At 40.0% G+C, this 115343-nt stretch carries 110 protein-coding genes, 4 tRNA genes, 3 pseudogenes, 1 riboswitch and 1 other annotated feature (2 of these 119 only partly in view); of the genes and pseudogenes, 29 read left to right on the plus strand and 88 right to left on the minus strand.

Going from position 1 to position 115343, the window contains the following annotated elements; all coding sequences use genetic code 11:
- Together LCD32_RS18045 and LCD32_RS18050 are read right to left on the minus strand one after the other, a co-directional pair.
- Nucleotides 1-40, minus strand: partial view of a hypothetical protein gene (locus LCD32_RS18045; RefSeq protein ID WP_065461410.1) — the start only. The gene continues 914 nt to the left of window position 1, outside the view; only the first 40 of its 954 coding nucleotides appear in the window; the start codon lies at nt 38-40; its stop codon lies beyond the left edge, outside the window.
- Nucleotides 41-141: 101 nt separating this feature from the next.
- The gene (locus tag LCD32_RS18050) at nt 142-1035 is read right to left on the minus strand and encodes a hypothetical protein (protein ID WP_065461412.1); all 894 of its coding nucleotides are present in this window, start codon (nt 1033-1035) and stop codon (nt 142-144) included.
- A 182-nt stretch (nt 1036-1217) separates the two neighbouring features.
- On the opposite strand from LCD32_RS18050, the gene LCD32_RS18055 reads away from it, so the two are divergent.
- Complete coding sequence (locus LCD32_RS18055) at nt 1218-1769, plus strand: PadR family transcriptional regulator (RefSeq protein WP_065461415.1); 552 nt, start codon at nt 1218-1220, stop codon at nt 1767-1769.
- Nucleotides 1770-1773: 4 nt separating this feature from the next.
- Nucleotides 1774-2262 (plus strand): DUF4188 domain-containing protein, encoded by a 489-nt coding sequence (locus LCD32_RS18060; RefSeq protein WP_065461416.1) that lies wholly within the window; start codon nt 1774-1776, stop codon nt 2260-2262.
- 10 nt (nt 2263-2272) lie between these two features.
- On the opposite strand, the gene LCD32_RS18065 is transcribed toward LCD32_RS18060, so the two are convergent.
- Nucleotides 2273-2896: an NUDIX hydrolase gene (locus LCD32_RS18065; protein ID WP_035703939.1), complete on the minus strand. Its 624-nt coding sequence runs from the start codon at nt 2894-2896 to the stop codon at nt 2273-2275.
- A 170-nt stretch (nt 2897-3066) separates the two neighbouring features.
- Here LCD32_RS18065 and LCD32_RS18070 point away from each other — a divergent pair, with 170 nt between their 5' ends.
- Complete coding sequence (locus LCD32_RS18070; RefSeq protein ID WP_008347396.1) at nt 3067-3273, plus strand: helix-turn-helix transcriptional regulator; 207 nt, start codon at nt 3067-3069, stop codon at nt 3271-3273.
- Nucleotides 3270-3950 carry a DUF3169 family protein gene (locus LCD32_RS18075; protein WP_076821448.1) on the plus strand — a complete coding sequence of 227 codons (681 nt, stop codon included), beginning with the start codon at nt 3270-3272 and terminating at the stop codon, nt 3948-3950. The genes LCD32_RS18070 and LCD32_RS18075 overlap by 4 nt, the downstream gene beginning before the upstream one ends.
- A 47-nt stretch (nt 3951-3997) precedes the next feature.
- Here the strand turns inward: LCD32_RS18075 and LCD32_RS18080 are convergent, their stop codons facing one another.
- Nucleotides 3998-5344 carry an amino acid permease gene (locus tag LCD32_RS18080; protein ID WP_224564402.1) on the minus strand — a complete coding sequence of 449 codons (1347 nt, stop codon included), beginning with the start codon at nt 5342-5344 and terminating at the stop codon, nt 3998-4000.
- 162 nt (nt 5345-5506) lie between these two features.
- A riboswitch (glycine riboswitch) is annotated at nt 5507-5586 on the minus strand.
- A gap of 276 nt (nt 5587-5862) precedes the next feature.
- On the opposite strand from LCD32_RS18080, the gene LCD32_RS18085 reads away from it, so the two are divergent.
- The 3 genes from LCD32_RS18085 to LCD32_RS18095 all read left to right on the plus strand — a co-directional run bounded on the left by LCD32_RS18085 (nt 5863) and on the right by LCD32_RS18095 (nt 9631).
- The gene (locus LCD32_RS18085; RefSeq protein ID WP_007497313.1) at nt 5863-6879 is read left to right on the plus strand and encodes a LacI family DNA-binding transcriptional regulator; all 1017 of its coding nucleotides are present in this window, start codon (nt 5863-5865) and stop codon (nt 6877-6879) included.
- Between the two features lie 649 nt (nt 6880-7528).
- A complete protein-coding gene (locus tag LCD32_RS18090) occupies nt 7529-8710 on the plus strand; it encodes an MFS transporter (protein ID WP_007497314.1) in 1182 nt (393 codons plus the stop codon).
- Between the two features lie 18 nt (nt 8711-8728).
- Nucleotides 8729-9631 carry a quinate/shikimate dehydrogenase gene (locus LCD32_RS18095; protein WP_224564421.1) on the plus strand — a complete coding sequence of 301 codons (903 nt, stop codon included), beginning with the start codon at nt 8729-8731 and terminating at the stop codon, nt 9629-9631.
- A 46-nt stretch (nt 9632-9677) separates the two neighbouring features.
- Here the strand turns inward: LCD32_RS18095 and LCD32_RS18100 are convergent, their stop codons facing one another.
- The 5 genes and pseudogenes from LCD32_RS18100 to LCD32_RS18120 form a co-directional block, all read right to left on the minus strand.
- Nucleotides 9678-10871: an MFS transporter gene (locus LCD32_RS18100; RefSeq protein WP_017368408.1), complete on the minus strand. Its 1194-nt coding sequence runs from the start codon at nt 10869-10871 to the stop codon at nt 9678-9680.
- 308 nt (nt 10872-11179) lie between these two features.
- Complete coding sequence (locus LCD32_RS18105; protein ID WP_224564424.1) at nt 11180-11605, minus strand: hypothetical protein; 426 nt, start codon at nt 11603-11605, stop codon at nt 11180-11182.
- Nucleotides 11606-12467: 862 nt separating this feature from the next.
- Nucleotides 12468-12830 carry a hypothetical protein gene (locus LCD32_RS18110; RefSeq protein WP_224564426.1) on the minus strand — a complete coding sequence of 121 codons (363 nt, stop codon included), beginning with the start codon at nt 12828-12830 and terminating at the stop codon, nt 12468-12470.
- 30 nt (nt 12831-12860) lie between these two features.
- Nucleotides 12861-14236 (minus strand): annotated as a pseudogene (locus tag LCD32_RS18115) (pre-toxin TG domain-containing protein).
- A gap of 237 nt (nt 14237-14473) precedes the next feature.
- Complete coding sequence (locus LCD32_RS18120; protein ID WP_224564429.1) at nt 14474-15709, minus strand: TerD family protein; 1236 nt, start codon at nt 15707-15709, stop codon at nt 14474-14476.
- Between the two features lie 161 nt (nt 15710-15870).
- Here LCD32_RS18120 and LCD32_RS18125 point away from each other — a divergent pair, with 161 nt between their 5' ends.
- A complete protein-coding gene (locus LCD32_RS18125) occupies nt 15871-16032 on the plus strand; it encodes a hypothetical protein (RefSeq protein ID WP_100218327.1) in 162 nt (53 codons plus the stop codon).
- Between the two features lie 5 nt (nt 16033-16037).
- Here the strand turns inward: LCD32_RS18125 and LCD32_RS18130 are convergent, their stop codons facing one another.
- From LCD32_RS18130 to LCD32_RS18140, 3 genes are all read right to left on the minus strand, one after another.
- The gene (locus LCD32_RS18130) at nt 16038-17018 is read right to left on the minus strand and encodes a restriction endonuclease (RefSeq protein WP_224564431.1); all 981 of its coding nucleotides are present in this window, start codon (nt 17016-17018) and stop codon (nt 16038-16040) included.
- 174 nt (nt 17019-17192) lie between these two features.
- Complete coding sequence (gene bglA / locus LCD32_RS18135; RefSeq protein WP_224564674.1) at nt 17193-18632, minus strand: 6-phospho-beta-glucosidase BglA; 1440 nt, start codon at nt 18630-18632, stop codon at nt 17193-17195.
- Nucleotides 18633-18641: 9 nt separating this feature from the next.
- Nucleotides 18642-20540 carry a beta-glucoside-specific PTS transporter subunit IIABC gene (locus LCD32_RS18140; protein ID WP_039164856.1) on the minus strand — a complete coding sequence of 633 codons (1899 nt, stop codon included), beginning with the start codon at nt 20538-20540 and terminating at the stop codon, nt 18642-18644.
- Between the two features lie 155 nt (nt 20541-20695).
- On the opposite strand from LCD32_RS18140, the gene LCD32_RS18145 reads away from it, so the two are divergent.
- Nucleotides 20696-21406, plus strand: a complete 711-nt coding sequence (locus LCD32_RS18145; RefSeq protein ID WP_052321090.1) for a GntR family transcriptional regulator — start codon at nt 20696-20698, stop codon at nt 21404-21406.
- Between the two features lie 39 nt (nt 21407-21445).
- Here the strand turns inward: LCD32_RS18145 and LCD32_RS18150 are convergent, their stop codons facing one another.
- Complete coding sequence (locus LCD32_RS18150; protein WP_224564433.1) at nt 21446-22009, minus strand: Imm64 family immunity protein; 564 nt, start codon at nt 22007-22009, stop codon at nt 21446-21448.
- 325 nt (nt 22010-22334) lie between these two features.
- Between LCD32_RS18150 and LCD32_RS18155 the strand changes: the two genes are divergently transcribed.
- Nucleotides 22335-23231: a PhzF family phenazine biosynthesis protein gene (locus LCD32_RS18155; protein WP_224564435.1), complete on the plus strand. Its 897-nt coding sequence runs from the start codon at nt 22335-22337 to the stop codon at nt 23229-23231.
- 39 nt (nt 23232-23270) lie between these two features.
- Here LCD32_RS18155 and LCD32_RS18160 read toward each other — a convergent pair whose 3' ends face one another.
- The 15 genes and pseudogenes from LCD32_RS18160 to LCD32_RS18235 all read right to left on the minus strand — a co-directional run bounded on the left by LCD32_RS18160 (nt 23271) and on the right by LCD32_RS18235 (nt 42110).
- Entirely contained in the window at nt 23271-24131 is an 861-nt protein-coding gene (locus tag LCD32_RS18160) for a LysR family transcriptional regulator (protein WP_035390077.1), read from the minus strand.
- Nucleotides 24132-24144: 13 nt separating this feature from the next.
- Nucleotides 24145-24651, minus strand: a complete 507-nt coding sequence (locus tag LCD32_RS18165; RefSeq protein WP_224564437.1) for a hypothetical protein — start codon at nt 24649-24651, stop codon at nt 24145-24147.
- A gap of 15 nt (nt 24652-24666) precedes the next feature.
- Complete coding sequence (locus LCD32_RS18170) at nt 24667-25173, minus strand: LURP-one-related/scramblase family protein (RefSeq protein ID WP_224564439.1); 507 nt, start codon at nt 25171-25173, stop codon at nt 24667-24669.
- Nucleotides 25174-25278: 105 nt separating this feature from the next.
- Nucleotides 25279-25619 (minus strand): annotated as a pseudogene (locus LCD32_RS18175) (darcynin family protein).
- Nucleotides 25620-25690: 71 nt separating this feature from the next.
- Nucleotides 25691-26281, minus strand: a complete 591-nt coding sequence (locus LCD32_RS18180; protein WP_224564441.1) for a Crp/Fnr family transcriptional regulator — start codon at nt 26279-26281, stop codon at nt 25691-25693.
- Nucleotides 26282-26428: 147 nt separating this feature from the next.
- Nucleotides 26429-27277: an MBL fold metallo-hydrolase gene (locus tag LCD32_RS18185; RefSeq protein ID WP_224564443.1), complete on the minus strand. Its 849-nt coding sequence runs from the start codon at nt 27275-27277 to the stop codon at nt 26429-26431.
- 66 nt (nt 27278-27343) lie between these two features.
- Nucleotides 27344-28510, minus strand: a complete 1167-nt coding sequence (locus LCD32_RS18190) for an MFS transporter (protein WP_224564445.1) — start codon at nt 28508-28510, stop codon at nt 27344-27346.
- Between the two features lie 137 nt (nt 28511-28647).
- Nucleotides 28648-28950: an ArsR/SmtB family transcription factor gene (locus LCD32_RS18195; RefSeq protein WP_045034889.1), complete on the minus strand. Its 303-nt coding sequence runs from the start codon at nt 28948-28950 to the stop codon at nt 28648-28650.
- 218 nt (nt 28951-29168) lie between these two features.
- Entirely contained in the window at nt 29169-29675 is a 507-nt protein-coding gene (locus tag LCD32_RS18200; RefSeq protein WP_122632033.1) for a DNA polymerase III, read from the minus strand.
- Nucleotides 29676-29690: 15 nt separating this feature from the next.
- Nucleotides 29691-31244, minus strand: a complete 1554-nt coding sequence (locus LCD32_RS18205; RefSeq protein ID WP_411908500.1) for a ribonuclease YeeF family protein — start codon at nt 31242-31244, stop codon at nt 29691-29693.
- A gap of 497 nt (nt 31245-31741) precedes the next feature.
- Nucleotides 31742-32722 carry a restriction endonuclease gene (locus tag LCD32_RS18215; RefSeq protein WP_122632035.1) on the minus strand — a complete coding sequence of 327 codons (981 nt, stop codon included), beginning with the start codon at nt 32720-32722 and terminating at the stop codon, nt 31742-31744.
- A gap of 1101 nt (nt 32723-33823) precedes the next feature.
- On the minus strand, nt 33824-36553 hold the full coding sequence (locus LCD32_RS18220; RefSeq protein ID WP_224564453.1) for a DEAD/DEAH box helicase family protein: 2730 nt from the start codon (nt 36551-36553) through the stop codon (nt 33824-33826).
- A 2-nt stretch (nt 36554-36555) separates the two neighbouring features.
- Entirely contained in the window at nt 36556-38538 is a 1983-nt protein-coding gene (locus LCD32_RS18225; RefSeq protein WP_224564456.1) for a DNA methyltransferase, read from the minus strand.
- 18 nt (nt 38539-38556) lie between these two features.
- The gene (locus LCD32_RS18230; RefSeq protein ID WP_224564471.1) at nt 38557-41427 is read right to left on the minus strand and encodes an ATP-dependent helicase; all 2871 of its coding nucleotides are present in this window, start codon (nt 41425-41427) and stop codon (nt 38557-38559) included.
- A gap of 446 nt (nt 41428-41873) precedes the next feature.
- Nucleotides 41874-42110, minus strand: a complete 237-nt coding sequence (locus LCD32_RS18235) for a hypothetical protein (protein ID WP_224564473.1) — start codon at nt 42108-42110, stop codon at nt 41874-41876.
- Nucleotides 42111-42593: 483 nt separating this feature from the next.
- Between LCD32_RS18235 and LCD32_RS18240 the strand changes: the two genes are divergently transcribed.
- A complete protein-coding gene (locus tag LCD32_RS18240) occupies nt 42594-42941 on the plus strand; it encodes a hypothetical protein (RefSeq protein WP_224564475.1) in 348 nt (115 codons plus the stop codon).
- A 99-nt stretch (nt 42942-43040) separates the two neighbouring features.
- On the opposite strand, the gene LCD32_RS18245 is transcribed toward LCD32_RS18240, so the two are convergent.
- The 7 genes from LCD32_RS18245 to LCD32_RS18275 all read right to left on the minus strand — a co-directional run bounded on the left by LCD32_RS18245 (nt 43041) and on the right by LCD32_RS18275 (nt 47669).
- Nucleotides 43041-43253, minus strand: coding sequence for a hypothetical protein (locus tag LCD32_RS18245; RefSeq protein ID WP_224564477.1), 213 nt, complete (start codon nt 43251-43253; stop codon nt 43041-43043).
- A gap of 115 nt (nt 43254-43368) precedes the next feature.
- Nucleotides 43369-43677 carry a hypothetical protein gene (locus LCD32_RS18250; protein ID WP_224564479.1) on the minus strand — a complete coding sequence of 103 codons (309 nt, stop codon included), beginning with the start codon at nt 43675-43677 and terminating at the stop codon, nt 43369-43371.
- The gene (locus LCD32_RS18255) at nt 43677-44747 is read right to left on the minus strand and encodes a hypothetical protein (RefSeq protein WP_224564481.1); all 1071 of its coding nucleotides are present in this window, start codon (nt 44745-44747) and stop codon (nt 43677-43679) included. Before LCD32_RS18255 ends, LCD32_RS18250 begins: the two co-directional genes overlap by 1 nt.
- Before the next feature lie 178 nt (nt 44748-44925).
- Complete coding sequence (locus tag LCD32_RS18260; protein ID WP_172859132.1) at nt 44926-45276, minus strand: helix-turn-helix domain-containing protein; 351 nt, start codon at nt 45274-45276, stop codon at nt 44926-44928.
- A gap of 361 nt (nt 45277-45637) precedes the next feature.
- Nucleotides 45638-46009 (minus strand): helix-turn-helix domain-containing protein, encoded by a 372-nt coding sequence (locus LCD32_RS18265; protein WP_224564484.1) that lies wholly within the window; start codon nt 46007-46009, stop codon nt 45638-45640.
- 259 nt (nt 46010-46268) lie between these two features.
- Nucleotides 46269-47042 carry a DUF1385 domain-containing protein gene (locus tag LCD32_RS18270; RefSeq protein ID WP_224564489.1) on the minus strand — a complete coding sequence of 258 codons (774 nt, stop codon included), beginning with the start codon at nt 47040-47042 and terminating at the stop codon, nt 46269-46271.
- Between the two features lie 48 nt (nt 47043-47090).
- Entirely contained in the window at nt 47091-47669 is a 579-nt protein-coding gene (locus LCD32_RS18275) for a helix-turn-helix transcriptional regulator (RefSeq protein ID WP_172859135.1), read from the minus strand.
- A gap of 1056 nt (nt 47670-48725) precedes the next feature.
- Here LCD32_RS18275 and LCD32_RS18280 point away from each other — a divergent pair.
- A pseudogene (locus LCD32_RS18280) lies at nt 48726-49778 on the plus strand (recombinase family protein); the annotation flags it as partial.
- Between the two features lie 582 nt (nt 49779-50360).
- Here LCD32_RS18280 and rlmH read toward each other — a convergent pair.
- From rlmH to LCD32_RS18310, 6 genes are all read right to left on the minus strand, one after another.
- Entirely contained in the window at nt 50361-50840 is a 480-nt protein-coding gene (rlmH, locus tag LCD32_RS18285; protein WP_017359968.1) for a 23S rRNA (pseudouridine(1915)-N(3))-methyltransferase RlmH, read from the minus strand.
- 80 nt (nt 50841-50920) lie between these two features.
- Entirely contained in the window at nt 50921-51091 is a 171-nt protein-coding gene (locus LCD32_RS18290; RefSeq protein ID WP_008360116.1) for a CxxH/CxxC protein, read from the minus strand.
- A gap of 164 nt (nt 51092-51255) precedes the next feature.
- Nucleotides 51256-52083 (minus strand): energy-coupling factor transporter transmembrane component T family protein, encoded by an 828-nt coding sequence (locus LCD32_RS18295; RefSeq protein WP_224564492.1) that lies wholly within the window; start codon nt 52081-52083, stop codon nt 51256-51258.
- A complete protein-coding gene (locus tag LCD32_RS18300; protein ID WP_224564495.1) occupies nt 52074-53789 on the minus strand; it encodes an ABC transporter ATP-binding protein in 1716 nt (571 codons plus the stop codon). The genes LCD32_RS18295 and LCD32_RS18300 overlap by 10 nt, the downstream gene beginning before the upstream one ends.
- Nucleotides 53790-53808: 19 nt before the next feature.
- Entirely contained in the window at nt 53809-54366 is a 558-nt protein-coding gene (locus LCD32_RS18305; RefSeq protein ID WP_024718471.1) for an ECF-type riboflavin transporter substrate-binding protein, read from the minus strand.
- Between the two features lie 14 nt (nt 54367-54380).
- Nucleotides 54381-55241, minus strand: a complete 861-nt coding sequence (locus tag LCD32_RS18310; RefSeq protein ID WP_017368438.1) for an S-adenosyl-l-methionine hydroxide adenosyltransferase family protein — start codon at nt 55239-55241, stop codon at nt 54381-54383.
- A 111-nt stretch (nt 55242-55352) separates the two neighbouring features.
- Nucleotides 55353-55623: a binding site (T-box leader), on the minus strand.
- Between the two features lie 192 nt (nt 55624-55815).
- Here LCD32_RS18310 and LCD32_RS18315 point away from each other — a divergent pair.
- Complete coding sequence (locus tag LCD32_RS18315) at nt 55816-56505, plus strand: ABC transporter permease (RefSeq protein ID WP_008347476.1); 690 nt, start codon at nt 55816-55818, stop codon at nt 56503-56505.
- The gene (locus LCD32_RS18320; RefSeq protein ID WP_035390097.1) at nt 56506-57387 is read left to right on the plus strand and encodes an ABC transporter ATP-binding protein; all 882 of its coding nucleotides are present in this window, start codon (nt 56506-56508) and stop codon (nt 57385-57387) included.
- 39 nt (nt 57388-57426) lie between these two features.
- Here LCD32_RS18320 and LCD32_RS18325 read toward each other — a convergent pair whose 3' ends face one another.
- The 11 genes from LCD32_RS18325 to LCD32_RS18375 form a co-directional block, all read right to left on the minus strand.
- Entirely contained in the window at nt 57427-57891 is a 465-nt protein-coding gene (locus LCD32_RS18325; RefSeq protein ID WP_017359973.1) for a GNAT family N-acetyltransferase, read from the minus strand.
- Between the two features lie 68 nt (nt 57892-57959).
- Nucleotides 57960-59150, minus strand: a complete 1191-nt coding sequence (locus tag LCD32_RS18330) for a S1C family serine protease (protein WP_411801885.1) — start codon at nt 59148-59150, stop codon at nt 57960-57962.
- Between the two features lie 78 nt (nt 59151-59228).
- Complete coding sequence (locus LCD32_RS18335; protein ID WP_007497388.1) at nt 59229-60023, minus strand: MBL fold metallo-hydrolase; 795 nt, start codon at nt 60021-60023, stop codon at nt 59229-59231.
- Nucleotides 60024-60029: 6 nt separating this feature from the next.
- On the minus strand, nt 60030-60893 hold the full coding sequence (locus tag LCD32_RS18340; RefSeq protein ID WP_024718467.1) for a two-component system regulatory protein YycI: 864 nt from the start codon (nt 60891-60893) through the stop codon (nt 60030-60032).
- Complete coding sequence (yycH, locus tag LCD32_RS18345; protein ID WP_008347488.1) at nt 60880-62259, minus strand: two-component system activity regulator YycH; 1380 nt, start codon at nt 62257-62259, stop codon at nt 60880-60882. The genes LCD32_RS18340 and yycH overlap by 14 nt, the downstream gene beginning before the upstream one ends.
- On the minus strand, nt 62249-64087 hold the full coding sequence (gene walK, locus LCD32_RS18350; RefSeq protein WP_007497390.1) for a cell wall metabolism sensor histidine kinase WalK: 1839 nt from the start codon (nt 64085-64087) through the stop codon (nt 62249-62251). Before walK ends, yycH begins: the two co-directional genes overlap by 11 nt.
- 7 nt (nt 64088-64094) lie before the next feature.
- Nucleotides 64095-64802, minus strand: coding sequence for a response regulator YycF (yycF, locus tag LCD32_RS18355; RefSeq protein ID WP_017359978.1), 708 nt, complete (start codon nt 64800-64802; stop codon nt 64095-64097).
- Between the two features lie 348 nt (nt 64803-65150).
- Nucleotides 65151-65223 (minus strand) — tRNA-Phe (locus tag LCD32_RS18360).
- A gap of 26 nt (nt 65224-65249) precedes the next feature.
- Nucleotides 65250-65326: transfer RNA gene (locus LCD32_RS18365), tRNA-Asp, on the minus strand.
- A gap of 81 nt (nt 65327-65407) precedes the next feature.
- Nucleotides 65408-65479, minus strand: a tRNA-Glu gene (locus LCD32_RS18370).
- A 6-nt stretch (nt 65480-65485) separates the two neighbouring features.
- Nucleotides 65486-65561 (minus strand) — tRNA-Lys (locus LCD32_RS18375).
- A gap of 332 nt (nt 65562-65893) precedes the next feature.
- Here LCD32_RS18375 and LCD32_RS18380 point away from each other — a divergent pair.
- On the plus strand, nt 65894-66418 hold the full coding sequence (locus tag LCD32_RS18380) for a peroxiredoxin family protein (RefSeq protein ID WP_039170410.1): 525 nt from the start codon (nt 65894-65896) through the stop codon (nt 66416-66418).
- Between the two features lie 30 nt (nt 66419-66448).
- Here the strand turns inward: LCD32_RS18380 and LCD32_RS18385 are convergent, their stop codons facing one another.
- The 4 genes from LCD32_RS18385 to LCD32_RS18400 form a co-directional block, all read right to left on the minus strand.
- Entirely contained in the window at nt 66449-66658 is a 210-nt protein-coding gene (locus LCD32_RS18385; RefSeq protein ID WP_024718463.1) for a hypothetical protein, read from the minus strand.
- Nucleotides 66659-66673: 15 nt separating this feature from the next.
- On the minus strand, nt 66674-67807 hold the full coding sequence (locus LCD32_RS18390) for a DUF418 domain-containing protein (RefSeq protein WP_224564497.1): 1134 nt from the start codon (nt 67805-67807) through the stop codon (nt 66674-66676).
- Between the two features lie 132 nt (nt 67808-67939).
- Nucleotides 67940-69235, minus strand: coding sequence for an adenylosuccinate synthase (locus LCD32_RS18395; RefSeq protein ID WP_007497400.1), 1296 nt, complete (start codon nt 69233-69235; stop codon nt 67940-67942).
- Between the two features lie 216 nt (nt 69236-69451).
- Complete coding sequence (locus LCD32_RS18400; RefSeq protein WP_283775680.1) at nt 69452-70054, minus strand: TetR/AcrR family transcriptional regulator; 603 nt, start codon at nt 70052-70054, stop codon at nt 69452-69454.
- Nucleotides 70055-70170: 116 nt separating this feature from the next.
- On the opposite strand from LCD32_RS18400, the gene LCD32_RS18405 reads away from it, so the two are divergent.
- On the plus strand, nt 70171-71376 hold the full coding sequence (locus tag LCD32_RS18405; protein ID WP_113746778.1) for a cytochrome P450: 1206 nt from the start codon (nt 70171-70173) through the stop codon (nt 71374-71376).
- A gap of 232 nt (nt 71377-71608) precedes the next feature.
- Here LCD32_RS18405 and LCD32_RS18410 read toward each other — a convergent pair whose 3' ends face one another.
- The 4 genes from LCD32_RS18410 to LCD32_RS18425 form a co-directional block, all read right to left on the minus strand.
- The gene (locus LCD32_RS18410) at nt 71609-72022 is read right to left on the minus strand and encodes a VOC family protein (protein WP_224564500.1); all 414 of its coding nucleotides are present in this window, start codon (nt 72020-72022) and stop codon (nt 71609-71611) included.
- Between the two features lie 131 nt (nt 72023-72153).
- On the minus strand, nt 72154-73518 hold the full coding sequence (gene dnaB, locus LCD32_RS18415) for a replicative DNA helicase (RefSeq protein ID WP_003214779.1): 1365 nt from the start codon (nt 73516-73518) through the stop codon (nt 72154-72156).
- 282 nt (nt 73519-73800) lie between these two features.
- Complete coding sequence (locus LCD32_RS18420; RefSeq protein WP_076821490.1) at nt 73801-74757, minus strand: DUF4885 family protein; 957 nt, start codon at nt 74755-74757, stop codon at nt 73801-73803.
- Nucleotides 74754-75701, minus strand: coding sequence for a DUF4885 family protein (locus LCD32_RS18425; RefSeq protein WP_113746777.1), 948 nt, complete (start codon nt 75699-75701; stop codon nt 74754-74756). The genes LCD32_RS18420 and LCD32_RS18425 overlap by 4 nt, the downstream gene beginning before the upstream one ends.
- Before the next feature lie 109 nt (nt 75702-75810).
- On the opposite strand from LCD32_RS18425, the gene LCD32_RS18430 reads away from it, so the two are divergent.
- From LCD32_RS18430 to LCD32_RS18460, 7 genes are all read left to right on the plus strand, one after another.
- Entirely contained in the window at nt 75811-76668 is an 858-nt protein-coding gene (locus LCD32_RS18430) for a hypothetical protein (protein ID WP_008347513.1), read from the plus strand.
- A gap of 499 nt (nt 76669-77167) precedes the next feature.
- Nucleotides 77168-78049, plus strand: coding sequence for an alpha/beta hydrolase (locus LCD32_RS18435; protein ID WP_035390120.1), 882 nt, complete (start codon nt 77168-77170; stop codon nt 78047-78049).
- Between the two features lie 209 nt (nt 78050-78258).
- Complete coding sequence (locus LCD32_RS18440; protein WP_060781606.1) at nt 78259-79884, plus strand: AraC family transcriptional regulator; 1626 nt, start codon at nt 78259-78261, stop codon at nt 79882-79884.
- A 98-nt stretch (nt 79885-79982) separates the two neighbouring features.
- A complete protein-coding gene (locus LCD32_RS18445) occupies nt 79983-80948 on the plus strand; it encodes an iron-hydroxamate ABC transporter substrate-binding protein (protein ID WP_017359887.1) in 966 nt (321 codons plus the stop codon).
- An 89-nt stretch (nt 80949-81037) separates the two neighbouring features.
- Nucleotides 81038-81826 (plus strand): alpha/beta hydrolase, encoded by a 789-nt coding sequence (locus LCD32_RS18450; RefSeq protein ID WP_019743426.1) that lies wholly within the window; start codon nt 81038-81040, stop codon nt 81824-81826.
- Between the two features lie 18 nt (nt 81827-81844).
- Nucleotides 81845-81988, plus strand: a complete 144-nt coding sequence (locus LCD32_RS18455; RefSeq protein ID WP_008347524.1) for a YycC family protein — start codon at nt 81845-81847, stop codon at nt 81986-81988.
- A gap of 22 nt (nt 81989-82010) precedes the next feature.
- Complete coding sequence (locus LCD32_RS18460) at nt 82011-83225, plus strand: CynX/NimT family MFS transporter (protein WP_017368453.1); 1215 nt, start codon at nt 82011-82013, stop codon at nt 83223-83225.
- 40 nt (nt 83226-83265) lie between these two features.
- Here LCD32_RS18460 and rplI read toward each other — a convergent pair whose 3' ends face one another.
- Genes rplI through LCD32_RS18475 form a run of 3 tightly spaced genes read right to left on the minus strand, consistent with a single transcriptional unit; the run spans nt 83266 to nt 86659 of the window.
- Complete coding sequence (gene rplI, locus LCD32_RS18465) at nt 83266-83715, minus strand: 50S ribosomal protein L9 (protein ID WP_007497423.1); 450 nt, start codon at nt 83713-83715, stop codon at nt 83266-83268.
- Nucleotides 83712-85691, minus strand: coding sequence for a DHH family phosphoesterase (locus tag LCD32_RS18470; protein WP_017359884.1), 1980 nt, complete (start codon nt 85689-85691; stop codon nt 83712-83714). The genes rplI and LCD32_RS18470 overlap by 4 nt, the downstream gene beginning before the upstream one ends.
- A gap of 20 nt (nt 85692-85711) precedes the next feature.
- Entirely contained in the window at nt 85712-86659 is a 948-nt protein-coding gene (locus tag LCD32_RS18475; protein ID WP_035704094.1) for a YybS family protein, read from the minus strand.
- Nucleotides 86660-86962: 303 nt separating this feature from the next.
- Between LCD32_RS18475 and LCD32_RS18480 the strand changes: the two genes are divergently transcribed.
- Nucleotides 86963-87892, plus strand: a complete 930-nt coding sequence (locus LCD32_RS18480) for a manganese-dependent inorganic pyrophosphatase (protein ID WP_008347534.1) — start codon at nt 86963-86965, stop codon at nt 87890-87892.
- Between the two features lie 44 nt (nt 87893-87936).
- Here LCD32_RS18480 and LCD32_RS18485 read toward each other — a convergent pair whose 3' ends face one another.
- The 3 genes from LCD32_RS18485 to LCD32_RS18495 all read right to left on the minus strand — a co-directional run bounded on the left by LCD32_RS18485 (nt 87937) and on the right by LCD32_RS18495 (nt 90095).
- Nucleotides 87937-88794 (minus strand): DUF3298 and DUF4163 domain-containing protein, encoded by an 858-nt coding sequence (locus LCD32_RS18485; protein ID WP_017359882.1) that lies wholly within the window; start codon nt 88792-88794, stop codon nt 87937-87939.
- Nucleotides 88795-89289 (minus strand): RNA polymerase sigma factor, encoded by a 495-nt coding sequence (locus tag LCD32_RS18490; RefSeq protein WP_007497431.1) that lies wholly within the window; start codon nt 89287-89289, stop codon nt 88795-88797.
- 149 nt (nt 89290-89438) lie between these two features.
- Entirely contained in the window at nt 89439-90095 is a 657-nt protein-coding gene (locus tag LCD32_RS18495) for a hypothetical protein (protein ID WP_224564502.1), read from the minus strand.
- Between the two features lie 196 nt (nt 90096-90291).
- On the opposite strand from LCD32_RS18495, the gene katX reads away from it, so the two are divergent.
- Complete coding sequence (katX, locus tag LCD32_RS18500; protein ID WP_235629406.1) at nt 90292-91791, plus strand: catalase KatX; 1500 nt, start codon at nt 90292-90294, stop codon at nt 91789-91791.
- A 48-nt stretch (nt 91792-91839) separates the two neighbouring features.
- Here the strand turns inward: katX and wrbA are convergent, their stop codons facing one another.
- The 10 genes from wrbA to LCD32_RS18550 all read right to left on the minus strand — a co-directional run bounded on the left by wrbA (nt 91840) and on the right by LCD32_RS18550 (nt 99745).
- Nucleotides 91840-92454 (minus strand): NAD(P)H:quinone oxidoreductase, encoded by a 615-nt coding sequence (gene wrbA / locus LCD32_RS18505; RefSeq protein WP_205630560.1) that lies wholly within the window; start codon nt 92452-92454, stop codon nt 91840-91842.
- A 68-nt stretch (nt 92455-92522) separates the two neighbouring features.
- Nucleotides 92523-93134 carry an alpha/beta hydrolase gene (locus LCD32_RS18510; protein ID WP_058214363.1) on the minus strand — a complete coding sequence of 204 codons (612 nt, stop codon included), beginning with the start codon at nt 93132-93134 and terminating at the stop codon, nt 92523-92525.
- On the minus strand, nt 93131-94102 hold the full coding sequence (locus tag LCD32_RS18515; protein WP_007497450.1) for a ring-cleaving dioxygenase: 972 nt from the start codon (nt 94100-94102) through the stop codon (nt 93131-93133). Before LCD32_RS18515 ends, LCD32_RS18510 begins: the two co-directional genes overlap by 4 nt.
- 189 nt (nt 94103-94291) lie before the next feature.
- The gene (locus LCD32_RS18520; RefSeq protein WP_060781609.1) at nt 94292-95809 is read right to left on the minus strand and encodes an ABC transporter permease/substrate-binding protein; all 1518 of its coding nucleotides are present in this window, start codon (nt 95807-95809) and stop codon (nt 94292-94294) included.
- On the minus strand, nt 95802-96767 hold the full coding sequence (locus LCD32_RS18525) for an ABC transporter ATP-binding protein (RefSeq protein WP_060781610.1): 966 nt from the start codon (nt 96765-96767) through the stop codon (nt 95802-95804). The genes LCD32_RS18520 and LCD32_RS18525 overlap by 8 nt, the downstream gene beginning before the upstream one ends.
- Nucleotides 96768-96966: 199 nt before the next feature.
- Nucleotides 96967-97206: a 30S ribosomal protein S18 gene (gene rpsR / locus LCD32_RS18530; RefSeq protein ID WP_008347556.1), complete on the minus strand. Its 240-nt coding sequence runs from the start codon at nt 97204-97206 to the stop codon at nt 96967-96969.
- A 41-nt stretch (nt 97207-97247) separates the two neighbouring features.
- Nucleotides 97248-97790, minus strand: coding sequence for a single-stranded DNA-binding protein SsbA (gene ssbA, locus LCD32_RS18535; RefSeq protein WP_007497456.1), 543 nt, complete (start codon nt 97788-97790; stop codon nt 97248-97250).
- 36 nt (nt 97791-97826) lie between these two features.
- On the minus strand, nt 97827-98114 hold the full coding sequence (rpsF, locus tag LCD32_RS18540; RefSeq protein WP_008347557.1) for a 30S ribosomal protein S6: 288 nt from the start codon (nt 98112-98114) through the stop codon (nt 97827-97829).
- A gap of 108 nt (nt 98115-98222) precedes the next feature.
- On the minus strand, nt 98223-99323 hold the full coding sequence (gene ychF, locus LCD32_RS18545) for a redox-regulated ATPase YchF (RefSeq protein ID WP_007497458.1): 1101 nt from the start codon (nt 99321-99323) through the stop codon (nt 98223-98225).
- A gap of 215 nt (nt 99324-99538) precedes the next feature.
- Nucleotides 99539-99745 (minus strand): DUF951 domain-containing protein, encoded by a 207-nt coding sequence (locus LCD32_RS18550; RefSeq protein WP_008347561.1) that lies wholly within the window; start codon nt 99743-99745, stop codon nt 99539-99541.
- A gap of 294 nt (nt 99746-100039) precedes the next feature.
- Between LCD32_RS18550 and LCD32_RS18555 the strand changes: the two genes are divergently transcribed.
- Together LCD32_RS18555 and LCD32_RS18560 are read left to right on the plus strand one after the other, a co-directional pair.
- Nucleotides 100040-101359 carry a phage hydrolase gene (locus LCD32_RS18555; RefSeq protein WP_046526895.1) on the plus strand — a complete coding sequence of 440 codons (1320 nt, stop codon included), beginning with the start codon at nt 100040-100042 and terminating at the stop codon, nt 101357-101359.
- A gap of 15 nt (nt 101360-101374) precedes the next feature.
- Entirely contained in the window at nt 101375-101785 is a 411-nt protein-coding gene (locus LCD32_RS18560; protein WP_007497462.1) for a hypothetical protein, read from the plus strand.
- A gap of 25 nt (nt 101786-101810) precedes the next feature.
- On the opposite strand, the gene LCD32_RS18565 is transcribed toward LCD32_RS18560, so the two are convergent.
- Complete coding sequence (locus LCD32_RS18565; RefSeq protein ID WP_080589171.1) at nt 101811-102866, minus strand: hypothetical protein; 1056 nt, start codon at nt 102864-102866, stop codon at nt 101811-101813.
- 72 nt (nt 102867-102938) lie between these two features.
- Here LCD32_RS18565 and yyaC point away from each other — a divergent pair, with 72 nt between their 5' ends.
- On the plus strand, nt 102939-103565 hold the full coding sequence (gene yyaC / locus LCD32_RS18570; protein ID WP_025208343.1) for a spore protease YyaC: 627 nt from the start codon (nt 102939-102941) through the stop codon (nt 103563-103565).
- Between the two features lie 25 nt (nt 103566-103590).
- On the opposite strand, the gene LCD32_RS18575 is transcribed toward yyaC, so the two are convergent.
- The 11 genes from LCD32_RS18575 to rpmH all read right to left on the minus strand — a co-directional run bounded on the left by LCD32_RS18575 (nt 103591) and on the right by rpmH (nt 113931).
- Nucleotides 103591-104445 (minus strand): ParB/RepB/Spo0J family partition protein, encoded by an 855-nt coding sequence (locus LCD32_RS18575; RefSeq protein ID WP_035704116.1) that lies wholly within the window; start codon nt 104443-104445, stop codon nt 103591-103593.
- Nucleotides 104438-105199, minus strand: coding sequence for a sporulation initiation inhibitor protein Soj (soj, locus tag LCD32_RS18580; RefSeq protein WP_008360890.1), 762 nt, complete (start codon nt 105197-105199; stop codon nt 104438-104440). Before soj ends, LCD32_RS18575 begins: the two co-directional genes overlap by 8 nt.
- Nucleotides 105200-105435: 236 nt before the next feature.
- Nucleotides 105436-106269, minus strand: coding sequence for a YiiX/YebB-like N1pC/P60 family cysteine hydrolase (locus tag LCD32_RS18585; protein WP_041508097.1), 834 nt, complete (start codon nt 106267-106269; stop codon nt 105436-105438).
- 128 nt (nt 106270-106397) lie between these two features.
- Nucleotides 106398-107273 carry a nucleoid occlusion protein gene (noc, locus tag LCD32_RS18590; protein WP_024718432.1) on the minus strand — a complete coding sequence of 292 codons (876 nt, stop codon included), beginning with the start codon at nt 107271-107273 and terminating at the stop codon, nt 106398-106400.
- A 105-nt stretch (nt 107274-107378) separates the two neighbouring features.
- Nucleotides 107379-108098 carry a 16S rRNA (guanine(527)-N(7))-methyltransferase RsmG gene (gene rsmG / locus LCD32_RS18595; protein WP_007497477.1) on the minus strand — a complete coding sequence of 240 codons (720 nt, stop codon included), beginning with the start codon at nt 108096-108098 and terminating at the stop codon, nt 107379-107381.
- Nucleotides 108099-108111: 13 nt separating this feature from the next.
- Nucleotides 108112-109998, minus strand: coding sequence for a tRNA uridine-5-carboxymethylaminomethyl(34) synthesis enzyme MnmG (mnmG, locus tag LCD32_RS18600; RefSeq protein WP_039169033.1), 1887 nt, complete (start codon nt 109996-109998; stop codon nt 108112-108114).
- Nucleotides 109999-110015: 17 nt separating this feature from the next.
- A complete protein-coding gene (mnmE, locus tag LCD32_RS18605; RefSeq protein ID WP_224564504.1) occupies nt 110016-111395 on the minus strand; it encodes a tRNA uridine-5-carboxymethylaminomethyl(34) synthesis GTPase MnmE in 1380 nt (459 codons plus the stop codon).
- A 402-nt stretch (nt 111396-111797) separates the two neighbouring features.
- Entirely contained in the window at nt 111798-112421 is a 624-nt protein-coding gene (gene jag, locus LCD32_RS18610) for an RNA-binding cell elongation regulator Jag/EloR (RefSeq protein WP_039169037.1), read from the minus strand.
- Nucleotides 112418-113200 carry a YidC family membrane integrase SpoIIIJ gene (gene spoIIIJ / locus LCD32_RS18615; RefSeq protein WP_089374159.1) on the minus strand — a complete coding sequence of 261 codons (783 nt, stop codon included), beginning with the start codon at nt 113198-113200 and terminating at the stop codon, nt 112418-112420. Before spoIIIJ ends, jag begins: the two co-directional genes overlap by 4 nt.
- A 158-nt stretch (nt 113201-113358) precedes the next feature.
- On the minus strand, nt 113359-113718 hold the full coding sequence (gene rnpA / locus LCD32_RS18620; protein WP_008347592.1) for a ribonuclease P protein component: 360 nt from the start codon (nt 113716-113718) through the stop codon (nt 113359-113361).
- 78 nt (nt 113719-113796) lie between these two features.
- Nucleotides 113797-113931 (minus strand): 50S ribosomal protein L34, encoded by a 135-nt coding sequence (gene rpmH / locus LCD32_RS18625; protein WP_008360908.1) that lies wholly within the window; start codon nt 113929-113931, stop codon nt 113797-113799.
- Nucleotides 113932-114551: 620 nt separating this feature from the next.
- Here rpmH and dnaA point away from each other — a divergent pair.
- A protein-coding gene (gene dnaA, locus LCD32_RS18630) for a chromosomal replication initiator protein DnaA (RefSeq protein WP_041092146.1) crosses the window boundary here: on the plus strand, nt 114552-115343 show its 5' portion. Its footprint extends 549 nt past the window's final position; 792 of the gene's 1341 nt are visible here — the first part of the coding sequence; its start codon is at nt 114552-114554; its stop codon lies beyond the right edge, outside the window.

The following is a 115343-nucleotide window of genomic DNA, read 5'->3' on the forward strand; positions in this document are numbered from 1 at the left end:
CTGCCAGGATAGACACGACCCACATTTTCAGTTTACTCATACGTACCTCCACTCAAATATGTTTTGAAAAACCTTCATGATCCCTATTTATTCTGATCGCCCTGAAATCCCATTCACAACAATCATCTGTTCCAACACGATCTACTGTTGCCATTCTTTCGCCTTCTTTTTGAATGCTTCCGTTTGTTCTTGATATTCCTCTTTCGTGACCGCTTTAAATTCTATAATCCCGCCTGCCATTTTAAAAGGAAATTTAATGTATGTTGCGTCTCGGTCAGTTTCCCCTAAAATAAAACCCTTTTCAATTGCAGGATAAGTACTCAAATCAAACATTATCCCATCTGAAACTCCACCTGCTGTATGTTTCGTTTCTTTATAAGGTTCACCACCATCTCCTGGAACCTTTCTCATTAGAAAAGAACCTGCCCATTCAGACTGCATATACATTCGTTTTACTTTTAAAAATAGTTGGTATGAACCATCCTCTGCTGTATACAGATAACCATAAGCGCCTGTTACTTTCTTAATGAAGTTTCGTACATAATCATGAAATCTATTTTCCGTGTCATCCATCAGTTTCTCATATCGAGTATGAATGTCCTGTTGAACAGCACGTAGGTTTTTTTGATCAATTGCTTTGTATGTGATGCTGTGCTTTTCACCTTGTTTTTTCACAGAAAGATCTTTTTCGGCAAGGTGAACTTCATATGTGACCGTTTCTTTCCCTTGCTTCACATAAAATTCGTAACCGTTTTCAATTGATTTTCCGGTTAATTGATATTTGTTGATAAATAGATTGGGATCATAATGCCTTTGCGGATTTTCCTCTAAAATGGTTTCGTTCAGCTGGCCTGTTACTTTTCCGTTTCTCTCCGTTACCTTGAACCAGTTCACACGATCATGAGTCTTATATGCAAAGGCGTAGGGATGATTCAAACCACTCTTTTGTGCGATTGCTTGATAGGCTATCCAGCCGCCTCCACCAATCAGTAGTACCGCCAGAATAGTCATGATCCAGATTTTCGATTTACTCATATGTCCCCTCCAAACTATGATCGTTCACTCTATATGAAGGATTCATCTCATTGATTAACAAATCAGTGATCTCTTCACCTCCTTTCTAGCATTTATTTTTTTCTCATACCTCTTGTATCTGCAGTTATACATCGTTTATTATATATCTAAATGATATATCTTTTAGATAGGTGTGTTGATCAATGAAAAAATACAATGATACGACATATGCGATTTTGGGGATTTTAACGACAGATTGTAAGTCTGGGTATGAAGTGAAGCAATTAATTGATAGGAGCTTGCATCACTTTTGGAAAATTAGTTATGGACAAATTTATCCAGCTTTAAAGTTAATAGTCGAGGAAGGGCTTGCGAAGGTTTCACCCACTTCTACAACTGGCCGCTCAGACAAGCGGGAATATCATCTAACTGAAAAAGGGCTGGACACGTTGAGGCAATGGCTGGCGCAGCCGCTCGATCAAGTACCATCAGAACGAAATGAGGTGTTATTAAAGTTATTTTTTGGTCAATATCTTTCGTTTGAGAAAAAATTGGTGCTTTTACAGGATTATGAGAGGCAGCTCCGTATCCGTTATGAGACATATGTTGCGATTGAACAAAACATTCAAGAGCTGTATCCAGATGAAGCTGATGCGAAGTATTGGCTGTATACGTTAGATTACGGAAAGAAAGTGGCTCAGGCTGGAATTGATTGGTGCGTGGAGACCTGTGAATCAATGAAGGAAGAAGGGTGAACAAATGAAAAAAAATATACGTGCTGGCAGGTATACAACAGACAATTCTGAGCCGATTGTTGTGTTCATTATCGGAATGAGAATCAATAAACGCTGGGCTGTCCATCAATGGCTGCCAGTATTTAAGGCGATGCCGGGGATGATCAAAGAACTTTATACACATCAAGATGAACTTGGTTTTCTCGGGACAGAAAATTACTTCGGTTTACGCACTACCACCATGATCCAATATTGGAAATCAACAGAGGACCTCCTTGCCTATGCCAAGATGGAGAAGCATTTGACTGCTTGGAAAGAATTTAACCAAAGAGCACGACATAATGACGCGGTTGGAATTTATCATGAAACGTATCAAATTCAAGCCGGCTCATATGAATCTATCTACGTGAACATGCCTTCATATGGATTGAGCCAAGCTAAAGCGCCCATCCTAATTGGAAAAGGGAAAGGAAAAGAAACCGCAAAAGAACGCCTTTCTACAACAAATTCCTAGAGCTGATTCTCTAGGAATTTCTTTTTGCAACCATCACAAAATGTTTTAATATGCGGGCAGTTAATCCCCAAATGGTGTAACGATTGTAATCATAAAACCACTCTTCAATCGAACGACTCCCCCAGCTGTATTTTTCACCATTCATGATTTTTTCATAAGGAAAGTCCTCTCCTGGTGTTGGCTGCACCGATACATGGTGTAAGTACGGTTCGTATTGGCTGAGCCATGATAGAGGCACAGTAAAGGTCTCATCTACTTCTTCTTGATTAAAGGAATGTTTGACCTGCTGTTCATCAATGATTCCGACAAATGGATATACCACAAAGGATGGAGAGGCAATATAAGGGCTGAGTTGTCCTAAAACCTTGACGGATTCGGGCGGAATCCCTAGTTCTTCATATGTTTCCCGCAGTGCAGCTTCTTGTGCGGTTTCGCCGCCGTCGAGTTTGCCTCCTGGGAAGCTAATATCGCCAGGCTGTTTTCTCATCGTCAGTGATCGCACTTCAAATAAAACATGCCATTCCCCGTTTACTTGCACCAAAGGGACAAGGACTGCCGCTTTGAACGCTGTCTCTTCTCCGATAAATAGCGGCTGTGATTGATGTAAGTCACTTTTTAATTGATCAATGAACATGGGCATCACCTATTTTCTGTTTCTCTTTTCTTTAGCGTATCATTGATTCCCTTTTGAATAAAGGCGATCTTTCTGACAATTATTTTTATCATTTTGACAAATATACTTGTCAAAATGAATATAATACTTTACAATCAAGATAACATTTTGATCAGAGTTGAGGTGACAGAATGAAAAATCGGCTAAAAGAGCTGCGGGCGCGTGATGGTTTAAACCAGACGGAGCTTGCGAAACGGGCAAAGGTTTCCCGCCAGACGATCAGCTTAATGGAACGAGATGAATTAATGCCGTCTCTCTTACTTGCTATGAGGCTTTCACGTATTTTTCAAGAACCCATTGAACATATTTTTCTATTCGAGGAGGATGAACTCACATGAAAACTGTATACAAAATGCTCTTAGGTGCTCTCCTTGGTTTTCTCGGTGCTTACTGTTTGCTGGCAGCCGAATTTGAGCTGACACTTCTGCAAGCTGCATTTGAAGCGACTCTTGTCATCACTGGCCTGACAGTTCTATTCATCATTTATTGTTTTTCAGGCATTTCGCGCATGAAGAAAAGAGTCTCTCTTTCAGTATCTGGTGATGAGGAGGATGAACTCGAGGTAAAACAGTACCGAACCTTTACTGATGTAACGTTAGCTAATACGGTGAGTACCATTTTATCGATTATTGCAATTGGAATTTCCATCGTAACCGAGCAGCCACTCTGGCTGATTCTCGCAAATGCTGCCTTATTTTTGATCACCGTCATTCTTTCTTATGCATCGATCTCTGTCCTAAAGCTCGTCTATCCTAATCGTCACCTACCTAGTCCAACCGATAAAGATTATGGCAAAAAACTGCTCGCCATTTCTGATGAAGGCGAAAAGCATGTGATGCTCGATGGGCTTTTTCACACTTTCCAAATGATGAATATTTTATTGACCGGTGCCATGTTTATTTTGATTGTCTATTCTCTTGGCGCCAATCACTCTCAGCTCTTCTCCATCATCGTCGTTGGACTTGTTCTGATCATTCTTAATGCATACTATATGTTGAAGATTCGAAATCGTTAAATAAGCAAAAGCACAGCCATTTAAAAAGGCTGTGCTTTTTTCGTTCATTATGCTGAACGGCGTTTCTTTCGTGCATAAATCAAAAATAAGAACCCAAACCATACGGGTGTCAATAACAATGCTGGACGTGTTGCATCAGCGAAAAGCATGATAACAAGAATAGCAGCAAAGAGCACAAGAACCGCTATATTCACAAAAGGTGTAAATGGCGCTTTAAAGGTAGACGCCTTATGCAGTTCAGGACGTGTCTTCTTATATTTCAGATGGCATATTAAAATAATACTCCATACCCAAATGAAACAAATGGCACTGATCGTTGTCACAATACCAAAGGCTTGTTCAGGAATCAGCTTGCTTAAAAGAGCCCCTACTGACACCACAATCGTCGACACAAACAGGGCATTACTTGGAACAGCATGCTTATTTAGACGGCCAAAAGATGCCGGTCCTTGTTTTTGATGACTGAGATTATACAAAATTCGGCTCGTTGAGAACAAACCGCTATTACAAGCAGAAGCCGCAGATGTCAGGACGACAAAGTTGATGAGTCCCGCCGCTACTGGTATCCCAATGAGCCCAAAGGTTTTCACAAAAGGACTTTCTGATGCACTGAGTTCTGTCCATGGGTTGATGCATAGTAATACAAAAATCGCACCTACATAGAAAAATAGAATTCTTAATGGAATTTTATTAATCGCAGACGGGATATTTTTTTGCGGATTCGCTGTTTCTGCTGCTGACACACCGACAAGTTCCACGCCCACATACGCAAAAATCACCATCTGGAATGACAATAAGAAGCCTGTCACACCATTTGGAAATAATCCGCCGTGTGACCACAGATTCGTTACCGTCACGGGTCCTGCATCTGTTTGAAAACCAATGATTAACAGGACAATTCCAACGCCAATCAACAGTAATATCGTAATCACTTTAATAAGTGCAAACCAAAATTCCATTTCTCCAAAAAGCTTCACCGTTAATAAATTAAATCCTAGCAAAATCAATAAACAAATAATAGCAGGAATCCACTGCGGAATATCAAACCAGTACTGCACATACACCCCGACCGCAATAACATCCGCCATCGCTGTCATAATCCAGCAAAACCAATACGTCCATCCTGTCACAAAGGAAGCCCATGGTCCAAGATAATCCTCTGCTATATCCGTTAAAGACTGATAGCCCGTCTTAGATAAGAGCAATTCTCCAAGTGCCCTCATGACAAAAAAGATGGCCATTCCGACAATTAAGTACGCAAAAATGATCGATGGTCCTGCCAATTGAATAGCCTTTCCAGACCCTAAAAATAGCCCAGTTCCAATCGTTCCGCCAATGGCAATTAATTGAACATGACGGTTTGATAAATCTCGCTTTAACTCTTGTTGTGCCAATTTCAACACCCTCCTACGACACGATCCTATACTGAAATAATGAACACTCAAAAAGTCCATAAAAAAAGAGATTGGATGCGCTCCAATCTCACGGTCATAAAAGAATAGCAAAATAGAGAAAAGCAATACACAGTATGATCCATGCATCACAAATACAATATTTCGTACTCTTCTGTCCTTTTGCCTGAGATTGTGAACCCTTCGGCGCCGCACATACATGCGGTCTCTCCAGAAGCTGCTCCTGCCATAGTGTGACCCACAGCAATCATAGCCTTCGATATTTACTTTAAATGTTGCTATTTCTGAATAATTTTATATTTTACGCCTCTAAAAGAAAGCTGTCAATGGTAATCTTTTAAGATGTTGTTTCCTCCTTATCTGAAGCCGATATGACATCACTTCATCAACACCCCTTGATTAAGGTATAATGAAACAAAGAATGTTCGGCTCGTTTGGTGGAGACATCCATCTTGATGATGAACCATAGTTAGGCAATCCAATGAAGTTGGTGAAGACAAATGAAAAAAATGAACAAACAGCGTGTGACATTACAAGAAGTCGCTCGGCATGCCGGTGTATCGACTTCAACGGCCTCACTCGTTGTTCGCAACAACCCTAGGATCTCTGAAGCCACCCGGAAAAAAGTGCTGCAATCCATGGAGGATTTGGGATACGTGTACGATCGCGTCGCTGCCAACATGCGGTCGAAAAGTTCAAATATTGTGGGTGTGATCGTCACGGATATTTCAAACACCTTTATTTCTGAATTTTTAATTGGTGTGCAAACCACACTTGAATCACTTGGCTATACCGTTTTACTTGGGACAACCTTTGATAGTGTAGATAAGCAGGAGCGTCTCATCTCCACAATGGTAGAGCACCGAGTGGGTGGAATCATCTTAAATCCAGCATCGAAGAGCTCGACACGAACGGTGAAACAATTAAACAACATTCGCACACCAAAAGTATTGGCAAATCGTGAATTAGCAGATGTCCATTGTGATTATGTCGGCGTTGATTATGAACAAGGTACTTGGATGGCGGTGCGTCATCTTCTTCAAAAAGGGCATCGCCGCATCGCTTTCTTAGGCGGAGTCAAATCCTCCTCGACTTGGATTGAACGGATGAAAGGGTTCAAAAGAGCCCATGATGATGAAGACCTGACGATGGATGAATCTCTTATTATCGATATGGTACCTACCCGTGAAGGCGGGAAAGAAGCCCTTGCCCAAGTGATTGACCTTCCCGAACCACCTACTGCTATTTTTTGCTTCAGTGATTTAGTGGCGTTTGGGGTGATTCAAGAATTGGCAGCGCGTGACATCAAGCCTGGTGAAGACATTGATGTAGTTGGATTCGATAACATCCCTGAAGCGGAGATGTATCACCCGCCGCTCACCACAGTCTCATCATTTCCACGATCCATTGGAGTCAAAGCAGCCAACCTTTTGTATCATAAAATGAACGAGCAGGATGAAGAACTGCAGCGATTGATATTAAAGCCTCAACTTCATATTCGAGAAACCTCGACATGATCATGAAAAGGAGAATTGCAAAGCGATTCTCCCTTTCAGATTGTTGACAAAGGGCTAAAATGAACTTGATTTTAGCCCTTTGTCTTCTTTTCAGCGTGATAGAAAACCTTTGCAGTCTAGGAAGGACGAGCACCGGAGCAGAGCGAATTTGACATTCGTGAGCACCGGAGCGCAGGACTGACAAAGAATGCGAGGGTTTGTCTACACGCTGAAAGGAGAATTGCAAAGCGATTCTCCTTTTTTTTTTGAGCAAGTCAACTATTTCTTTATTACATTTTTCTTTTTTTAAATCGCAAAGTCATAAACTTGACACATTTTAAACGCAGGAGTATATTTATCTCGTTGCTTCTTTTAGTATATCGTTATACCTTTTGTGAACATATCGTTATTTATGATATCAACTACAGTTAAAGATGGATCTTTTGATTCTGATCAAATCGAGGAAGTCCATCAACTTATGATAACTGTTATTATTTTTAATTATTTAGTAGAACGATGTACTTATTTGAAGAACAGATGAATATTCATTATTTTTTCATCAATCACACAAGGGGTGTTGTGATGGACTTAATATTATTTACGTTTAAGGAAATAACAAAGGGTAACAAGAATTTGGCCCGAACAGGGTTTCAAATATAGGAGTGGGAACATGAAAAATCCATACATTAAATCATCACTTGGCATGTACTTAAACTATTTCATGCTAGGCATGATCAATATTATTGTGGCATCAAACATGGAAAGCTTATCTGAACGCTACCATGTAGATATTCCAAAAATCAGCTTGCTTGTATCAGCAATCGGTATCGGTAAATTAATTGCTCTCTTTTTCTCTGGTAGGCTGGCAGACAGCTGGGGGCGAAAACCTGTCATTATTACAGGTAACTTTCTTTACTTATTATTCTTAATTGGGATTCCAACGACGACCAATTATACATTGGCTTTCATTTTTGCCATTTCCGCAGGGATTGCAAACTCATTGCTTGATTCAGGGACATATCCTGCTTTGACAGAGTCATTTCCTAAAAAAGCAAGTTCAGCTTCTGTATTAGTGAAGGCGTCTGTATCAATTGGTGCGACTGTTCTTCCATTTATCTTGGCATTCCTTATTGCACATGACATCTTCTGGGGCTGGGCATTCTTTGGTCTAGGACTTCTTTATTTACTTGTAGGCATTTACTTGATCTTTATGCCGTTCCCAAATCATAAGCAAACGGCTTCTCAAAACGATCTTCCCGTTCAAGAGCAAATGAAGGAAGAACCGAAAATGTTTGGTGAAGGTTTAGCTGTTGTACTTATGGGATTCACGTCTACTGCATTATTTGTCGTATGGCAAACTTGGCTTCCACAGCTCGGGTTGAAATTGATTGGGCTTGGCTCAGGACAAGCGACGCAGCTTCTTTCTTATTTTAGTATTGGTGCACTCGTATCTGTTCTATTGCTTTCAATCGTATTAGATAAATTCATTTCACCGATTATGGTCGCTATTATTTACCCAATCGGGGCATTCCTTGCCATGCTTTCACTATTTCAAATCGAAACATACGGCATTGTCATTGTTAGTACCTTTTTCTTAGGATTATTTACAGCCGGCATTTTCCAGTTGGCGATGAGTATTATGATGAAATTATTCCCTACAAACAAAGCAACGGCTTCATCATATGTCAACATTGCGGCAAGCTCAGCGTTTATCCTTGTTCCGCTGATTACAAGCGGACTCGTTAGCACGTACGATATTAAAATGACTTTATTCTTCGATATGATCATTGCGGTCATCAGCGTATTGTTAGCAGTCTTTGTTTTACGACGCATGAAAAAATTGTTTAGATAATTAAAGGAGATGTCAATCATGACAAACATACATGAACGTAATATTGATGGAAAAACAAAATTAGTCGGTCTTCTTGCAACACCAATCGGGCACAGCCTGTCACCACGGATGCACAACCTTGGCTATACACTAACAGGAATCAACTATGCTTACCTTGCTTTTGAGGTAGGAAATGATGAACTAGAAGCAGCAGTAAACGGGATGAAAGCGATGGGTGCAGCTGGATTTAACGTATCCATGCCGAACAAAATGAAAGTGCTCGATTACTTAGATGAACTAGATGATTCTGCAAAATATACTCGTGCAAGCAACACAGTTGTGAACAAAGATGGCAAGCTGGTTGGCTACAACACAGATGGTCTTGGTTACGTAAGAAACTTAATTGAACATGGCGTTGAATTAGCTGGACAAAAGGTCACACTCGTTGGATCTGGCGGCGCTGCAACTCCGATTGCCATTCAGCTTGCACAATCAGGTATTCGTGAAATTAGTATTTTTGCTCGTAATGACCAATACTTTGTTCAAGCAGAAGAAAATGTAAATTACATCAACAACGAAATGAAATCATTCGGTGTCAAAGCAAACATTTTCCCACTTGAAGACAAAGACGTTTTCCGTCGTGAAGTAGCTGAAAGTGCGATCTTAGCAAACGGAACAAGCCTTGGCATGAAACCATTAGATGAGCTCAGCATTATTGACGATACCCTTGATGTATTACGCAAAGACTTAATCGTGACAGATGTCGTCTACAACCCGCAAAAAACAAAACTTCTTGCTCAAGCACAAGAAGCTGGTGCCAAAACGATTAACGGTCTTGGCATGATGCTATGGCAAGGTGCCCTTGCGTACAAACTCTTTACTGGCGAGGATATGCCAGTTGAACAAGTGAAACAAATTCTATTTGAAAATGACCGTTTCTAAACGAAACACATAAAAAAGACGACCTCCGCTTTGGAAGTCGTCTTTTTTATTCGTGTATCATCACACGGCGATATCGATAAAGGATATACATCGCGCCGATGATCGCAACAACAGCGACACCCGCATCAAATATAAAGATTTGCAAAATCGTCGAGTGGGTTTCGATCAAACCAGTGACGACCGGAATCACAATGGCGGACACTCCGCCTGCTGTTGAGATAATTCCTGTCATCGTCCCTTTGTTTTTCCAGAAGAACTCAGCCATTACGGTTAACGTCAGCTGAAAGACACCCGCTGTTGAAAAGCCCAATACAAATGCATTGACGGTCCCAATGACTGGAGACTTCACGACCAATAGCACACAGATAGAGGCTAATGTAATAATCGGATAGAGTAGCAGCACGGTGACCGGACGAACAATACGGCGCAAAAGAAATGCGAGCAATAAGACAGACAGCAAACCGCCCATGCTATAGTAACTAAGCAGCTTCACAGCACTGCCAGAAGCCATTCCCAATATTTCCTCACCGTACGTAGGCAGCCAAATTTGCGGCAAGGCGTACAGACCATTTGATGTAAAACTGATCACAATCAGTGCGACCCCTTCTCTCCAAAACGTAGGCTCTGATGAGAAGCGCGGAAGTCCATCATGCTCCGTCACCTGAACTTGCTCCACCTTGCGATGATTCGGAAATGGCAATGTCCACAACATCATCACATTCACTAAATAGATAAAAGCAGGTACAAAAAACGCAAATCCATAAAACAGATCATGCTCTGCTAAAAAGAAAATAGCGAGCGGCAGAATGGTCGCCCCAATCGAAATAAACGCCTTCACCATCACATTTGCAGATCCCGAGTTTTGAGGAAAAGCTTCCATTAAAGCCGGATACGTCCCTGCATCCATCGCCGAATTCGCCACCCCTGCCAAAATCGCAAACGCAAACGCGATTTGATAATTCGGAGACAATGGGATTCCAATGAGGAACACTGCCATCAGCACCCCCGAAACCAAAATGACCGGCTTTCGTCCAAAACGATCTGACAGTACACCCGATAGACCATACGTGAGCACCCTGCCAATACCGAGTGCAGATATCATATAACTAATCCCCGCACTATTTGTATCTAATTGTTTGATCAAAAATGGCATATTAGAAGCCAAAATAATATTGACCATACCTAATAAAAAATAATTGATATAAAGACTAGAAGCCGTTCTCAAATACGGATTCCTCATGCTGACACACCCCTCAACACATTGCAATGAAGTGACAAATAATGGTTACGCTTACAAGATTCATGCGTGAGGAGAAACAGCTTTGCAACCTTCACGTACTTGAAACAACTCATCATTTCATACAGCTTACATGCCCTTCATTTATCAAGCATCTCTTCAAATTTTCACTAGCTCTTATTTTATATGAATGTGAAAGGTAATGATAGTGAATTGCTTAAATTTGAGGGAATTGGTGATAGAAAAAAATCCCTCTAAACTCACATTCCCCAAAGACTAAACTCATAAAAATATTCTTTACGCTCTATGCATCATCCAAAATGAAAATCCTCTGCTATTAAAATGAAATCACCGTATCCACTTAAAAATTTGGTTTGCTCAAGAAGTTGATTTAAATGATGAAACACTTCATCCACATTCACTAAAAGCGCTTCAATTTCATGATCTCGGAAAAAAAGCAATCTCCCTTGTTTAGGAGTCTCTTTTATCCTCCCGACCATTTCATTTAACATTTGTGTAGACTTTTCAATATGCTCTAGATAGTTGTCTCCATGTATTTGACTTTTATGTTCCCTTGATTGCAGGAAAGTAAATACCTTCTGACAAAAAAATTGATTCTCTTCGACCTCCAAAAAAGGGGGTTCTGGAAGTGTCATATAGCTTAATTCGTTTATTAAGTGCTTTCTTCTGCTTTTTCTTTTTAAGGTTTCGATTTTTGTTTTTCCTTTATTATTCATAGGAGCACCTCCACAAGGCGTATAAACATTGGTCTCTAGACATCTCCCCCTTGAAAATTCCACCAGGCTACACGGTGGAATGAACTGATTTCTAGATAACTATGCTTTTTTTCAAAATTTCCGGATATAAATCTAGGAAATCAATATAAATGGGGACTTTGTATAATTACATGTACGTAATAATGAATCTTATGTTGTTTAAAATCCCGAATAAATACATTCCTACTTACTCTTTTTACAATGTGACATTTTTCATCAGTGTAAATTAAATAATCTTGATCAGTATAAAACCAATCAAGATCTTATTTCATCATTAAATTTCAGCAATAACGGACTAATTTGAATGTATTTTTGAAATGAAGTCTTGAAGAACTGTCTTTGCTGGTAGGTTCGCAGTAGTAGTCAACATTTGATTTATACGTTCTGTAATCTGAGAATGTTTCAGTACTATTTTTGTACCCTCTTCAATAGGATAACTTCTTAATGTATCAATACAAATCTCAAATAATTCAACATCATTAGAATTCAGCAAATCCAATAAAATATGAAACTCATATTCATTGCACTCATTATCGAGACAGTACGCAATTTTTCGCTGCCACTCTATCGGTTTATTGAGTACCTGTTTTGATAGTTCTCCCCAATCGTTTAGGCTAAAATACAAGAGTATCTCACTTACTAGTATTTATCAGCGGATAAAAGTTTATCCAGTTTTATATACATTTTTAATGCTCCAATGATGGTTCCACATATTTTGCTTTTTAAGCATTGTTTGGTTTTTATTCATTATAAGACCACCACCATAAAAACGGCAAAACAGAGAAGCAATAGCCTTATTAACCTCGTAGAAATACATACAGTTTTATTTCCACCAGTTATATGTAATTTCTTTTAAATGAAATTCTATAAAATCTATCACTTTGCTATAGTCATCAGAGCTAAACTCCTGAATAGGATTGTCCCAATCTGTATTTTTGACTATTAGAACAAGATAGTTGCCATCTGAAGATAAATCGGGATACCAACCTACGTCCAATGTTATTGATGATTTCTCATGATAAAGCTGTAACAAACTTTCAGTGAACATAAACCATCTTTCATCTTCTGTTTCTAACTTTCTAGGGTCAATTTCCCAAAAATGATTATAACGGACATTCCAACCTTCAGTTATCCTCAAGGGATGAATGTTTACTTCCGGAATATCAAGTTTCACATGCTTTCTCATCTTTATCCGACCTCTTTGTTAATTTTATAGTTATTTTATTCCTAATTTATTTAAATACTTATTTAATCTATCACCAGCTATTGGATGACCGTGATACACATTACCACTCGTTAGTTCTCCTCTAATCCAACTAGTAGATTTTCCATTATCATAACCAACAACTTTACCAGTATCATAAATGAAGTAAAAATTATTATTGCCATTATCAATAATATGCCCTCTTTGAAGAGCTTCTTTTTCTATCACTTTATTATTTATTTCAGGTAGGTATTGAGCATTTCGTCTTCCGGTTTCACTAAAACGTTTCGCTTCTTCGGCAGTTCTAGCCTTTAAATGCTTATTATCATGATGAGAATATACTGCACTATTTATCTTTATTCTAAAATCTTTTCTACCATAATAACTTTTATGAGCAATTTCATCATGCCTTTTTGAAATATTAGGTATACCTGAACTCTTTACACCCATCTTCCCATGAAACCCTTTTGCCCCAAACGGCAAAAGCATCCCCAGCGCCGCATTCATACTGGCTTCCTGCTGTTCTTTCGAGATCTTATTTCCAAACATATCTCGACCCGTAATCGCTTCGCTGAAGCCGTTTGTTGCGGTGAGTCCATATAAGCCTTTTTGAGATGTTTTTAGGGCGTCAAAAGACTTCTGTGATGTCTTGTAAATGTCGACGGCTTTGACTGCGGCTGAGGTGGCTTGAGTCGTTTTATAAACGGCTTTACCGCCTTTGAAAATGCGTCCTGCCCAACCGACGATCGGGATGTATCCTGCTGCTGCCATGCCACCTGCGGCGACTCGCTGGCCTGCGGTGAGTTCTTCACCTGTGATCGGATCAACGCCCGTTGCGGCACGTTTTGCATCGTTCACGCCTGTCAGTTCATTGACGATATTTCCTCCGTAATCAAGAGCTTTTTCATACCACGGACGGTTGGCGAGCGCTTCTTGTTCCTTTGCGATCTTGCGGGCTTCTTCTTGATCTTTTTTGATTTTTAGATATTCAGAAGTTTGCTTCTCAATATCGCTTTTTGCCTTGTAGATTTCGCTATTTTGATACGCTTTCTTGTCAAAATTCATAGGCGAAATGGATTTTCCGTCATTTGTCGCATTCATCATTTCTGCGTACAATGCCATTGTAGCCTGCTGCTCCGTCTCTGACAAAGCATATTCATCTTTTAGATTTTGATCAAGTTCTATTAAATCTTTAACCGTTTTCTTGCGTTCATCTTCCGCATCTGCAATCTTTTCGTCCTTCCGGCGAGTTCTTTGTAGAAGCTTTTAATGTTATCGGCACCTTTTCCGGTAAAATCATCACCGAGATTCGCCACACCCTGTAGCGCTTTTTTTAAATCAACCATTTCTTCACGGAGTGCCTGATAGTGTTTTGCTCTTGTATCCATGGCACTGGTTAGTGCTTTTGCATCAAGTAGCTTGCCCAGAAGAAACCACTCCCTCCATTATTGATCATAAAGTCTATTTTACCGTGGCCTTCAAAACGGAAAAATAGGCTAAATGACATAAAAAATGGAATGAACTCTCTATCCAATTTACCCACTAATTTGGATAAACGAGTTTATTAATTGTAGGATATAGAAAAAGCCAGACAGTTCATTATACTCTGTCTAGCCATGTTCACGTTACTTATAATCATTGATTGGTCCTTTATCCATCAAAACATCGATCTCATTTGAATATTTCATTTTTAACTTCGGTCTACGCTCAGAGTTTGGTTTACTGTAAAGCTCTAGTGGACGGATGATCACGCCATCATTTGTGTTTTGAAGTATCCCTGGAACACAAGAATAAATTCGATCATTGTCATTTGCATGTTTCGCGTGAATCGTGACAGACGTTCCTTGATGATTATCGATACTCATAGACACTCTATATCTATAGAAAGAACCTGTTCCATTTGATTGAGCAGAGTAAACAACGGGTACCACCGCAAGGATATCATCATTTAACCTTAGTTTAATGACTTCCGTTTTCATTGATTCACGATCTCTACCGACATCTCCCATATGCTCAACAGCCCCGTTACCGTAACTTTTGAGAGCGGGAACACCTTTTGCGCCAAACATGGCCACATCTATTTGTTTTCCTGACTTCGTATAGACCAATGCGTAGATATCATAATCGGTTCCAGACTCCCAAGATACTGTAGCCGTAATCTCTGGTGTTTTTTCAATGATGATCGGTTTATGACCTTTGTCTAGACTAATTTTACCTTGAACCTTCTCTAAGCTAATAGGTGCAGAGACTTTCTCTTTAGCGGCTGTGTTCATTGGAGCAGGCTCATTAATTTGTTTTTCAGAAACCATTGGAGGAGGTGTAGAAACATCCTGTTCATCAGGTTCAACCTCCACCCCATAAAGCTTGCATAGCCCTTCCAATCCAGAATCGAAGCCACGCCAGATGGATCGTGCTTTCGTTTCACTATTTCTTATGTATAGCTCTACTACGACAATACCCTTTTCATTTGTAAAGCTTACTGGTGTTAAGTATAGCACCTCATCACCTGTTCGAATTTCTGCTTGCAGATTCTTCACATGAGAAAAGCAGATTCCTCGATCCTCTGTTAGTGTAATAGCCATCTTTGTGATTCCAACGGGCACTTTGCTCATATCAAAATTCAATTGATGCCTTTTCAACTGACCTGATATCTCTGCTGGTAAAAGTGTCGCGACACCCGTTGCACTCTCCGGCTGATTGTAAAAAATAATGCCATTATCTCCTTGAACTAGATCTGAATCTGTTAAGAGAAACGCTGTTAAAGAAATATCAATTGCAGATGATACTTCATAACTGATGGATACTTGTCCCTTTGGAGAGTTTAGTACGGTATTGGCACCCATTTGCAGAGTTTGATTCATTTCAACAACTCCTATTCTTTATCTACCATTTATCGTTTTTATAGACCAATTATACCGAATTATGTGATAGAACCTATTAAAACCTTTACCTCTTTTCAACCTCTACAATGATATGAGACAATGCCAACTAAAACCGCACTACTTTAGAAGGGAGAACCATTGTGTATAAATTAATTATTCCTGCTGTTATGGTGGTATTCAGTCTGTGGATTCTTCTTCAATTATCAATGAACATCAATATCTTTCAGAATCCAATGAACTATTTTACCGTCATTACCCTCTTTTTTCTTTGTATTCAGGAGTTATTGAAACATAGACAATAAAAAGATCACTCAGGTACATACACTTTTTTCAGAGGTAATAAGGATCTTGTCTCAGCTGGCATATGTTCATACCAATGTACAATAAGATTTACGAGTTCTTCTAAGTCCACTAGATGAACCTCATTATGCTTCGCAACAGCTTTTGCATGAGAAGTAAACCCACCAGTAGAAACAAATAAACTGTTAGCATTCATTGGATTAGCACCTAATAATTGCTGCACCTCTGGCGAACTGGCTGAATTTTTCCGATGCTTTACTTGTACTTTAATAATAGGCTTTTCAAATCCAAATGCATCTTTATAAGCTAATACATCCACACCGCCATCTGGCCCTTTTGGACTCACGCGAACATTGTATGACATTGCTTGCAGTAAGCCTCCGACTAAGTCTTGCATTTGCCACGGGTCCAATTTATCTACTTTATCTTCAATCATGACAGTAGCTTTGCTGACTAAATCTTCGATAATTTCATCTTCTTCGGTTTCATCTTCAGGTGCTGATATAGATGTAGGGTTTTTGAGTAAATGTTCAATCTCTTTCCCCCAATCATCTACACGAAAAACAGTTGATATAGAACCGAGGCTGTTCTTAGCTGATTGACTGAGAGAATCTCGTTTAACTGCTATTGGTTCCCAATTTACCTGAATATGATTTGGATACATTTTATCTCCAACTGCTTCATCAAAAAAATGCGGAGCAATCACCGTACCTACTCGATATTCACGGCTTTCTTTTATGTACGTAATGATTCGATCTCCCTTTTTGATTTCTCTACTAAACCTCCATACCTGACTGACCCAGCTTCTTCTCGTAAAAGGTTTGTTCTCAGCGAATATGACATCAGCTCGAGCATTCATCTCTTGCTTTGTTTGATATTGTTTTGGATTACCTAATTTAGGCCACCCTATCGATGCAATGCCTTTCTCTTCCCAAATTGTAATTAATTCGTTTTGGTCACCCGCACGAACCATCCACCATTTCTTCATTTACTACCTCTCCCATTCCATCTATCTTCTCTTATTTTCATCATCAAATATTCTATCTAAATTATAAGACTTATTTCTTATTAACAAAAGGATATGCGCACCATTTTTGTCGAAAGAAACACAAAAACCCGAACAAGCGTATACCACACTCATCCGGGTCTGCATTTTCCTTTGTTACACTTCTTCGCCATTCGTTGCAATGACGTTTTGATACCAAGTAAACGAATCTTTTTTGAGTCTCTTCATTGAACCATTACCTTCGTTATCGCGGTCAACATAGATCATGCCGTAGCGTTTTTTCATTTCACCGGTTGTGAATGACACGATATCAATGATGCCCCAAGGTGTGTAGCCGATGAGGTCCACACCGTCATATTCAACCGCTTTTTTCAGTGCTTGAATATGAGAAGCGAGATATTGAATTCGCTCTGGGTCATGAATAGAATCGTCTTCTTCCACTTGATCAATGGCACCAAAGCCATTTTCCACAATGAATAGCGGGATTTGATAGCGATCGTAAAAACGATTCAATGTATACCTTAAACCTGTCGGATCAATGGACCAGCCCCAGTCACTTGATTTGATATACGGATTTTCTACACCATGTGGCAGTGCTCCATTGACAATGTCTCCTTTGTGATCAGATACTGCATCGCTTTTGACCGTTGTTGACATATAATAGCTAAAGCCAAGGTAATCTACTTTTCCTTTTCTTAAACTTTCTTCATCGCCTTCTTCAAATGGAATATGATAGCCTTCGCGCTCAAATTCTTTTAACGCGTAGCTTGGATAGTAGCCACGCACTTGGACATCTGGGAAGAAATAGCGCTGTCTCATATATTCTTCTGCCAGCATGACATCTTCTGGGTTTGAGGAATATGGATAAATTGGCACGTGGGACACCATCGCTCCAATTTGAAAGGACGGATTGATCTCTTTTCCTTTTGCCACTGCCCATGCACTTGCAAGCAATTCATGATGGCCCGCTTGATACATGACTTCTTTGGCATTTTCGCCTTCTTTGACAGATACCCCTGAATTTGTCCAAAGGAACAACGGGTTGTTGACGTCCATTTTGTTATTGATTTCATTAAATGTCATCCAGTACGTGACCTTGTCCTTGTAACGATTGAAGCAAACTTCCGCGAATTTCGCGAAATATTCAGCGACTTTTCTGCTTCGGAATCCGCCGTATTCTCTTGCCAAATGGAGGGGCATTTCAAAGTGAGACAGTGTAATGACAGGCTCGATGCCATGTTTAATCAGTTCATCAAACACATCATCATAAAACTGTAAGCCTGCTTCATTCGGCTCTTCTTCATCCCCTTTAGGGAAAATTCGGCTCCAGCCGATCGATGTTCGCAAGCATTTTAATCCCATTTCAGCAAACATGGCGATATCTTCTTTGTAACGATGGTAAAAATCAATGGCTTCATGGTTTGGATAAAAAGTTCCTTCTTCTATCGTTTCCGTGATCTGTCTTGGTACACCATGAGCACCTGCTGTCATCACATCTACAACACTCGGCCCTTTGCCAGCTGCATTCCATCCACCTTCGAATTGATGAGCGGCTAATGCCCCGCCCCATAAGAAATCTTTTGGTAAAGTCATTATCTATTCCTCCTATTTCACAATTGTCATCATCACGTCAGTTGGCTGACATGTCGAACGTTTCTCTACAATCACATCTTCGTATGCTTGGGTATTGGTAATGATAACAGGTGTGATTGTTTGTAATCCTTTGCTTTCAATTGCTTCCTGATCAAATGTCATCAACAAGTCACCCTTTTTCACCTTGTCGCCTTCTTTGATATTGAGTGTAAATGCCGATCCATCTAGAGAGACCGTATCAATTCCTACATGAACAAGTAACTCTACACCAAATTCAGAACGCAGACCAATCGCATGTTTTGTTGGTGCAAGCATGACGACACTGCCGTCAAACGGTGCAAACAGTTTGTTATCGGTCGGATGAATGGCAAAGCCTTTCCCCATCGCCCCAGAGCTAAATACGGCATCTGGCACTTCAGATAACGGAAGCACTTTTCCTGTAAGTGGAGCCGTGATCATTTCTTCATTGTTCATAGAAGTATTTGGCGTTTCTCCGTCTTGATCTTTAACAGGTGTTTCACTAGCTGACTGTTCTACTGTATCTTCTCCATATCCGAACATTTGAATGAGCACAACTGGTAAAATGAGCGCAATGGCCACACCAATCAAAATACCAATGATAGACGTTGGATATTCTGCACTGATTCCGTTCACAATGGTCAGCGGGCCAGGCAGCCCTGCATATGCAAAGTAATAAGGCGTAAAGAAGCTGGCTACAACGGCACCGACCGCTCCAGAAATACACCCGAAAATAAACGGCTTTTTAAAACGTAAGGTGACACCGTAAATCGCAGGCTCCGTAATACCGAAGAGTCCTGTGATTCCAGCTGAAACCCCAACTTTCCGTGTTTCCCGATTTCTTGCTTTTAAAATAACTCCCAGCACCGCACCGACTTGAGCGATAACAGCGATGGTTTGATATGCCTGAAAGGAGTCACGTCCATATTGTTCAAAGTTCGCAAGTACCATTGGCGTGATGCCCCAGTGAACACCGAAAATCACGAGTACTTGCCAGAAACCGCCGATAATGGCCCCTGCCAGAGCTGGTACATTTTCAGCTAAGACATTGTATCCGTTTGCAATCCCATTTGCACCTGCTGTCGAAAGAGGACCGATTAATAGAATGGTTAACGGAACCATGACGACCATACATAGAAATGGGACAAATAGCGGTTTGACAACCTCATGAATTCGTTTGTTTAAGAATTTTTCTACATAAGAAAGAATCCATACTAAGAAAAGCGGTGGCAAGACGGATGATGTATAAACCGTTTCAGATAACGCAATCCCTAAAAAGGTCACACCTTCCCCTGATGCTACACGTCCGGCAATCTCTGTCCAAGAAGGACTGACAAGCGCTGCTGTACAAGCAACCGCAATATACATATTCGTTTTGAAATGCTTGGCTGCAGTTATCGCAATAAAAATGGGCAAGAACGTAAACGGTGCCCAAGAAATAAAGCTAAACACTTCATAAGTGCCTGTTTTCGAGAAGCTTGGAAATATCAAATTTATTAAGATAAGTGCACCTTGCAAAATACCAGCTGCGGCTAAAATATACACAAATGGCGCAAACACAGCGGACATGGTCGCAATGACCCGATTCAGTATCGTTCCTTTGTTTTCATTCGGCTGGTCATCATCCGACGTTTGGAGCTGAACAAGGTTGGAAAAATGCTCATATACCTCACCTACATGCTGACCGATCACAACCTGAAACTGACCACCGTTTTCCACCACTGTAATGACGCCAGGCATGGCGTTGACTGCTTCTTTTGCCTTTGGATTAGAACGCTTCAGCACCAAACGCAGCCTCGTGGCGCATCTTGCGGCACTCACCACATTTTCTTCTCCGCCAACTGCTTCTAAGATGTCTTCTGCAAGCTTTTGATAATCCCTCACTTTTGACATATAACCCCCCCCTTTATCACTACTAGTATATGTACATTATAATTATACCGGTACAATTTATCAATACATATATAATTTGAGTTTGCATATCAAAGAGAAATCGGGATGTGCTATAATACAAAGACAATAAATCGTGAAAACAAAGAGGAATGGCTATGTTAAAATATCAACAAATTGCGAGCGATATTGAAAAATATATTGTCACACATGAGCTGCAGCAAGGAGACAAACTCCCTGTGCTTGAGACGCTCATGAATCAATTTGCTGTGAGCAAAAGTACAATTATCAAATCATTAGATTTACTCGAAAGAAAAGGGATTGTCTATCAGGTGAGGGGCAGCGGCATCTTTGTGAGAAGGCATAGGCGCAAAGGCTATATTAGCCTATTATCCAACCAAGGGTTTAAAAAAGATTTAGAGGAATTTCAACTGACATCAGAAGTTCTCACGTTAGATACAGTCAAACCGCCAGAAGAAGCTGCGCTGAATTTAAACATTGAACTAGATGAGGATGTTTTCTACCTTAAACGCATTCGTTACATCAATGGACAAACTTTATGTTTAGAAGAGTCCTATTACCGGAAAACCATTATTCCTTACCTCAACACAGAAATTGCAGCCGATTCTGTATTTAAATTCATTAGTGAAGGCCTTGGTCTTAAAGTGGGCTTTTCTGACATGTACCTGCAAGTTGGCAAACTAAACGAAACTGAAGCGAAGCACCTCGGACTTAAACAAGACGATCCTGCTCTTCGTGTCGAAACCGTCTTTCATCTCACTAACGGCCAGCCCTTCGACTTCTCGAAAATCACATATAACTACATGCAATCCCAATTTTTTATTCAGGCGAATAATTATTATGGGTGATGGATGGAAAAAGCCTCCTGAGACATTCAGGAGGCTTTTCTACTGTTCTCTTTTAACCTTTAAATATTTCTTCCCTCTCTCTTGAGTAGTTAGCCCGTCAATGGCAGTATCACCATAAAAAATGACTAAATAATCCTCTTTACCTTTAAGAACAACCGGAAAAGCATCATGTTCTTGCAGATTCTTTTCAACATCATCTGGATGAATCTCGACTTCCATTTCATGTCCAATAAATGCATACTCGAACGTAAGAGTATGATAAAGTTCTACAAGACACTGTACGATCTCCTGTTGAATACGAACTACATCATGTGAAACAACCTCTGTCCAGTTTAAACACAGAACGAATCCAACAAAACCAGCTTCTTTTTGTATGTTCATGGTCGTATGTTTTAGACATGTTCCCGCCAATTCAAATTCTGTATAAAAACCTTCTAAGTAATTGTTTTTGATTTTATTTTCTTTTACATCATGTTCGATCCATACTTCGCCATTAGCGTCCTGACTAAACTTTACTTTTGTCATTGAAATGCCTTTCTTTGTTAAATAGTCAGTCAGTTGGTGAAAAGTGGTTGTTAAATGAATGTCATCATAGAATACCAATCCGATATTGATATATCCTCCTAAAGCTATGTTGAACCCCTCGCTTTCTTTATGTTTTGTTCAAGCATACTACAAAAAAGTAGATTCTTTTGAACCTGCCTTTTGATCCGGTATTATTTTCTTTCAGCCTTAAACGTCTTTACTGTCTTACTACTCTCTGACATTCCTTTTCCTGTAACGGTAACGTAGACCTTTCCACCCTTAGCGCCTAGTTGTTTGATGTTACATGAACAATTCCAATTCATCACATCAAAAATATTCATTTTACGAATGCATCATACACACTTATGATAAACATAACAACATGTTTAGGAGGATTCGTCAGATGAAAGATATTAGGGTGTATCATGTCGATGCGTTTACAACTGAGAAGTTTGGAGGTAATGCCGCTGGGGTGGTGTTGGATGGGGAATGGTTAACGGAGGATGAGATGCAGAATATCGCCAAGGAGTTGAACTTACCCGAGTCCGTTTTCTTGCTGCCGGCACATGATGAGAAAGCCGATTATCGAGTGAAATATTTCACTCCAACGGAAGAGGTCAATTTCTGCGGGCATGCGACGGTTGGGTTGACTTGGCTTTTAGCGACGGAGCTAGATATGGCTAAAGAAAAATCAGGGGTGGTGTTAGAAACAAAGATCGGCCATGTTCCCGTTGTATGGCACGAAGAGAATGGCAAAGTTGTGGATGTGGAGATGACACAGGTCACGCCAAAGACGCGAGATTTTATCATCGATGTAGAAGAGCTTAGTGACATGCTCGGTATAAGCAGTGACAGGATTGATCCATCCTATCCTATAAAATTAGCAAACACCGGAAACTGGCATCTTCTGGTTCCGCTGAAACACCAGCATGACATTGATCAAGCAGCACCAAACTTAACAACTTTAGGAAAAATGAATAAAGAGCAGGATATCACAACGACTCACCTTTATACGTTTCAATCCACAAAGGACTGTGATCTTTATACAAGGGATTTTGCACCTGGCATTGGTATACCCGAAGATCCTGTAACGGGAGCAGCAAACGGGGCATTGGCCGGATATCTTTATTTGGAAGGGATCATTTCTCAGCAAGAAACCACTCATCTACACATTGCCCAAGGTGATGCAATCGGCAGACCAGGATTGCTTCGTATCACGGTCATTCCGAATGAAGCAAAGCCGGTCATTAAAGTAGCAGGTGCAGCGGTTATTACCATTCGCGGGGTGGTCACGCTATAAATTGATCAGCTTGAATAGAGACTCTCGTTCAAGCTGAATCTATTTAAAATGATCTTTGACTGCTTCAATCCATCTTTTAGTAGAAGGAGAGGCTGCGTTAAAAGATTTAAACGCCATATTGATTTCGCGATAAACACGGGTCTCAAGTGGAATTACGTTCGCATGAGGCACCTGAGACGGCAACATCAACTTCGGAATGATCGTGAGCCCAAGGCCTTCCTGAACCATAGAGATGAGCGTATTGTTGTCCCCAATCTCAAATAAAACATGGGGTTTTACGCCTCTTTCTTTTAATATTTTCTTAATGAGTTGATCACAGCCCGCTTTTGGCATAATAAATGGTTCATCTTGGAACAAAGCCACTTCCATCACCTTCTTTGTATGGAAACGATGACTCTCTTGCATGAGCACCACCAATTCATCTTGAAACAGTGGAACAGTTTCCAAATCTCTAGATGGCTGTGTTAAAAATCCAAGATCAACTGTGCCAGATGCGATCCACTCTTCAATCTCTTCATAGCCGCCTTCGTATAACTCCAATTGGATATTGGGATAACTTTTCGTAAAACGATGAATGAGCTGCGGAAGCATTTTTGAAGAAAAACTAGAAAACGTGCCGATCTTGATACTCCCCACTTCCATCCCTTGAATCAACGCCGCCTCCTGCTCAAGCAATGACGCATGATGAATGATTTGGCGAATATGGGGCATCACTCGCTCACCTGCATCTGTCAGCGACAGCCCGTTTCGATTCCGATGAAGCAGCACAATCCCAAGCTCTGACTCAAGCTTCGCCATATTATGACTCACCCCAGACTGCGTTAGCCCAAGCTTCTCACCAGCTTTTGTAAAACTGCCGCATTCGACGACTGTTTGAAATACTTTGTATGGGAATGTCATTCGTTTGCTCACCTCACTTTAGTTCTTGGCAAAACCTACTGTTAGACATGTCTGTGATTTTTAGATTTAATTGTTGTTCGACCAATTGAAAACATGCCTGCTGAATCCATAAACGTTTAAATGTATAGAGTTGTTCTTTTTCATCGCCATGCATCTCTTCATCTTTTTCTAACTGAAAATCTGTTAATTCGATTTTGTCATGCACATGCATATGAATAAAAACATGCGCATTGTGAAAATCATGCATATGCTCTACTAAAGCTGAGATATTGGTGATAAAGTCATCAAATATATCTTCTTCTAGCGTTTTCTTGAGATCTAGATGGCTGTGCACATCCATTGATATGTAATTATCTCTTTCATCCAGTTCTTCTTGAGTAGCCAGAGGGTTATCATGAATCGTTGCTTTTCTATTTAAATCTATAATCGAGAAATAGACGATGATGTCTTTATTATCGAGAAATTCATACTCCCATATCTCTGCATCTCTTAATCTTAAAATGCGGGTGAGGTTGTCCAACTTTAAACCCTCCAATTAATTATTCATTGTCGTCGACGAAGACCTAGACGCTGCTTCATCCGCTTTCACACAATCAATCGCAACAACCAATGCAATCATCACAGGCTCCATCTCTTCTTTCAAAATATCCACCTTGTAGCTATCCCCCCAAGTAAACCATTCCTTCTTTACCTGACCAATCACTTCGCCGCTTTGCAGCACTTGGAAATTCATATCCCACCAGTTCCCTTGTACTTCGATACCACCAGCATCAATTGAATATTTTGCTTTGAAGAATGTAAACTCTTTTTTGATCGTCAATATCTCTTGTCCACCGACTTCTACTAAAAACTTCGGTAAAAAGCTAAACATTTTCTTCGTAATTACAGCGATGACGTCTCGTTCTGTATTCAAAATGGTGAACGTCTTTGGCACCTTCATAAAGCTGCCTTCGACCACATATACATCGTTCTCCTGTTGGTCCTTTACCGTAAACCTGCCGCTCAGACTAAATACCTTTTGCTTCATATACAGCTGCTTCATAAGTACCTCCGATTCAGTTCAAAAATTTATCCGTTCTTACCTTACCCCTGATTATACCAAAAAATAGAATGTGCAAAAAACCACCTGATAGCAGGTGGTTTTCGATTACTGATCCATTTTCAGAGATTCTTTTTCATATGTTTGAAAAGCATCTTCCATTCCCATGATGACCTCTTTAATTTTGACATAACCACTTGTGTAAGGAATAGAATCTCTAATCTCTTCCCACATAAAATGATAGAACTTCAGGTCATCCGTTTCACACATCACAAATCTGTGTAATCCTTACCTGGAAGAGCTTCAGCATCAAAAAAGCGCACCGTCACATGTTCCTCATATTTCTGCATCAACTCTTGCAGCGAAGCCGCATGGGTTCTGCGCTCCTCTCGTGGTAAAGCAAGCCAAGATGGATAGAACTCTAATAAAACAACCATCATATATTTCATCATCATGCCCCTCGTTTCTTCTATGATGTGATGATTGTACGCCAGATCTAGAGAATGCGCATTAACATAGGTTAATGTTCAGCAGGATGCAGCAGCCTGCTCAGCGAAACCGGAGAAATACCGATATATGAGGCAATATGATATTGAGCGATACGCTGATGTAACCCGGGATATTTCAATAAAAACGCCTGATATCGCTCAATGGCTGGCAAATATAGCAGTTCCCTCTCACGCTCTTCCTTTCTCGTATACAGCCTTTCTACACTCACCCGAACAAACCGCTCCCACATATGACTGCTGTCCATCAACAATTGAAGCAGATCATACGGAATTTCAATCACGATAGAATCCTCCATCGCTTCAATCGAATAAGGAGAAGGCTGCCCGTTGATCATACTTGCATAAGACGTAGCAAAATCATCTTCCAACGTAAAAGCCACGTTGTACTCCCTTCCATCCGGTAACAAATAGAAGAGACGGAAGAGACCTATTATGCAGAAATAGGCATGCTTCACTGGATCGCCAGCCTTGATTATGCATGTACCCGCTTTTAATTGTTTAATCGTTGTTCCTTCTTTGAAGGCTTGCCAATGATTTTGTTCGATTGGATACTTGGATATTTTGGTTTTGAAAGTATCGTATGGGTCAGTTATTTTGTCCACCTGTTTTTTTCCTCCTAATAAGGAACACTCAAGCCTACTTGGGATTTTTTTATTATTCATGCTAAAAATAAGTCTGTCACAATACGTGATGCAAAAAAAGTCTCGTTTGAGGGAAATCACTCAAATGAGACTTTTTTTAGTGGTTATTTAATACCCATTTACAAAGTAAGCAATGGTTTCTAATTCATCTTCTTTCAGTTCTCTGTTCACATATGCTTGATATTCACTCATGATTCTCTGGTGATCCCCACCACATTGAACAGTGAATTTCGCCATCACCCGAAGCTTATCTGTTTCCTGACGAAACTCCTTTTTTGTCCACGGTCTTTGGTGCGATGGAATATACGTCTCCGCATCAAAAGCATCTAACTCATCTAAAAGACGCAAAATTTCTTTTACCGTCAAATGTACTTTTTCTGCATACATTTTCGGATAAATACAATCACCAAGAAACAGAATTTTCTCTTCTTTCACATACACGATCACTGAATCAGCAGCATGATCGCCTCCAACATGCTGCACGACACAAGTAACCCCGCCAAGATCAATTTCCATCCGACGGTCAAACGTCACATCCGGTAAAACCACCTGAATATCTCGATGATCCTGATATTCTTCTTTTATCGCCTTCGCGCAAAACTCAATCTCCGTTCCTTCCCTCACCCGCTCATCAATCGCCTCATCAGACCAAGAAAACGGAACAAGCTCCTCCATTTCTTTTCTGGTTTTTGCAGAAGCAATCGAAACCGAATCAGGCAGCGCTGGCAGACCAAAAATATGATCCCAATGCCAATGCGTGAGGACAACGAGATCGGGCTTGGCGTTCTCGTGTTTTAAGGTTTCTTTGATAAAGTATTTGGCATGATCTTCCGAGTTACCAGCATCGATCATTAAGGTTTTGTTAGTGCCTGCGACCATACCTAGGATAGGGCGGTCGGTTAGTGATACTGGTGTGATGTACCAAAAACTCCGACCTATTTTTTTAATTGAGTGCAAAGGTGCTTCCTACTTTCTGTCATTATTTTATAAATTGAATCACGTTTTTTCCCATCGTTCTACTGTTTAAGTATATCGAATTTCATTACTCGAAGTAGCACGCGAAGCCAATATTGTTACAATGATCGCGATTGCAACGCCTAAAGCACCTGCCCAAGTAACGGAAGAAAGAGAAACCCTCTCTACAAAGATACCTCCAATAGCTGCACCTGCAGCCATCGCCAATTGCATCATTGACTGATTGAGACCTAATAGTATACCTGATGACTCTGGCTCCATTGTAGCTAGGTGATATTGTTGAGTCGGGCCAGAAGACCATGCAGCAAATGACCATAATATTAAAATGAGCAATACTCCAACATAAGAATGCGTAACTAGTGAGAGCAATATGAGCATGATGACATGTAATGTCATTCCACTAATCAGAGTAAAATTCACACCCCATCGATCGGTACTAAACCCACCAAACTTTGACCCAACTAGACTAGCAATCCCGAATACGAGGAGAACTCCACTCAGCAATTTGCTGCTTACACCTGATATATTTAAAAGGTAAGGGGATAGATAGGTATAGGCAATTGAATAACCACCAAGCCAGAAAAAGGTGATGGCTAATCCCAACACTACTTTTGGTTTTTTTAAAAGAGCGAGTTGTTGAATTAAAGGTACAGGTTTATCCCCTTGGATTTTTGGAATCGTAAGAGAAATTATAGCCATAGCTAATAATCCGAGTAAGGCTATTCCTCCAAATACAGCTTTCCAACCAAAGAAATCACTAGTCATCCTGCCTAGTGGGACTCCAATAATCAATGATGCTGTAAATCCCATTACTACTGTAGCAATAGCTGTACCTTGCTTACCTTTTGGTGCGATTTTTTCAGCAATTGTTAATGCAGTAACTACGACCATCCCCGCTCCAAGAGCCATAATAATTCTTGACACAATAAATAATTGATACCCAGGGAGGACGAATGCAAGAATATTACCTAAAATAAAAACGCTAAGTGAAAATAACATTAACTTGCGTTTATTCATTCCCGATGTTAAAGCCATTAATAATGGGGTGAAGATGGCATACACAAGAGAAAAAATCGTAATTAACTGGCCGGCTGCAGCTATCGTAATCCCTAATGATTCAGAAATATTATCCAAAATACCAGAGATAATATACTCTGATGTACCAACTAAAAAACTGACAATAGCTAAAATGTAAATCTTTACAGTGTTTGACAATGTAGATCACTCCTTATATATAATACATTTACATATCTAGAATTGTTAATATGTATGGACAAAAAAACATATTACGATAAGTCGATTTGTATTTAATAAATGAAACTGAATTCTGATGTATGAATTCAGTTCATTTATTAAATATTTTTTTCTAGAATCTTAGCAATTTTTTTTATGGCATTTTCATCTCTTTTATAATACGTGTATTTACCTATACGCTCTGTCGTAATTAATCCAGCTCGTAGTAAAATTGAAAGGTATTGAGATGCTGTTGATTGCGTCATTTTCAATTTATCTGTTATTTGACTAACACATACCCCTGTAGTATTCATATCAATCCCTTCATGAGGTGTAAAATGACGATCAGGTTCCTTTAGCCATTGTAAAATTTGCAATCTGGATTCATTGGATAAGGCTTTGAAAACTTCTATTGGCTCCATACAAAACATTATATCGATAAATAACGATATGTCAACATGTGTTGTTTGAGATTCCTTAAAAGTTTCTGTTTTCCTTCTTCCTCTGGTATGGTTCACCGTGATGCCTTTAAATGAAGTTATTAAAAAACCTTGGTGGAAACCAACCTCTACCAAGGTTCTTAAAATATTATTTTATGTTGGAAGATCTCTAGAACTACATTTAAATTAGAAATTGCTTATCACTCTTCACAAAAACTAATGATTTCCTTCGGTACAGGTTCAAATATTAATACCTCTGGCTTTGGATAAGGCCTTTCCCTCAAATAATCTTTGAGTGGGATCATACTTTTCCAGTACTGCTCAATCCAATATTCAATCGCTTCTCCAGTGTCAAAATTTAAAGCTTCCTCATCAAACTCTTTCATATCTTCATAGAATGCTTGATCATAAATAGAAAGCGAAATTTCACTATCAAATACAAATATCTTGTCCGTAAATATAGGAAAACAAAAAGACTCGGAAAAACGATTGATTATATCAGCGCCTATTGCTTCTTTGAAATTAATCCATTTAGGAATATTAGAAGGTCTTAAGTTTTCTGTTATCTCTAATTTCACTCTTCCACCATTACTATATCTATGATTTGACTTCGTAGAATATTTAATGCCACTGTTCATGACTTCCTGCTGTGAAACATGAAACTCATGACTCTCGGGAAAATATGCATGGTATAGTAAGTCACTCATGTAATCACCTTCTCTCTATTTATTTCTTGGAACGTAAGGGAAGTGTGAACTTCTTGTTGGATCATCTAAGTTTTCAAATACCCTGTGACTCCCAGTTGGTGTATCAGGTGTGCTGATATTCCCATCAAATTCTTTATAATACTTGGTTATTTTATTTGGGTTCGGATTATTAGGATTTGGCCAGTTTGAATAAGCCTTATCAGGATTAGTCATTGTTTCTTCCCTTAACTTAGAAACATCTACATCTTTACCATATTGAGACCTATTAGGAGTTGACGGTCTACTTGAGTCATACATATGTTTTTCAGAATGTGGACTAACAAAATCTTTGGGGTTAGTACCACCATTTGGCTTTGTAGGTACTGGAGCACTCCCCTTAATCCCCATTTTCCCCTGAAACCCTTTCACCCCAAACGGCAAAATCCTTGCAAGTGCTGCATTCATACTCGCTTCCTGCTGTTCTTTTGAAACCTTGTTTCCAAACATGTCTCGGCCTGTGATCGCTTCGCTGAAACCGTTTGTGGCGGTGAGGCCATATAAGCCTTTTTGTGATGTTTTTAACGCATCGAAAGACTTCTGTGATGTCTTGTAAATGTCGACTGCTCTGACTGCGGCAGACGAGGCTTGAGTCGTTTTATAGACAGCCTTTCCTCCTTTGAAAATGCGGCCTGCCCAGCCGACGATTGGGATGTAGCCTGCTGCTGCTATGCCTCCTGCCGCGACTCGCTGGCCTGCGGTGAGTTCCTCGCCTGTGATTGGATCAACGCCTGTTGCGGCACGTTTTGCATCGTTCACGCCAGTCAGTTCATTCACGATGTTTCCACCATAATCGAGCGCTTTTTCATACCAAGGACGGTTGGCGAGGGCTTCTTGTTCCTTTGCGATCTTGCGGGCTTCTTCTTGTTCTTTTTTGATTTTCAGATATTCAGAAGTTTGTTTTTCAATATCACCTTTTGCCTTGTAGATGTCACTATTTTGATACGCTTTCTTATCAAAATTCATAGGTGAAATCGCTTTTCCGTCATTTGTCGCATTGATCATTTCAGCGTACAATGCCATTGTAGCTTGCTGCTCCGTCTCTGACAAAGCATATTCATCTTTTAAATTTTGATCAAGCTCTCTTAGTTCTTTGACCATCTTTTTTCGTTCATCTTCCGCATCTTCTATTTTTTCATCAAAGGTTTGGCTATCAAATACCTCTAGGGAAATAAGGTCATCAATGTCTTGAAAAATGGTTTTGAGTGCCTTTTTTTGATCCTTTACAATGCTTTTGGCGTTTTTGATGCCCATATGTACTGCGTTGTCTAAAAAGTGTTCTTCTACAAAGGTATCGCCGCCAAAGTTTGTATCATCCAGTGTCCCAGAAACACCTTCATGAAAGGCTTTTTGTTTATCAATGAAGCTAATAAACATGTCCACATTTCCTGCGAGTTCTTTGTAGAAGCTTTTAATGTTATCGGCACCTTTTCCAGTGAAGGCGTCACCGAGATTGGCAACACCTTGAAGTGCCTTTTTTAAATCTATCATTTGTTCGCGGAGTTCCTGATAGTGTTTTGCCCTTGTATCCATGGCACTGGTTAGTGCTTTTGCATCAAGTATCTTGCCCAGATTAAGCCACTCCCTCCATTATTGATCATAAAGTCTATTTTACCGTGACCTCCAAAACGGAAAAATAGACTAAATGACACAAAAATTGGAATAGACTCTCTATCTCGACAAAAGCAGGAAATAGAAATAGGATAGACAATACATTTTGCTCTGTCTAACCTTACCTTCTTCCTATTTATAATCATTGATTGGTCCTTTATCCAAACTCTGTGATAGAACCTATTAAAACATTAATCCCTGTTCAAACTCTTCAGTGATATGAGATAATGCCAACTAAATCGAAAGGAGAATCAATGTGTATAAAGGAATCATTTCTGAAATTATGGTGCTTTTCGGCTTTTGGATTTTTCTACAATTATCCTTGAACATCAATATCTTTCAAAACTCAATGAACTATTTTATTGTTATTACCCTCTTTTTCCTTTTTATTCAGGCATTAAAGCGTAGGCAATAAAAAATCACTCAGGTACATACACTTTTTTCAAAGGTAATAAAGATCTTGTCTCAGCTGGCATATGCTCATACCAATGTACAATAAGGTCTACGAGTTCTTCTAAATCCACTAGGTGAACTTCATTATGCTTCGCAACAGCTTTGGCATTTGAAGTGAATCCACCAGTAGAAACGAATAAACTGTTTGCATTCATGGGATTAGCCCCTAATAATTGTTGTACTTCTGGGGAACTGGCTGAGGTTTGCCGATGCTTAACTTGTACTTTAATAATAGGTTTTTCAAATCCAAATGCATCTTTATAAGCTAATACATCAACACCGCCATCAGGCCCTTTTGGGCTTACGCGAACATTGTATGACATGGCTTGCAGTAAGCCCCCGACTAGATCTTGCATCTGCCACGGATCCAGTTTATCTACCTTATCAGCAATCATAACAGTTGCTTTGCTGACTAAATCTTCAATAATTTCATCTTCTTCTGTTTCATCTTCGTATGCTGCAATAGAAGTAGGGTTCTTGAGTAAATGTTCAATCTCTTGCCCCCAATCATCTACACGAAAAACAGTTGATATAGAACCGAGGCTGTTCTTAGCTGGTTGACTGAGGGAATCTCGTTTAACGGCGATTGGCTCCCAAATCACCTTAATGTGATTTGGATACATTTTATCTCCAGCTGCTTCATCAAAAAAATGCGGAGCAGTCACAGTACCTACTCGATATTCACGACTCTCTTTTAAATATGTAATGATTCGATCTCCCTTTTTAATTTCTCTACTGAACCTCCATATCTGACTAACCCAGCTTCTCCTTGTAAAAGGTTTGTTCTCGGCGAATATGACATCAGCTCGATCATTCATCTCTTGCTTTGTTTGATATTGTTTTGGATTACCTAATTTCGGCCACCCAATCGATGCAATACCTTCCTTTTCCCAAATTGAAATTAAATCATTTTGGTCACCTGCACGAACCATCCACCATTTCGTCATTAACGATTCTCTCCTATTCCATCCCATAAATATTCTTACTAAATTATAAGACTTATTTCTTGTAAACAAAAGGATATACTCACCATTTTTGTCGAAAGAAACAGAAAAACCCGGACAAGCATATACCACGGTTGTCGACATGTAATAGCTAAAGCTTAGATAATTCACTTTCCCTTTTCTTAAGCTTTCTTCATCGCCTTTATATCTACGTAAGCATTTAGCTAATTAAGTACAAGGACTTTTAGATAAATTCTCTAGAGATAATGTATCAAACTAATATTAAGGAAAGAATAGTCTGCCTCCCCTGCCATTTTCAATAATATGACACGCTACTTGAAACAACCTTTCAAACTAATTGTTTTAATATTAAGGCAGTTAGATACTTTTAAAATATAAAAATGCCTCCCCAGATAAAGAAGAGGCATTTTATAAAAAAACTCATCTACTTATGAAACGGTTCACCGTAACAATTTAAAGGTAGCAAAAAGCACGACTTAAAAGGTTAAGTATAAAATTTTATGGTGCTTAATAATAAACCTCATGTGGGTTAAATCCACTTGTGGTGAATTGACAGTGAATACAAAAGGATAAAATCAAGAGTAGCACTTGCCATTATTTTTATTAAACAAAAGAAATAAACCACCCAAATTAGCTTATGCTTAAAGGTGGCTTATTTCTTTTGTGATCATGATCGTGGATAAAAAAGTAATCACCCTTAGCTGTGACCTGAGAATTAGGTGATTACTCACTCTCATCCATAATATTCTGTTGGCCGCTCTTAATCGGCAATTTATTTCTTGGCTATAGATATTACCAGTACCTATACCCTTATCATTATTATATATTAAGCAGATTTATTTATGAAGTCACTCAATCTTAATATTTAAATTCTAGCAAAGCTCCAGGTCCATCCTTCACATCTGTGAGGCGCTTGATTGCGATATCACCGACAGCATGGAAATTGGTCAGAGAATAGAAAAATCCCTGCTACTCGGTTGGAGCGGCAGGGATCTTGATTTGTCAGTAGCACCTTACTTAAGGTCAACGAAATTCTATTAATTATTTTTGTTCCGGATCATCTTCGGCAACCAGCGTAAGATACTAGTGGTCATCAAAGAGGCTATCTTGAACAGAATGACTAGCTTTAATTTTTACTTCGTCCGAGATATTAAGTGACGTCCTTAATTCATCAAGAAAAGCTTCTTTTGTGCGCTCATGATTGTAAAATGGAAGGCCAACGATACGATAATGATCATCATCAACTAAAAGGCCATCTTCATCTTTTTCCTTGATTTGCTTCAGAAAAGCTTGTTTCCAACCCTCTTTACCATCGTCGAATTGACCATTTGAATCTAGAAATTGACTTCCTTTCGGCTCAATAAAGAATTGCCAAGAAACATTACCAGTTTCCGCATCATTTGCAAACATGACAAAGTCTGGCTCGAAAGCAGTACCTTTATCAAAACTATAAATTCTTACTGCTTTCTCATTACGAAGCAAATAGATATCAGTTAGTTTTGTTTCAAGCTCAGCCATGTGTTGTTTGATGGTTCTAACTACTAATTTTTCCTCGCTTGTACCAAAGTTATCTGTATAAGCATACCAGTCAAGTTTATCGATATCCTCGAAGATTCTGGTTTCAGTTAAGTCTTTTTGAGAAATACCATTCTCCTTGTTGCTATTCGAATCAATAACATACTTGCGTTGAATTCTCTTCTCGAAAACATCTTTAATCTTGACTGCTTCGAATTCCAACGATCCTTCGTACTGTTTCTCAACATTAATGTAATCATCTGCAATAGCCTGCAGAATTGCATTTGAAATAAACAGCTTGTGATCTTGAGAAAGAGTTTTTACATCCTCTTCATCACCAAAAACAATAACAGACACTTTGTTTTGAATTTCTTTCAAGAAGCCTTCCAAAGTTGGTAGTCCGACATAAGATTTATGCAGTTTCTCAAAATTAAAATCTTTATTTTTTAGGTTTACTGCTGCTCTCAAAACATTGAGGGTGATTTCTTTTCCAACTTTAAACTTTCGATTATCTTGTTTTTTCTTAACTTGAAAAACCTCTCTGTCATCTCCTTCAAAGGCTGCAAAGTCGCCCATACCAGAAGCTGGAAGATGAACTTCCAGTTCCTCTGGAAGAATGATTTCCCAATCATCCCCAAATAAGGACCCTTGCACTGATGTAACGGATGGCTTCTCAACTCGACTGTTGACCCATACGACACCGTTCTTATAAGTGCCTGTTTTCCGAAAGGATCGTTTCAATTTGATTTGCCTTTCAACCATAGATTGGTCATCATAGATTCCGGATTCACGAAGAACTTGCTTCAGCTCAGAAATATACCTCGGGTTGTCTTTCGAATGGTAGTGAAGTTGTTCAATAACGCGTAGTTCGGCCGCTTCATTATGGTCAAATTTCCTCTTGTATTTCATAGCTAAATCATTATTGATGACAAATGGATAGTAACGAGCTCCACGACCAATAAGTTGCTTCTCTGCATTAGTTGTCGCCCCGGGCTTAAATCCAGCTTTCGTCGTCTTCCCATCACGAGTATCGTAGAGGCGAACGATATCAAATAGATTTAGTACATCCCATCCTTCGTTCAGCATATCAACAGCAAAGATAGCCCGAATCTCATTTTTGGGATCTTCCAGAGTATTTAATTCAACCAACTTATCACTCGTCTTATTATCACTATCGATAAGCATTAATCGTTCTTCGCGGAAGTCTTCTTTTAATTCGGCAATTAGATTCTCATGAGTAATGCCATTTTCATCAAAAAAGTCAAACGCCTGTGTCAAAATACCATCAAGGCCAGTTGAAGATTGTTTTTGTTGTTCAATTTGATAAGCCGTTAGACCATCCAAAATTTCAAGAAAATCAGATAGATTCCCTGCACTCTCTGTCTTCTTTTGTGACTTAAATAGAATTAGTGGCTTTAAGTTAATCCCATTTTTTAATGCGACTTTCTTTCTGAATTGACTGATGATTATTGCTTGAAGCATACGCACATCAACTTCATTATTTACCAGGTGGAACAAAACATCTTTACTATAACCATCCAATCGAAAATCTTTAAGATCATATTTATACAGTAAGTGTTTTCTGTACTTCGCTGCAATGTCAGCATCTGACAAATCTATCGTTGCAGTGAACTCGAAAAGAGAAGATTTTTTTGCATTTCTTTGAATATTATCAACTGTCGCAGTCCAACTGGCATTATCCTTTTTCTCATCCGCATTGAGTCCGGCATTCAAGTGATGTGCTTCGTCGGCGAGCATTACAACGGAAATGTCCTCGAATTGTTCATAAGAGAGTCGATTTTCACGAGGAGTATTCAAGTCGATATGCAGTTGCTGGATAGTTGTAAATAAGAGGTTAATTGCATCCTCGTTCGAATCTGAAAAATCTGTAACTTCCCGGATTTCTACCAACTCATCAGCAATCATTATGGAATCAGCAAACAAATATTTTCCTGAAGTTGAATCGAGAAAGTTAGCCCGCGTTTTTTCAATAATGTTAGAGTTATTTACAAAGAACAGAAAGTTCCTTTCACCCTGCTTGTACTTCTCCAAAATAATTGCAGCCATCATCATCGTTTTACCTGATCCAGTTGCCATATTAAAGAGCAATTGTTCGGGATAGGTTCGATTTTGTTCATCCCTATGCGCATAGTTCAGATAGCGACCAATACCTTCTAATTGATACTCGCGCAACTCATGCCGGAGATTTTCAGTGATATAGTTAGGAACTTGAGCCTTAAAGTAATTAGCAAAAATTCCTAGTCCCCCATCATATTTTTCGTATAAGAATTGTGCCATATCTACTCACCCTCCCCATAGAATTGACGGTTTAACACTTTGTCTTCAGCACTAATCCCGTACGACTGATCCTCAATATCAGAATAATTCACATACAAGTTGTTATTATCAATGATTTCGCGCAGTAATTGCTTTTGTTCTGCAAATGAAAGTTTTTCAAATTCTGAAGACTTCATTTTCTTAGGATCAACTCGATATGAAATAAAGGATGATTTCTTCGCTAATTCGAATAGCTCAAGTAGCTCTCCATCATCACTTGCTTCCTCAATTCTATTCACAAATTCTTTTGCATCATTCTTAATTTCACAGTACACAAATGAACCACCTCCAGTCCATCCTTGTATTTTAGAAATTCCACTTTGGTCTCCGTTTATAACTGATTCCAGTCGAGGGATGGCAAGTTCATCAATATAGTCTAATTGCTCAATACCAATGTATCTTCGACCAAGTTTATGGGCAACCGCACACGTTGTACCACTTCCTAAAAAGAAATCCATGACTATATCGTTCTCAGAGTCAGTACCCATCTCAATAATCCGCTTGAGAAGTTTCTCAGGTTTTTTTCCACCTTTTAGAACTACTCCTCCTTCAGATGCAATCCCTTCATATGGTGTGTCAGTCCACATGTTTGTTGCTTGGACACTAGGTACCATTTCACCATTTATATTTCTAATTTTTTTCTGATAAAACGCCATTTCTTGGCCTTTATTTACATACACATCATATTGGCCTTCTCTTCTCACTAAAAAGATTTCATGGGGGCTTAATTTAGATTCATCTCTTACTTTTTTGATTTGTGCTCCTGCTTTATTACTAATTGCGACTGGTCGAAATACTTTATCTGGATTCTTTAGAGCATATTCCGCCATCAACCCCAAAATTAACTTGCCATCGTATTTTTTCTTGAAATCTTCTAACGTCAAACCTAAGTCATTAGCTATTACTTCTTTAATATCAACGATGTTCCAATTCTTAAAATCCTCGTCAATATTCGTTACAACCCATTTGTAGTTTGCATCGTAGTCGGCTTCAACATATTGGCGATTATACGTCCACTTGGATTTATTTTTTGCAAAGCCAATAATATATTCTGCAGTTTCAAAAACTCCAGGATTCACACTCTGAAAACCTGAAGGTGATTTTGTTTTTACTGTAATCTTATTAATAAAGTTGTTAGTTGTTGGAGTGTTAAAAATCTCCTTCATCAACAAGTGTAGTTCGGCAACACCATCATCACTGATTTGAGCAAAAATTGCACCATCCTCTGCTAATAACTCTTTTGCGAGTTCTAAACGATTTTTCATAAAAACCAGCCAAGTTGATAATTTGAAATTTGAATTGTATCGAAAAGTATCCTCAGACTTATTGGCGTTGAAATAATACGGTGGATCGATATAAATCAATTTAATTTTTCCCGCGAATTTTTCTTTTAGACTGGACAGAGCTAAAAGGTTGTTGCCTTTTATTATTAGGTTTTCATCACCTGAAATGTTTTCTAACTTTGAAACACCTGTCGAATCATGAAGAACAAAATTTGAAAAAGCTTTTGGTTCCATCAACCTTGTCACCTCTGTTGGTGACAAAACTTCATTGAAAAATAATTCATCTCGCTTCGCATCTTCCTTGTGTTGCCCACCTTCAAGTATACAATCCTTGTATGGCCAGTTAAGGACGATTTCTTTATTTTGTGAAAGTAAATCTACCTCCCCCTTATTTGCTAGTCCAATTTTTTGTTTATAAATTGTATAACTATCAGGCAAAAATGCCTTGTTATTCAAGAACTGAAGAAAAACGTCAAGCTTAAAAATAAGTCCCCCATCAGTTGAAGAGAAAAAGTGAGCTTTAATCTTTTCGTTTGATTGAAGGATATTCAAAAGCCCAGCATCGTAATTTCGTGCAAGCTGACCCACCAAGTTTTTGTTAAGTGTTCCCTCTACTACGTATTCTTCTTTTGAAAGCAGTAATTCTTGTAATTCTTTATTCACGCGCTAATTCCCCCTAGATTATTTTGGTTTGATTCTGTTGCAATAAAATCGCATATCACACTCGCGACAAACAGAGTAATTTGTGGTTCGTTGATTAAATTCTTTCTTTTCAATCTTATGAACTACATCCGTGAATTCTTCAATTATCCTATCAATTTGTTGGCTGTCTTTTTCAAATTCAATAATCGGATTTTCTTGGTCACTTGGATAGTAGAGCTTTAATTTTGAAACAGTGACATTTTCCTTATCCTCAACTAGTCTTGCATAAACCTGAAGTTGTTTCTCATAATTAATGAGCGATTCATCACCAGGTTTCGGCTTATCCCCTGTTTTAAAGTCCACAATTTCTACAGTATCGCCTTTTCCTTTAATCATATCAACTTGACCATTCAAGATAAAGTCTTCCATAGGATAGCTAAGCTGAACTTCAGCTTTCCTGATGTTTTTCCAAAGGTCCTCAGAATTCTCAAAGTAGTTTTTGACATGCTTAAGTGCGACATTTCTTGATTTTGGTGCCAGATAACTATGTTCGCTGAGAACAAGCCCCTGGTAATTGTTATCAAACCACGTTTCAATATTATCTGGAATAGATGATACTTCATCTCGAAGAATTGCATCATGAATATCTTCAATTGTTTGATGAACTAGGGAGCCAAAAAGTGTAGAACCAACACGGATTTCAGAGAAGCCTAGCTCACGGAACATCTTATACTCAACTGAGCATCTTTCATACTTAGAAATATCAGATGTGAAAGCATATGATTGCTTCAAATCTGATGCCTTAACTGGTTTAAAATCAAACTCTTCAAATGAATAGTGATGGTCATAATAGTCTTCTAGGTCATTGAAAGCTTCCTTAAACATTTTCCCCGGCATAGGCCAAGCACCACGTGTGCGAATTGGTGTAGTGAGAATAAGTAATTCCTCAGCCCGTGAGTACGCAACATAATAACGCCTCCAGAAGTCAAAAAACTTAATCCTATCAGTTGGTTCAAATGGTTCCCGGTGCGAATAAGCATCATATACCTGTTCAAGTACTCCTTGATTATTATCAGCGGGCCTGTCGTATAAGGAATCAGTAATAACGATTGGGAACTCCATGCCCTTCGATTGATGAACCGTCATAAATGAAACGCAACCACTCGGAGCATATTCGGATTCGTCTTGATATTCTTCGATGCCACCACCGCCATGATTGCTTCCAAAGAGGAATCTAAAATACGTTTCAAATAGCTTAGAAACAACTTGATCCTTCTTAACATCAGAGATGACGTCAACATTTTCATTTGCTTCATACTTGGCAAGTACTTTTGTTAAAATAGCGAGATTTCGGATTGCCCTTTGGTCAGCAACTCCGGATGATAAATCAGTATCGATAATCTTTCGGAAGTAGTCGAAGCTAAACATTTGATACAACAATTGTGTGAATGCGTAATCCGTATTTCCAACAAGGTTGTCCAGCTCATCTTCTCGATAGCTAACCCAATCTTCTAAATCTTCATCGTCATCCATTAGTTGCTCCGCAATATCCAAGCAGCGGTCATAATAATCAGTTAGCTTTTCAAGGTATTCCTCAGGTCTATCAACTAGCTCATCCGAATAGTCACCGAAAATTGCAAGTAATACACCAATAGCTGCCATTATCTCTTCACGTTCGAAGAACATTTTTGACCTTGGAGAATAAACTGGAATTCCTTTGCTTTCAAGGTAATTCGCTAGTTCCTGAGTTTCTTTCTTCGCCACAGAACGGAATAAGAAGGCAATCTGGTTGTAATTACTTATGTATCCGTCATCTGACAGCATCTTGATGAATCTAAAAATTCTTTCATGCCATTGTTCAGTCGACTCTCCGGCTATTTTCATTACCGGAGGTGTCAACTCTTTATGACTTTTCTCAGGACTAGGTAAGATTGTTTTATCAATTCGAAACTGATTCCACTGAAAGTGAGTTTCTGAGTACTCTTTCATCCACCTATTGTAGAACTCAATTATCTCAGGAGCCGAGCGGTAGTTAGTGGAAAGGTGGATAACGCTGCACTCACCTCTCTTAAATTTACTTTCAAACTCCAGTATATTTCGAATCGTAGCACCGCGGAATCGATACATTGACTGGTCATCGTCACCAACCACACATATATTATTAGTTTTCGATAGTAAGAAGATCACTTGTTCCTGAATCGAATTGGTATCTTGATACTCATCAATCATCATATACTGAAATAGTTCTTGATATTTTTCCAGAATTTCCGGATTTTCAATGAGTAGCTGATAGGCGGTCAACTGAATCGTCGCAAAATCCAGTCTATTTTTTGCTTGCAATAGTTCATCGTATTTTTGTTTGATTTCACCCAAGGCAACTATTTGTGGATTCGGATCCGTAAGTAATCGCTCCGCATTTATTTTTTCTTCCGTTAGCCCATTAACTAGATCTGCTATTTTACTGACATTTCTCCATACACCTGAGGTTTCACTAATCAAATCATTAAAGTGTGGCAAAGGTCTAAAATCATAATAATACCGCTGGTAGATGAAGTACTTCTGGTCAAAATCATCCATCAAAGTGAAGTTTTTCTTCAAAGTCGGGATAAATGCTAAGTTATCTTTTACAATTCTTAGACAGATTGAATGGAAGGTTCCAATATAAACGTCATTCAAATCAAAATCTGGAATTATAGAAGAAATACGCGTGATGATTTCCTTTGCTGCTTTTTCCGTAAAAGTCGCCATCAGGATATTCTCAGGTTTGATGCGATGATTATTCACCATATTTACATATCGATTAACTAGCGTGGCCGTCTTCCCTGTGCCGGGTCCAGCCGAAATTAATACTGGTCCATCTATCGTATCGATTGCCTTTTGTTGGTCCTTATTAGGAGTTACTTTTGCCATAACAACATCTCCCCCCATTTTTTCGATGACGTTGCTACTTACTTTCGCAGCGTCTTTTAGTTCAGTATTACTCATCTTTTATCGATAAACAGAGTCCATTGACCCACTTAATTTATCTGCCATTTTCTAAAGTTTCTCTTCAAAATCTAAGTTTGCTGTTACCATGTTGTTTCCTCCTGTATGCTATATCTTATATGTGTTTATTATATCAGTTAATTTGAACTAGGAATCCTCTAATTACAAATTACACCATTTTTAACAGCTACATTCATATCATTTTATTAATCAATAACTTCGCTCGATGTTTATATCCTTTTTTACTATGCTATGTTTTTTAGATAATCAGATTTCTTCGTTCCATATTTCATTTGGCTTTTTATCAATCTTTGTTATAAAGGTTCAATCATTTCATCATATAATGGCCCAAGGTCTTTCACCATTTGTTTTTACTCTTCGTTGATGTCTCCACCTGTTAAATCTGGCGGAATGAATCTACTCTCGTAGTAATATGGTAATACAGCTTTATCTTCACTAGCTTGAGCCAAATCGTATCTATGGATAATTTGTCCAAAGATTTCTTGTGTAATGGTACTTAATATTTGAACTGTTTGAACTGGCGTACCTGAAAAACCAATAAATAATACATTTGGTAGGACATGCGGCATTTGAACAGTAAATCCCACATCAAATCCACTTTGTATTCAGTGGGCTTCATCGGAGACTAGCTCCGAATTTTTCCCCATCCAACTAAAGTTAAAATTTCCTTTTTGTATTTTTAAAAATATAAAATTTTTCTCGACCTACCTAGTATTAATTATATTCATATCCAAGGTAATTTGAGCCCCGGGTATGTCAATCCAAAAGTAAAGATATTAGATGAAAGTCTACTATGTAGAACAAAGCCCTTCGGGTAAAGGAAAGCCTTCCTTCTGACACAAATACCCGCACTACCCCGCTCTATTTGATTTGAAATTGCTTTTTAAAACCTCAAAACCTTTCCCCTCATACTTTCTATTGTTATTGTGATGATCATAAATCACTTATTACATCTTCTTATCTTTGTTCTACATCATTTCGGAAGGAGGCTTACAGCAAATTTTTAATCATGTCATATACCTAGAACACATCATTATAACAATCAAAACAATTGGAAGGATGAATGATTCATGTATACTTGTCATTTCTGTCACACTAGCATTTCTAAAGCTTTTGTAGGTTCAAAAAATGAAGGAAAGGTCTACTCTTGTATTAAATGTTTCATACAATCACTAAAGCCGTTTAGGTTTGATGGAGAGCTTGTTTTCTATCCGATGTTTGGTATACGTAAAATTCAACCCGAGGATTCCATTGCCTTTTATGACAAAGGAGGAAACGAATTTGGTAGAGTCAATTTAAAATCCTATGATGAAGGGTTTTTAAGCTACTTGAAAGAGGAACTAGCTCAAGATACAGAGGTAACAACCGAAGATATTACATTAGTCATTGAACCTTATGATATTCGATTAAGAGAATAAAGACAAAACGGGCAATAAATGCCCGTTTTAAGTCTTCATATTTACTGGTACAATCTTTTATACGATTAAGGGAACATTATTCCCCAATTTGGCTTCTATTCAATGTGACTTCAATAATCCCTGAAGCTCTTCTTGATCATAAGTTTGTTTTTCCAATAAATAAGGGATCAAAATAGCAGCTTGGTATTTATTGATTTCCTCTATATTAATTCGTAGTACTTGCTTTTTCTTTTTCAACTTATTCTCAATTAGCTGTATCTGCTTCACAGATGGTTTCTCACTAATCCATTTTGTTTTATGGTTAAGTACCATGCTCTTTTGAGCCTCTTGTATTAATGATGTAGCTTTACGATTATTCGATTTAAAGTGAAATGGTATCTCTTCAAGTAATTGCTTATCAATTTGATAATCAAGTGTTCCAAATTGTTTATTGTTTATGACTGTATATAAAAGGCGTACGAAGATCGATATACATGGCGATATCTTTAACCAGTTTCTTCTTATCAACTTGTAAAAGAGAATCGTTCAGTTGTTTCGTAAGTACCAAATACTCGTAACAACTCTCGGCCGCTTTCTTGCGATCAAACCCTTTTAAATATGCTTCTGGTGGTATGCGTTGCATTAGAGTTGGTTCTATTATGTATGCCTTCAACCAACGGCTCACAATCCTTTTTGCATTCGCCTGATGCTTCTCAATTAAATATTCAAACATTGTATTAATCTTTTTTTCGCTCATTATTTGATTTCAGTCCTTCCACTAGTATCTAATGAATTTATTGGATTCGGGATATAGTCAATTCCCCAGTCCTTTGGAATCGTTACAGGATTGATTCCTATTTTTTTGCAAGCATTTTCATAGTTTCTAAAGGTATTTTGGTTACCTTTTATAGCTATCTTTGCATGGCCGAGTGTTGTCCCAGCAATGAACTGTTCCCTCGCTTTAGACACACCCTTAGCTTGAGCTACTAGCCGTAACCACTTTTTGATATTCTCTTTTTTTCTAGCGCTCATTTCACTCATCTCCACAATTTTTAATGCTTCATAAAGAGAATAATAGTCAGCACTTCCAATTACTTTTTCATAGTAGTAGAAGATCACCCCTTCTGCTACATCTTTACGTAAGTAGTTATATAGATTGCTTTTATGAGGTAACTCGAACTTCTTTCGTAGATGCTTCAACTTGTTGAAATTCAAACACTGTACTTCGATACGAAAAGTGTTATGCGCTTCTTCAATAAGATGTGCATCAAAGGATTTAGGATCTACCTTTTTTGAAATATGATCCAACTTGTCATAAAAGTTTAATATGACGCTCTTAGAAGCCCTGTAAGAGCTGCCAGGCTTGTTGATGGTATCATTATAGCGATATGGATCTTTTCCCTTCTTAGCTAAAGCAACACACTCTTGTACGTAATCAGTAGTTAGGTTTTTAGTAAAGTCTATACGCGAGACAAACCATCTGTCCGATTGAGGAAGTGTACTAGTTAAACTTTCAATCGCTTTATCTAGAACTGTTCTAAGCCTTTCTACCGATCCAAATGAACAGTCAAACACATCAATGGTTCTTCTGCCTATTATAAGACTTTGGGGCTCAACTCTAATGTAGATTCTGTAATACTTTTCACCAACAAAAGTAATGGAGGCTAAGATTATCCCAGGTATGCTTAACGGAAGTTTTATTGCAATCTTTTCCCTTTTTAACTCGTTTAGCAATTTTTGTGTCTCATTCGATTCATAGTGCTCTGTAAGAAGCTTAATTGCCTTCTTCTCACTTATTTTGCAGTTCAATTCAAATGTATGGATCACGTCGTATCACTCCTATTCATATAAAACCGGAAAAGGATATTATCGCTGTAATCCTTGATACAACAGCAATAATACCCTTTGTAATTGTTGTTAATTTGTGCATCATGCTGTGATTCTTTTTTTCTTTACCTTGCTTACTTTGCTTTATTCAGTGCTTTTTAAAAAATTTTTTCATTAGTTAAAAATTTATTGAATGTAACTCTTGTTCCAACTTCAATACGTTTTGTTCCCAGTCCTTTACGATCCCTGGATGTGCTTTAAGGAAATCGTAAATAAGCTGCAGTTTATCAGGTATGCATTCAACCTCTACTTTAATAAAACGAATAGGATTGTTGGAATCAAAAAAATAAGCATATGGTCGATCAAAGATCTCCATGAACATGACTAATTGCTCTGCTTTCACCTTGGTTTTTCCTGTTTCTAACCGCCAGTATGCTGAGAGATCCATGTGCATAGATTTAGCCATATCTTCAAGCGTTAGTTTCTTTTGTCCTCTTGCTTCTCTTAGCTTGTTGTGATTAAATTTCATAGCTTCAAATCCTTTCATTAGCTTCTAATAGTTTCATTACTCGAATTTTGAGCTATATAATACGATTTGTCGAAAAATGCTAGTTGAATCGTAAACAAATAGAATTACCCTTGTATAATGCTTATCTCAACATCCTTAGCAAAATCATATCCTAATATTTTTACTAGATATTGATATATCAACAGATTCAAATCCCTTTATTGCCAAGACTTTATCGTTTTAATTTCTCATCCTTTAAAAACGTTGATTTTATCATGTTCTCTTCGTTTTTATAAAATGATACAAATTCCTTCGGTTACACCTAGTTAGAATGTGAGTAGATCCAATATCTGTTTCAGTTTGTGAAAGACCTAATCTTTACTCACTTTAAATGATTAGTACCCTCATGAAGCTTAGAGAATCGGAGAGGATTAACAGCTTTACTTTTTTTCTTTGATTCAATGCTTTCTATAATTCTTTCGAACTCTCTTCGTATTTCTACTTTTTCTAATGTCATTTTATAAACATGACCTATTAACTTCGCTTCTTTAACCGGTTCCCCTTGCTCAAATCTAGTTATTCTTCCGTAGTTCACGCCTGTTGCTCGAGCAATAAATGATCTTGATAATCCTAACTTTTCTCGCCACTTCAAAAGCTGATCACCCTCATCGATCCACTTTTGTCTCGTTTTTTGAACCTGCTCCATTCTTTCTTTCAATTCCGTTTCAGCAAATTCTAGAGAAATATTCTTCATTTACTAAGTCTCCCTTCAGATTTTTACGAACAAAAAACGCCCAGTACGTCAAAATATATCGATAGCACAACAAAACAGTTGAACTACTTATAATTGACGCCTGAGCGTTTTATCTAAAGTGTTTTATAATATTTATTTTTCTATTCGTGTAAATTTATCCTACAAAAATTATCAAAAAAGGTCAATATTTTTTTATCATCACTAGCAGATAACATCAACTCATATTCTATGATAACCTTCATTTTAGTTTTTCTGAAAGCTAACCTTTTTTATAATCTCTTTCTGCTCTTATCACCGCTTCATATGATGCTATAGCAACCTCTAAATGTTCTGTTGACGGCTTAGAAGTAAACAAAAAATACTGAAAAAATCCCCCAACCCAATAAAAAAGTGCCATAATTCTTGATTGAATATGAAATACTTCATATCCTAAACAAATACTAAGTACAATTAATACAACAAAATGTGAAAAGAAAAAAGAGAATATGAAATAAGTTACAAATAAAAATACCACAAAGTTTGTTCCACAATAGTTATGAATTCTTGATTGTTTAACTACATCTGAAATAGCAAGGCTAGACAATGAATTAAACGATGCATCCGTCATATGCTCAGCTCCATGATACTTGCCAAGGTTACTGAGCTTGATAATAATTGCAAAAATAGCCAATATGGCAGCTATGAGCAACCAAAAGTGATTAATTATTAAATTAGCCATAATTAATAAAGTCGATAACATTGAACTATCTGAGGCACTTTCTGAAGCTTCCCCACTCGATAGTAGTAAAAATAAGAGTAGGAGATAAACTATTAAATAAAACTTCCACATAACAATAACAGGCTTTACAAAGAGGAATACTCCGCGAATTAATGGTATTCGCAAAATCAATTTTTCGAAATTAGGAGTGATTTTTCGCTTAGACAGTTCTATGTTAATTTTCCCATCTTTTTTTCTTATCGCTTTCGATTTAAAATTCTCAGAATAAAGAACAACACTATTAAACCCTGCTGCACCACCTTTAATAATTGACATGTAAGCCTCCAATACTAAATATTAACCGAACTATGTAAATCTGAGAGATTAGACGACTATAGGTTCTATCATTTCTGGAAAGTATTCAGTACATAAACACGCTTTAATAACTGCATGTCCACGTTTCTGTTGAAAAACCAGCATATCCTCAGTATTGTTAATCATCATAGGAGAGGTGTACCTTTCAGTACATATATTATAAACTTTATAAGCATCAACGCTAACGGGACCTCGCAATTCCTTTGGTGGAGTTTCATTAGTAAAACCCAACCATTGACTCTGGTACCTTAAGATAGCGCTGCCATCCTCTTGCTCCACGTAATAGATCCAATAATATTCTGCATCTCCTTCAACTTTTTCGTAAAACATATCCCTATTCTCCTCATCTGTATATGCAACATTATTTACTTCTACAGGAATATGCTCTTCTAAACCCAAAATATAATCAGTTGTTACATTAAAATATCTTGCTAGTTCAATTAGGTAATCCGTACTGGGTAACTGCTGATCTTTTTCATAACGTCGAAGAGTCTTGGTATGGAATCTTATATCACCAGCCACTTCACTTTGTGTTTTTCCAACTGATACTCTCAATTCTTTTAATCTTCTTCCTATAGTCACAACCATTGGGTTTCCTCCTAATTAGTTTATTTCAGCATATTATTCTAAGGCATAATTTTAAAGGGACAAATTTGTGCTTTTTTAGATACTTAAATACCATACACATAATATTCATATGAGAAAAATAGGCAGCTGTATAGCATACTCGTCGCATTGAAGTATATTTAAAAGTTTCCATTTAATATTATTTTCCTATATAAGCGTTCCATTAGTTTCTCTAATACTTTCGTTTCGTCACTCATTTAATACATTGATCAGATTGTTAATTCATCCTTTTTAAAATGAAAACACCTGGCTATCAAAAAATAGAAATACGTATATATTGTTCTATCCATCATGACACCTAGCCGCAAATTCCGTATCCCTTCTCTTCATAACCTAATTTAATGTGTCCTCTTAAAGTCCACTTAGCATCGTTCATCGAACTACGAGCAAAACATATTGACAATATACTTCTACATTTTGTAAACTAATGGTGATTTAATGTAAGTCGAGGTGTAAATCACTCTTTCTCCAATCTAGGCATGTAATCCTTAAAGGTCCTACTCCCTAGTTTTTGAAAGAACTAAAATATCCTCACCACTTTATAGATAAATTGCTTTTGCATTAATCCACAGATTTGTATAGGATCTAGTTTTTTAACACTTTGCAATGTTTGGATATCGTTAAACACCGACACTGTGTATTTAACGCCCATTGGCATTATGTAAAGTAAGAATGTACTGTATCTTCAATAAAATACACTTACCTGATAAAACGTAATCATACGTAAAAGACACTTTAGACAAAACTGTCATTTTATACGTGGAGACGTTTTATTTTTTTTCAAAGAGTATAGCACTCCAATTTGGTCCGGCTCCCTCTCTATAAATAAAATGTGTCCTCCGACAGAAAGGAATCTATCAAAAATTCTTTTCGGAGGTAATTAAATATGCGTGAGAATACTGAACACATTTCTACTGAAACTGATAACACAGAAAGCATTGAAATCATTTCCACAATAATTTACAAAGCAATTTTCAACAAAATAACTTCAGACCATCATGAGGAGAGTGTATAAAGATGATAAAAGAGATAAAAACAGTGGGCTTGTACATCAGGGTATCAACAAGCAAACAAGCAGAGCTAGGTTTTTCCTTGGAAGGCCAAAAGGAGGAAGGTATTCAAGCCGCCCACAGACTCTATGGAGACGATACCACTGTAAGGTTTTATGTAGATGAAGGGATAAGTGCAAAATCAACAAACAGTAGACATGAATTAAATCGTATGATGCAAGATGTCAAAAAGGGGTACTTGGATGCTATCATAACCTATAAAGTATCCCGATTGAGTAGAAACCTTTCTGATTCCCTATCACTTGTCGAAGAGATACACAATTCAGGTGTCAAATTTATATCCATAAAAGAAGGGCAATATGGTACGCCTCATGGCAATTTACAGTTCAATATTTTATCATCTGTTGCTCAATATCAGCGAGAGGAACTTGCTGAAAACGTTAAGATGGGAATGACCCAGAGGGCTAAAGAAGGAAAATTTAACGGTGGAAGAGTTCTTGGGTATCGTAGTAAAAATAAAGAGCTAATAATCATTCCTGAAGAAGCAGAGATTATAAAAATGATCTATAGCAAATATGTTAATGAAAACTGGGGCACGAAGAAAATTGCCAATCATCTCAATAAAATTGGTAAACGATCAAAAAACAACAAAGAATTTGCTCAATCAACCGTGAATTTAATACTGAAAAATCCTGTATACAAGGGATATATTCGTTTTAATCAAGTAGTAGATTGGGAGAAAAAGAGAAGAAAAGGTACAAACCCAGATCACATTATCGTCAAAGGGATTCACAAACCAATTATTGATGAAGAGACTTGGGATAAGGCTAACGCCATGATAAAGAAACGGTCAACAGGTACACCAAGACAGTACACTGGAAAATTCCCCTTAACCTCTATCGCAAAGTGTCCAGAATGTGGTGCTTATATGACAAGTATGTACGGTTCGAAGCGTAAAGATGGTACAAAAAGACGCTACTATGTTTGTGGTCGATATCATAACGGTGGAAAAGCTGTCTGTAATCCAAACACTGTAAATGCTGACAAACTAGAACAATCCGTTTATGGCAGGCTTACCAAAGCACTACAAACTGATTCGATAATCAGTGCAATAACACAAAACATAAATGAAAAAATTGCTAGAGATTTCACCAACAACGATAGTAGTAATGAAACAAAAATTATCGAAAAGCGTATATCAGAACTTGAGGCTCAAAAGAAAATGATCCAGGACGATGCAATGACTGGTTCTGGATTCTACACACACCAAGAAGCTAAAGAAAGAATTGCTGAAATCCGTGTAGAGATTAATGACTTAAAAGATTCCTTTGCTAAGCTACAAAGTAATAATGAAGTTAAGGATAATATGGTAAAAGAGGTAAGCAAAGATTTTATACGTACTCAACTCCAAGAATTCTTAGAACTAAAAGAGCGATTAGATATATTGGAATTCAGGCAGTTACTTGTAGCATCTATCAAAAAAATTGATGTAAGCAATAAAAAATTAAAAGATATTCAATTTTCTTTTATTGCTCATATACCTGAAAGTAGTAGGAGTCCAGATGACTCCTCACTACATAATATGGTTACGAAAAGCTCTCCCCTCATACTTAGGGGATTATATTTTAAAGAAAACCGCTACCTATTTGTGGTAAGGCTCCCCCCGCACAATCCGAAACGCCCGATAAATCTGCTCCACCAACACCAGCCTCATCAACTGATGCGGAAACGTCATCCTCGAAAACGACAGTTTCTCATTCGCGCGCTGCATGACGGCGTCGCTTAAGCCAAGGGATCCACCTATGACGAAACATACTTTGCTTTTTCCGTATGTTGCCAGCTTATCTATTGTATCGGCTAATTCTTCGGAAGTTTTCATTTTTCCTTCGATGGCGAGGGCGATGACGTGGGCGTCTGGGTTGATTTTGCTTAGGATGCGTTCGCCTTCTTTGTCTTTGATGATTTTCATGTCTTGCTCGCTGAGATTCTCGGGTGCTTTTTCGTCTGCGAGCTCAATGATCTCGATTTTTGCGTATGCTTGTAATCGTTTTGTGTATTCGGCTATGCCTTGCTTTAAATATTTCTCTTTTAATTTTCCTACTGTGATAATTGATATATTCACAGGTCATCCCCACCTTAAGAACAAGTTATTCATATAAGTTATCAACAATTGTGGATAAAATTTGTGTATTTTGTGTCCGATCATTCGTTCCCCACTATATATATTGCAGGTTCATCGCACAATTCACAGGTTGTGGATAAGCTGTGTGTATGTTCGATTTTTCTGAATTCTGGCGGTGTTTCGTGATCATCTATGTACATGTCTAGTACGGTTTCTATATGTTCTGCACAAGCATAAAGTGATTTGTTCATAAGTTTCTAATTCCTCCAATATGTTGTTTGGTTATTCACAAGTGTTTCGCTCATTGTTCAATATAACCGATTTATTCACATGTTAATAGTCTTTTACCATTTTCCACACCTTTTATCCACAAACCAAATAAAAAAGCCTCCACTCCTGTGAAGGCTTCCTTCTATCAAAACGGATTGTAAAATCTCGTTCCTCTAACAAATGTAATCACTAGCGACACAATCAGTACCACTCCAACAAAGATTAACGCCGCATAATCTGCTTTTTGAAAGTCTTTCGCCGTAAACCATGTGCGCTTTTTATGCTTTCCAAACCCGCGCAATTCCATCGCATTGCTGATCGTTTCAATCCGCTCTAGGCTGGAGAAAATCAGCGGCATCACAATCGAAAGCGCATTTTTAATCCGTTTTCCCAGTTTTTCATTCTTCGATAAATCAATGCCTCTTGCTTGCTGAGAAATGGCAATCGTTCGAAAATCACGCTGAATATCTGGGATGTAACGCAGAGCAATCGCTACCGCATACGATATCCGGTAGCTGACCCCAATTCGGCTGAGCGATGAGGCAAATTCACTTGGATTTGTTGTGACAATAAACAATAGCGCCGCTGGCATCACAGTCACGTATTTCAGTGTAATGTTCAATTGATAGAAAAGCTGTTCAAGTGTGACGTTGTACCAGCCTGCAATATGAAATAGCTCGTGCTTTGCTCCGTAGATGGCGACACCTTGCTGGGGAGCAAAGATGTAAATGGCGATGTTGTTGATCACAAGAAAAATCGCCAAGACAATCACTACGAAAGAGATATCACGAAATCGCACATTCGACAGTTGAAAGAACACGATACTGGCTACCAACATAAACACTAAAACGCCTGTATCATACGTGAGCATCGCTGCGGATGACCAGAGGATAAAGCAAATGAGTTTGGTGGCGCCTGTCAGCCGGTGAATTGGCGACGGGCGATCGATATAAGACAGCATGTCTACAGCCATGTCATTCGTTCCTTTCTGTCAACCTCAATGAAGCGATCCACGAGTTCATTTGGATGTGGCCAGTCTGCTTTTAGCGCCAGTTCATACAGCGACGTTTCCTTTAAGCTCGCCTTTTGGACTAGCAACTGATCTGTCAGTACTTTAGCTGGTGTATCGTCTGCGATTTTTTCTCCATCTGAAATGACAATGGTTCTTGTTGTGTATTCGAGCATGAGATGCATATCATGGGTGATCATCAAAATCGTGACGCCCTGCTGATTTAATTGCTCTAAAAATGTCATCATCTCTGTGTAATGTCTAAAATCCTGTCCGGCGGTTGGCTCGTCTAGGATGATGATTTCTGGCTCTAACACAAGAATGGATGCGATGGTGACGCGTTTTTTCTGTCCAAAACTGAGTGCTGAGATCGGCCAATTTCGAAATGGATACAGCCCGCATACTTTTAAAACCCGCTCTACACGATCCTTGATGTCGTCTTCCTTTACGCCTCTTAAAACGAGACCGAGGGCGACTTCATCAAAAATCATTTGTTTCGAAATCATTTGATTTGGGTTTTGCATGACGACGCCGATTCGTTCGGAGCGCTGCTTGATGGTGTCTCCTGTGATGTCATCGCCATTTAAAAGGATTGTCCCTTTTGTTGGCTTTTCAAATGCGCAGAGCACCTTGGATAGTGTCGTCTTGCCTGCGCCATTGGCACCGGCGATGCTGATCATTTCTCCTTTTTTGACGGTAAAAGAGATATTGTTCAGTGTGTTAGGTCTTGTCGGATAATCAAAGCTCAGCTCACGCACTTCTAGTAAATCCGGCGCTTCATTCTGCTCGACTGATGGCTCAGATGCTTCCATCCATTGTTCGATTTTCTCTTTTGCCTCGTCATTTAAGGTGAGATGCTGTAAATTAGCGATCTGATCTCCTGCTTCAACCGGAATACCTGCATATTTCATCGCTCTCACATATAAAGGCTCACGTAAATACGCCGCTTCTAATACATTTGAGGCGAGCAATTCATCTGGTGTCATATCCGCTGCAATCGTGCCGTCATTAACAACGATGATGCGGTCGACATGGCGGAAGAGGACGTCTTCCAATCGATGTTCCACCATCACGACCGTTTTTTTCGTTTCTTTTTGCAGACGGTCAATAAGGTCGATCACTTCTTTGCCTGTTGCGGGATCAAGGCTTGCCAGTGGCTCATCAAACAGCAAAATGTCGACATCGTTGACAAGTACGCCTGCGATGGCGACACGTTGTTTTTGACCGCCTGACAGCTCATGCACGGATGATGCCAGTTTGCCGTCTACCTCTGTTAATTTTGCCGCTTTCTCGACACGTGTTTTCATTTCTTCGCGTGTGACTTGATCATTTTCTAGTGTGAACGCGATATCTTCTCCTACGGTCAGCCCGATAAATTGTCCATCAGGATCTTGCAGCACCGTTCCGACGAGCTGTGAAAGAGAGAAAATGTTCTCTTTCTCTGCATTTTTCCCGCCGATGTGAAGACTTCCTTCCATAGAACCTTTATAAGACGCAGGAACTAGCCCATTGATACAATGGGCTAGTGTGCTTTTTCCCGATCCAGACGGGCCTGCGATGAGGACTTTTTCTCCTTCATAGATGGTCAGGTTGATATCTTTCAATGTTGGTTCTGCCTGACTGCGATACTTGAATCCGAAATGTTCGAATTGAATCATCGGTTTCTTCATTTATGTGTTCCACCTTGCTTCATGATGTTTCTTTCGATAGACTGCCGCTTTTGCTTCTTGTTTTCGCATAAGCCGCAATGATGATGGTGCCTAGTACACCGACTGTGATGATGTTTGAGATTCCTGCTACGATGCCTTGAACAAACACTTTATTTGCAGGTTCTGCATAGATCACAATGTCGAGTACCGGCGCAATGACAAACCAGCCTAATGCTTGTGCGCCGGCTTGGACGGCGTTGAAGAGCGTGATTTTTTTCCAGCCAAAGTCGCCCTCTTCTACTTTTAAACGGTTCGAAATGAGGCCGATCAATAAACCAACAACACCCGAAACGATAATCCAGCTCCACCAAGGTCCAAATGTGGTGGCATCTTTAATGAGATGACCAATAAATCCAATCAATGCGCCTGCAATAGGACCAAATAGCACGGCCATTAATGCAAGGAACGCGTACGATGTTTCAATTTGTGTATTCGGAATCCCAGTTGGAATGGAGACGAAGCGTCCTAAAATGACAAAGACGGCTGCGCCAATCCCGATGGCAACGACAGTTTTCGTTGAAAGTTGTTTACCTGCCATGATGTTTCCTCCTCTTATTCGTATATAATGCGCGGAGCTTTGCGAATCGAAAGGCGCCAGCCTGTGCCTGTACCGATGTTATAAGCCTTTGCAAATGACCCTTGATTGATCGCCACGCCTAAATGATCGAGTGAATTGACATATACGAGTGGTTCGCCTACCTTTAAATCGGCAAAAGATCGTCCATAGGTCATGATATTTTTATACACATTTTTTGGCCCGTTGGCAATGGTAACTTCTATTGCATCCCCATAATTGATTGAAAGCTGTTCAAATAACGTATGATGAATGTTTGTCCATAGGTTTCCGAACCGCACATCTAAAATATCAATCGTCCCTGTGATCACTTCTTCTTCCGCATAAGCTTGTACGACTGGAAGATGAATAATGTCCTCTATATTCGCCTTTGGCCCGACCTCTTCAAAAGAAATCACACCTGAAGCAATTCTCGCGCCTGTATAGGCGTAAATGTCTCTACCATGGAATGTATGTGATTTTCCTGACTTCGGCAGACGGTTGATGGTTTCATCTAAATACCTAGCCTCCACGATGCCAATATCCTGTGCGACATGCGTAAGTGTCCCATTATCAGGTGTGATGATGTAGTGTGAGCTTGTTGTTTTGACGACAAGGCTCTTTCGCTCTGATCCAACGCCTGGATCAACAACGGAGACAAACACCGTTTCTTCCGGCCAATATGTGACCGTCTGAAGCAAGCGATACGACGCTTCCCAAATGTCATATTGGGGAATGTTGTGAGTTAAATCAAAAATGCGGATGCCGCTTCTCACTGTATTGGCTACGCCGTACATTGCGCTGACCGCTCCATCATCAATACCGAAATCTGATTGTAAAACCAATGCATGTTCACTCATGTTAATCTCCCTTTCATTTGAAAAAATGGTAGTGGTGTTTCACGTGGAACATTTGAACATTTGTATGAAAAAAAGTGGACAATAAAAAATACCCCATCCTTATCTATGAATCATAAGGACGAGGTATTTGTCTCGTGGTACCACCTTTATTTACTGTTTGCTCGCGCTAAACAGCCTCTACAAGTACAAAGCTCCAATTTGGCTCATATACTGTGGTTTTGATAACGAGTACCAACTCTCGTCGTCACCTACTAATATCATGGATATGTTCAGCACGAGGCTCAGAGACCATTTTTCGAATCATTATTTTTGCTTCTTTTCAGCTGCCGAAGCTCTCTGTGGAAAAATTGATGATTGTACTTTCTCTCGTCATTGCCTGTTTAACTATCTTGAATTAAAGCTATCATACATGATGTTTTTTGATAAATCAAGATATTTTTCTGAACATTTTTAAAAATGAGTTAACTGTTCTGGAAGAGTCTTCTTTTTTATAAAATTTAAGCAAATGTTAAAGAGCGAGATATGGTGTCTTTCTTTTCTAGCGGTATAATAAAGATGAAGGGAGGTACAGTGTGTGTGGACCATCTGTATGAATGAATTTAAGCAGCTCTTCAAAAGCACAAAATCCATCTTAACTATTGTTATTATTTTCATTTTATCTACTTTTGTATCAAGTCTTCCATTTATAGCTGCTTATCAAGGGAAGTGGGAACAAGCAAAGGACCCTTATTCCATTGGGAATGAACTAGTGATTTCGTTATTTGGTTTCTTCCTTATTTTTTTATTATCTCATGATATTTTGAGCCGCGAAATTCATTTGAAAACCATTCGTTTTCTCGTCAGCAAAACGACCCGTTTAAACATTGTCATCGGGAAATATCTTGGGCTGATGCTGTTTTGGCTCAGTTGCATTATGACCACATATATATTAAATATGGTGATTTCACATCGTTTTCTGTTCTCTGATGCCTTAAAAATATTAACGTTTATCAGTGTCGGCATCTCCTGTGCTTTGTTTTTGTCCATGCTCTTTCCAACACCACAGAAATCGATGTTTGTTGGCATGTTGTTTTCCTTTCTATTTCCAATCATGAGCATGATGTCTGTTCTTTCTTCAGAACGGTTGATTCACTGGTTCCAATACGTGACGCCTTATTATTATGCGCGCTGGAGTGAACCGCTGACCTATGTGCTGATGAATGCCGCATTGACTGTTGTCTTACTCGTTGGAACGGCACTACTGTTTCAGAGGAGGGATGTCTAAGTGCTTCACACAAAAGGGCTGACAAAAAAATATCGGACAAAAGTCGCAATAAATCATATTGATCTTGATATCCATCAAGGGGATATCTTCGGCCTCATTGGACCGAAGGGTGCTGGTAAGACAACCTTTTTTAATATCATTACAGGGATCTCCCGCCCCACCTCTGGCACGTTTATCATGATGAACATGACGTCGTTAAAAAAAGTACGTCATCATATCGGTGTTCTGCCTGAATATACAGATTTATATGAAGGGCTGACTGCTATTGAGCATATTGCCTATTTATCGAAAATTACGGGTACTCGCCAAAAAACGAGCTATTATGAAGAATTACTCGAATTTGTTGGCTTACATCGTTATCATCAAGAGAAAGTCGGTGCCTTTACACCTGGGATGAAGAAGCGGCTCGGAATGGCTCAGGCCATCGCTCATCAGCCTGACTTTATTTTACTTGATGAGCCTTTTGCGGATATTGATGCAGATTCTATCTTACATATCCAGCGGGTGATTGAATCGTTAAAATTTGAAGGAAAAACTGTCTTTTTAACAGCAGACGAGCCAAGGTTCACCCAGCCTATTTGTACCAAAACAGCTTTCATATCTGAAGGAAAAATCGTGTCCTCAAGTACTCATCCTCAAGAGAAAACCATCACGTCCTCAACCATTCGTGCCACCTTCAAGCATGCATGGATTGATGATGAGGTGAAGCCTGTTCTCACGCAGTACTTACAAAGTGTGGGAACAGACCTTGTGATCAGAGATGACGAGACCTCATTGTTGATTCGTTCAGAAGCTCAAGTCCCAGCCATCATCCGTGCGTTTGTGAAATGCAAAGTCGACCTATACCGAGTCACGGCGCAAGATGCCATGATGTCCACATAAAAAAGTACCGTACGCTCGCCGCACGGTACTTCTCTTTTTTTATAAAGGCTTGCTCATGTAAATCCCAGTCTCAGCGAATCCCGTTTTCTCATAAAGTGAGCGGGCGATTTGATTATGGGCAAAGACATGCAGCGATAGTTTCTTCACACCTAATGACTTTGCCTGCTCTTCTAATGCCGCCATGGCCTGTTTTGCCAACCCTTTTCCTCGATACGCTTCAAACAAAATAAAATTATAAATAAATCCTTCATGCTGGGGATGATCTGGATCATAGCAAAGCCATACCCACCCAATGGATTCGTCTCCATGCATGAATGTCCACAGCTCATGATCCTCTGTCTGAAGACCTTCAGGTAGCAGCCGCTCAAATTGTTCCTCTGCGTTCTTTTGCGCTTCTTCCTGACCCCACGTCCCTGCGAGTATCTTTTCTTCTGCGTACCTCTTAATGGATGCCTCTATCAAGACGTCATAATCCGTTTGTGACATCGGCTGTAATGTGACCAAACGTATCTCCCCCTTTCCTTTATCATATGCCGAGCATGTAAAAAAAGCCAGTCCCCTATAGGAACTGGCTAGCCTCCGAACCGATCGGTTTGGGAGAGTTTGATCTCAACTGATTTTTTCTTTCCGCTTCGGTAAAATTGCACCTTTACCTTGTCGCCGACTTTCTTTTGATAAAGATATTTACGCAGATCAACGATATTTTGTACTTCCTTGCCGTCAAACGACGTCACGACATCCAGCTCTTTTAACCCTGCTTTTCCTGCTGGAGATAAAGGCTCGACACTCATCACGACGACTCCGGTTGTGACCTTTGATGGTAGTTTTAACGTTTCCTGCCAATGATAGCTCGCAATATCTGCTAGTGATTTCATCCCAACACCAAGGTACGGACGCTTCACCTCTCCATAGCGCTCTAAATCCTCTATGACAGGGATCACCAGATTCGCAGGAATAGACAGCCCAATCCCTTCCACCTCTGACTCAGCAATCTTCATTGAATTGATGCCGATCACTTTGCCGTCCATATTAATCAAGGCTCCGCCGCTGTTCCCAGGATTAATGGCGGCATCCGTTTGCAAAACTTCCGCATTCCAATCCGTCTGTCCATCACCATTAGAATCAACAGGGATCGCACGCTCTGTTCCAGAAATCACACCTTGTGTGACGGAGCCAGCAAATTCAAGGCCTAATGGATTTCCGATGGCGATGACCGGCTCACCTGGTTTGACATGGTCTGAATTGCCGAAGGCGGCGGTTTTCTTGATCTTATCACTTTTGACCGTGAGTACCGCTAAATCCATCAGCTGATCACTGCCGACAAGATTTGCCCCGATCCTTGTCCCGTCCTGAAGGCTCACTTCAAGCTGGTTTGCGCCTTTGATGACATGATGGTTGGTCACGATATAAAAGGTGTCTCCCTTTTTTTTATAAATCACACCTGACCCGCTGCCTGCTTCACCGCCTTCTTCCCAAAAGCTCGACTTTTGAATGTTAATGACGCCGACAACTGTATCCGACATACTCGATACCACTTTTGTGACCGCATCATTCACGTTCACATTGACGGTCTTTAAAGGGCCCTCTGATGCCTGCTGATCTCCAGCTGACTGCCATCCAAAGGGGCTGCCGCTCTGTCCAGACACATAGGGGAAAAAGAATCCCATTAAAAAAGCTCCTACCAATACACCGATCAGACCAGATAGGAAATATCCTTTTCTGCTTCGTCTCGGCTTCCACTCTACATCGCGATAATCCACTATGTTTCCTTCCTTTCAGTGAATAGATGATGTATATAGTGTTGGTAAGAAGCTCTTATCTTAATCATACGATTGTAAAAATCATACGGCGCAAAGTGGGGTTGCTTTTTTCGGGTCCGTATCATATAAATCAAAGCCATCCCCTACAACAAAGCCCTTCATTTCAAGCGTCTGCTGGACCGCCATACGGGCTAAGTCCTTCATGTTGTTGTCTTGACTCAAGTGGGCCAAATAAATGCGTGAGGTGGCGTCTCCAATCACGTCTGTCATAGCAAGAGCTGCATCTTCATTGGATACGTGTCCGACATCGCTCAAAATTCTGCGTTTAATGCTCCATGGGTAGCGCCCCATTTGCAGCATGCCGACATCATGGTTGCTCTCAAATACGAACGTATTGGCTGATTTAATAATTCCTTTCATTCGATCACTCACATAGCCTGTATCCGTCATGAGGGCAAGTTTACGCCCGCCATAATGGAATACATAAAACATGGGCTCTGCCGCATCATGTGATACGCCAAATGATTCAACATCGAGACCGCCGAATGATTGAACCGTCTCCATATCAAAGTGGAATTTCTGCTCCGTATCCACTTTCCCAATATGTGACTCCATCGCCTTCCATGTTTTCGCATTTGCATAAACAGGAAGCTTGTACTTTCTTGCCATCACACCAAGTCCTTTAATATGATCTGAGTGCTCGTGTGTGACAAAAATTCCGTCCAAGTCTTCTGGCTTTCGGTCGATTTGACCAAGCAGCTCTACCATCTGTTTGCCGCTTAAGCCCGCATCTACTAAAAAAGCATGCTCGTCTGTTTCTAAATAAAAAGCGTTCCCCGTACTTCCGCTCGCTAGTACACTGAACTGCAAGCTCATGTTCTCTCACTCCAATGAAGATTTGTCTTCTTTCTCTATATGATCAAGTGTTGAGCCATCAATGGCATTGATCAAATATTCTTCTTCTGTCTTTTTCTTTGAACCAGTTGCCACGCCTTCAATCTCTACTCGCCATACAGGAACCATGACTTGAGTGCTTGCACCTGGGTATTGCGTGTAGTAGCCAAGCTCTACTTTTTTCACTGTCGTGTTTTGGCTCAGCATATTTTGTGTATATAAGTCCTTCACCGTTTCAAGCGCTGGGACAAGGGTTTCTTTTCTCACTTCATTAATCGATGTCACCATCGACTGCCGATACGAGACGACCTCGTTTTGATCGTTCACATCCAATGTGATCTTCCCAATAGTTTCGGTGTCATCAAGACCTTCTTGGAAGATGTATTTTCCTTTATACGTTTGGAAAAAGACGATTTCACCTGTTTCTTCATCGATGCTCCAGAGCTTATAATTCTTACCATCCAGTAAACGCTGGCTCACAAGATTGGTCGCTGCTGTTTTCATATCTTTTTTCGGCAATGCAACTGGTTTATTGAAGGTCATTTCAAGCAAGGTGACAGGATCATCTTTCTCGGTTTTCGGGAATGTGCTTTTCGTCTTTTGATCAGCTAATCCGTCGACATCCTTTTTCGTATATTGCTTTTTCTCAGCTGTAATGCGGTATCCAATCTTCGCTTCATCTGATAGATTGCCATATTTGATTCCGTCTGCCTTCATTTCTTCCAGCGTATCTGTTTTTTCGATAATCGCAAAATGATCGGTCGATCGCTTTTCAAAGTATTGAAAACCTAGAAAGATATCGAGAACGAGAAAGGCTAGGATAAAGATCGTTTTGGTCTTATTCCACTCCATGATTCTCGCTCCCCTCTGTCAGCAAATCATTCGTTAAAATGACGGTTTTTCCGTTATATTTCATACACCATACCGGCTCTAGCCAGACAAACATCGCTTGATCCTGATCTGATGCCGTGGATGTCGCTTGATAGGCAGGGAAAATCTGTTCAATTTTCTCTAAATCATCATACTTCGTCTGCTTGATGATCAAGTTTTTCAGCTCTGTCCCATTCATCAGTTTGACCTGTTCACTCTGACTCGCTTTGTTGCCGAGAATGTAGTTTGGACGCTTATAACTCAAGATGTCATCATTCGCCCATTGTACTTCAAGTGATGTCATACCAAATGGATGTTTTGTGCTGTTGACGATCGGCAGTCCATCCATAAACATATTAAAGGACAGCTGCTGGTTGCTGTTAATGCCGAAGTATTGATAATTATCGGTAAAACTTCCGGTATCATTGAAATATTTCACGCTTCGCTTGATCAAATCTCCCGTTTGGAATACGGTACTAGAATTGATATTACGATGCTGATATTGGATGCGGTGGTCTTTTTGATTTGCTTCAAGACGACTCGTTCCATCCGTATACACCGTCCGGTTTAAATTAGATTCCTCCCCAACTAGACTTGGGTCTGTAAACAAAGCGTCCTTGAATTTGCTTGTCTTAATCGTTTCGATAAAGAACATTTTCGCTTCAAGCTGCTTTTGCTTCTGCGGCAGAAGGAAATCTCGTTTTGAATTTGTAGAGAAAGTATATAGGTCATAGCGCGGCATCTCGTTTTGAGCGGCTGCAATACTATCCATCAGATTACGATAGTTGGCAGATTCAATCGTCAGCTCAAGCACCGATTCCTTGCTGTATGAAACCAAATAGACTTTCTTATTGGCCTTATCCGGCTGAGCGAACGGCACAATCATCCGGTCAAATGAGTTGTATTCAATGGATTTATTCGGCCATTTAAACAGCGCTTGGAAAATATCAATCGGAATCGGATCATTGAACACAAGATCCAATGTTTTGCCTTGCCCCTCGCGTCCATAGAAGAAATTCTTAAATTTCTGCTCGGAATATTGGTCCGACACATCGGCAATCTCTTTGACATCCCACAGGCTCACATCATTCCAAAAGTTTTGGAAGAGTTCCTTTTGATCCACTTTGAAATGCTCTCCATTGGAATGGATGAACATCTCACGCGGTTTCACGACATCAATGAGACTCCGAGGCTCGTCGCTTGAAATCTTCTTCGTTTCCACGACCTGTGTGCCGGCATCCGCCTGATCCTGCATGACGGGCTGGAACATCCAAATATTCCACGTAAACACAAGACTGATCGCAATTAGGATTGTCAATATAATGGTTTTAAAGGTCTCACGCTTCATCCCAATCATCCTCTTGTTCTTCATTGTACGGAAGGGTAAAGGTTACCGTTGTTCCTTTTCCTTCAATGCTGTCAGCCCAAATATCTCCGCCATGAGCCTGAACCATTTCTTTTGCAATCGCAAGACCTAGGCCGGTTCCGCCAAGCTTTCTTGTTCTTGCCTTATCCACTCGATAAAAACGTTCAAAGATTTTATCCATATCCTTCTTCGGAATACCAATTCCTTCATCTTTGACACTGAATAACACAAGACCTTGCTCCTCATCCAAATCGACAGTGAAAGTAATATGTCCACCCTCTGGCGAGTATTTCATAGCATTGGAAATGATATTATCGAGCACCTGAGTGATTTTATCTTGATCAATTTCCACATATATTTCACGCTGCGGCAGGTTCCGGATGAAATCGACATGCTGCTCCTTCGTCATTTCAAAACGATCAATGACGAGCGAGATAAACCTGATAAAATTCGTCCACTCACGATTGAATTGATAATCCTTGCTGTCGAACTTAGACAGCTGGAGCAGGTCATTCACAAGTCTAATCATGCGCTCTGTTTCATTTTGCGTGACACTCAGGAACCTTGGCGCAAGCTCTTTATCACCAATCGCACCTTCAGCGAGTGCCTCAAGATAGCTTCGCATCGTCGTAAGCGGTGTGCGCAGCTCATGCGATACGTTCGCCACGAATTCACGTCGTTCCGCATCAATTTTTTCCTGCTCGGTTACGTCATAAATGACCGCAATCAAGCCATCAATCTTCCCATGCTCTTTCTGAATCACTGAGAAATTGACACGCAAAACAGACAGTTGATCTTCACGTTCAATTTCTAGCAGCATGGAGTCTTGATTTTCGACTAAATCTTCAAATGTATGAGTTTCTTCTAAGCCAAGCAAGGATGTAATCGGCATCTCTAGAGCTGTTTCACGTGAAACATTCAACAGCTCTAGTGCCGGGCTGTTTAATAGAATAATGGCCCCGTTTTGATTCGTGGCAATGACGCCATCGGTCATATAGGCGATAACAGAAGAAAGCTTTTTCCTCTCACCCTCTGTCATCAGCTGCGCTTCCTCCAGCTCTCTCGTCAGATGGTTAAATGTCGTTGCTAGCTGACCAATCTCATCATGTCCATACTTTCGGACCTTTCTGGAAAAGTTCCCTTTGGCGAGCTCGATCGCTTGCTTTCTCATATCCGAAATTGGGTGTGTAATGGTTCTAAATATGAATATACCAAGTAGAGCGGTCGTCCCAAGTGCGATGAGTGTACCCGTCGCCAAAATGGTGTTAATCGTTCGCATTTGGTTAAAAACACTTTCCATGGATGAGACCACATAAATGACACCAACAGTTTCTTGGTTCTCATTTTTCACGGCTGTCGCTGATATGCGGACTCGTTTATTCGATTCTGGGTCATAGAATTTTTTTTCGTAGTCTTTGCCAACCGCGAAAATACGGCTAATGATTTGATCTGTGATTTTCTTCCCGGCAATCTCTTGACTGCCGTTATTCACAGAGGCAATGACCTCTCTGCTTTCGTCAATATAGCTGACTTCAGAAATTTCATTAGACTCATCTTTGTTGTTAAAATCGTTTAATATCTTTTGAGCATCCTCTTTTAATTCTGCCTTGCTTTTCGATGAATCTTGTTCTAGGTAATACGATAACGAGTAGATTCGCTGATTCAAGGAATTATCATATGAATTAATTAAGGACTGCTCTAGCTGCTTCACAAAGTACACGCCAATGATCTGCATGGCGACAATGATCAGCAGCACATAAATCAAGGTCAATTTAAAGTGAATCGAGCGAAAAAAACCTACTTTACTCATAAGAATCTTAGTCCTGCTCTGGGTTTCTTAAATAGTAGCCGACGCCTCGTCTTGTCACGATCCAGCTCGGGTGGCTAGGGTTGTCTTCAATTTTTTCACGAAGACGGCGGACTGTCACGTCTACTGTACGGACATCTCCAAAGTAATCGTAGCCCCAAACCGTTTGCAGTAAGTGCTCACGTGTCATGACTTGTCCAATATGTTTCGCTAAGTAATGAAGCAATTCGAACTCACGATGCGTTAATTCAATCGTTTCGTCACGCTTAGACACGACATACGCATCTGGGTAGATCACAAGTGAACCAATCTCGATATCATTTGATTCAGATTCTTCCTCTGATTGCGGAGCAGCCGTCTGTCTTCTTAAATTTGCTTTTACACGTGCAAGCAGCTCGCGTGTACTGAATGGCTTTGTGACATAATCGTCCGCGCCAAGCTCAAGACCAATGACTTTATCGATTTCAGAGTCTTTTGCTGTCAGCATGATAATCGGCATATCATATTTCTTTCTCACTTCACGGCATACTTCAACGCCATCTTTGTTCGGCAGCATAATGTCGAGCAAAATGATGTCTGGCTTAATTTCTTCTACCATTTCAAGGGCTTCATTTCCGTCATACGCACAATGAACCTCGTAGCCCTCTTTTCTTAAGTTAAATTCCAATATATCCGCAATCGGCTTTTCATCATCTACGACAAGAATCTTTTTTTCCATTGTGATTTCCTCCTGCATTTTTAGCATCTATGTCATTCCATTTTGCATGTCTCATTACGCCTTCTTCATTTACGAAAAAAAAGGCTCACTGTCTATTATAACGTTTTACGAGGCAAAGATAAAAATAATAACGGCTTTCTTTGCTAGTAAACGTTGGATAGAAGAACTTCACCCAAAAGATTTGATGACTTTTTCCTTTTTTATTGAAACTTTTCCAGTCACCAAACGTCTATATACATGTAACGTCTTCTTCTTATGGAGCCGGGCCCTACCTAGGTCCGGCTTCTCCCTTTTTATGCCTTCTTTTCATAATAAAAACGCACCTGCGATTGCAGATGCGTTTGGAAGTGGCTCGGGACGGAATCGAACCGCCGACACACGGATTTTCAGTCCGTTGCTCTACCAACTGAGCTACCGAGCCATCATCAAAAGATGAATATGTATAAATGGCGGTCCGGACGGGACTCGAACCCGCGACCTCCTGCGTGACAGGCAGGCATTCTAACCAACTGAACTACCGGACCTCAGTAACTTGCCCGAAAAAGCAATCGTGGTGCTCCTTCAAGCAAGTGAGGAAAAATTAGCTTAACGCTAAAGTAAATCAATGACCCGTACGGGATTCGAACCCGTGTTACCGCCGTGAAAGGGCGGTGTCTTAACCGCTTGACCAACGGGCCAAAACATGGTGAGCCATGAAGGACTCGAACCTTCGACCCTCTGATTAAAAGTCAGATGCTCTACCAACTGAGCTAATGGCTCTCGGTTTGTGAAAAGTAATTCTGAAGAAGTTGTACTGCGTCAAACCAATCGCTTTAAAAGCTGGAAAATCGCATCTTAACAAGTTTCAGAGACCTTTGCAACAACGAGATTTATAATATCATAGAGTAATTACATATGGCAATACGTTTTTCGACATTTTTTTAAAAAAAGTGTCGGATTTGATATCTTCTGTTAAACCGCCTAATCCTGCAAACGCCTTCATTCAATCATTGGCTACTGCCCAATCCAGCACACAGAAACGTTTGATTCCGATCAATATTGGTTATACAAGAAACAAACAGCATGGTGATTGAAAAAGGAGGAAGCATAGGATGAGTTCATTTAAATTAGGAGATAAAATGCCCGATTTTTCACTGCCAACAGTGCAGGGCGATCACATTGAGTTTTACAAACATTTAGAGGAGCATCAAAGCTGGCACCTCATCGTTTTCTTTAGAGGATCATGGTGCCCAGTATGTGTCGAGGAATTAAAAGAGCTGGAAAAACAGCAATCCTATTTTCAAGAAAAGGATATTCACTTAATGACGATCTCAACAGATAACCCTGAAGACTTGAAAGAATTTGCAGACAAAGAGGGACTTTCTTTCCCCATCATGTCTGACCAAGACCTCACATCATTGAAAGCCTATGAAGTCTTCTATCACGGGGAAGATGCCCCATATGAAGATCACGGGGTGCACGGAGAACCCGCCTACTTCTTATTAAATGAAAAAGGCCAAGTCCTCTATCAACAAAGACAAACAAGTCCATTTGGCAGACCGCACGCCAACGAACTGCGCAAAATCATTCAATACATTCGTAAAAATTTAAAAGGCCAATATAAAAGCCTAAAATAAAAAAGAAGCTCTCATCAGAGGGCTTCTTTTTTATGAATGTTTTTTGTTGTATAGCCAATCTGCGGTGAAAAACACAAGAAGACCTGTCATTAAAATCACAAAAGTCACAGGTGTACTCTCACCTTGAAAAAAAGCGTAAGACGCATGTCCTCCTAATGCTAGAAGATAAAAAACAAACGCCGATCCTGCTGCTTTTTGTGCATTGGCTTGTTCTCTTTTCGTCGTTTTTTTGAAAAACATTGTATCTATTCCCCTTTAAGATGCTTTCTTCATTGTCACACGGCGAAGTGCCCGTGATCTGATATACTCCATTGGCCCAATACGCCAGACGTGTAAGCAAAGGGCTGAAATGGCGATTTGCAGCAGAGAGATCAACAACCATGACAAGACGATAAGGGGGGCGTTGATTTGACCGCCAAGACCCAATCCCCAGCTGTAAAAAAGGATTGAGCAGATGACATTTTGCAGGATATAGCAACTAAGCGCCATTTTCCCTACATATTCAAACCAAGTCCACATGAACCATGACTCCGTGCGTGCTAGAAGCTTCGCCACGACAGCAATATAGAAAATAGAGAGGAATGGCGAAAACACATAGCGCACCACGAATTCCACTATGTCATTTGGTACAAAGACGAGCGCATTCAGCGGCAGTCCAATCCACAAACCCATTCGGAACAATGTTTTCCGCAGAGTTTGCCCACGCTCATTTGCATAAAATACACCGGCTCTCATCATCCGCACACCTAATAAAAACAAAAAGGTATTCATTGGGATAATAAAGATTGCTTCTTCTCGGTACATCAAAAAGTGCTGTAATCGGTCTTGAACTTGAGATATCCATGTCTCCGGCAGTTGTTCTTCGTACGCTGGTTCACTGCTCTCGTCATAGGATTCATTTTCCAATTCAGAGAAAGAAAATACAACGAGAAAAGCCGTCACCAACAAATGAATGACACCCGAGACAATCATGCCTTTTTTGATGCGCCGACTTCCTCCACGGACAATAAACGCCACAAGCAAACCCGTGATGGCGTAACTCATGAGCACATCATATTCCATCACTAGCGCAAAATGGACAAAGCCTTCAATCAATAAAAATAAAAGAATCCATAAATATGTACCCGGCCAAGTCGTATTTTTTCTTTTCGCCTGCTGGTATTTCAGCTCTAGCCCTACGCCAAACATGATTGTGAGCAGCGATAGCATTTTGCCATAAACGAACATAGAGACAAGACTTTCAAGAAAACTGCCATTTTCATATTCATCCGCAATCTGATCTGTCGCAAAGGTATCCCCTGCGTATGCAAAAAACCAGACGTTTGTACCCAATGTACCTAATATCGCAAAACCTCGTAAAATATCTAATAATCGTATTCTTTCTTTCACTAGAACGCTCCTTCCCTTTTATACAGTTATCATATTTTGGTAATATCGGGAAGTCAGTTCCGTAGAAATTAAGGAATATTTAAACAAAAAAAACACCAGTAAAATGTGTAATTTTACTGGTGTCTGATCAGTCTATAATGATGGACGGTACACGCTGCGGACAACGTTCGTTTGGGAACGGTCTGGTCCGACTGAGAAAATAGAAAGTGGAATACCTGTTAATTGTGAAATGCGCTCTAAGTAATGACGGGCATTTGCAGGCAGTTCACTTAAATTCTTCACGCCTGTAATATCCTCTGTCCAACCTGGCATTTCTTCGTAGACAGGTTCACATTTCGCTAATTCATTTAGACTTGCTGGGAATTCTTCAGTGATTTCTCCGTTCAATTTATAAGCAACACAGATTTTCAATTTCTCAATCCCTGTCAGTACATCAATGGAGTTAAGAGATAAATCTGTAATTCCGCTCACACGGCGCGCATGACGGACAACAACACTGTCAAACCAACCAACACGGCGCGGGCGGCCAGTTGTCGTACCGTATTCACGGCCAACTTCACGGATTTGATCGCCAATTTCATCATGGAGTTCTGTCGGGAATGGGCCATCACCTACACGAGTTGTGTAAGCTTTTGATACGCCGACCACATGTTGAATTTTCGTAGGACCTACACCAGAACCAATCGTCACGCCTCCAGCCACTGGGTTAGATGACGTCACGAACGGATATGTCCCTTGATCGATATCAAGCATAACGCCTTGTGCCCCTTCAAAAAGAACACGGCGGCCTTCATCTAGAGCATCGTTCAATACAACAGATGTGTCCACGACATATTTTTTCACTTGCTGACCATATTCATAATACTCATCTAAAATATCTTCAATTTTGAAGCCTTCTGTGTCGTACATTTTCTCTAAAAGACGATTTTTCTCTTCTAGATTACGGGCAAGCTTCTCTTCAAATACTTCACGATCTAATAAATCTGCGATACGGATTCCGACGCGGGCAGCTTTGTCCATATAAGCTGGTCCGATTCCTTTTTTCGTCGTACCGATCTTGTTAGCCCCTTTCCGCTCTTCTTCTACCTCGTCCAATTTTAAGTGATAAGGCAGAATGACATGGGCTCTATTGCTGATTCTGAGGTTATCTGTACTCACATTCCGTTCGTGAAGATACGCAAGCTCAGTGACCAACGCTTTAGGATCAACCACCATTCCATTACCGATGACACAAGTTTTCTCTTTGTAAAAAATACCGGACGGAATGAGGTGTAGCTTGTAAGTCACTCCATCAAATTTGATTGTGTGACCTGCATTGTTTCCCCCTTGATAACGGGCAATCACCTCTGCATTTTCTGAAAGGAAATCGGTAATTTTCCCTTTCCCTTCGTCACCCCACTGCGTACCTACTACGACTACTGAAGACATATCGTGCACCTCCGTTAACCTTTCAAAACGTTATCTCTTTCAAACACATTTATTTTATCAATGCACACTGAAAAAGTCAACGTGAAATCCGAACATTAATATCTCGAAATCAAATTTTGTTCGTTTTACATGTGAGGAAAAGCGCTTTAATTACTCATTCTACGCTTAAACAAGAAGATTTCGATCAAAATTACTGTTTTTCTCATTTCCGTTTGTTCAGTGATTTTCAATCAATTGAATCATCGAACTTGCCATAAAGTCGGGTGAATATGGTCTGCCTTTTCTCAGCCACCACTCAGCTGTTCCAACATAAGCAGAAATGACAAATTGCTTCTGCATCTCGAGAGGAACGTGTTGTGGATCAGGTGGTGAACCTGTGACTTCTTCTAGCCCCAAAGTAAAGCTTTCTTCAAAAAAAGCACTGGCCGTCTGATGAATATTAAGCTCTCTTCCCCTTTTCAAGAGAATCTGATACTCCTCTTCATGTTCCTGCAAATGCTGATAAAAGCGGTAAATATACACATATGCTGCATGATCGCTCTTCCACTCACTTTCATGTACAGGAGCAAAAATAGCGGTTTTCATGACATCAAACATCTCATCCATGACCTGCTGAGCTAAGTCAAACTTATCCTCATAATGCTGATAGAAGGTGGTGCGATGGATTCCTGCCTTGTTCGTCAAATCTTGTACAGAAATCTTCCCCCATTCCTTCTCCTTTAATAACTGAAATAACGCTTTTCTTAATTGTTGCTTTGATTCAGTTGCGCGCTTATCCCCTCTGTAGCAGTCCGCCACAAGCCGCTCTCCCCTTCCCATTTTCTTCAACAGATTTCGCCTTTCTGTTGGTTGAATCCTTTCTACTGATGAATTACCTTTAAATCTAACACAGTGAAAAAAAGGAATCATCTGACAACCCATAAGGAGTGATGATCATGGAAACAACAACACCTAGTGCCGTTCAAAAAGCGTTATTAAGAGGGAAAAATAAGCAGGACCCGTATCACCCATTTGATTGGTACGCCAAAATGCGTCAAGAATCCCCTGTTCATTTTGATGAACACAGCCAAACATGGAGTGTCTTCACCTATGAAGAAGCAAAGCGCGTCACCATCGATAAAGATACCTTTTCTAGTCAACCTCCTCAAGACCACCGGAAACATTCACTGATGAAAACAATGGTCATGATGGACCCGCCAAAACATACACGAATCCGTTCCATTGTGAGCAAAGCCTTTACACCCCGGGTGATGAAATTGTGGGAACCACGCATTCAAGAGTTAATGGATGATCTCATTGGACAAATAGAAGGTAAGGAAGAGATTGATCTTGTTCAAGACATCTCCTATCCGCTTCCTGTGATAGTCATTGCAGAGCTTTTAGGTGTGCCAACAGAACATAAACAATCCTTTAAAGAATGGTCCGATATTCTCGTCAGCATGCCTAAAAGTGAACATGAAAAAGATGTCGTTGAATGGCAAAAAACACGGGATCAAAGCGAAGCGGACATGATGGCGTTTTTTGCTGACATCATTGAAGAGAAGCGGCAGAACCTTAGTGAGGATTTGATTTCGCTTTTAATCCAAGCGGAGGAAGATGGAGATAAGCTGTCCGCAGACGAATTAATTCCTTTCTGCAATCTTCTCCTGTTAGCAGGCAACGAAACGACCACCAACCTGATCTCCAATATGATCTTTAGTTTGTTAGAAAATCCGGGGTCGTATGAAGCGCTCGCTCAATCACCTGACCTCATTCCTCGAGCTGTGGAGGAGGCTGTCCGTTTTCGTGCCCCTGCGCCTACCATCGTCCGGTATGTCACAGAAGACACCGAACTTGGAGGAAAAGTCTTGAAAAAGGGAGACAGTGTGATTGTCTTTCTTGCTTCTGCGAACCGGGATGAGCGTCAATTTCCAAACGCACATGAGTACGATATACACAGGCACCCTAATCCCCATATTGGCTTTGGCCATGGCATTCATTTCTGCCTAGGCGCACCTCTTGCTCGCCTGGAAGCATACACTGCCATCAAAGCCATACAGTCACGATATGAATCACTAGAGCTTCTCTCTTACGTCCCAATGACAAGCAGCGGTATGTATGGACTAAAAGAACTGAAGCTCCGTGTCACGCCTCGTTCCTAACAATCTGAGACTCTCACAAGATGGGAGTCTCAGGTTGTTGACAAAGGGCTAAAATGGTGTTGATTTTAGCCCTTTGTCTTCTTTTCAGCGTGATAGAAAACCTTTGCAGCCCTAGGAAGGACGAGTACTGGCGCGGAGCGAATTTATCATTCGTGAGCACCAGCACGCAGGACTGACACCGAATGCGAGGGTTTGTCTACACGCTGGGACTCCCACAAGATGGGAGTCTTTCTTAATCAGGTGTAATTCCTTCTGTATTCATGAGCACCACTCGATATCCATCTGGATCTTCAATCGTCACGCCTCCTCGATCCCAGTACGGGTTCGTAGAGGTGACATGCCGTCCACCAAATGCGATCAGTCTCTTTTTCATCTGCTGAAATTCTTCTTCATTCGGAATATAGAATACAAGCAGATGCTCTGGGTGGGGAACAGGCAAGCTTTCGTCTTCTTCATGTTTGGTGATTTCCAGATGAACATGCTGGTGAGGAAGCCCAAGCATGACCCCATCATACCCTTCATGCTGATCAAATGAGCCAATTCGTTTCAGCCCTAAACCTTCTTCATAAAAAGAAACAACCTCTTTCATGTTGACGGTCGGACGTGCGATGCGTAATTGAGCGGCTTCGAATTGTTGAAATTTCATCAGTCATCACTCCTTTTCTCTCCCTTTAGTATACGCTCTCTTTTTCTACCACTCCTCCTCATTTCGACTGTTTTTCAGTCATTCTTTCGATGTAGATGGATCAAAAAAAGCCCAGCTTCTTGAGCTGGGCTTTAAGCACCGGGCGGAACACCCGCATCGTCAAATCTTCTCTCTAAGTTGACGAATTTGTTATATTCTTTCACGAAAGCCAGTGATACCGTTCCAACTGGACCGTTACGCTGTTTCGCAATAATAATTTCAATAATGTTCTTATTCTCTGATTCTTTGTCATAGTAATCATCACGATAAAGGAACGCCACAATATCGGCATCCTGCTCAATACTTCCTGATTCACGAATATCAGACATCATCGGACGTTTGTCCTGACGCTGCTCTACCCCACGAGAAAGCTGTGATAAGGCAATGACCGGCACTTCAAGTTCTCTTGCTAGTGACTTTAAAGCCCTAGAAATTTCAGATACCTCTTGCTGACGGTTATCGCTTGATCGTCCACTCCCTTGGATGAGCTGTAAGTAGTCAATCAGGATCATGCCAAGCCCGTTTTCTTGCTTCAAACGGCGGCATTTCGAGCGAATTTCACTGACTCTAATGCCAGGTGTATCATCAATGAAAATCCCACTGTTTGATAGCGAACCCATCGCCATTGTCAGCTTACCCCAGTCCTCTTCTGTGAGATTACCGGTTCTTAGGTTTTGTGCATTGATATTTCCCTCGGCACAAAGCATACGCATGACCAGCTGCTCAGCGCCCATCTCTAAACTAAAGATGGCGACACTTTCATCTGTCTTGGTCGCGACGTTTTGTGCAATATTTAACGCGAAGGCTGTTTTCCCTACGGACGGACGAGCCGCTACAATAATCAAGTCATTTCGCTGGAAGCCAGCTGTCATCCGGTCAAGCTCTGAGAAACCCGTTGGAATCCCAGTGATATCACCTTTTCGATTATGAAGCTGTTCAATATTATCATATGTCTGAACAAGAACGTCTTTAATGTTTTGGAAAGCTCCTGAGTTTTTACGCTGAGCCACTTCCATAATGGTTTTTTCAGCATCACTCAATAAATCTTCTACTTCATCCTCACGCGTATATCCATCCTGTGCAATGGTTGTCGCTGTACGGATCAGACGTCTTAAAATGGATTTTTCTTCTACAATTTTTGCATAATATTCAATGTTTGCGGCAGTTGGGACAGAGTTCGCAATATCGGTTAAATACGAAATCCCGCCTACCTCTTCTAGTAAGTCTGTATTGGCAAGTTCTGATGTCACCGTGACAAGGTCAACCGGTTCCCCTCTATCACCAAGTACAAGCATCGCATTGTAAATCTTTTGATGCGACATTCTATAGAAATCCTCTGGAATTAATACTTCAGAAGCGAGCGTTAGCGCAGATGGTTCTAAAAAAACAGCACCTAATACGGCCTGCTCGGCTTCTATATTTTGCGGCGGCAGCCGGTCATCGAGAAGTTCCGTCATGCCAAGCACCGTCCTTTCATAAAAAAATACGCTACTCATCATTTTAACATTTTCATCAATAAAAAAGTGAAAAACATCAACTATAGTCAAAATTACCATGTGGCTGTTTCGTTGAACAGCGAAACAACACCCTTCAAATAGAAAAGACCCTGTAACATAAATTGTTATAGAGTCCTTTGTCTCGCTTATGGGATTTGTAGCTGTTGTTCACACATGTGATCGATACTCCAACATGGCATGAACACGCACATGATCAAACCTTGCAAATATCAGGTGCGTTTTTTAATCTATCGTTTTCTTAACTCCATAATTCACCTGTTGCCCAATGTCTTGTAAGGAGCCATTTTGATAACTAATAGATAACACCAAATCGGGAATAGAATCATACCCGTTCTTCGCTAGATCAAAGAGCTGTGCACCATAATGTGATGCAGCAATACGGGCATTTTCTGCTGTGTATGGGTTTTTCAGAAGTTCTTCTTTGTAGATATCAAAAATATTCGCTCCAGTATCCGTTACAAAATGACCGTTTACAATGCTTAAATCTTTTAAATTGTAGCCTGTCACCGTTTTGATTTGATTGACAAGGTGGAACTTTGCAAGTGAATCCGGCGTGAATTGAGTCGAATCATCATTTCTACTTTTCATAATATGAAAAAATAGTTCTCTTGTATTGTTGCTTGTATTCAATATGTCCTCTATTTGTTTGACCAAGGTTTCATCTGTTGATCCGCTCACCACTAATTTGAAATGATTTGGATCAATGGTAAAAGTTAAATTGGCGTTTTTAGGAATGTTCAAACCATTGGTAGAAAACAAAGCTTGCAGTTGTTCGTTCACCTTTTGGCGATTTAATAGTTTCTTTTCTACACTTTCCTGGGTAGGATCGTACCGTTTTTCATTACGGAAAATAGCATCATTGAAGTCATATTGTCCACCTTTATTATTCCTTGCCCAACTCATTTCCATCGTATAAGCAGCTTCTCTCTCCACTTTAGTTAGATCACTTCTGAAATAAGAAGAGTATGGATTTCGATACTTATCATATATATGGCTCTGAGGATCTTTGAATCGTTTATTTTGTTCATTTATTTTTTCGTATTTTTCATCTAATATTTTCATCCGCCTATCAGATTCGGTCATCACTTCGTTTGTACTTTTAATAGCTGATTGGCTATTGAAGTCGGTAAGGTGCTGATTGTTTAGAACAGTTGCTGCGTTTGATGTATTGATCTTCACTTTGATACTCCGTAATTCACCTTTTGTCCAATGTCATATAAAGACCCGTTTTCATACCCAATAGATAGCACCAAATCGGGAATAGAATCATATCCGTTTTTGGCTAAGTCAAAGAGCTGTGCACCATAATGTGATGCAGCAATACGGGCATTTTCTGCTGTGTATGGATTTTTCAGAAGTTCTTCTTTGTAGATATCAAAAATGTTCGCTCCGGTATCCGTTACAAATTGACCGTTTACAATGCTTAAATCTTTTAAGTCGAAGCCTGTCACCGTTTTGATTTGATTGACAAGGTGGAACTTTGCAAGTGAATCCGGCGTGAATTGAGTTGAATCATCATTTCTACTTTTCATAATATGAAAAAATAGTTCTCTTGTATTGTTGCTTGTATTTAATATGTCTTCTACTTGTTTTATCAGTGATTCATCAGTTGATCCACTCACCACTAATTTGAAATGATTTGGGTCAATGGTAAAAGTTAAATTGGCGTTTTTAGGAATATTCAAACCATTGGTAGAAAACAAAGCTTGCAGTTGTTCGTTCACCTTTTGACGATTCAATAGTTTCTTTTCTACACTTTCTTGGGTAGGGTCGTACCGATTTTCATTACGGAAGGCGGCATCATTAAAATTATAATACCCTCCTCTCCCATGGTTAGCCCAACCAATTTCCATAGAGTAAGCAGCATCTCTTTCTGGTTTGGTTAGGTCACTTCTGAAATAAGGAGAGTATGGATTTCGATACTTATCAAATATATGACCATGAGGATCTTTGAATCGTTTGTTTTGTTCATTTATTTTTTCGTATTTTTCATCTAATATTTTCATCCGTCTATCAGATTCGGTCATCACTTCATTTGTACTTTTAATAGCTGATTGACCTTTAGAATCTATTTGGTTCAGATTGTTCGAAGAACTGGCTGTATATGACGTATTAATATTCATTTTGATTCTCCTTTTTTAAGAAAATAGTGATTATTAAATATATCGGCAATTCAGTTAAAATTTGTTAGTTTAATGTCGATATAGTAATTATTACAAGGAGGGTTAATATATGACAAATACTATCTTTAAACGTTTATTATTACCAGCATTATTATTGGCGCTTGTTACTAGTTTTTTTGCACCTAAGTCAGCGGAAGCAGCAATTACCGGGAATAACAGTCCTAACACTGCAAGTTCAATGGGATATTGGAAAAATAGTCGTTCAGACACGACAATCTTACCTGAAGGTGAAAATGAAGCGTATTATCAGTTTACGATCAATAAAGGTGAAAGAGTTTATGTCAGAAGTTCGTATAATAAGCAATATACTGGGATGAAAATCGAGGTTTATAACTCAAAATATTCTGATGCGAAAACAGAAGTAATTAATCCTGATTCAGTAACACCCTTTATTTTTGCAAATACTGGTGACGTGACTTCAACTTCAGAAACTTATTTTGTGAAAGTAACCCGTGGTACATATACCGGAGACATGTATTTTTCTGTTTCCATTCAAGATCGTATCAAATCTGGAAATGGGACATTCAATTTTACGGGGACGGCTACAAACTTGGGGAATTCTTCTTTAAATTTTTTAGGGGTTGATTCTTCTGTCATTACAATGGATTTAACGAACAATTCTTCTATTCCTAAAAGTGCAATTGTCAAATCGATTACGACAACTAGCACTCAAACACCCAACCAAGGGAATGTCACACACAAACTAATGGCTAGTGATAGTAACATTTGGTATCAATCACTTTTCTCCTCTGCAACAAGTGGTTCTTATCGTATATCTCTGGATGATCAATTAAGAGTCGCTCAAAAATGGAGCTTTAAGTACAACGCAAAAGCTACCGCGAGATCTACTATGAGCAATGTCAAAGCCGATATCCGTTACGAATATGATGTCACAGATGGATTTTAATTGAATGATGTTTACAGATATGTACACCAATATGATCAAAAAGTAAGGGCACATCCCTTACTTTTTTTATTGCCTCAATTTTGATGTTATATGTTATTTCGCCACTTTTAAAACAGCCCCTCCTCTTTCAACACGCTCTCTAGCAGAACCCCGACTGACCATTTCATTTTGTTATGAATGAAAATGTTAAAAAGAAGAGTAGTGTATTTTTGTATGAAAGGACGGTGCTTGGTATGGCGGAACTTCTCGATGACCGGCTGCCTACGCAAAATATAGAAGCAGAGCAGGCCGCATCAATGAATTGGGCGAAATTAACATTTACATAACTTTATGAACATTTGACTTTATAATTAATAACTATTATTATTTGGTTTGCTCACATGATAATTGAGAATCATTTTCATTTGAAGTTTTCAAGTAATACTCTCATCCAACCAATATTCACAAGTCTGCTTTTATCACCATATGAGGATCATTTTGAGGAAGGGAATTTTTATATATGTTGAAACACCCTGAAGGAATGGGTACTGAGAATTCACTTTTCGGAGAAAGCCGCCCCTTTTTTATACCTGGGACGGAGCAACTGGATATCACAGCACACCCATACAGACTTTTTATATTTAAACCGAATGCTACTCCTCCAGCGGCTGGTTTTCCAGTCATGTACGTACTTGATGGAAATTCGCTTTTTGGCACAATGGTCGAAGCCATTCGTTTACAGTCAAGAAGACCTGAAAAAACAGGAATCATACCTGCAATCATTGTTGGAATTGGCTATCAAACAGAAGAATCCTATCATCCGCTTAGGCATTATGATCTCACTCTTACCGCCCCTGATGCTTCCATTGGGAGGAAAAGAAAGGACTTCTCCAACCATACATATGGCGGCGCTTCTACTTTCTTTTCTTTTTTAGAAATGACGGTAAAGCCCTATATCGAACAACGCTTTCCGATCAACCAAAGTCGTCAAACACTGTTTGGGCATTCTCTTGGCGGTCTTTTTGTATTACACACACTATTTGAGCACCCTGATGCTTATCAGACATATATTGCAGGGAGCCCTTCTATCCACTGGAACAAAAAATTATTTCTAGAAAAAGAACACCAATTCACCAACTATATACGTCAGGTGCCTATGGATGTCAGGCTGCTTGTAGGTGTAGGTGAGTTAGAAAAACATCATCCATGTCAAATGAATGATCATGCCAATTCACTAGCAAATCGTATGTTGCCTTTATCGTCATACGGCTTGCATACTGCCTATCACGAGTTCCCTGAAGAAGGACATACGTCCGTTTTGCCGGTGCTGATGAATTATGCTTTTCGTTTTGCACTCTATCATGATGATCCTTTAACAACCACAGACATGAAAAAAAGCTAGTGAACACACGAAATATAGTGATCTATCTCAAAAGATTGCCCTTATCACAGGCGCAGGACGGACAACGAATGCAAGTATTTCTCTATACCCTACGCACCCTGATCTCCATCAGGGTGCTTTTTTGACAGAATAAACACACCATTTTCCAGCTCTTTCTGATACAATTCAATTGAGAATATTTATCAATTAATAAGAGATCAGGTGGTTTTATGGGAAACAATCATCAATTATGTACAAAGGTAAATGCTGAACAATGCATTTATCGATTAACATATACTGAAAAAATAAATAATGCAGATCTTCCACATACGGAGCAGCAGTTGTCAGATACTTTCTGCCTCCTCTTCAACATAAGCGGCAGCGGTTTACTTACATTGAATGATCAAAGATGGCGATTGAAAAATCTGACACTCTATACGATGATGCCTGGGGAAACATTTATGTTGAAAACAGAGCCACATCAAAAACACGAGCTCTATCTGTTTCGCTTTCAGATGTACACGCCACAAGGTCAAAGCATAGAAGAAGTATCAACTGAACAAGCCCGATCTTTACTGAATGTATGGCAATTTATCGATATTAGCTCGATTGAACACATTCATTCTTTACTGTCCGACATGACAGCAGAATGGCAAAAACCTGAATCCATTAGCTTTTTTAGAAGCCAAACCCTTTTTCAACAGCTCATCCTGCAGCTTTTCACACTGCATAAAGAAGACATTTGTGACACAACACACGCCCTTTTCAAAACAAAACAATATATCGATCAACATTCCGAAGAACCTCTCAGCCTTACAAGTCTATCTCATATGGCTGGTATCAGCGCCAATCATTACAGCGAGCTATTTAAAAAGCATTTTGATGTGAGTGTCACTGATTATATCACCAAGAAAAGACTGGCTAGAGCCAAACAGTTCATGGTGAAAGGTCATGCAAAGCTCAAAGACATTGCACAGGACATCGGCTATCAAGACCCCTATTACTTTAGCCGTATCTTTAAGAAAAAAACGGGTATCACTCCTTCTGCTTATATGAAAAGCCGTCAACGGAAAATGGCTGCCTATGGCCATTCCATACTCGGTCAGCTCACACCCATTCATATCATCCCATATGCTGCCCCTCTTCACCCTAAATGGACAGCACATGATTTTGAGCATTATGCAGAAGAAATTCCGATTCATCTGAGTGCACATCGTATCAACGAACACGCTGAAGCCAATTTACAGCAATTGAAGGAAGCACAACCTGAGCTGATCATTGCCAATGATCATGTGACAGAGGAAGAAAAACAAGTGTTGAAAACCATCTGTCCTGTTCACTTTGTTCCATTCACACAATTGGATTGGCGCGCTCAATTCAGACAAACAGCTCTGTTCTTAAACGAAACGAGGGAAGCAGAAGAATGGCTGCTTCATTACGAAGAACTCGTCATTCAAGCGAAAAAGGCATGCCTTATTGATCATCCACCAAGAACCGTCCTGCCTCTTCGTATCTTTCAAGATCAGCTCTACTTATCTGTCAATCGCACCATGTCAGAAGTAATTTTTCATGACATTGGCCTTCTGCCAGCTTTTCAGAATGATGGCCAGCTCATCGAAAAAAAAATCAGCATTCACTCTATACAGCAGTTAGACCCAGATGCCATCTTCCTTTTGTTGCATAAAGAACCAAAAACCATTGCTTTTTATCAAAAATTAAAGCAACAGGAGGCTTGGCAAAATCTCAAGGCTGTGACGCAACAAGCCGTCTATCCACTCGCTTCTGACCCTTGGCGTGAATACACAGCAGCCAGTCATCAACGAGTCATTCAGGACCTTTTATCTTTTTTTCCGTAAAAAGTCCATCACTAGACAGATCATTGTCTATGGATAAAAGGACGAATGACTACTACAATCTTTAATTGAGAACAATTATCAGTTAAAGGAGAAAACAAATGAAAAAATGGTTCGCATTGCTTATCCTTTGTATCATGACGATCACCGCAGCAGCCTGTGGTGCTGCAGAAAATAAACCGGCTTCAAACACAACCAAAAGCAAGTCAGCTGAAGCAGCAGAAACAAACATCAAATATTTAGATCAAACGTACAAACTCAAAACACCAGTGAAAAGAGTCGTCATTGCTGGAAGCCTAGAATCGATGGAAGATGCAAAACTACTTGGTATCGAGCCTATTGGTGCTTCTACTGTCGGCGGCACTTTCCCTGAATTATTTAAAGACATTACAGCAAAAACAGAAGGCATTGGGGAAAAAACAGAACCGAACCTAGAAAAAATCTTAAAACTAAAACCAGACGTGATACTCGGATCAACCAAGTTCCCGCCTGCAACAATTAAAAAACTAGATAAAGTTCAAACGACGATCCCAGTATCACATGTCTCTTCCGACTGGGAAAGCAACCTTTTATTACTCGGTGAACTGACTGGAAAAAGTGAAGAAGCGAAAAGCATCATTTCTGATTATCAGAAAGATCTCAAACAAGCGAAAGAAACCCTGAAAGACAAAAGCAACAACAAAACAGCTGTCATTTTACGCATTAGACAGGGCGACCTGTACGTGTACCCTGAAGACGTATACTTCAACTCTACTTTATATGGGGACTTAGGATTTACAGCACCAAGTGATATCAAAAAAGCCAAAGCACAAGCAATGATTTCATTGGAACGCCTAGGTGAACTCAATCCTGATTATATCTTTGTTCAATTCTCCCAAGAGGAAAACTCATCTAATCCAAATGCATTGAAGGACTTAGAGGGAAATAAAATTTGGAACAGCCTAAAAGCTGTGAAAAATGGACACATCAATGAAAATGTCGTTGATCCTATGCTTCAGGGAGGAACAGCACTAAGCAAAACCACCTTCCTTGATCAGGCTGTCAAATGGCTAGATCAAACCAACTAAAAAGATGCGCATCTTGACAAAGGGCTAAACATTTTAGTCCTTTGTTCTTCTTTTCAGCGGAGCTTGAAAACTTGAAGGAGAGAATACACATGAACGGAACGTTTCTATATGACGAATTGAACGGGCGGCAGCTTGATATTTACCTTCCATCGGACACCTCTATTGATGTTCCAGCTGTCTTTGTACAAGATGGCTCTTCTTTGTTTAGAACCCACCTGCTAGAGATCGAAAGCATGATTGAAGCCAAAACCATCTCGCCAATCATCATCGTCGGTATACACCCCTTCAATCGACTTGACGAATATACACCATGGAAAGCATCATCACTGCATTCTGGATTCCCTGACTTTAAAGGTGAGGCACAGACATATGTGTCATTTTTAGCAAATGACTTGCTTCCATATATCAAAAGAGAATACCCAGTTAAACAGACCGGTCATGAACATAGCCACGTAGGTGCTTCATTAGGTGGACTCTTTGCTATTTATACCTTATTCATGTACCCTGACCTTTTTAAAAACATCGCATCTATCTCTGGGTCATTTTGGTATCAAGATTTTCTACCGTTTGCTAAACAACAAAGCATTCAGTCTGTGAACCACCTTGTCTATTTGTCTGTAGGCAGTGAAGAAGGGAAAGGCAAAACATCTGCCCAACAGCACATGCCTTTATTCAACAAACAACTCCATGATCTTTTATTACAGAAAGGGATGCAGGAACGAAAGCTTCACTTTCACATTGAACAAGGAGAGGGTCACCATCTGAAACAATTTCAAAAAAATTTCTTATCGGCCATCAAGTGGTTTTATAAAAGAAAACCCAAATTTTTTATCAGCAAGTCACAAAGTCGATATGGTATATTGGAACGTATAGATTGAAAGAGGAGGGATTTGCGCATGAGACCTTTACAAATCTCAGCCGATACCGCACAAAAGCTTGCTGCATCACTCAATGTACCGTTAGAGCAAATCATGCATATGCCGCAGCACATCTTATTAGCTAAATTAGCGGAGCTTGAACAGAAGAAAGATCGTTCTTAAAGAAATAAAGGAGTTTACATTCATGGAACAACAACTAGAAAAATCAACATTTCATCCTCGCAGTACAGGGCAAACCATTTTGCTGATTGCTGGGATTTTACTCATTGCCTTTAACCTGAGGCCAGCCATTACGTCTGTTGGCCCTGTGATCGGTGCCATTCGTTCTGATTTACAGCTTTCAAATGGACTGGCTGGTTTCCTCACGACATTACCACTGCTCTCATTCGCATTGCTATCTCCCATTGCACCTAAAATCGGAAAACGTCTTGGGAATGAACGAACACTTTGGCTTGGGCTTGCTGTCCTGCTCTTTGGGATTGTCATTCGTTCATTTGGCAGCATCACCTTTTTAATGATGGGAACGGCGCTAGTCGGTGTCGGGATTGCGATTTGTAATGTGCTTTTACCTGGACTTGTGAAACATAAATTCCCTGCACATGCTGGATTAATGACAAGCGTGTATACGACATCGATGTCCGTTTTTGCTGCACTTGCATCTGGTGTCAGCGTTCCGCTCAGTCATGCGATGCCTGGCGGCTGGAATACATCATTCCTTGTCTGGGCCGGACTTGCCCTTCTTGCGATGATGGTGTGGGCGCCGCAGCTTCTTCATCAGAACACAGCGGCTGTCAAAAGCATTTCACTCAAAGAGCAGCCAATATGGCGTTCACGTGTCGCATGGCAGGTGACCTTTTTTATGGGCTTGCAATCATTCCTTTTCTACAGCAGTATCGCATGGTTTCCTGATATTTTGACATCACATGGCATGAACCTGGCAACGGCAGGATGGATGCTATCCATTATGCAGTTCACTGGTCTGCCATCGACCTTCTTAACGCCCGTTTTTGCAGAAAAATTAAAAACGCAAAGACCGCTTGTCGTCGGCCTTGTCCTTGTGTATTTACTCGGCATGATTGGTCTCCTTCTCGGAGGGTCGACGCCTATTCTTGTCATCTCTGTGCTATTCATCGGCGTCGGACAAGGGGCCAGTATCAGTCTTGCCCTCACATTTATTGGATTAAGAACAACCAATATGGAACAAGCAGCTGCCCTCTCTGGAATGGCGCAGTCACTCGGTTATTTATTAGCCGCTGTTGGTCCATTCATGATCGGTATCCTTTTTGATGTGACACATACATGGACGCCAGCCATTATCATATTTATCATCGTCCTATTTTTTATGTTTATATCCGGTATGCGTGCTGGACGAAGCGTCTATATTTCAGATCCATCATAAACAAAGAACCCGCCTCACGAGGAGACGGGTTCTTTTCTGTTTATGCTTGTTCTGTGACGTGCACTTTTAATGTTGCTTGTACTTCTGGGTGAAGCTTCACCGGTACATTTGTGTATCCTAGCGCACGGATGGCATCATTCAACTCGATTTTACGCTTATCGAGTTTGATTTGATGTTCTTTTTGCAATTTATCAGCGATCTGTTTGCTTGTAATCGAACCAAATAGACGACCGCCTTCACCTGATTTAGCAGTGAGTTCCACTGTCAGCGCCTCAAGTGTTTCTTTTAATTGTTTCGCTTGCTCAAGCTCTTGGATGGCATTCTTTTTCTCTTTGTTTTTCTGCCCTTCCAATGCACTTAGGTTCGTTGGAGTTGCTTCAACAGCTAACCCTTGTTTGATGAGAAAGTTGTGAGCGTATCCGTCAGCTACATTTTTGACTTCGCCTTTTTTTCCTTTGCCTTTTACGTCTTTTAGAAAGATGACTTTCATCTTTGAACCCCTCCTTCGAAATATTCGTCTATGGCAGCTTTTAACTTCTCTACCGCTTCTTCAATGGTTATACCATAAATCTGGGTCGCAGCGTTAGTCAAATGACCGCCGCCATCTAATGCTTCCATAATGATTTGAACGTTGATATCACCTAACGATCTTGCACTAATACAGACCGTATCGTCATCTCGCCTTGCGACAGCAAACGATGCTTCAACCTCACTCATCGACAAGAGAGAATCAGCCGTCTGTGCAATCGTAATTTGATCATAATACTCAGATCTGTCAGACGGCAAGGAAGCAATCGCTACCTGATTTTGATACAGCTCTGTATGCTGAATGAGCTTTGCCCGTTTGATGTAATGATCGACTGTCTCTTTCAAAAACTTTTGCACAAGGACAGGATCTGCCCCTTTTGCACGAAGGTAGGATGCTGCATCGAACGTTCTTGACCCCGTTCTGAGGGAGAAACTCTTCGTATCCACGATAATCCCAGCAAGAAGTGCTGTGGCCTCAATCATGTTAATCCGCAATTTCTTCGGCTGATACTCTAACAGCTCTGTCACCAGTTCTGCTGTAGATGAAGCATACGGCTCCATATAGACAAGTAAAGGATCACGGATAAATTCCTCACCACGTCTATGGTGGTCAATGACAACGACGTTTTCGATCTTATTTAGCAGTCGTTCTTCCATCACAAGCGACGGTTTATGTGTATCTACGACCACAAGCAATGTGTCATCCTTTGCAAGCTCCATCGCTTCCTCAGGCGTGATAAAACGGGACCAAAGTTCTTCATAATTCTTAATTTCACTAATTAAGCGTTGAACGCTATCCCCAATCTGGTTGGCATCAATGACGATGTAACCTTCTTTTCCATTCGCCTGAGCAACCTTTAAAATCCCGATCGAGGCACCAATAGAGTCCATGTCGGGGAACTTATGCCCCATGATCATGACATTACCGCTTTCAGATACAATTTCTTTTAAAGCATGTGAAATGACCCGTGCGCGTACTCGTGTCCGTTTTTCCATTGGATTGGTTTTTCCACCGTAGAATTTCACTTTCCCATTCGGCTGTTTAATCGCTACCTGATCCCCGCCTCGTCCGAGGGCAAGGTCAAGACTCGACTGCGCAAGTGCGCCAAGTTCTTTTAAAGAAGGAACAGACGCACCGATTCCAATACTAAGGGTAAGTGTGGCGCTATGTGCCCCTGTTTTCTCACGAACCTCGTCTAAAATGGAAAACTTCGACGCTTCAAGCTCTGCTAAGATGCTCTCGTTTAATACCGCCATAAATCGTTCAGATGAAATTCTTTTTAAGAAAATGCCGTATTCTTGTGCCCAATTGTTTAACAGCGATGTGACTTCACTATTTATCGCGCTGCGCACCTGATCATCGAGACCTTGTGTGACATCATCATAATTGTCTAAAAAGATATAAGATAACACCGTTCGTTCATTTTCATACTGTCTTTCAATCTGCACTTGTTCCGTGACATCAAAGAAATATAAAAGGCGCTCTGACCGTTTAATAATGACTTTGAATTTCCGGTCATTCAGCGTCACATTTTCTGTCTCAACCTCTTGTTTAATAAGAGGCACAATGGATTCAAATGTATCATACAAGGATCTGCCGACAAGTGTGCTTTCATGGAAGCACGAAGCGAGAAATGGATTGGTCCATTCGATATAATACTGGTCATTAAACAGCATAATACCAATTGGCATCTCCATTAATGCTTCTTCTCCAACCTTTTTGACTCGATAGGATAATGTTGAAATATATGAATCAATCTCTTTTTGCACCTGCGTATCTGCCCACTTTAAAAAGTAGAGCACACCCGCAAGGACTAAAAGACCAACCGCTCCTATGATCCAATTAAAATAAAGGTTGAGGAGGACTGTGATCACCGCAAGAACAATTAACGCGAAGATCGGATACTTGATGACAGGTTTTCGATAGAAGCTTGGCACTGATATCAACTCCTCAACATTCAGAGTGAATTATTTGTTTTTACTTTTTCTCTTAAATCAAAGCCTATGTCAGCAATCCCTATAATACGCACAATCACACCGATTGGCGGAAAGAGAATCGTCAATACGACGGCAAAAATGGGTACCACTTTTGAGATGTTTTTTTCGTGGCAATAATAGAAGATAAAAGAAAAGCCCTGAATAAGCACCAGTATAAATAAAATTTGAAAAGCACTCGTTTGCACGAGCGATAAAAAGCTGCCTTTCTCCGGCTGAATCAGCATCAAAAGCAGTGTGAGTAAATAATACCATACCATGCTTTTTGGCAGTCGCATATCCTTAAATTTCTTAAGAGCTGGCATGTCTGGAACAAACCGTTTGATCAACGGCCGCACAAACCAATGATTGACGAAAGACATCAGCGTGACAAAAATCAAAAGCGCTACAGGTAAAGAATTTAATGCCGTATCCTGCAATTCTCTAAACTGCTTGAGTTGTTTTGCTATGTCCTGATCAGAAGCGCCAGATTGTTTTAAGGTACTCTCTACCATCGGCATGATTTGGTCAATTGATTCCTTTGCAACACCCAGTATATCTACTTGAAACAGCTGGACACTGACAACAAAGTAAATGAGAAAACTGAATAAGTAGATCAGCGCACCCGTAATAATCGCCTGACCTGGCTGCCTCCTGCTGTAGAAAACACCCATACCTACTCCAACAGCAATCAGCATTGGCGCACTTAACAGCCCATTAATAGACCCAATTAAAAAGCTGATCACTATGCCAATAGCGCCAGCCGCAATTCCTTTTTTCAAGCCATGCCTGATTGTATAGAGAATGATCGGAATCGGAGCAGCCATGAAGAAAATAATGGCTAAAAGTGGCACATACAAATAAAACAGCGTCATTACCGCAAAAATACTGATCATGATAGCGCCTTCTACTAACGCTTTTGTTTGTTTCACACCTTCACCTCAATCCAATCATTTTTCTATATCTTGCTCAATGTGTACTTCTATGTATACGTACGATGTACGCTCCGTCATATCTTGACCCAACCTTTATTTTACCATAGCCGTAAATCTCAAGTAAAATGCAGGCTATCTCAAGAACGTTTCACGTGGAACAACTTAGATCGTCTTGTACATGCAACTTTTCAGACAGCATGTTACAATTTTTTAGATTATTCTTAGCTATAAACCCTGAATTCAAGGTCAAAAGCTGTTAGAATAGAAACATCATCAATAAAAGTAAGAAGGAGAATTCACATGGGAAAAACACTCGTATTCGGACACAAAAACCCTGACACAGACACGATTTGCTCTGCTATCGCTTACGCTGATCTGAAAAACAAAATTGGCGTTCAAGCAGAAGCTGTCAGACTTGGAGAAATCAATGGAGAAACACAATACGCATTAGATTTCTTTAAACAAGAAGCACCTCGTTTCATTGAAACGGCTGCAAACGAAACAAAACAAGTCATTCTTGTCGATCATAACGAATTCCAACAAAGTGTAAGCGATATTGATCAAGTACAAGTGACAGAGGTCATTGACCATCACCGTATTGCCAACTTTGAAACAAGTGAACCTCTTTACTATCGTGCTGAGCCAGTTGGCTGCACAGCAACGATCTTAAACAAAATGTACAAAGAGCACCAAGTCACAATTGAAAAAGAAATCGCTGGTTTGCTTTTGTCTGCGATCATTTCTGATTCCTTGCTATTCAAATCCCCAACATGCACACAGCAGGATGTTGATGCTGCGCATGAGCTGGCAAAAATCGCAGGAGTAGACCCTGAAGTATATGGTTTAGATATGCTGAAAGCAGGAGCTGACCTAAGCCAAAAAACAGTTCAAGAATTAATCACACTGGATGCAAAAGAATTTGCACTAGGTAACAGCAAAGTCGAAATTGCACAAGTTAATACAGTTGATATTGCTGAAGTAACAGCAAGACAAGCTGACATCGAAGCAAAAATCAATGAAGTTATCGCAGCGAAAGGTCTTGATCTATTTGTTTTAGTGATCACAGACATTCTAGAAAATGACTCTCTTGCGCTTGCACTTGGTGCTGAAGCAGCAAAAGTAGAAAAAGCATTTAATGTCACACTTGAAAACAACACTGCTTTACTAAAAGGTGTTGTATCAAGAAAGAAACAAGTCGTGCCTGCACTAACAGACGCACTTTCTTCATAAACTCAAAAAGACTGCTGACATCTTCAGCAGTCTTTTTTCTTCTTTTAGTGAATGTACATATCGCTGACAAGAATATCCTTTAGCACGCTTGTTGGAATCGTGAATTCAACTACACCCATGTAACCAGGCGCCACATCATATTCGTTGAAGGAAATCACCAGTTTGCCTTTTGAATTGATATAGAAGCTTTGATCTGGCTGAATCTTCTTAAACGGATCAACCGTATCTTGCTTCGTCATCCAGTAAATCTTATTTGAATCCTCTTTCATCTGTTTCTTCATTTGTTCTTTAATATTTTCACTAATCACATCAATATAACGGTCATCTTTAAATAGACTTGGTAATGTAATGAGTACATGGTTTTTCTTATCCACCGTATCATATGTCATTTCCTCTGCCGCAGAAGCCTGAGTCGTCACCTTGTATCGACCTAGTGAAAGAATTTGATCATTATTTGTTCTTACTTCATATCCGCTCTCTACACTCAAATGACCATTTTTATAACCCTTTGTTTCCTTTTCAAAATCTTGATACAGCTTTTTGTTTTCAGCTAAATATTTTTGATTCAGGCTGTCTTGTAATGTTCCGTCCCCAAGCCCTGAAACGTGTGGTGTTTTGAGATCAATATTTGTTCCTTGATCGCTCTTTTTAAATTCTGTGAACGTCACGACTTTCACAAGCTCTCCAATGACGGGTACTTCTGAAATCGCTCTTGCTGCCTGCGGACTGACATTTACAGTGGTGACAAATAAAGCAGCCGCAGCAACAAGTCCGATCGTCCATTTCTGAAAATGAGGTTTCTTGTTTTTTCGTTTTAATGTCCGTTCAACCATAGCATCGTATTCCGGGGGAATAGGGATTTCTAAATATTCCTCTTTTAACTGTTCCAAATGCTTATCCATTTATATTTCCTCCTGCGATAATTCTACTTTTAAAAGCCGCAACGCCTTATATAATCTTGTTTTAATGGTGTTTTCATTTTCTCCAAGAATATGAGCAATGTCCTCTAGCTTTAAATCCTCAAAGAATCTTAATATAATGATGACCCGATACATCTCCGGCAAATCTTCTATCGCCCGTCTGACATCTTGATCCTCATAGACATCCGATTCACCCTGTGATAAAAATTCCAGCGTGTCATCGTCTGTCACTTGCACACGCTTCTTCTTTCGTAAAAAGTCGAGGGCAGCGTTTACGACGATTTTATAAAACCAGCTATGCATCTTGGTCGCATCCTCTAATCGGTGAACAGATTTGAGTGCTTTATGAATCGCCTCTTGAACGACATCCATCGCATCTTCTGGGTTTTTGACATAGCTATAGGACAATCGATAAAAACTGTGTTTATGCTCCATTACGTAATCCGCAAATTGATCATCAATCTTTCGTTTCTTCATTTTACAAAGAGCTCCTTTATCTTAAATGCGCATCTGTTATTTCTTACATTGGATAGACGCGCACCTGTTAAAAATAGTTTGCGCTCCATTATTTTTTTAACATGTCATCCCATTTACGTTTCTATACAAAAAGAGCGAACCTGACGGGTTCACTCTTTTAAAGCCGTTATTTTTTGATAAACAAATGGTTTGAGTGGTGATAGCGGATGAATGATGGACACTCCTGTTTCCTGCTCCACCTGCTTTGCAGCGTGAACCATCGAGAGCTGCATCACACAAATATCTCCATGCTGCTGCTTCACAGATTGCCTTAACTGTTCCATGATTCGCTCATGATAGGCTTGTATATCACCGTTCAAGCAAAGATGAAAGACATCCTCTAGCACAACCACTTCTGCCTTCAACTGCTTTCCCCGCTCTTTTACATATGAAGACAGTCGCTTCATCGTTCCTTCTACTGTATCTGGGTTTGAAAACACCAGCTGAAGCGGACCCTCTCGCTCACAAATCTGCTCAAATAACGGCTCATCTATCGGAACAATTGGTTGTTTGAACAGGTGCTGCTCCCCTAGTGCCGCAATGTATTGTGTACACGTTAATAAAACAAGATCAGCCTCTGCTTCTTGCATGAGTCTGTTGATCGCATAGGTTTGCTGCTGCTCAAGATCAAATGCGGGATCTTGTTTGGCTCGTTCCATAAATGATGAATCGACGATGTGATGCAGATCAAATCCTGTGTCATAGAAAGCGTCGTCAATGTAAGAAATATTAGATGGATGTGCGTGAAGGCAGTGTAATCGAATCATTAGGTCCGCTCCTCATAAAAGTTTTCACTCATTATATCAATCCTTGTATGAAATAGGGAGCAACATGACCATATTGTTAAGGAGATATTGAAGGAGGGATTCTACCTTGAAAGAAGATCAACAGCCTACATCATCTTCAGAGTCAGAAGAAACCTTGACGAATCGCCAAGGTCACCCGGTAACAGATAATCAAAACATGAGAACCGTTGGGAATAGAGGACCGACTACGCTTGAAAACTACGATTTCCTAGAGAAAATCAGTCATTTTGATCGTGAACGCATCCCTGAACGTGTCGTTCACGCACGAGGTACCGGCGCACACGGATACTTTGAAGCCTACGGTACATTCGGTGACGAACACATTTCCACTTATACAAGAGCCAAATTATTTCAAGAGAAAGGAAAAAAGACCCCTGTCTTCGTTCGATTCTCTTCTGTTATTCACGGCGGACATTCACCAGAAACTTTACGCGATCCGCGGGGATTTGCGATCAAATTTTATACAGAAGACGGCAACTGGGATCTCGTTGGGAACAACCTCAAAATTTTCTTTATTCGAGATGCTTTGAAATTCCCTGATTTGGTTCATGCCTTTAAGCCTGACCCTGTCACCAATCGTCAGGATGGTGAGCGCATTTTTGATTTCGTTTCACAATCACCTGAAGCAACACATATGGTGACATTTCTCTTCTCGCCATGGGGCATTCCTGCCACATACCGGCACATGCAAGGCTCTGGCGTCCATGCCTATAAATGGGTGAATCATGAAGGAAAAGCAGTACTGGTCAAATATCACTTTGAACCGAAGCAAGGGATTCGCAACCTGACACAAGAACAAGCCCAAGCCATTCAAGGGGAAAACTTTAATCATGCCACACAGGATTTATATGAAGCCATTGAACAAGGGGATCATCCTGAATGGGAAGTATACGCGCAAATCATGGAAGATGACACCCACCCCCATCTAGACTTTGATCCACTCGATCCGACAAAGCTCTGGTACAAGGATGACTATCCATGGAAACCAATCGGACGAATGGTGCTAAACAAAAATCCAGAAAATTATTTTGCAGAAGTGGAACAGGTTGCCTTTGGGACGGGGGTTCTTGTAGACGGATTAGATTTCTCAGATGATAAATTGCTGCAAGGACGTACCTTCTCATACTCTGATACGCAGCGATATCGTGTCGGGCCAAATTATTTACAGCTGCCGATCAATGCCCCGAAAAAGCATGTTGCCACCAATCAGCGAGATGGGCAAATGGAATATCATGTGGATCAAGGAAAAGGACAAAACCCCCATGTGAATTATGAACCGTCCATTCTCGGGGGATTAAAAGAAGCGCAGCAAGATGGAAAGGATCATACGCCTTTTGTAGAGGGTGAAGTCAAACGAGAAGCCATTGACCGCCCGAACAATTTCGGACAAGCGGGAGAAACCTATCGCCGCTTCAATGATTGGGAACGTGAGGAACTGATTAAAAACTTAGTCAACACCTTAGCTACCTGCCAAAAAGACATCCAAGACCAAATGATCGAAAACTTTACAAAAGCTGATCCTGACTACGGAAAACGTGTGGCCGATGGCTTAAAAGCCTTCAAACAAGAGGAGCCAAGCGGACCAATTGGATCAACAGGCGCGGCACAGGCTGTCAATGATGCGATCAACAACAGCACCCCTTCAGATCCTTATTAATGAAAAAAGAATGCAGCGGAGTGGCTGCATTCTTTTTGTATACATCTATTAAGCGTTTTGACCTTTTTTGATCCATTCTGCTACATTCACTGTACGTTTCGCCTGATGTTTTGCGGCTGCTTCTGCATCCTCTTGGATCTTTCCATTTTGGTCAACAGTCACACTCACACCGTAAGGGTTACCCCCTGCGCCGTATAGGGAATCATCCGTGTATCCAGGAGCGGCAATAATGGCTCCCCAGTGGAACATCGTTGTATACAGGCTCAGAACTGTCTGCTCCTGTCCGCCATTTGGGTTTTGTGCAGATGTCATCGCACTCACTGCTTTGTTTGCTAGTTTCCCTTGGAACCATAAACCGCCTGTTGTGTCTAAGAATTGTTTCATTTGAGCCGGTAAGTTACCGAAACGTGTCGGCATGCTGAAAATAATGGCATCCGCCCACTCTAAGTCACTTAACTGAACCTCAGGGACATCTTTTGTTTCATCTAAATGTGCTTTCCATGCTGGATTTGATGCAACAACTGCTTCTGGTGCCAATTCAGGAACTCTTAAAATTTTGACTTCAGCACCAGCTTCTTTCGCTCCAGCCTCAGCCCATTTTGCCATCTGATAGTTTGTACCTGTTGAACTATAATAAATAATCGCTAGTTTTACGTTTTCCATTTGTTCCATCTCCTTTTGTTTGGTTTGCCCAAATAGCTTCTGTAAAAATCCCACCTGTATTCCCCACCTTATTTAAATTGACGACGATACCACAATGCCGCAGCATCGACTTCTTCTCTCGTTAGCTGATGTCCACGATTTTCCCAATGAAGCGTTACGGATGCTCCCGCCTCCTGAAGCAGTTGCTCCAGTTCCTGAGATTCCTCAGGACGGCACATTGGGTCATTTTCACCAGCTGCTATAAAGACTTGTTTCCCCGCTAATGAAGGTAATGAAACCCCTCGTCTTGGGACCATTGGATGATGCAGGATCGCTCCTTTCAACGCATCTCCGTAATGGAATAACAGACTTCCAGCAATGTTCGCCCCGTTTGAATAGCCGATGGCTACCACATTGTGACGATCAAATCCATACTTATCTGCTGCTTCCCCGATAAATGTATATAATTCCTCTGTACGCTCAATTAAATCTTGCTCATCAAAAACACCCTCTGCCAAACGCCTGAAAAAACGCGGCATGCCGTTTTCTGATACATTTCCTCTCACACTAAGAACAGATGCTTCAGGGTCTACCACTTCTGCAAGCGGCAATAAGTCATGCTCTGTCCCGCCAGTTCCATGCAGCATGAGAAGGACAGGCTTTTGTTCATTCTTTCCTTTTTGAAAAAGATGCTTCATCATGAATCCCCTTTCCCTTTGATTTCTCTTACCTCAATCGGCAGCACGATTTGTTCAATTTGACTACGCTGCGCCTCATATTGCGGTGGTAGTTTCAACGCTTCACCCATCGTTTCCACAGATTCATCGTGTGCAAACCCTGGAGGATCGGTCGCAATCTCAAATAATATGCCGCCAAGCTCTCTAAAATAAATCGCATTGAAATAATTTCGATCTTGCACAGGCGTCACTTGATATCCGCTTTGCGCAACATGTCTTTGCCAATCTAATTGATCCTGATCATCTGTTGCTCTCCACGCAATATGATGTACAACTCCCACGCCCATACGTCCTCGTGCAACAGGTGTCTTGTTCACATCAATGACATTGCCGATTTCTCCAAACGAACGGAATCTCACATAATCTCCTTCTGTGCCGACTTTTTCAAGTCCCATCGTTTGCTCTAGCAGCTGCATCGTTTGCTCAGGCTGTGAAGTTAATAAAACAGCTCCGCCAAACCCTTTAATCGCTACTTCTGGTGTCACCCCATTAAATGTCCAGTCATTCTGTTTTCCTTCTTCACGCTCTACAAGTTCTATCAATAAACCGTGCGGATCTTCAAATGAGAGAAAGGCCTCACCAAAGCGTTCAATCATTTCATAAGAAACGTCAAACTGCTCAAGGCGTTCCTTCCAAAAAGAGAAGGCACCGGTCGGTACGACATATGTTGTCACACCTACTTGACCTGCTCCAATTTGTCCCTTTTGTGCACCTGGCCAAGGGAAAAACGTAATAATGGTACCTGGAGAACCTCCTTCATTTCCAAAATATAAATGGTATGTGCCTGGATCATCAAAATTGACGGTCTTTTTCACGAGACGCAGACCTAAAACACCTGCATAAAAATCAACGTTCTCCTGAGGATGACCAACAATTGCTGTGATATGGTGAATTCCTTCTGTTTTCTTCACTTCTAATGACCTCCTCTTCATGACGTAACATGTCTCTACTCATTATGTCTTGACTGACGCTTTTATATTATCTCGAATTCGAGATATATGACCAAAAAATATATTTATCTCGAATTAAGAATATTCTTTTTTGAAATAGATGTCAATGATTTTTGTTTTTTTCTTTTCAAAAGCAGGCCGCTTTGTTATAGCAGACCTGCTTTCCCTTGATTATTGAAGCAATTTTTTCTTTTTTAAATAGACTTCGGCTACTTGAAATGCATCTTTCCCCTTCACATTGACTTCGTAATTCATTTCTCTCATCTCATCATCTGTGATTTGACCAGCGAGCTTGTTGAGAGAGGCCTCAATCTCAGGATACTCTTTTAATGTCTCCTGTCTTAGCAAGGGCGCTCCTTGATAGGGCGGGAAAACATGCTTGTCATCATCAAGCACCTTCAACTTGTATTGTCTCAATTCACTGTCTGTCGAATACGCATCGACCAACTGAATATTCCCTTTTTGAATGGCTCGATATCGAAGTTTCGGTTCCATCGTGACCACATCGCCAAAAGAAAACTGATAAGCTTTTTGAATGCCTAAATATCCATCCTGACGATCAGAAAACTCTAAAGTAAAGCCAGCACGTATACGATTCTTGATTTGACCCAGATCTGAAATCTTTGATAAATCATATTGATCCGCTAGTGATTGAGGCACGGCTAAAGCATATGTATTGTTATAAGCCATCGGCTGAAGAAGCTGAAGCTGAAAGGATGACGCCAAACCTTGACGCGCTTGCTCATACACTTTTTCCTTATCCGTGCTTTTCGCTGTTTCTTTCAGAAATTCAGAAATCGCTGTCCCTGTAAATTCAGGATAGATGTCAATATCACCAGATCGCAGTGCTTGAAAAACAAAGGACGTCTTACCAAGACCAGGCTTAAGATTGACTTGGATATCTGTATCCTGCTCAATTAAAAGCTTATACATGGAGATCAAAATTTCAGGCTCTGACCCCAGCTTCCCTCCAATGGTGATCTCTTTCTTTTCTTGTTGAAACAGCAATGGGGCAGCGACAACTGCTCCTGCTATTACAGCAAAGACCGTCACAGAGATCACGGTTTTTTTAAAGGAGATTTTCTCAAGTGTCCGCAAAACCACATCAAATAAGAGCGCAAGTAATGCAGCTGGAATAGCACCAATGATGATCAACGACATATCATTCCGATCAATTCCAAGCAGAATCAGACTCCCTAATCCGCCTGCCCCAATAAGAGCTGCAAGAGTGGCTGTCCCTACAATAAGAACCATCCCTGTTCGGATACCTGCCATGATCACAGGCATAGCAAGAGGGAGTTCTACTTTTAATAAGCGTTTGCGGTGATTCATCCCCATAGCGAGCGCCGCTTCTCGGAGCGACGGATCGACCTCACGAATGCCTGTATATGTGTTTCTTAAAATAGGAAGCAGAGCATAGACGACAAGAGCGATAATTGCGGGCACTTGACCAATCCCAACGAGAGGAATCAGAAGTCCAAGCAGCGCCAAAGACGGAATTGTCTGCAAGACAGCCGTCACCCCAATGATCCACTCTGCTATCTTAGGGACTCTCGTTAAATAAATCCCTAATGGAATGGCAATCAAAATCGCTAGAAATAACGCAATGAAGGAAATTTGAATATGCTCAAGTAAGGCGTGTCCGAGCTGATCTTTTCGAGCCCATAGCACACTAGTCCATTCATTCATGTGTCTCGCCCCTCTCAGCAGAAGTACCGGCTAAATACTGAATCACCGCTTGACGAGTGATGAGCCCGATCCGTTCTCCATCCTTCTCAACAACAAGCTCTTCATGCTCTGCCAGTCGAGATAGAACCTCTTCTAGCGACGCATGGATGGAGACCACCTCATCGCCTAACAGATCTTCTTGAGGCATGGGCTGATAAATAGTTGTCAGCTCAAATGCTTGATGGTCTACATGACGGGCAGCTCCTGAAACAAACTCCCGCACAAATGGATTAACTGGATGCTGTATCAATTCCTCTGGGCGTCCAACCTGCACCACTTTTCCTTCATTCATCACACATATCCGATCTCCAAGCTTCATGGCTTCCTGCATATCATGTGTCACAAAAACGATGGTCTTTTGAATACGGCGCTGTAACTCAAGCAGATCATCTTGTAATTTCTCTCTCGTCAGTGGATCTAACGCACTAAAAGGTTCATCCATTAGGACAATCTCAGGATCAGCAGCAAGTGCCCGTGCTACGCCGACTCGCTGCTGCTGTCCTCCTGAAAGCTCTGCTGGCTTTCGATGTCGATAGGTAGAAGGCTCAAGCCCCACCATGAACATCAACTCATCAACACGCTGATTCGTCTCAGTCCGCTTCCATTGTTTCAGCTCTGGCACTACAGCAATATTCTCTTCTATGGTCATATGAGGGAACAACGCTATTTGCTGAAGCACATAACCAATATCCCAGCGCAGCTCATAAATATCATAATCGCTGATGGTTCGACCCTTTATGTAAATCTCACCTTCTGTAGAAGAGATGAGACGATTGATCATTTTCAAAGTCGTCGTTTTCCCGCTCCCACTAGGTCCAATCAATACAAAAAATTCACCTTTCTGAATCTCCAAATCAACAGATTGAACGGCATAGCGGTCATCAGAAAACCGCATCGATACATTCTTAAATTCAATCATCTTCCCACGCCCTGACTGCAAGTATATTTTAAAATACCAATATGACAGATTAACCTAGTATTTGTATAGAACAAACTGTCACGTTGACTCTCTTTTTACATACTTCCCCTAGTTAGACTGCCAGAAACGACTTTCTCATAAAAGTGAGACAAATAAAAAAAGCGAAGAGCTCAAGGCCCTTCGCTTTTAAGTCAACGACTTACTCACCAGTAACGTATGGAAGTAATGCCATTTGACGTGATTTTTTAATCGCTAATGTCAATTTACGTTGATACTTAGCGCTAGTTCCTGTTACACGACGAGGTAAAATTTTACCACGCTCAGAAACAAACTTTCTAAGAAGATCAACATCTTTGTAATCGATGTGCGTGATTCCGTTAGAAGTAAAGAAACATACTTTACGACGTTTCGCACGACCGCCTCTGCGTCCACCTGCCATTTGTTTTCACACCTTTCCTTTGGTCATTTTTTTCAGATCAATTAGAATGGCAAATCATCATCGGAGATGTCAATCGGTTTACCATCATTCGCAAATGGGTCATCATTGAAGCTATTTCCCTGATTACGATTTTGGTTGTTTTGATTGCCATATGGATTTTGACTTGGTTCATTTCCAAATGGATTCTGATCATTTTGGCTGCCGCCATAATACTGGCCTCCGCTATTACCACCGCCGCTGTATCCACCTGAACCAGCACCGCCGCTTTTAGGCTCAAGAAATTGAACACTTTCAGCTTGAACTTCTGTCACGAAGACACGCTGTCCTTGCTGGTTTTCATAGTTTCTTGTCTGCAAGCGACCGTCTACACCGGCAAGACTTCCTTTTTTCAAGAAATTAGCCACGTTCTCGGCTTGTCTTCTCCAAGTAACACAGTTAATGAAATCGGCTTCACGCTCTCCAGATTGATTCGTAAACGTACGATTCACAGCTAGAGTAAACGTGGCTACAGCCGCACCATTAGGCGTGTAGCGAAGCTCAGGGTCTTTTGTTAGTCTTCCGACCAATACAACACGGTTTAGCATATTGAAAGACCACCTTTAAATATATATTTCAATGATTTATTCTTCTTCTTTAACAACAATGTGGCGAATGATATCGTCACTGATCTTAGCTAAGCGGTCAAATTCTTGAACTGCTGCAGCGTCAGATTGAACGTTTACGATTTGGTAGAAGCCTTCACGGAAATCGTTGATTTCGTATGCAAGACGACGTTTACCCCAATCCTTTGTTCCAGTGATCTCCGCACCGTTAGAAGTTAACACGTTATTAAAACGGTCGATAACTGCTTTTTTAGCCTCATCGTCAACTGTTGGGCGGATGATGTACATAACTTCGTACTTTCTCATCTGATTGCACCTCCTTTTGGTCTAAGCGGCCCTATACGGGCAAGGAGCAATAAATTATATTACTCACAATTGTATATTATAACAAATTACTTTGCCTATGACAAGAACCTATACGTTAAAACGGAAATGAATGACGTCTCCATCTTTCACTATATATTCTTTACCTTCTAAACGAACTTTTCCTGCTTCTTTTGCAGCAGACATACTTCCACCAGCTAGTAAATCTTCATAAGCAACCGTTTCAGCACGAATAAATCCACGCTCGAAGTCCGTATGAATGATTCCAGCACATTCCGGCGCCTTCATTCCTTTTTTAAATGTCCAAGCGCGCACTTCTTGCTCACCTGCTGTGAAATACGTAGCTAAACCTAGAAGTGAATAAGACGCTTTAATCAGCTGATCTAGACCTGATTCTTTAATGCCAAGCTCTTCAAGGAACATTTGCTTTTCTTCTCCTTCAAGCTCTGCAATTTCAGACTCAATCTTCGCACAAACGACGATGACTTCAGCGTTTTCGCCAGATGCAAACTCACGAATTTGCTGTACATATTCGTTTCCGTCCTGATCTGCTACTTCGTCCTCACTCACATTTGCTACATACAGAATAGGTTTTGACGTGAGTAAATGAAGCTGCTTCACAAGCTTCTGCTGCTCATCTGTAAATTCAACCGATCTTGCAGATTTTCCAGCTTCAAATGCGTCCTTCAGCTTTTCCAAAATATCAAATTCAGCTACCGCTTCCTTATCTTTTTGTTTCGCAAGCTTACTCACACGAGTTAAACGCTTTTCAACCGTTTCTAGATCAGCCAAAATCAATTCTAAATTAATCGTTTCAATATCTGACACTGGGTCAACCTTACCTGACACATGTGTAATGTTATCATCAGCAAAAGCTCTCACCACGTGACAGATCGCATCTACTTGACGAATGTGAGAAAGGAATTTATTTCCTAAACCTTCTCCTTTAGATGCACCTTTCACAATACCAGCAATATCAGTGAATTCGAAAGCAGTCGGAACTGTCTTTTTTGGCTGCACTAATTCTGTCAGTTTTTGCAAACGCTCGTCTGGAACTTCTACAATTCCGACGTTTGGATCAATGGTACAGAACGGATAGTTAGCAGACTCCGCTCCAGCCTGTGTAATTGCATTAAATAGCGTTGACTTCCCGACGTTAGGTAAGCCAACAATACCAGCTGTTAAAGCCATTCTTTCATCTCCTCTATATGAAACGTGCTCGTTATACTGCGTAATATGAACCTAGAGCAATTATAAGTAGGTTTACATGAAAAGACAAGCTAACCATCATGCATTTTCAATAGAAGAAACATTACCAAAAAGACTAAATCGGAGCTTTAAAATGAGAAATTGCATCTGTTTCTCTGAACAAAAGACAAATTTCATCAAAAAAGCATGAGGCCTACTTAAGCAGTTGGCTCCTCATGCTTGACGAGAATTTTCTTCATTTTTCGTTCAAAATCTCTTCTTGGGATCATCACGCTGTGCCCACACCCTTCGCATTTAATACGAATATCCATGCCCAAACGAATGACTTTCCACCGATTGGCGCCACATGGATGGGGTTTTTTCATTTCAACGACGTCATGTAACCCAAATGCTTTGTCTGCCATCAGCATTCACCTCTCTTGCTCACTTCATTAAATCTATTGTACAAAAAAACGACGATAGAGAGCAATGCACAAAATAAAGAGCCGCTGTCATGTATCAATCCCGTTCTTTTTTATAGAAAAAACCCTTCTTTTAGATCATTTTATTTGTGACCAATAGTTACTTAAACTCCGCTTTTTTTCAATATTGTCACAAACACTGTAGGTCAAAAGGTTTTTATTGGTAGAACGCTGTGGTTTTTCCATATTTTTTGATTTATGATATCTGCATAAATGTTATGTGAGGGAGCAGGTACGATGGTCAATCGAAAGGATAGATTAACCGACAAAGATTATAAAATCATATCCGATCACGCTGGAAACGCAGAGAATTACCAGCAGAACCATACGATAGAAGTAGGTCAGCATACGCTCACTGTCAACGATTTTCTAAAAATAGATCATCAATTATATGGTTTAACGATGCAGCAGGAACAGTCAGATGAGTTCATTGTCGCGTTTCACTGTCCTCTGCCAAAACAAATGACGGTTACATCGACACAAGATGTTCAAACGGCTACCCAATCATTGTTAAAAACGGATTATGCCTACCCCATTGAAAGAAAATCCTTAGCCGGAAAACAAGATCATGTCTTTTTTAAAGGGAAGGAATACATCGAGGACGTCTGTCAGAAGCACCCGAATGCAACCATCTATCTCACTGGACAAGCGCTTGCCGGTGCTGTTTGTGCTTACATTGCGACAGAACAGCCAGCTGTCAAAAAAGCCATCACATTCGATAGCCCAAATATATGGAGCAGCCTGGCACCTTCCATTCAGCAAAAAGCAGTAGAAGGAAAATATACCCATGTTCTCACGGAATATATTCAACCCAATCATTATGTAGGTTTACTCAATCGCCATGATCATGGAGTTGGACAAGTCAAGTACACCGTACCGCCCCGGGAGCAGGGATCGGTCCAAGAATCCATAAAATATAAACCAAGAGAAATTGACACCTTTTTAAGATCAGCTTTTGCATCAATGAATATAGAGTGGAACGAATCGTTTGATACAAATGCATTTTTAGCTCTCGTTTCAGGAGAATTTAAAGTAAATGGGTATTCATTCCATTCGAATGGAACCGCTCGTATTTTAGATGAACAGCTTGATCACAATACAAGTTTTACAGCGATGCTTTTACAAGACATCCATTCAGGCCGTGCATATGCACAAAGCGGGCTTGAAATTATCATAAAATCCCATTTACTAAAAAATTCATCATATGATCTACAAAGTATTATTGAACATGAAGTACACACTGTATTTGAGAAAATAGATGGAATTGATGATAGTGTAAAAGATGCCGTCCATCATGTAAAACAAGAACTGAAAGGACTTGTCGGCTTCGGTCACTATGATTTATTAACCCATAGCGATGTAGAAGCACTGTTAGAGGAAGTAAGGATGGAGCAGCCGCAATCATCCTTTTATTCTCATGAAAAACAACTGAATGCCTTGTACACCTTGAGAGACTACGAACAAGAACTTTCCACCCTTTCAAGACATATGTACACAATGGGTGATGACTATGCCAAGGCAGATAGACGCCTTGCGATGCAAATGGGTATTCGTTAAGAAAGGAGTCGCCATATGATCAATCAAAATAAACCTCCTAGTGACGCCCAGCGTTTCTTGCAAAATGTGAGTGCCCGCCGCTCCATGTCTGTATTCGAAAGTCAATCTGCACCACAAACACAATCGCAATCACCTGAAGAAATTGCCGCTATTCAGGCCATGCGCAGAGAAGGACAACGAAAAGATTTAAAGCGATTGCTGAAAATGCGGCTTCACGATGAATTGGCAAACACACGCATGCACTTGGAGTACCAATTGTCCAAAACAGAAGACATGATGAACCAGACAACCATTGTCAAACAGCATGTATCCCAGCATTTAAAGGGACAAGCCATCTCAGAAATAGAGGAACGCATGCAGCGTCTCCAGCACATGCCTGTATATGACGATATCAAGGAAGCGATTGATTCCATTCGGATAAAATAAGCACTTCTCTTTGAAAGAGAGGTGTTTATTTTATTTTATCAGTATAATTTTTAGAACGGAAAAATATCTTTTTACTTAAAATCGGATACAGCATTAAACAGACAAGCAAATAAAGATTGAGCAAGCTGTAAATCGGATACAAGAAAGCAATCAAATCAGCAAATCCAAGAGAGGTTAAAGGTGCCATCAAAAGAAGCATGATGAATACAATGAACCAGCGGGGCATTCGTACAAAAGAGAGCATGCGGCTGGATAAACCAAATAATCCCGCAGCGGTTGTTGTATAAATCGCTAAACAAAGAACAATGGTCATAAACACAAACAATGATGTTGGTGCCCCCTCTAATACTGTAAACAAAGGAATCCCCTCTGCTGAAAGACTCCCAGAAATATCAACTAGTATTTCGTTATACACATAAGAAATGACACCAAAAATCAAGCCGCTTAATATACTCGCAACCTTGGCCTCTCCAAGCCCCTTCATTTCTTTCCCCACTGAAGAAAGCACCGCCACAACAGATAATATATTCAAAGAAGCAAAGACGATACTGGCAGGCCAATTGTATTGCTGGCCAAAATCAATTCTCCATATATGATCATGATTCATATAATAAAAAACAAACGCATAGATGAGCCCCACCACCAAAATTGGTATAATGAAAGCATTCACAGATAAGAGACCTTTCACATCCCAGAAAAAAATCATAAATGAAAATAAACAAAATGCACCGATTCCAACCCAAAATGGCACATGATACATCTCAAGTGTCACCCCGCCACCGGCAATCATGACTGTTGTTGTCGTGAATAGATAAAGAACAATTAAAATATCATACACCTTGGCCAGCCAAGGACCTACAAGACGCTCTAACACCGGCACAAAATGATCGGCACGCACCTCATAACTGATTTTTAACACCACATAGGTCGACAGCATAAACATGAGCGTAAACAGTAGAATGGCTAGTCCGCTATCAAGGCCAAAAAACTGCCATATTTCTTGACCGGAGGCATATCCCGCTCCTATCAAGCTTCCTAAAATTAAAAGCGTCCACCTTGAACCAGCCTTCCACACAATCATCACCTCATAGGTATAGAATTAAGCTTGTTTCCGTATACTGATACTAACTACTATGACAAGGAAGTGAGACCTATGAATAGCAAGAACGGTCTTTTTTTAAGAAATAGGGTGAAAGAATACGTGTCCCATACGGATACAAATGCCATTCAGCAGCTTAAAAGTATTTTATTCTCGCATCTTCAGAAAGCAGGAAAAAGACCCGTTGCCATCGTCTGCATAGGAACAGACCGCTCAACCGGTGACTCTCTAGGTCCACTTGTAGGAACAAAGCTTTCAAGTCTTGATTTAAAAAAGCTGCATGTATACGGCACTCTCTCTGACCCAGTGCATGCGGTCAATTTAAAGGAAAAGCTCGCTGAAATTGAACAAGCTCATAAACATCCATTTATCGTAGCCGTTGATGCCTGTTTAGGTAGAGTGAAAAGTGTAGGATCGTTTCAAATTGGAGAAGGACCGTTAAAGCCCGGTGCAGGTGTGCAAAAAGAGCTGCCAGAAGTAGGCAATATTCATATTAATGGAATCGTCAACGTGAGCGGTTTTATGGAATACTTCGTTCTCCAAAACACACGTCTTCATCTTGTAATGTCTATGGCCAATACACTTTCTGAAAGTCTATCCCACATTGATCAAATGGATTGGACGAGAGAAAAAAGCCGTTCTCTTTTCACCCCTATTCAAAATATCACGGGAAGAATATAAAAAAGACCATCTCATATCAAGATGGTCATTCCGATGATTCTCTCGTAGAAAGCAATTCAAGGATTCTTTCTAAATCTTCATTTGAGAGAAATTCAATCTCAATTTTCCCTTTTTTCTTCTGTTTCTTGATCGTCACTGAAGTACCAAAGTAATTTTGTAAGAAAGATTCTCTTTCTTTCAACACGCGATCCTTTGGTGCTTCTTTTTTCTTTGTTTCACGTGGAACATTTTCATTTAATTGCTGAACAAGTTTCTCAACCTGACGGACATTTAATCCTTCGTCCACGACCTTCTTTACCAATGGCGCCAGCTTCTTTTTGTTTTTCAAACTAAGCAGCGTGCGTCCATGTCCCATGGATAATGTTCCATCCGCAATCAGCTTCTGTACTTCATCCGGTAATGTTAATAAACGAAGGTGGTTCGCAATATGCGGTCTGCTTTTGCCTAATCGCTTGGCTAATTCCTCCTGAGTCACACTTAAGTGATCTAGTAAGGAGGCATAGGCTTCCGCTTCCTCTAATGGAGATAAATCCTCGCGCTGTAAGTTTTCTAAAAGAGCGATCTCCCTCATCAGTGTTTCTGAAAATTCCCTGACGATCGCAGGAATCGTTGTCAAACCAGCTTGTTGTGCTGCACGGAAACGGCGTTCTCCCGCGACAATGTCATATCCCTTAATGGACTTACGAACAATAATCGGCTGTAAAACACCATGCTGCTGAATCGATTCTTTGAGATCAGACAATGCATCATCATCAAACGTTTTCCTTGGCTGATAAGGGTTCGGGCGCAAATCCTTCAACTTAATTTCTTCGACAGTTTCTTCATTGGAATCCACATTGTTAAATAGCGCATTAATACCCTTTCCAAGACCTTTAGCCATTCGCATCCACTTCCTTTGCTAAGTCTAAATAGACATCTGCACCTCTTGAACGTGGATCATACAAGATAATAGGTTTCCCATGACTAGGCGCTTCACTTAGTCTCACATTTCTCGGAATCACGGTCTGATAGACTTTATCTCTAAAGTATTTTTTTACTTCTTCGATGACTTGGATTCCAAGATTTGTTCTTGCATCCAGCATTGTCAGTAAGACACCTTCAATGGCAAGGTCGGTATTTAGATGTTTCTGCACAAGACGAACCGTATTCAACAATTGACTCAATCCTTCAAGCGCATAATATTCACACTGAACCGGTATTAAAACAGAATCGGATGCAGTTAACGCATTAATCGTCAGTAATCCAAGTGATGGCGGGCAGTCAATAATCATATAATCATAATTTTGCTTCACAGATTCAAGTGCTCTTTTCAGCCTCACTTCACGTGAGATCGTAGGCACAAGCTCAATTTCCGCCCCTGCAAGCTGTATCGTCGCAGGAATGACATCAAGATTTTCGACCTCTGTCGTCTTAATCACATCAAGTACATCTGCATCGTCTACTAAAATATCGTACACGCACTTCTCTACGTCGGCCTTCTCAATCCCAATACCACTCGTGGCATTTCCCTGCGGATCAATATCAACTAACAACACTCGTTTTCCTATGTATGCTAAACACGCACCCAAATTAACAGAAGTTGTCGTCTTCCCAACGCCGCCCTTCTGGTTGGTAATCGCTATGATTTTCCCCACGATGTCACCCACTTTCAACTTAACAAGTTTCTCATTCATTCATACTTCCTATTCTATCAAAAAAAGTATGAAACGTTTGCTTTTTTTGTTCCCCCATTATAAATTCGTGGATGAATCTGTGTTTCCGTACATGAATAGATGCATAAAAATGCGCTCGAAAGATATATTGATATATCTTTTTAAAGAAAATAACGAGACAAAAAACCCCCACTTTTATAAAAGTGAGGGAGATACAATCAAAAGTTTAGCCCGCCAATTTTTCGGCCTTCACTTACAATGACTTTAGGTGTCACTGTTTTATAGTTCTTCTTTTTCAAAAACCCATAGGGTGCTTTAATGGTAAATGTGGCATGTCCAACAGCGTCCCCGGTTTTCGCGTAAGCCTGCCATACAATCTTTGAACAATAAGTAGGGTCCAAGGATTGAATAGACATAGTGATCGAATATCGAGCCTTCGGATGGTCTTTCACGTAATCGTGCGCCCAATCCCCAGCTAAATCTGCCTTTTCCTGATGATTAATCCGAATCACCTTTGTATTGGCACTATAGCGAAACCAGCTTTGAATGGAATCAATATTGGGATGCTGCCGGAACCCAGGAATGGATGCATAGCTTTTCTCATTAATGACGATGCCTGCATGACCAATTAAACCATTCAAAGCACCAGTGCTCGTCACCAATATATCCCCTTTTTGAGGCATAATATCGGTTCCAGGATACGGTTTACCAAAAAGATGGCGAATGGTATTCGGCCTTTCATCCGTTACCATTTCATCCTGTTTGTTTTGCCTTAAACCATAGTTCTCCAAATCATCATCAGCTGTGATTACATCGATCGCATCGTCCTGAGACGCTTGCTCTTGATTTAATTGTTGAACCGTTACATCTGTCGAAACCACACCTTGTTTCTTCAGAGTACTCAGTTCTTCTTTCGTAATCGTTTCTTCCGCTGAATGAGTATCATGATTCGTTGACGTGCTCACAGCAAACACAGTCGTTTCATTTGAAAAAAGAGAAAAAGAGATTAGTAAATAACAGATAATAGCAAAAATAGTCTTTTTCATTTTCATCAGTTATATGTCACCTCCCTTCTACTATGAAAATCATATTTTACCAATTAATTAATAATAAGTAAATATCATGAATTGAAGGGAGAGAAAGACAAAAAAGCTGACGAGTAATGCTCATCAGCTTCTTTCTATTTAGGAATTCGAATCGTTAATTGGATATATTCCTCAAATTCTTCTTCCTCGGTATTTATTTTAAGTCCGCTGTCTTCTACCATGTGGAGAGACTGACGAATGGTATTCATCGCAATTCGCGTATCTCGGCTAAACGCCTTACGTTTCGGCTTCGGTTTGCGATCTGTTTTTTGTTCAAGCATCTTCACTACACGCTCTTCAGTCTGTTTCACATTCAGCTGCTTTTCGATGATTTCCTGCAACAGCGTGATCTGTAATTCTGGCAGCTTTAGAGGTACAAGTGAACGGGCATGTCTCTCTGAGATTTTTTTCTCCAAAATGGCTTGCTGTACCTCTTCAGGCAACTTTAAAAGTCTTAGTTTGTTTGCAACAGTCGATTGTCCCTTACCTAAACGCTGAGCAAGCGCTTCTTGCGTTAAATCATGAAGCTCTAGAAGACGTGCATAAGCATGAGCCTCTTCAATTGCAGACAGCTCTTCTCTTTGCAAATTTTCAATCAATGCCACAGATGCCGTTTCCGTATCAGTAAAATCTTTTATAATAGCGGGGATCTTCTCCCATTGAAGAGTTTGTACCGCTCTCCAACGTCTTTCGCCGGCGATCAGTTCATATTTTCCTTCTTCTTCTGTTGGTCTAACAACAATCGGTTGAATAATGCCATGGGTATGAATGGTTGTGGCCAGCTCTTGTATCTTTTCTTCTGAAAAAATGGTGCGTGGCTGAAAACGGTTAGGCATAATTGTGTCGACCGGGAGCTCCTGTATCTCTTCCTTTAATGTTTCATGCTCAGCAATCTCTGCCTCTATTTCGGTATCACGCTCAGGATGTTCTTTGTCACCAAGCCCGAAGAAGCGTGAGAGTGAATGCTTCATGAACCTACACCACCTTTAAAAACTACCTTTTTATAATTCTATTTTCTCATGTTTTTTCCTTCTGTAAAATCATAAATATTGAAGAAAAACCGACCTTTTACATGATCAACCCTCTATTGGTGATTTATTAGGTGTTCCTGGTTTTCTAGGATATTTTTTTGGTGTTTGTTTTTTCTTTTCAATGACAATGATGTTCCGTTCGCTTTCTTCTAAAGGAAGAACAAAGGAATGCTTTTCAACAACCTCTCCTCCGAGGACAGTAACAGCTTTTTTTCCTGCTTGCATCTCTTCATCTGCAGCAGATGCTTTTAATGCAACAAACAAACCTTCCTTTTTCACAAGAGGCAGGCATAGTTCGCTCAAGACAGATAAGCGCGCAACTGCTCTAGCGGTGACAAGGTCATAGCTTTCACGTTGATCTTTACGTTGTCCAAAGGTCTCCGCACGATCATGATAAAAAGTAGTATCTTGTAAGTTTAACCCTTTTGCTAACTCATTGAGAAACGTAATGCGTTTCTGGAGAGAATCAACAATGGTCACATGTAGATGAGGGAAACAAATTTTAAGAGGAATGCTTGGAAAACCAGCACCAGCTCCAATATCACAAATTGTTGTCACATTGTGAAAATCAATAAAAAATGCTGCTGATATCGAGTCATAAAAATGCTTTAAATATACTTCTTCCTTTTCTGTAATGGACGTTAAATTCATCTTCTCGTTCCATTCTACAAGCATATGGAAGTAAGTTTCAAATTGTTCAAGCTGCACTGGAGAAAGAGTGATCCCTTTCTCCTCTAGTGCTGCTGTAAATTGTTCAATGTTCATGCCGACATCCTTTCTACTCTGCTATCTTCGCAATACGTCCCTGCTCCAAATACACTAAAAGGATAGAAATATCAGCAGGGTTAACGCCTGAAATACGAGAAGCCTGTGCAACAGAAAGCGGTCGGACTTCTTTTAGCTTTTGCTTCGCTTCAGTTGCAATCCCTTTGATGGCATCATAATCGATTCGATCCGGAATCTTTTTATTTTCCATCTTTTTCAGCTTTTCAACTTGTTGGAGCGACTTTTCAATATAACCTTCATATTTAATTTGAATCTCTACCTGTTCACACACATCAGCAGGAAGCGGTGTGTCAGCAGGAGCTAGTTTCACAACAGATTCATAGTTCATCTCTGGACGCTTCATCAGATCACTAGCGCGAATACCGTCCTTCAATTCACTTCCACCAAGAGAACGGATATATTCCTGTGTCTCTGCTGTAGGTTTAATAATGACAGAATATAAACGTTTTTTCTCTGCTTCAATAGCCTCTTTTTTCTGTGTGAATGCTTGGAATCTCTCTTCAGAAATTAAACCAATGTTATATCCAAGTTCCGTTAATCTTAAATCAGCATTGTCATGACGCAGAAGTAAGCGGTACTCTGCACGAGAAGTTAAAAGACGGTAAGGTTCATTTGTACCCTTCGTGACAAGATCATCAATGAGAACACCGATATATGCATCAGATCGGCTTAAAATGACTTCTTCTTTACCCAATGCTTTTCTTCCTGCATTGATACCTGCCATAATTCCTTGACCTGCAGCTTCCTCATAACCAGAGGTACCATTAATTTGGCCAGCTGTATATAATCCAGAAATTTTCTTCGTCTCAAGTGTCGGCCACAATTGTGTAGGCACAATCGCATCATACTCAATGGCATAACCCGCTCGCATCATTTGTACATTTTCAAGCCCTGGAATGGTTGACAGCATTCGCTGCTGTACATCCTCTGGCAGACTTGTAGATAAACCTTGAACATACACTTCTTGCGTATTACGGCCTTCTGGCTCTAAGAAAATTTGATGTCTCGGTTTATCATTAAAACGAACCACCTTATCCTCAATAGACGGGCAGTATCTAGGACCTGTTCCTTTAATCATACCTGAATACATAGGAGAACGGTGAAGATTCTCATCAATAATTTGATGAGTCTCTAAACTCGTGTATGTTAACCAGCATGGTAATTGATCTGTAATATATTCCACAGTTTCATAAGAAAACGCACGTGGTACATCATCACCTGGTTGAATTTCCGTCTTACTATAATCAATCGAGTGACTGTTTACTCGAGGTGGTGTCCCAGTTTTAAAGCGAACCAAATCGAATCCTAATTCTGCTAGATGATCCGATAATTTAATGGAAGGCTGCTGATTATTAGGACCGCTTGAATAAGAAAGATCACCTAAAATAATGCGGCCTTTTAAGAAAGTACCAGTCGTTAGAACAACAGACTTCGCGCGATAATTTGCACCTGTTTGAGTCACAACACCTTTACATTCATCATCTTCTACAATTAAATGATCTACCATCCCTTGCAGCATTGTTAGGTTTGGTTCATTTTCCATTGTTTTTTTCATTTCGTGCTGATATTGAAACTTATCTGCTTGCGCTCTTAACGCACGGACAGCAGGTCCTTTCCCAGTATTCAGCATACGCATTTGAATGTGCGTCTTATCTATATTTCGTGCCATTTCCCCGCCTAGCGCATCAATTTCTCTGACGACAATCCCTTTAGCGGGACCTCCTACGGACGGATTACATGGCATAAAAGCAACCATATCGAGATTGATGGTCAATACAAGTGTTTTGGCGCCCTGTCTTGCAGAAGCAAGAGCAGCCTCAACACCAGCATGACCGGCACCGACGACGATTACATCATATTGGCCAGCTTCATAACCCATTTCTTTTGTTCCTCCCTTTACTTTCCTAAACAGAATTGAGAGAATAACTGATCGATTAAGCTTTCATGAACAGCATCCCCAATAATTTCACCTAGCTGCTCCCAGCAGCGTGTTAAATCTATTTGAACAATGTCGATCGGTACATTCATTTCAATTCCTTCTAGAGCATCTTCAATCGATTGTTTTGCTTCTTGAAGGAGCGCAATATGCCTAGTATTGCTCACATACGTTAAATCTCCACTTTCAATTGAGCCTGTGAAGAATAAAGATTGAATGGCCATTTCAAGCTCATCAATCCCTTTTTCTTGTAATAAAGATGTTGTAACAACCGGACGATCCTTCGCTAACTCTTTTACCTTTTCTACATCAAGTTTAGGCTCAAGATCTGTCTTATTGACAATCACAATAATATCCATACCTGAGACAGCCTCAAATAGCTTAATATCTTCCTCAGATAACTCTTCACTATAATTGAGCACAAGTAAAATCAGGTCAGCTTCTTTTAAGACCTGTCTTGATCGCTCGACCCCAATACGCTCAACAATGTCTTCAGTCTCACGTATACCCGCAGTATCTACTAAACGGAGCGGTACTCCTCTTACATTCACATATTCCTCGATGACATCTCTGGTTGTTCCAGGAATATCGGTCACAATCGCCTTTGTTTCCTGAACAAGACTATTTAATAAGGAAGACTTCCCAACATTTGGCCTTCCAATAATAACAGTGGATAAGCCCTCACGTAGGATTTTCCCCTGCTGTGAAGTCGTTAGAAGCGATTCAATTTCCTTTTTCACAGATGTCGCCTTTTCAACTAAGACTCGATGTGTCATTTCTTCCACATCGTCATACTCTGGATAATCAATATTCACTTCTACATGGGCAAGTGTCTCCAATATCTCACCACGAAGACGTTTAATCAAACCGGAGAGACGTCCCTCCATTTGAGTCATTGCGACATTCATCGCACGGTCAGTTTTTGCACGAATCAAGTCCATTACGGCTTCTGCTTGTGACAAGTCGATTCTTCCATTTAGGAAAGCACGTTTTGTAAACTCACCTGGCTCCGCTAATCTCGCTCCTTCTTTTAAAGCAAGCTGCAAGACTTTATTGACCGTGACAATTCCGCCATGGCAGTTGATCTCAATAACGTCTTCTCTCGTAAATGTTTTTGGCGCTCTTAATACAGACACCATGACCTCTTCTATCACTTGCTCGGTATTTGAATCTACAATATGACCATAATGAATGGTATGAGAATCCACTGATACAAGTTTTTTTTCCTTAGGCCCCTTATACATGCGATCAGCAATCTGAACTGCATCAGGCCCGCTTAAACGTATAATGGCAATTGCCCCTTCACCCATTGGTGTAGAAATTGCTGCAATTGTATCCACCGCTCATTCACCTCTTTCTCTATTCAATAGACAGTCTTATATCTATTAAATGGACGTTGTCCATCTCTATATCAAAAACGCTTAATCCAAAATTTAAAGATACCACAAATGCATGCGAAGCGAAAGTAGCCCACATTTAATTATCCACAGTTTTGCACCCTGTCTATTTTAACACTTAACTTATCCACATGTGAATAACGACGTTCTAAACTTGTCTTCACATCTTACACCTAAATCCAATAAATTAAAACGTCCTTCTCCCTTTGCAACTAAGGGAAAATGACGTTTTCGATTTAAATAACACACTAACTTTTTAGAAATAAAGGATTAATCTACTATTAAAAGGTAATTTTTCAATAAAAAAAGACTAAAATCCAGCTTTGCTGAATCTTAGCCTTTCTGCTATTTTTTATACATCACCACAACATGACGCTTGCTGCCTGTATCTTCGGATGCCGTGGCAAGTTCTTTAGAAAATGCTGCAATCGTATCATGAACGACTTTTCGTTCATTCGAAGGCATCGGTTCTAAATGAACCTTTCTCTTCGTTTTTAAAACACGATTTGCCGTTTTGATTGCGTATTGTTCAAGTGCTTCTTGTCGTTTCTTCCTATAATCTCCAATATCAATTGTAATATGATGATACTGATCAGAATAACGATTAAACACTAACTGCACCAAGGTTTCTAAAGAGTACAGTGTTTGTCCTCTTTTTCCAATCATTAATGAAGTTTTGTCTCCATCAATGTGAAAAGAGATCTTTTTCGTTTCTTTTTTCGAAACAATGTTTGCTTTAGGATCAATTGATTTAACAATTTTATCTAAATACTGTGTTGCTAATTTGAGCGCATCTCGCTTTTCTACTAACTTGACAACAGCTTGTCTTTTACCAAATAATCCTAAAAATCCTTTGTTTCCTTTATCTACTATTGTGATATCCACTTCTTCTTGTAGTAGTTGAATTTGTTTCAGTCCGGAATCTACTGCTTCTTCGACTGTGCGACCGACAGCAGTTATTTCCTTCATTTTTTGTTCCCGCCAGCTTTTTCTTTTGTATCAACTTTTACTTGAGGTGTTTTAATGACCAACGTTTGAATGATCATGAAAATGTTACCTACAACCCAGTACAGTGAAAGTGCCGCTGGGAAACTGATTGCAAATACAATGATCATAATCGGCATCACCCAAAGCATAATCGCCATTTGAGGGTTGTCCGAAGGATTTCCAGCCATCATTAGCTTCTGCTGAATAAAAGTAGCTACACCTGCAATAATCGGTAACAGGAATAATGGATCTGGACTGCCTAAGTCAAACCATAAGAAAGTATGTTTCTTGATTTCAGCTGTTCTCATGATCGCATGATAAAAACCAATTAAGATTGGCATTTGAATTAAGATTGGGAAACACCCTGCTAATGGATTTACACCATTCTTTTGGAAAAGAGCCATTGTTTCCTGTTGAAGCTGCTGCTGTGTTTTTTGATCTTTTGAACTATATTTTTCACGAAGCTTCTTTAGTTCTGGCTGAAGTGCTTGCATTGCTTTTGTACTTCTTAATTGTTTAATCATTAATGGTAAAATAAGCAAACGAATCAAAAGAGTTACAATAATAATCGCTACACCATAGTTTTCACCAGTTAAGTTTGCCATGTAAGTGATTAATTGAGATAGCGGGTATACAATGTAAGAATTCCAGAATCCCTTACTATCTGATGTGATTGGTTCATTGATTTGTGTACATCCTGCCAATAGAACCAACACGCCAATCAAGCTAAATATTAGTAATAATCGCCTTTTCAACAAGATTCCTCCCATTACTTCAAACTTTATTTAAGTTGGAATTGATTACGAAAGTGACTCACCTAATCAGTATGGTAACATTTTTTCATTACAAAGTGGTGGTTTCATTTTAATTCACTAGATGAAGGAAGCGCTTTTAAAAATTGATTCAACGAAAGTTTCTATTACGAAGACTTTTTCGGTTGTTGTTGATAAACAGCGGATTTTCTAAATAAATGCTGGAGAGACTTCTTTGTTTCTTCAAAGGTCAATTCGCTTGCTGGTTTTCGTGCGATAACAATGTAGTCTTTTTCTTGCTTTAGCTTATGACCTTCCTCTAAGAACACCTGACGGATCAATCGTTTAATCCGGTTTCTTATCACTGCATTACCTATCTTCTTACTGACAGACAATCCTAAACGCAGTTCTTCTTGATTTGGTTGGTCCAGCTGATAAATGACGAATTGGCGATTAGCCATTGATTGACCTTTTTTGAACACTGTTTGAAACTCTTCATTTTTTTTTAGCCTGTTTCGCTTCTTCATGTTTTCTTCCACTCCGATAAAAACTGACAGTTCATTTACGATTTTATGTAAAAAAGACCACTGACATTATTCAGTGGCCTAAGCTGATAATTTTTTTCTACCTTTGCTGCGGCGTCGCTTTAAAACTAGACGTCCGTTTTTAGAACTCATACGGCTGCGGAAGCCATGAACTTTACTACGCTTACGGTTATTTGGTTGAAACGTTCTTTTCATTTATGACACCTCCCTGAGGAATAGCTGTTTAAGACAGTCTAACTCATTATATTTGTGTAACCCATCGATTGTCAATATCAATGATAAAACTCTTATTATCAACCTTATAAGCATAACACAAGTTATCAAGTGAAGAAACCTTCTTTTTTAGTTTCCAGCATTTTATTCTTTTTTTCCTTCAAAAAAACCTTCAAAACAAGGTTGTGGATATTTTTCCGGCATATTTTGACTATCCACATCCATTATCGACATTTTTTTCACACAAATAACCTATGTGGATAATTATTTTTCAACAGGATGTAAAGTGTGTGGATAAGTTTGTGACACCCATTGCACCATCTTGTTTATTTTGATATTATATTTGTGTTTTAACTCTTAATTACTTATCTGGCCTATTTATCTTATCCACACTTTGTGGATAACCTGTGGAAAGTTATTACACAGCTTGTTGAATTGTTTATCCACAACCTGTGTAATTTGTCGAAAAGACGTTTTTCTACTATATTAATTGTTTTCAACAAAGTATGTGCACGAATGGTGATGACCATTTGCTCTTTTTCGTGTTCTATAACAGTTTGATACTGGTCATTTTAAAAAGAAAAGGAGGGGGGAGAAGCCTTATGGAAAATATTTTGGATCTGTGGAATAAAGCACTTCAAAAAATAGAGACAAAATTGAGCAAACCTAGTTTTGAAACATGGATGAAGTCCACTAAAGCCCATTCTCTTCAAGGAGATACGCTGACTATTACTGCACCTAATGAATTTGCGAGGGACTGGCTCGAGTCAAGATACCTTCACTTAATTGCAGATACCATCTATGAACTGACAGGCGAAGAGCTCAGCATCAAATTTATCATTCCTCAAAATCAGGACGAAGAGGAAGCCATGCCAAAATCTCCAATCAAAAAAATGTCGAAAGAAGAACCCGTTGAAATTCCACAAAATATGCTGAATCCAAAATATACATTTGATACTTTTGTTATTGGTTCAGGCAACCGTTTTGCTCATGCAGCTTCACTTGCAGTTGCAGAAGCACCAGCAAAAGCATATAACCCGCTTTTTATTTATGGGGGCGTTGGTTTAGGAAAGACTCACTTAATGCATGCGATCGGTCATTACGTCATCGACCATAATCCATCAGCCAAAGTGGTCTATCTATCATCTGAAAAATTTACAAATGAATTTATCAACTCAATCCGGGACAACAAAGCAGTCGATTTCCGTAATCGCTATCGGAATGTAGATGTGCTTTTGATAGATGATATTCAATTTTTAGCAGGAAAAGAACAAACACAAGAAGAGTTTTTCCATACATTCAACACACTTCACGAAGAAAGTAAGCAAATCGTCATTTCTAGTGACCGGCCGCCAAAGGAAATTCCGACACTTGAAGACAGATTACGCTCTCGA

Origin of the sequence: Bacillus sp. RSS_NA_20 (assembly GCF_020165915.1) — a bacterium.
Taxonomy (GTDB): Bacteria; Bacillota; Bacilli; order Bacillales; family Bacillaceae; genus Bacillus; species Bacillus altitudinis.

Bases quoted from the DNA above. Each gene is read 5' to 3' on its own strand.
- LCD32_RS18380 (WP_039170410.1), top strand. From the start codon at position 65,894: ATGAGTTCATTTAAATTAGGAGATAAAATGCCCGATTTTTCACTGCCA.
- LCD32_RS18100 (WP_017368408.1), bottom strand. From the start codon at position 10,871: ATGAGGAATCCGTATTTGAGAACGGCTTCTAGTCTTTATATCAATTAT.
- LCD32_RS18170 (WP_224564439.1), bottom strand. From the start codon at position 25,173: ATGAAGCAGCTGTATATGAAGCAAAAGGTATTTAGTCTGAGCGGCAGG.
- LCD32_RS18340 (WP_024718467.1), bottom strand. From the start codon at position 60,893: ATGGAGTGGAATAAGACCAAAACGATCTTTATCCTAGCCTTTCTCGTT.
- LCD32_RS18550 (WP_008347561.1), bottom strand. From the start codon at position 99,745: ATGGCAGACAAAGCATTTGGGTTACATGACGTCGTTGAAATGAAAAAA.
- LCD32_RS18445 (WP_017359887.1), top strand. From the start codon at position 79,983: ATGAAAAAATGGTTCGCATTGCTTATCCTTTGTATCATGACGATCACC.
- LCD32_RS18425 (WP_113746777.1), bottom strand. From the start codon at position 75,701: ATGAATATTAATACGTCATATACAGCCAGTTCTTCGAACAATCTGAAC.
- LCD32_RS18050 (WP_065461412.1), bottom strand. From the start codon at position 1,035: ATGAGTAAATCGAAAATCTGGATCATGACTATTCTGGCGGTACTACTG.
- rpmH (WP_008360908.1), bottom strand. From the start codon at position 113,931: ATGAAAAGAACGTTTCAACCAAATAACCGTAAGCGTAGTAAAGTTCAT.
- LCD32_RS18110 (WP_224564426.1), bottom strand. From the start codon at position 12,830: ATGAGAAAGCATGTGAAACTTGATATTCCGGAAGTAAACATTCATCCC.
- LCD32_RS18395 (WP_007497400.1), bottom strand. From the start codon at position 69,235: ATGTCTTCAGTAGTCGTAGTAGGTACGCAGTGGGGTGACGAAGGGAAA.
- LCD32_RS18200 (WP_122632033.1), bottom strand. From the start codon at position 29,675: ATGAGTGACTTACTATACCATGCATATTTTCCCGAGAGTCATGAGTTT.
- ssbA (WP_007497456.1), bottom strand. From the start codon at position 97,790: ATGCTAAACCGTGTTGTATTGGTCGGAAGACTAACAAAAGACCCTGAG.
- LCD32_RS18460 (WP_017368453.1), top strand. From the start codon at position 82,011: ATGGAACAACAACTAGAAAAATCAACATTTCATCCTCGCAGTACAGGG.
- dnaB (WP_003214779.1), bottom strand. From the start codon at position 73,518: ATGACGGAACTTCTCGATGACCGGCTGCCGCCGCAAAATATAGAAGCC.
- LCD32_RS18385 (WP_024718463.1), bottom strand. From the start codon at position 66,658: ATGTTTTTCAAAAAAACGACGAAAAGAGAACAAGCCAATGCACAAAAA.
- LCD32_RS18410 (WP_224564500.1), bottom strand. From the start codon at position 72,022: ATGAAATTTCAACAATTCGAAGCCGCTCAATTACGCATCGCACGTCCG.
- LCD32_RS18405 (WP_113746778.1), top strand. From the start codon at position 70,171: ATGGAAACAACAACACCTAGTGCCGTTCAAAAAGCGTTATTAAGAGGG.
- LCD32_RS18455 (WP_008347524.1), top strand. From the start codon at position 81,845: ATGAGACCTTTACAAATCTCAGCCGATACCGCACAAAAGCTTGCTGCA.
- LCD32_RS18220 (WP_224564453.1), bottom strand. From the start codon at position 36,553: ATGGCACAATTCTTATACGAAAAATATGATGGGGGACTAGGAATTTTT.
- LCD32_RS18245 (WP_224564477.1), bottom strand. From the start codon at position 43,253: ATGGTACTTAACCATAAAACAAAATGGATTAGTGAGAAACCATCTGTG.
- LCD32_RS18490 (WP_007497431.1), bottom strand. From the start codon at position 89,289: ATGAAGAAACGAAAGATTGATGATCAATTTGCGGATTACGTAATGGAG.
- LCD32_RS18090 (WP_007497314.1), top strand. From the start codon at position 7,529: ATGAAAAATCCATACATTAAATCATCACTTGGCATGTACTTAAACTAT.
- LCD32_RS18305 (WP_024718471.1), bottom strand. From the start codon at position 54,366: ATGGCAGGTAAACAACTTTCAACGAAAACTGTCGTTGCCATCGGGATT.
- yycH (WP_008347488.1), bottom strand. From the start codon at position 62,259: ATGAAGCGTGAGACCTTTAAAACCATTATATTGACAATCCTAATTGCG.
- LCD32_RS18450 (WP_019743426.1), top strand. From the start codon at position 81,038: ATGAACGGAACGTTTCTATATGACGAATTGAACGGGCGGCAGCTTGAT.
- LCD32_RS18205 (WP_411908500.1), bottom strand. From the start codon at position 31,244: ATGGATACAAGGGCAAAACACTATCAGGAACTCCGCGAACAAATGATA.
- LCD32_RS18430 (WP_008347513.1), top strand. From the start codon at position 75,811: ATGACAAATACTATCTTTAAACGTTTATTATTACCAGCATTATTATTG.
- LCD32_RS18515 (WP_007497450.1), bottom strand. From the start codon at position 94,102: ATGAAGAGGAGGTCATTAGAAGTGAAGAAAACAGAAGGAATTCACCAT.
- LCD32_RS18575 (WP_035704116.1), bottom strand. From the start codon at position 104,445: ATGGCTAAAGGTCTTGGAAAGGGTATTAATGCGCTATTTAACAATGTG.
- LCD32_RS18400 (WP_283775680.1), bottom strand. From the start codon at position 70,054: ATGGGAAGGGGAGAGCGGCTTGTGGCGGACTGCTACAGAGGGGATAAG.
- rplI (WP_007497423.1), bottom strand. From the start codon at position 83,715: ATGAAAGTCATCTTTCTAAAAGACGTAAAAGGCAAAGGAAAAAAAGGC.
- LCD32_RS18300 (WP_224564495.1), bottom strand. From the start codon at position 53,789: ATGAAGAAACCGATGATTCAATTCGAACATTTCGGATTCAAGTATCGC.
- rnpA (WP_008347592.1), bottom strand. From the start codon at position 113,718: ATGAAGAAGCGAAACAGGCTAAAAAAAAATGAAGAGTTTCAAACAGTG.
- LCD32_RS18105 (WP_224564424.1), bottom strand. From the start codon at position 11,605: ATGAATAATAAAGGAAAAACAAAAATCGAAACCTTAAAAAGAAAAAGC.
- LCD32_RS18525 (WP_060781610.1), bottom strand. From the start codon at position 96,767: ATGATTGAATTTAAGAATGTATCGATGCGGTTTTCTGATGACCGCTAT.
- LCD32_RS18585 (WP_041508097.1), bottom strand. From the start codon at position 106,269: ATGAAAATGAAAAAGACTATTTTTGCTATTATCTGTTATTTACTAATC.
- rpsR (WP_008347556.1), bottom strand. From the start codon at position 97,206: ATGGCAGGTGGACGCAGAGGCGGTCGTGCGAAACGTCGTAAAGTATGT.
- LCD32_RS18480 (WP_008347534.1), top strand. From the start codon at position 86,963: ATGGGAAAAACACTCGTATTCGGACACAAAAACCCTGACACAGACACG.
- LCD32_RS18495 (WP_224564502.1), bottom strand. From the start codon at position 90,095: ATGATTCGATTACACTGCCTTCACGCACATCCATCTAATATTTCTTAC.
- LCD32_RS18140 (WP_039164856.1), bottom strand. From the start codon at position 20,540: ATGTCAAAAGTGAGGGATTATCAAAAGCTTGCAGAAGACATCTTAGAA.
- LCD32_RS18120 (WP_224564429.1), bottom strand. From the start codon at position 15,709: ATGAATCAAACTCTGCAAATGGGTGCCAATACCGTACTAAACTCTCCA.
- LCD32_RS18095 (WP_224564421.1), top strand. From the start codon at position 8,729: ATGACAAACATACATGAACGTAATATTGATGGAAAAACAAAATTAGTC.
- LCD32_RS18195 (WP_045034889.1), bottom strand. From the start codon at position 28,950: ATGGAGCCAATAGAAGTTTTCAAAGCCTTATCCAATGAATCCAGATTG.
- LCD32_RS18335 (WP_007497388.1), bottom strand. From the start codon at position 60,023: ATGAGCTTGCAGTTCAGTGTACTAGCGAGCGGAAGTACGGGGAACGCT.
- jag (WP_039169037.1), bottom strand. From the start codon at position 112,421: ATGAAGGAAATAACTGCTGTCGGTCGCACAGTCGAAGAAGCAGTAGAT.
- rsmG (WP_007497477.1), bottom strand. From the start codon at position 108,098: ATGAACATTGAACAATTTACAGCAGCACTAGAGGAGAAAGGGATCACT.
- yycF (WP_017359978.1), bottom strand. From the start codon at position 64,802: ATGGAAAAAAAGATTCTTGTCGTAGATGATGAAAAGCCGATTGCGGAT.
- mnmG (WP_039169033.1), bottom strand. From the start codon at position 109,998: ATGGGTTATGAAGCTGGCCAATATGATGTAATCGTCGTCGGTGCCGGT.
- LCD32_RS18085 (WP_007497313.1), top strand. From the start codon at position 5,863: ATGAAAAAAATGAACAAACAGCGTGTGACATTACAAGAAGTCGCTCGG.
- walK (WP_007497390.1), bottom strand. From the start codon at position 64,087: ATGAGTAAAGTAGGTTTTTTTCGCTCGATTCACTTTAAATTGACCTTG.
- LCD32_RS18440 (WP_060781606.1), top strand. From the start codon at position 78,259: ATGGGAAACAATCATCAATTATGTACAAAGGTAAATGCTGAACAATGC.
- LCD32_RS18275 (WP_172859135.1), bottom strand. From the start codon at position 47,669: ATGGTTGTGACTATAGGAAGAAGATTAAAAGAATTGAGAGTATCAGTT.
- rpsF (WP_008347557.1), bottom strand. From the start codon at position 98,114: ATGAGAAAGTACGAAGTTATGTACATCATCCGCCCAACAGTTGACGAT.
- LCD32_RS18070 (WP_008347396.1), top strand. From the start codon at position 3,067: ATGAAAAATCGGCTAAAAGAGCTGCGGGCGCGTGATGGTTTAAACCAG.
- ychF (WP_007497458.1), bottom strand. From the start codon at position 99,323: ATGGCTTTAACAGCTGGTATTGTTGGCTTACCTAACGTCGGGAAGTCA.
- katX (WP_235629406.1), top strand. From the start codon at position 90,292: ATGAGAACCGTTGGGAATAGAGGACCGACTACGCTTGAAAACTACGAT.
- LCD32_RS18260 (WP_172859132.1), bottom strand. From the start codon at position 45,276: ATGAAATTTAATCACAACAAGCTAAGAGAAGCAAGAGGACAAAAGAAA.
- LCD32_RS18065 (WP_035703939.1), bottom strand. From the start codon at position 2,896: ATGTTCATTGATCAATTAAAAAGTGACTTACATCAATCACAGCCGCTA.
- LCD32_RS18510 (WP_058214363.1), bottom strand. From the start codon at position 93,134: ATGATGAAGCATCTTTTTCAAAAAGGAAAGAATGAACAAAAGCCTGTC.
- LCD32_RS18055 (WP_065461415.1), top strand. From the start codon at position 1,218: ATGAAAAAATACAATGATACGACATATGCGATTTTGGGGATTTTAACG.
- LCD32_RS18160 (WP_035390077.1), bottom strand. From the start codon at position 24,131: ATGACATTCCCATACAAAGTATTTCAAACAGTCGTCGAATGCGGCAGT.
- LCD32_RS18240 (WP_224564475.1), top strand. From the start codon at position 42,594: ATGTATACTTGTCATTTCTGTCACACTAGCATTTCTAAAGCTTTTGTA.
- LCD32_RS18485 (WP_017359882.1), bottom strand. From the start codon at position 88,794: ATGGATAAGCATTTGGAACAGTTAAAAGAGGAATATTTAGAAATCCCT.
- LCD32_RS18435 (WP_035390120.1), top strand. From the start codon at position 77,168: ATGTTGAAACACCCTGAAGGAATGGGTACTGAGAATTCACTTTTCGGA.
- LCD32_RS18075 (WP_076821448.1), top strand. From the start codon at position 3,270: ATGAAAACTGTATACAAAATGCTCTTAGGTGCTCTCCTTGGTTTTCTC.
- LCD32_RS18060 (WP_065461416.1), top strand. From the start codon at position 1,774: ATGAAAAAAAATATACGTGCTGGCAGGTATACAACAGACAATTCTGAG.
- LCD32_RS18250 (WP_224564479.1), bottom strand. From the start codon at position 43,677: ATGAGCGAAAAAAAGATTAATACAATGTTTGAATATTTAATTGAGAAG.
- LCD32_RS18310 (WP_017368438.1), bottom strand. From the start codon at position 55,241: ATGAGTGAACATGCATTGGTTTTACAATCAGATTTCGGTATTGATGAT.
- LCD32_RS18560 (WP_007497462.1), top strand. From the start codon at position 101,375: ATGATCAATCAAAATAAACCTCCTAGTGACGCCCAGCGTTTCTTGCAA.
- LCD32_RS18290 (WP_008360116.1), bottom strand. From the start codon at position 51,091: ATGAACAAATCACTTTATGCTTGTGCAGAACATATAGAAACCGTACTA.
- LCD32_RS18230 (WP_224564471.1), bottom strand. From the start codon at position 41,427: ATGGCAAAAGTAACTCCTAATAAGGACCAACAAAAGGCAATCGATACG.
- LCD32_RS18265 (WP_224564484.1), bottom strand. From the start codon at position 46,009: ATGAAGAATATTTCTCTAGAATTTGCTGAAACGGAATTGAAAGAAAGA.
- LCD32_RS18145 (WP_052321090.1), top strand. From the start codon at position 20,696: ATGTTAAAATATCAACAAATTGCGAGCGATATTGAAAAATATATTGTC.
- LCD32_RS18130 (WP_224564431.1), bottom strand. From the start codon at position 17,018: ATGAAGAAATGGTGGATGGTTCGTGCGGGTGACCAAAACGAATTAATT.
- LCD32_RS18295 (WP_224564492.1), bottom strand. From the start codon at position 52,083: ATGGCTGTAGACATGCTGTCTTATATCGATCGCCCGTCGCCAATTCAC.
- wrbA (WP_205630560.1), bottom strand. From the start codon at position 92,454: ATGGAAAACGTAAAACTAGCGATTATTTATTATAGTTCAACAGGTACA.
- LCD32_RS18565 (WP_080589171.1), bottom strand. From the start codon at position 102,866: ATGATTGTGTGGAAGGCTGGTTCAAGGTGGACGCTTTTAATTTTAGGA.
- noc (WP_024718432.1), bottom strand. From the start codon at position 107,273: ATGAAGCATTCACTCTCACGCTTCTTCGGGCTTGGTGACAAAGAACAT.
- yyaC (WP_025208343.1), top strand. From the start codon at position 102,939: ATGAATAGCAAGAACGGTCTTTTTTTAAGAAATAGGGTGAAAGAATAC.
- LCD32_RS18555 (WP_046526895.1), top strand. From the start codon at position 100,040: ATGGTCAATCGAAAGGATAGATTAACCGACAAAGATTATAAAATCATA.
- LCD32_RS18155 (WP_224564435.1), top strand. From the start codon at position 22,335: ATGAAAGATATTAGGGTGTATCATGTCGATGCGTTTACAACTGAGAAG.
- LCD32_RS18520 (WP_060781609.1), bottom strand. From the start codon at position 95,809: ATGAATGAATGGACTAGTGTGCTATGGGCTCGAAAAGATCAGCTCGGA.
- LCD32_RS18270 (WP_224564489.1), bottom strand. From the start codon at position 47,042: ATGTCAATTATTAAAGGTGGTGCAGCAGGGTTTAATAGTGTTGTTCTT.
- LCD32_RS18215 (WP_122632035.1), bottom strand. From the start codon at position 32,722: ATGACGAAATGGTGGATGGTTCGTGCAGGTGACCAAAATGATTTAATT.